Source organism: Streptomyces aureoversilis (genome assembly GCF_042657885.1).
Taxonomy (GTDB): domain Bacteria; phylum Actinomycetota; class Actinomycetes; order Streptomycetales; family Streptomycetaceae; genus Streptomyces; species Streptomyces aureoversilis.
Genome location: NZ_JBHSKJ010000008.1, coordinates 282,188 through 365,949, shown reverse-complemented (window position 1 = coordinate 365,949; position 83,762 = coordinate 282,188). Strand labels below are relative to the sequence as shown.

78 protein-coding genes, 1 pseudogene and 1 riboswitch (1 of these 80 cut by a window edge) are annotated in these 83,762 nt (G+C 72.6%); of the genes and pseudogenes, 35 read left to right on the top strand and 44 right to left on the bottom strand.

All coding sequences use genetic code 11. The annotated features are described in order from the left end of the window. A partial coding sequence (locus ACFPP6_RS17055) for a multifunctional oxoglutarate decarboxylase/oxoglutarate dehydrogenase thiamine pyrophosphate-binding subunit/dihydrolipoyllysine-residue succinyltransferase subunit (RefSeq protein WP_382042571.1) occupies positions 1-3,513 on the top strand: 3,513 nt, incomplete at its 5' end. Positions 3,514-3,657: 144 nt separating this feature from the next. Then, complete coding sequence (locus ACFPP6_RS17050) at positions 3,658-3,837, top strand: DUF6104 family protein (RefSeq protein WP_004937694.1); 180 nt, start codon at positions 3,658-3,660, stop codon at positions 3,835-3,837. A 43-nt stretch (positions 3,838-3,880) separates the two neighbouring features. On the opposite strand, the gene ACFPP6_RS17045 is transcribed toward ACFPP6_RS17050, so the two are convergent. Continuing rightward, positions 3,881-4,699, bottom strand: coding sequence for a hypothetical protein (locus tag ACFPP6_RS17045; protein ID WP_382042569.1), 819 nt, complete (start codon positions 4,697-4,699; stop codon positions 3,881-3,883). Between the two features lie 120 nt (positions 4,700-4,819). Between ACFPP6_RS17045 and ACFPP6_RS17040 the strand changes: the two genes are divergently transcribed. Both ACFPP6_RS17040 and ACFPP6_RS17035 read left to right on the top strand, forming a co-directional pair. Then, entirely contained in the window at positions 4,820-5,743 is a 924-nt protein-coding gene (locus ACFPP6_RS17040) for a DUF4097 family beta strand repeat-containing protein (protein ID WP_382042566.1), read from the top strand. Next, a complete protein-coding gene (locus tag ACFPP6_RS17035; RefSeq protein WP_382042563.1) occupies positions 5,743-6,738 on the top strand; it encodes a helix-turn-helix transcriptional regulator in 996 nt (331 codons plus the stop codon). Before ACFPP6_RS17040 ends, ACFPP6_RS17035 begins: the two co-directional genes overlap by 1 nt. Positions 6,739-7,186: 448 nt before the next feature. Here the strand turns inward: ACFPP6_RS17035 and ACFPP6_RS17030 are convergent, their stop codons facing one another. The 4 genes and pseudogenes from ACFPP6_RS17030 to ACFPP6_RS17015 all read right to left on the bottom strand — a co-directional run bounded on the left by ACFPP6_RS17030 (position 7,187) and on the right by ACFPP6_RS17015 (position 10,886). After that, positions 7,187-7,498, bottom strand: a complete 312-nt coding sequence (locus ACFPP6_RS17030; RefSeq protein WP_382042560.1) for an HAD hydrolase-like protein — start codon at positions 7,496-7,498, stop codon at positions 7,187-7,189. Between the two features lie 170 nt (positions 7,499-7,668). Continuing rightward, entirely contained in the window at positions 7,669-8,430 is a 762-nt protein-coding gene (locus ACFPP6_RS17025; RefSeq protein WP_168092454.1) for an amino acid ABC transporter ATP-binding protein, read from the bottom strand. Next, positions 8,427-9,392: pseudogene (locus tag ACFPP6_RS17020) on the bottom strand (amino acid ABC transporter permease); the annotation flags it as partial. The pseudogene ACFPP6_RS17020 and the gene ACFPP6_RS17025, both read right to left, overlap by 4 nt. Positions 9,393-9,920: 528 nt before the next feature. Next, positions 9,921-10,886, bottom strand: a complete 966-nt coding sequence (locus tag ACFPP6_RS17015) for an ABC transporter substrate-binding protein (RefSeq protein ID WP_382042557.1) — start codon at positions 10,884-10,886, stop codon at positions 9,921-9,923. Positions 10,887-11,503: 617 nt separating this feature from the next. Here ACFPP6_RS17015 and ACFPP6_RS17010 point away from each other — a divergent pair. Continuing rightward, positions 11,504-12,715 (top strand): NAD(P)-dependent malic enzyme, encoded by a 1,212-nt coding sequence (locus ACFPP6_RS17010; RefSeq protein ID WP_382042554.1) that lies wholly within the window; start codon positions 11,504-11,506, stop codon positions 12,713-12,715. Between the two features lie 132 nt (positions 12,716-12,847). Here the strand turns inward: ACFPP6_RS17010 and ACFPP6_RS17005 are convergent, their stop codons facing one another. Next, entirely contained in the window at positions 12,848-14,227 is a 1,380-nt protein-coding gene (locus tag ACFPP6_RS17005; protein ID WP_382042551.1) for a TolB-like translocation protein, read from the bottom strand. Positions 14,228-14,439: 212 nt separating this feature from the next. On the opposite strand from ACFPP6_RS17005, the gene ACFPP6_RS17000 reads away from it, so the two are divergent. Together ACFPP6_RS17000 and ACFPP6_RS16995 are read left to right on the top strand one after the other, a co-directional pair. Continuing rightward, positions 14,440-15,402 (top strand): zinc-binding dehydrogenase, encoded by a 963-nt coding sequence (locus ACFPP6_RS17000; protein ID WP_382042548.1) that lies wholly within the window; start codon positions 14,440-14,442, stop codon positions 15,400-15,402. 7 nt (positions 15,403-15,409) lie between these two features. Next, entirely contained in the window at positions 15,410-16,846 is a 1,437-nt protein-coding gene (locus ACFPP6_RS16995; protein WP_382042545.1) for a cellulase family glycosylhydrolase, read from the top strand. A 61-nt stretch (positions 16,847-16,907) separates the two neighbouring features. Here the strand turns inward: ACFPP6_RS16995 and ACFPP6_RS16990 are convergent, their stop codons facing one another. Next, entirely contained in the window at positions 16,908-17,669 is a 762-nt protein-coding gene (locus ACFPP6_RS16990; protein ID WP_382042542.1) for a class I SAM-dependent methyltransferase, read from the bottom strand. Between the two features lie 101 nt (positions 17,670-17,770). Between ACFPP6_RS16990 and ACFPP6_RS16985 the strand changes: the two genes are divergently transcribed. Beyond that, positions 17,771-18,418 (top strand): CGNR zinc finger domain-containing protein, encoded by a 648-nt coding sequence (locus ACFPP6_RS16985; RefSeq protein WP_382042540.1) that lies wholly within the window; start codon positions 17,771-17,773, stop codon positions 18,416-18,418. Here ACFPP6_RS16985 and sodX read toward each other — a convergent pair. Next, a complete protein-coding gene (gene sodX / locus ACFPP6_RS16980; protein ID WP_058046223.1) occupies positions 18,304-18,774 on the bottom strand; it encodes a nickel-type superoxide dismutase maturation protease in 471 nt (156 codons plus the stop codon). The genes ACFPP6_RS16985 and sodX overlap by 115 nt on opposite strands. A gap of 146 nt (positions 18,775-18,920) precedes the next feature. Between sodX and sodN the strand changes: the two genes are divergently transcribed. Further along, positions 18,921-19,316 (top strand): superoxide dismutase, Ni, encoded by a 396-nt coding sequence (gene sodN / locus ACFPP6_RS16975; protein ID WP_168095046.1) that lies wholly within the window; start codon positions 18,921-18,923, stop codon positions 19,314-19,316. 143 nt (positions 19,317-19,459) lie between these two features. Here sodN and ACFPP6_RS16970 read toward each other — a convergent pair whose 3' ends face one another. Both ACFPP6_RS16970 and ACFPP6_RS16965 read right to left on the bottom strand, forming a co-directional pair. Continuing rightward, a complete protein-coding gene (locus ACFPP6_RS16970) occupies positions 19,460-22,174 on the bottom strand; it encodes an HAD-IC family P-type ATPase (protein WP_382042535.1) in 2,715 nt (904 codons plus the stop codon). Further along, positions 22,158-22,577 (bottom strand): ArsR/SmtB family transcription factor, encoded by a 420-nt coding sequence (locus tag ACFPP6_RS16965; RefSeq protein WP_168095044.1) that lies wholly within the window; start codon positions 22,575-22,577, stop codon positions 22,158-22,160. The genes ACFPP6_RS16970 and ACFPP6_RS16965 overlap by 17 nt, the downstream gene beginning before the upstream one ends. Positions 22,578-22,738: 161 nt before the next feature. On the opposite strand from ACFPP6_RS16965, the gene ACFPP6_RS16960 reads away from it, so the two are divergent. Then, on the top strand, positions 22,739-23,002 hold the full coding sequence (locus ACFPP6_RS16960) for a GlsB/YeaQ/YmgE family stress response membrane protein (protein WP_382042532.1): 264 nt from the start codon (positions 22,739-22,741) through the stop codon (positions 23,000-23,002). A gap of 18 nt (positions 23,003-23,020) precedes the next feature. On the opposite strand, the gene ACFPP6_RS16955 is transcribed toward ACFPP6_RS16960, so the two are convergent. Beyond that, the gene (locus tag ACFPP6_RS16955; protein ID WP_382042529.1) at positions 23,021-23,680 is read right to left on the bottom strand and encodes an HAD family acid phosphatase; all 660 of its coding nucleotides are present in this window, start codon (positions 23,678-23,680) and stop codon (positions 23,021-23,023) included. 214 nt (positions 23,681-23,894) lie between these two features. Between ACFPP6_RS16955 and ACFPP6_RS16950 the strand changes: the two genes are divergently transcribed. After that, entirely contained in the window at positions 23,895-24,767 is an 873-nt protein-coding gene (locus ACFPP6_RS16950) for an RNA polymerase sigma factor SigF (RefSeq protein WP_382042621.1), read from the top strand. 197 nt (positions 24,768-24,964) lie between these two features. On the opposite strand, the gene ACFPP6_RS16945 is transcribed toward ACFPP6_RS16950, so the two are convergent. After that, positions 24,965-25,354, bottom strand: coding sequence for an ATP-binding protein (locus ACFPP6_RS16945; RefSeq protein ID WP_382042526.1), 390 nt, complete (start codon positions 25,352-25,354; stop codon positions 24,965-24,967). Positions 25,355-25,460: 106 nt separating this feature from the next. Further along, positions 25,461-26,705 carry an MFS transporter gene (locus tag ACFPP6_RS16940; protein WP_382042523.1) on the bottom strand — a complete coding sequence of 415 codons (1,245 nt, stop codon included), beginning with the start codon at positions 26,703-26,705 and terminating at the stop codon, positions 25,461-25,463. Between the two features lie 122 nt (positions 26,706-26,827). Here ACFPP6_RS16940 and ACFPP6_RS16935 point away from each other — a divergent pair, with 122 nt between their 5' ends. Further along, on the top strand, positions 26,828-27,742 hold the full coding sequence (locus ACFPP6_RS16935) for a LysR family transcriptional regulator (RefSeq protein WP_382042618.1): 915 nt from the start codon (positions 26,828-26,830) through the stop codon (positions 27,740-27,742). Here the strand turns inward: ACFPP6_RS16935 and ACFPP6_RS16930 are convergent. From ACFPP6_RS16930 to ACFPP6_RS16910, 5 genes are all read right to left on the bottom strand, one after another. Continuing rightward, the gene (locus tag ACFPP6_RS16930; protein WP_382042520.1) at positions 27,732-28,433 is read right to left on the bottom strand and encodes a DUF3592 domain-containing protein; all 702 of its coding nucleotides are present in this window, start codon (positions 28,431-28,433) and stop codon (positions 27,732-27,734) included. The two genes, ACFPP6_RS16935 and ACFPP6_RS16930, sit on opposite strands and share 11 nt — an antisense overlap. Positions 28,434-28,582: 149 nt before the next feature. Then, a complete protein-coding gene (locus tag ACFPP6_RS16925; protein ID WP_382042517.1) occupies positions 28,583-30,043 on the bottom strand; it encodes a sensor histidine kinase in 1,461 nt (486 codons plus the stop codon). Next, positions 30,040-30,723, bottom strand: coding sequence for a response regulator transcription factor (locus ACFPP6_RS16920; RefSeq protein WP_382042514.1), 684 nt, complete (start codon positions 30,721-30,723; stop codon positions 30,040-30,042). Before ACFPP6_RS16920 ends, ACFPP6_RS16925 begins: the two co-directional genes overlap by 4 nt. A gap of 312 nt (positions 30,724-31,035) precedes the next feature. Next, positions 31,036-32,364: a hypothetical protein gene (locus tag ACFPP6_RS16915; protein WP_382042511.1), complete on the bottom strand. Its 1,329-nt coding sequence runs from the start codon at positions 32,362-32,364 to the stop codon at positions 31,036-31,038. A 119-nt stretch (positions 32,365-32,483) separates the two neighbouring features. Further along, positions 32,484-34,067 carry an LCP family protein gene (locus ACFPP6_RS16910; RefSeq protein WP_382042508.1) on the bottom strand — a complete coding sequence of 528 codons (1,584 nt, stop codon included), beginning with the start codon at positions 34,065-34,067 and terminating at the stop codon, positions 32,484-32,486. A gap of 158 nt (positions 34,068-34,225) precedes the next feature. Here ACFPP6_RS16910 and tatA point away from each other — a divergent pair, with 158 nt between their 5' ends. The 3 genes from tatA (at position 34,226) to ACFPP6_RS16895 (ending at position 37,254) form a co-directional block, all read left to right on the top strand. Continuing rightward, complete coding sequence (gene tatA, locus ACFPP6_RS16905; protein ID WP_382042505.1) at positions 34,226-34,468, top strand: Sec-independent protein translocase subunit TatA; 243 nt, start codon at positions 34,226-34,228, stop codon at positions 34,466-34,468. 95 nt (positions 34,469-34,563) lie between these two features. Further along, entirely contained in the window at positions 34,564-35,940 is a 1,377-nt protein-coding gene (locus ACFPP6_RS16900) for an alkaline phosphatase (protein ID WP_382042502.1), read from the top strand. Between the two features lie 375 nt (positions 35,941-36,315). Continuing rightward, positions 36,316-37,254: a beta-ketoacyl-ACP synthase III gene (locus ACFPP6_RS16895; protein WP_168092931.1), complete on the top strand. Its 939-nt coding sequence runs from the start codon at positions 36,316-36,318 to the stop codon at positions 37,252-37,254. Positions 37,255-37,351: 97 nt separating this feature from the next. Here the strand turns inward: ACFPP6_RS16895 and ACFPP6_RS16890 are convergent, their stop codons facing one another. Further along, a complete protein-coding gene (locus tag ACFPP6_RS16890) occupies positions 37,352-38,263 on the bottom strand; it encodes a glutaminase (protein WP_058046208.1) in 912 nt (303 codons plus the stop codon). A 187-nt stretch (positions 38,264-38,450) separates the two neighbouring features. Between ACFPP6_RS16890 and ACFPP6_RS16885 the strand changes: the two genes are divergently transcribed. Next, positions 38,451-39,041, top strand: a complete 591-nt coding sequence (locus ACFPP6_RS16885) for an N-acetylmuramoyl-L-alanine amidase (protein ID WP_382042498.1) — start codon at positions 38,451-38,453, stop codon at positions 39,039-39,041. Between the two features lie 43 nt (positions 39,042-39,084). Continuing rightward, positions 39,085-40,005, top strand: coding sequence for a 1-aminocyclopropane-1-carboxylate deaminase/D-cysteine desulfhydrase (locus ACFPP6_RS16880; protein ID WP_382042495.1), 921 nt, complete (start codon positions 39,085-39,087; stop codon positions 40,003-40,005). A 3-nt stretch (positions 40,006-40,008) separates the two neighbouring features. On the opposite strand, the gene ACFPP6_RS16875 is transcribed toward ACFPP6_RS16880, so the two are convergent. Next, complete coding sequence (locus ACFPP6_RS16875) at positions 40,009-41,613, bottom strand: Na+/H+ antiporter (protein WP_382042492.1); 1,605 nt, start codon at positions 41,611-41,613, stop codon at positions 40,009-40,011. An 89-nt stretch (positions 41,614-41,702) separates the two neighbouring features. Between ACFPP6_RS16875 and ACFPP6_RS16870 the strand changes: the two genes are divergently transcribed. The 4 genes from ACFPP6_RS16870 (at position 41,703) to ACFPP6_RS16855 (ending at position 44,085) form a co-directional block, all read left to right on the top strand. Further along, on the top strand, positions 41,703-41,963 hold the full coding sequence (locus ACFPP6_RS16870; protein ID WP_382042489.1) for a UBP-type zinc finger domain-containing protein: 261 nt from the start codon (positions 41,703-41,705) through the stop codon (positions 41,961-41,963). A 22-nt stretch (positions 41,964-41,985) separates the two neighbouring features. Beyond that, the gene (locus ACFPP6_RS16865) at positions 41,986-42,510 is read left to right on the top strand and encodes a GNAT family N-acetyltransferase (RefSeq protein WP_382042486.1); all 525 of its coding nucleotides are present in this window, start codon (positions 41,986-41,988) and stop codon (positions 42,508-42,510) included. A gap of 230 nt (positions 42,511-42,740) precedes the next feature. Next, on the top strand, positions 42,741-43,154 hold the full coding sequence (locus ACFPP6_RS16860) for an ATP-binding protein (RefSeq protein ID WP_030366270.1): 414 nt from the start codon (positions 42,741-42,743) through the stop codon (positions 43,152-43,154). A 40-nt stretch (positions 43,155-43,194) separates the two neighbouring features. Next, positions 43,195-44,085: an RNA polymerase sigma factor SigF gene (locus ACFPP6_RS16855; protein WP_058046202.1), complete on the top strand. Its 891-nt coding sequence runs from the start codon at positions 43,195-43,197 to the stop codon at positions 44,083-44,085. A gap of 107 nt (positions 44,086-44,192) precedes the next feature. Here the strand turns inward: ACFPP6_RS16855 and ACFPP6_RS16850 are convergent, their stop codons facing one another. After that, on the bottom strand, positions 44,193-44,672 hold the full coding sequence (locus ACFPP6_RS16850) for a hypothetical protein (RefSeq protein ID WP_382042481.1): 480 nt from the start codon (positions 44,670-44,672) through the stop codon (positions 44,193-44,195). A 92-nt stretch (positions 44,673-44,764) separates the two neighbouring features. On the opposite strand from ACFPP6_RS16850, the gene ACFPP6_RS16845 reads away from it, so the two are divergent. Next, on the top strand, positions 44,765-45,733 hold the full coding sequence (locus ACFPP6_RS16845) for a diacylglycerol/lipid kinase family protein (RefSeq protein ID WP_382042479.1): 969 nt from the start codon (positions 44,765-44,767) through the stop codon (positions 45,731-45,733). Positions 45,734-46,055: 322 nt separating this feature from the next. Beyond that, positions 46,056-46,313 carry a WhiB family transcriptional regulator gene (locus ACFPP6_RS16840; protein ID WP_004937597.1) on the top strand — a complete coding sequence of 86 codons (258 nt, stop codon included), beginning with the start codon at positions 46,056-46,058 and terminating at the stop codon, positions 46,311-46,313. 182 nt (positions 46,314-46,495) lie between these two features. Here ACFPP6_RS16840 and ACFPP6_RS16835 read toward each other — a convergent pair whose 3' ends face one another. Both ACFPP6_RS16835 and ACFPP6_RS16830 read right to left on the bottom strand, forming a co-directional pair. Continuing rightward, complete coding sequence (locus ACFPP6_RS16835) at positions 46,496-47,965, bottom strand: sensor histidine kinase (RefSeq protein WP_382042476.1); 1,470 nt, start codon at positions 47,963-47,965, stop codon at positions 46,496-46,498. Positions 47,966-48,313: 348 nt separating this feature from the next. After that, on the bottom strand, positions 48,314-48,964 hold the full coding sequence (locus ACFPP6_RS16830) for a TetR/AcrR family transcriptional regulator (protein WP_382042473.1): 651 nt from the start codon (positions 48,962-48,964) through the stop codon (positions 48,314-48,316). Positions 48,965-49,047: 83 nt separating this feature from the next. Between ACFPP6_RS16830 and ACFPP6_RS16825 the strand changes: the two genes are divergently transcribed. Beyond that, entirely contained in the window at positions 49,048-49,803 is a 756-nt protein-coding gene (locus ACFPP6_RS16825) for a glucose 1-dehydrogenase (RefSeq protein ID WP_382042471.1), read from the top strand. A gap of 75 nt (positions 49,804-49,878) precedes the next feature. Here the strand turns inward: ACFPP6_RS16825 and ACFPP6_RS16820 are convergent, their stop codons facing one another. Beyond that, positions 49,879-50,958 (bottom strand): SIS domain-containing protein, encoded by a 1,080-nt coding sequence (locus ACFPP6_RS16820; protein WP_382042468.1) that lies wholly within the window; start codon positions 50,956-50,958, stop codon positions 49,879-49,881. Between the two features lie 207 nt (positions 50,959-51,165). Here ACFPP6_RS16820 and nagB point away from each other — a divergent pair, with 207 nt between their 5' ends. Then, the gene (gene nagB / locus ACFPP6_RS16815) at positions 51,166-51,951 is read left to right on the top strand and encodes a glucosamine-6-phosphate deaminase (RefSeq protein ID WP_382042466.1); all 786 of its coding nucleotides are present in this window, start codon (positions 51,166-51,168) and stop codon (positions 51,949-51,951) included. Positions 51,952-52,024: 73 nt separating this feature from the next. Here nagB and ACFPP6_RS16810 read toward each other — a convergent pair whose 3' ends face one another. From ACFPP6_RS16810 to ACFPP6_RS16795, 4 genes are all read right to left on the bottom strand, one after another. Then, positions 52,025-53,515 carry a glycoside hydrolase family 3 protein gene (locus tag ACFPP6_RS16810; protein ID WP_382042463.1) on the bottom strand — a complete coding sequence of 497 codons (1,491 nt, stop codon included), beginning with the start codon at positions 53,513-53,515 and terminating at the stop codon, positions 52,025-52,027. Between the two features lie 25 nt (positions 53,516-53,540). Then, on the bottom strand, positions 53,541-54,371 hold the full coding sequence (locus tag ACFPP6_RS16805) for a carbohydrate ABC transporter permease (RefSeq protein WP_336009687.1): 831 nt from the start codon (positions 54,369-54,371) through the stop codon (positions 53,541-53,543). Next, the gene (locus ACFPP6_RS16800) at positions 54,368-55,348 is read right to left on the bottom strand and encodes a carbohydrate ABC transporter permease (RefSeq protein ID WP_382042460.1); all 981 of its coding nucleotides are present in this window, start codon (positions 55,346-55,348) and stop codon (positions 54,368-54,370) included. Before ACFPP6_RS16800 ends, ACFPP6_RS16805 begins: the two co-directional genes overlap by 4 nt. A 92-nt stretch (positions 55,349-55,440) precedes the next feature. Beyond that, a complete protein-coding gene (locus ACFPP6_RS16795) occupies positions 55,441-56,709 on the bottom strand; it encodes an extracellular solute-binding protein (protein ID WP_382042457.1) in 1,269 nt (422 codons plus the stop codon). A 241-nt stretch (positions 56,710-56,950) separates the two neighbouring features. On the opposite strand from ACFPP6_RS16795, the gene ACFPP6_RS16790 reads away from it, so the two are divergent. Beyond that, positions 56,951-57,721: a GntR family transcriptional regulator gene (locus ACFPP6_RS16790; RefSeq protein ID WP_382042454.1), complete on the top strand. Its 771-nt coding sequence runs from the start codon at positions 56,951-56,953 to the stop codon at positions 57,719-57,721. A gap of 64 nt (positions 57,722-57,785) precedes the next feature. Here the strand turns inward: ACFPP6_RS16790 and ACFPP6_RS16785 are convergent, their stop codons facing one another. The 7 genes from ACFPP6_RS16785 to ACFPP6_RS16755 all read right to left on the bottom strand — a co-directional run bounded on the left by ACFPP6_RS16785 (position 57,786) and on the right by ACFPP6_RS16755 (position 65,101). After that, the gene (locus ACFPP6_RS16785) at positions 57,786-59,111 is read right to left on the bottom strand and encodes an MFS transporter (protein ID WP_382042451.1); all 1,326 of its coding nucleotides are present in this window, start codon (positions 59,109-59,111) and stop codon (positions 57,786-57,788) included. Between the two features lie 34 nt (positions 59,112-59,145). Further along, the gene (locus ACFPP6_RS16780) at positions 59,146-59,676 is read right to left on the bottom strand and encodes a glycine-rich domain-containing protein (RefSeq protein WP_382042448.1); all 531 of its coding nucleotides are present in this window, start codon (positions 59,674-59,676) and stop codon (positions 59,146-59,148) included. Between the two features lie 34 nt (positions 59,677-59,710). Beyond that, positions 59,711-60,952: a phenylacetate--CoA ligase family protein gene (locus ACFPP6_RS16775; RefSeq protein WP_382042446.1), complete on the bottom strand. Its 1,242-nt coding sequence runs from the start codon at positions 60,950-60,952 to the stop codon at positions 59,711-59,713. Positions 60,953-61,080: 128 nt separating this feature from the next. After that, positions 61,081-61,233, bottom strand: a complete 153-nt coding sequence (locus tag ACFPP6_RS16770; RefSeq protein ID WP_179082571.1) for a hypothetical protein — start codon at positions 61,231-61,233, stop codon at positions 61,081-61,083. A gap of 146 nt (positions 61,234-61,379) precedes the next feature. Beyond that, positions 61,380-62,867, bottom strand: coding sequence for a SulP family inorganic anion transporter (locus tag ACFPP6_RS16765; protein WP_382042443.1), 1,488 nt, complete (start codon positions 62,865-62,867; stop codon positions 61,380-61,382). Between the two features lie 35 nt (positions 62,868-62,902). Next, a complete protein-coding gene (locus ACFPP6_RS16760) occupies positions 62,903-63,520 on the bottom strand; it encodes a carbonic anhydrase (RefSeq protein WP_382042440.1) in 618 nt (205 codons plus the stop codon). Between the two features lie 678 nt (positions 63,521-64,198). Continuing rightward, a complete protein-coding gene (locus ACFPP6_RS16755) occupies positions 64,199-65,101 on the bottom strand; it encodes a Gfo/Idh/MocA family protein (protein ID WP_382042437.1) in 903 nt (300 codons plus the stop codon). 160 nt (positions 65,102-65,261) lie between these two features. On the opposite strand from ACFPP6_RS16755, the gene ACFPP6_RS16750 reads away from it, so the two are divergent. The 5 genes from ACFPP6_RS16750 (at position 65,262) to ACFPP6_RS16730 (ending at position 71,526) form a co-directional block, all read left to right on the top strand. Beyond that, entirely contained in the window at positions 65,262-65,519 is a 258-nt protein-coding gene (locus tag ACFPP6_RS16750) for a DUF3311 domain-containing protein (protein ID WP_058046183.1), read from the top strand. After that, the gene (mctP, locus tag ACFPP6_RS16745) at positions 65,516-67,141 is read left to right on the top strand and encodes a monocarboxylate uptake permease MctP (RefSeq protein ID WP_382042435.1); all 1,626 of its coding nucleotides are present in this window, start codon (positions 65,516-65,518) and stop codon (positions 67,139-67,141) included. The genes ACFPP6_RS16750 and mctP overlap by 4 nt, the downstream gene beginning before the upstream one ends. Before the next feature lie 228 nt (positions 67,142-67,369). After that, positions 67,370-67,470: riboswitch (adenosylcobalamin-variant (AdoCbl-variant) riboswitch) on the top strand. Between the two features lie 172 nt (positions 67,471-67,642). Next, a complete protein-coding gene (locus ACFPP6_RS16740; RefSeq protein WP_382042433.1) occupies positions 67,643-70,030 on the top strand; it encodes a ribonucleoside-diphosphate reductase subunit alpha in 2,388 nt (795 codons plus the stop codon). Continuing rightward, the gene (locus ACFPP6_RS16735) at positions 70,030-71,052 is read left to right on the top strand and encodes a ribonucleotide-diphosphate reductase subunit beta (protein ID WP_382042430.1); all 1,023 of its coding nucleotides are present in this window, start codon (positions 70,030-70,032) and stop codon (positions 71,050-71,052) included. The genes ACFPP6_RS16740 and ACFPP6_RS16735 overlap by 1 nt, the downstream gene beginning before the upstream one ends. A gap of 108 nt (positions 71,053-71,160) precedes the next feature. After that, entirely contained in the window at positions 71,161-71,526 is a 366-nt protein-coding gene (locus ACFPP6_RS16730) for a YciI family protein (protein ID WP_382042428.1), read from the top strand. 59 nt (positions 71,527-71,585) lie between these two features. On the opposite strand, the gene def is transcribed toward ACFPP6_RS16730, so the two are convergent. The 8 genes from def to ACFPP6_RS16690 all read right to left on the bottom strand — a co-directional run bounded on the left by def (position 71,586) and on the right by ACFPP6_RS16690 (position 79,440). Beyond that, positions 71,586-72,224, bottom strand: coding sequence for a peptide deformylase (gene def / locus ACFPP6_RS16725; RefSeq protein ID WP_382042425.1), 639 nt, complete (start codon positions 72,222-72,224; stop codon positions 71,586-71,588). Positions 72,225-72,293: 69 nt separating this feature from the next. Next, the gene (locus ACFPP6_RS16720) at positions 72,294-73,280 is read right to left on the bottom strand and encodes a tetratricopeptide repeat protein (RefSeq protein ID WP_058047142.1); all 987 of its coding nucleotides are present in this window, start codon (positions 73,278-73,280) and stop codon (positions 72,294-72,296) included. Positions 73,281-73,556: 276 nt separating this feature from the next. Next, positions 73,557-74,819 (bottom strand): HD-GYP domain-containing protein, encoded by a 1,263-nt coding sequence (locus ACFPP6_RS16715; RefSeq protein WP_382042422.1) that lies wholly within the window; start codon positions 74,817-74,819, stop codon positions 73,557-73,559. 17 nt (positions 74,820-74,836) lie between these two features. Continuing rightward, complete coding sequence (locus tag ACFPP6_RS16710; protein WP_382042420.1) at positions 74,837-76,204, bottom strand: HD-GYP domain-containing protein; 1,368 nt, start codon at positions 76,202-76,204, stop codon at positions 74,837-74,839. Positions 76,205-76,460: 256 nt separating this feature from the next. After that, the gene (rsrA, locus tag ACFPP6_RS16705) at positions 76,461-76,865 is read right to left on the bottom strand and encodes a mycothiol system anti-sigma-R factor (RefSeq protein ID WP_382042417.1); all 405 of its coding nucleotides are present in this window, start codon (positions 76,863-76,865) and stop codon (positions 76,461-76,463) included. Further along, positions 76,862-77,593, bottom strand: a complete 732-nt coding sequence (locus ACFPP6_RS16700; RefSeq protein ID WP_382042414.1) for a sigma-70 family RNA polymerase sigma factor — start codon at positions 77,591-77,593, stop codon at positions 76,862-76,864. The genes rsrA and ACFPP6_RS16700 overlap by 4 nt, the downstream gene beginning before the upstream one ends. Positions 77,594-77,930: 337 nt before the next feature. After that, positions 77,931-78,572 carry an alpha/beta hydrolase family protein gene (locus tag ACFPP6_RS16695; protein WP_382042411.1) on the bottom strand — a complete coding sequence of 214 codons (642 nt, stop codon included), beginning with the start codon at positions 78,570-78,572 and terminating at the stop codon, positions 77,931-77,933. A gap of 34 nt (positions 78,573-78,606) precedes the next feature. Beyond that, positions 78,607-79,440 carry an SOS response-associated peptidase gene (locus ACFPP6_RS16690; protein ID WP_382042408.1) on the bottom strand — a complete coding sequence of 278 codons (834 nt, stop codon included), beginning with the start codon at positions 79,438-79,440 and terminating at the stop codon, positions 78,607-78,609. 42 nt (positions 79,441-79,482) lie between these two features. On the opposite strand from ACFPP6_RS16690, the gene ACFPP6_RS16685 reads away from it, so the two are divergent. The 4 genes from ACFPP6_RS16685 (at position 79,483) to ACFPP6_RS16670 (ending at position 83,136) form a co-directional block, all read left to right on the top strand. Continuing rightward, positions 79,483-80,196 (top strand): M50 family metallopeptidase, encoded by a 714-nt coding sequence (locus ACFPP6_RS16685; RefSeq protein WP_382042406.1) that lies wholly within the window; start codon positions 79,483-79,485, stop codon positions 80,194-80,196. A gap of 130 nt (positions 80,197-80,326) precedes the next feature. After that, positions 80,327-81,697: a 3-phosphoshikimate 1-carboxyvinyltransferase gene (aroA, locus tag ACFPP6_RS16680; protein ID WP_336010387.1), complete on the top strand. Its 1,371-nt coding sequence runs from the start codon at positions 80,327-80,329 to the stop codon at positions 81,695-81,697. Positions 81,698-81,717: 20 nt separating this feature from the next. Then, positions 81,718-82,725 (top strand): ribosome small subunit-dependent GTPase A, encoded by a 1,008-nt coding sequence (rsgA, locus tag ACFPP6_RS16675; RefSeq protein ID WP_382042403.1) that lies wholly within the window; start codon positions 81,718-81,720, stop codon positions 82,723-82,725. Between the two features lie 87 nt (positions 82,726-82,812). Further along, on the top strand, positions 82,813-83,136 hold the full coding sequence (locus tag ACFPP6_RS16670; RefSeq protein WP_382042400.1) for a DMT family transporter: 324 nt from the start codon (positions 82,813-82,815) through the stop codon (positions 83,134-83,136). Positions 83,137-83,346: 210 nt separating this feature from the next. Here ACFPP6_RS16670 and ACFPP6_RS16665 read toward each other — a convergent pair whose 3' ends face one another. After that, positions 83,347-83,762 carry the final stretch of an ABC transporter ATP-binding protein gene (locus ACFPP6_RS16665; RefSeq protein WP_382042398.1) on the bottom strand. Its footprint extends 1,636 nt past the window's final position, so the window shows 416 of its 2,052 coding nt (coding positions 1,637-2,052); its start codon lies beyond the right edge, outside the window; its stop codon occupies positions 83,347-83,349.

Below are 83,762 nucleotides of genomic sequence, written 5' to 3'. Positions count from 1 at the left end.
GCTCCGGCCGCCGCCGCGCAGCCGGCCGCCGCTGCTCCGGCCGCCCCGGCCGCTCCCGCCGCCGCTGCGGCCGCTCCGGCGAAGCCCGCCGTCAAGGCCGCGCCCGCCAAGCCGGCGGCAGCCGCGAAGCCGGCCGAGCCGGCCGCCGGCCCCGAGCTGGTCACCCTGCGCGGTCCCGCCGCCGCGGTCGCGAAGAACATGAACGCCTCCCTGGAGCTGCCGACGGCCACGTCCGTCCGCGCCGTCCCGGTGAAGCTGCTGTTCGACCAGCGCATCGTGATCAACAATCACCTCAAGCGCGCCCGCGGCGGCAAGGTCTCCTTCACGCACCTCATCGGCTACGCCATGGTGCAGGCGCTGAAGCTCATGCCGTCGATGAACCACTCCTTCACGGAGAAGGACGGCAAGCCGACCCTCGTCAAGCCCGAGCACGTCAACCTCGGCCTGGCGATCGACCTGGTCAAGCCGAACGGTGACCGCCAGCTCGTGGTCGCGGCCATCAAGAAGGCCGAGACGCTGAACTTCTTCGAGTTCTGGCAGGCCTACGAGGACATCGTCCGCCGCGCCCGCGTCGGCAAGCTGACGATGGACGACTTCACCGGCGTCACCGCCTCGCTGACCAACCCCGGCGGCATCGGCACCGTGCACTCCGTGCCGCGCCTGATGCCCGGCCAGGGCCTGATCCTCGGCGTCGGCGCGATGGACTACCCCGCCGAGTTCCAGGGCACCTCGCAGGACGCCCTGAACCGCATGGGCATCTCCAAGGTCATGACCCTGACCTCGACGTACGACCACCGGGTGATCCAGGGCGCCGCCTCCGGCGAGTTCCTGCGGATCATGGCCCAGCTGCTGCTGGGCGAGAACGGCTTCTACGACGAGATCTTCGAGGCGCTGCGCATCCCCTACGAGCCGGTCCGCTGGCTCAAGGACATCGACGCCTCGCACGACGACGACGTCACCAAGGCCGCCCGCGTCTTCGAGCTGATCCACTCCTACCGGGTCCGCGGCCACGTCATGGCCGACACCGACCCGCTGGAGTACCGCCAGCGCAAGCACCCCGACCTCGACATCACCGAGCACGGCCTCACCCTGTGGGACCTGGAGCGCGAGTTCGCGGTCGGCGGCTTCGCCGGCAAGTCCATGATGAAGCTGCGCGACATCCTCGGCGTGCTGCGCGACTCGTACTGCCGCACCACCGGCATCGAGTTCATGCACATCCAGGACCCCAAGCAGCGCAAGTGGATCCAGGACCGCGTCGAGCGCGGCCACTCCAAGCCCGAGCGCGAGGAGCAGCTGCGCATCCTGCGCCGGCTGAACGCCGCGGAGGCCTTCGAGACCTTCCTGCAGACGAAGTACGTCGGCCAGAAGCGCTTCTCCCTGGAGGGCGGCGAGTCCGTCATCCCGCTGCTGGACTCGGTGCTGGACGCCGCCGCCGAGGCGCGTCTGGACGAGGTCGTCATCGGCATGGCCCACCGCGGCCGCCTCAACGTCCTCGCCAACATCGTCGGCAAGTCCTACGCCCAGATCTTCCGCGAGTTCGAGGGCAACCTCGACCCGAAGTCGATGCACGGCTCCGGCGACGTGAAGTACCACCTGGGCGCCGAGGGCACCTTCACCGGCCTGGACGGCGAGCAGATCAAGGTCTCGCTGGCCGCCAACCCGTCCCACCTGGAGACGGTCGACCCGGTCGTCGAGGGCATCGCCCGCGCCAAGCAGGACATCATCGGCAAGGCGGGCACGGACTTCACCGTCCTGCCGGTCCAGCTGCACGGCGACGCGGCCTTCGCGGGCCAGGGCGTCGTCGCCGAGACCCTGAACATGTCGCAGCTGCGCGGCTACCGCACCGGCGGCACCGTGCACATCGTCATCAACAACCAGGTCGGCTTCACCGCGCCGCCGGAGTCCTCGCGCTCGTCGATGTACTGCACCGACGTCGCCCGGATGATCGAGGCGCCGATCTTCCACGTGAACGGTGACGACCCGGAGGCCGTGGTCCGCGTCGCGCGGCTCGCCTTCGAGTTCCGCCAGGCGTTCAACAAGGACGTCGTCATCGACCTGATCTGCTACCGCCGCCGCGGGCACAACGAGTCGGACAACCCCTCGTTCACCCAGCCGCTGATGTACGACCTGATCGACAAGAAGCGCTCGGTGCGCAAGCTGTACACCGAGTCGCTGATCGGCCGGGGCGACATCACCCTGGAGGAGGCCGAGCAGGCCCTGCAGGACTACCAGGGCCAGCTGGAGAAGGTCTTCGTCGAGGTCCGCGACGCGGACGCGGCGACGGCTCCGGCCGCCGTCCCGGCCCCGCTGGGCGGGTTCCCGGCCGCGGTGAACACCGCGATCTCCCAGGAGGTCCTCAAGCGGATCGCCGAGTCGCAGGTCACCACGCCCGAGAACGTCACGGTGCACCCGCGCCTGGTGCCGCAGCTGCAGCGCCGCGCCGCCAGCATCGAGGACGGCACGATCGACTGGGGCATGGGCGAGACCCTCGCCTTCGGCTCGCTGCTGATGGAGGGCACCCCGGTCCGGCTCGCCGGCCAGGACTCCCGCCGCGGCACCTTCGGCCAGCGCCACGCGGTGCTCGTCGACCGCGAGACCGGCGAGGACTACACCCCGCTGCTCTACCTGTCCGAGGACCAGGCCCGCTTCAACGTCTACGACTCGCTCCTGAGCGAGTACGCGGCGATGGGCTTCGAGTACGGCTACTCCCTGGCCCGCCCGGACGCGCTGGTGCTGTGGGAGGCCCAGTTCGGTGACTTCGTCAACGGCGCCCAGAGCATCGTCGACGAGTTCATCTCCTCCTCCGAGCAGAAGTGGAACCAGACCTCTGGTGTCACGCTGCTCCTGCCGCACGGCTACGAGGGCCAGGGCCCGGACCACTCCTCGGCCCGCGTCGAGCGCTTCCTGCAGCTCTGCGCGCAGAACAACATGACGGTCGCCATGCCGACGCTGCCGTCGAACTACTTCCACCTGCTGCGCTGGCAGGTCCACAACCCGCACCACAAGCCGCTGATCGTCTTCACCCCGAAGTCGATGCTGCGTCTGAAGGCCGCGGCGTCGAAGGCGGAGGAGTTCACCAGCGGCCAGTTCCGTCCGGTCATCGGTGACGACACCGTCGCCGCGGCGGACGTCCGCAAGGTCGTCTTCTGCTCCGGCAAGGTCTACTACGACCTGGCCGCCGAGCGCGCCAAGCGCGGCGCCACGGACACGGCCCTCGTCCGCATCGAGCGCCTCTACCCGCTGCCGGGCGAGGAGCTCCAGGCCGAGATCGCCAAGTTCCCGAACGCCGAGAAGTACATCTGGGCGCAGGAGGAGCCGGCGAACCAGGGTGCCTGGCCGTTCATCGCGCTGAACCTGATCGACCACCTGGACCTGGCCGTCGGCGCCGACGTCCCGGCCCGCGAGCGGCTGCGGCGGATCTCCCGTCCGCACTCCTCGTCCCCGGCGGTCGGCTCGGCCAAGCGTCACCAGGCCGAGCAGCAGACGCTGATCAACGAGGTGTTCGACGCCTGACGGGCGTCGTCTCCCGTACGGACCGGGCCCCCACCGCTGCGAGGCGGTGGGGGCCCGGTCCTGTACACGGGTGCCTGCGGGTGCCCGTCCTATCCTTGGCCTGACCACAGGCCCGACCACACCTGACCCATGACGGAGAGAACGTTGTACTTCACCGACCGCGGCATCGAGGAGCTGGAGAACCGGCGTGGCGAGGAGGAGGTCACGCTCGGCTGGGTGGCCGAGCAGCTGCGGACCTTCGTCGACCTGAACCCGGACTTCGAGGTCCCGGTCGAGCGCCTGGCCACGTGGCTGGCGCGCCTGGACGACGAGGACGACGAGTAGTCCTCCGCCGGAAGCGCGGGTCGCCGCGCCCCGTCAGGGGCGCTCAGCCGCGAGCCCGCCACCAGTCGTAGGCGAGCGTCAACGCACCGTCCGCGAGCAGCGTGATCCCGGCAGCCGTCACGCCCCGCCGCCCGCTGCGCCGCCCCCAGAGGGCCAGCGACGCCCCGGCGGCGATCTCCGCGGCGCCGAGGGCGCGGGCGCGCGGCCCGCGCGTCCAGCCGCCGAGCCGCCCGCTCTCCGCGTCCAGCAGCCCCGTCCGCACCGCCTCGCGCCAGCCCGGCCAGTCGACCGCCTCGGCCAGGGGGTGCGCGCCCGCGGCGGCCCGCAGTCCGTCGGCCGGGACGCCCGGGGCGAGGCCGGGCGCGAGGTCCAGACCCGTCCGGGAGAGGACGGCGATCAGCCCGAGGATCCGGGACGCGGCCTCCGCGTCCGCGTCGGGCCGGGTGAGCCCGTCGAGCGCTGCCCCGTCGAGCACCGGGTCGAGTCCGGTGCGGGCCCGCAGCGCGGTCATCGCCGCCTCTTCGCCGAGCGGGGTGCCGTCGGCGAGCCAGGCGTACCCCACGGTCCGCCGGAAGCCGGCCGCGACCACGAATCCCGCCCCGCGCGCGTCCCACCACAGGCCCACGACGGGCCACTGCTCGCCGACGGCCAGGGCGTGCGCCCAGCCGGCGGTGGCGGTGGGGAGGTCGGTGCCCTCGGTGCGCCAGGAGTCCTTGCCGGGGACCAGCGCGCTCCAGCCCTCCCCGGCCGGGACCAGGAGGAGCGGTTCGTTCAGGAGCTGGGCGGAGGGCCGGACGCGGCCGGGCTCGGCCCGGCAGAGCAGCAGGACCCCCGCCGCGCGGCTGTGATCAGTAGCGGACATGCGACAACGCTATGCCAACCGGGAGTGCTTGACTTCGCCGGACCGCGATATATCGTGTTTCACGTAAGACGCGATAGGTTGCGTCTCGTCCTGCCGTCCTGACGCAGAAGGGGGCCCGGCATGCCCATCGAGTCCGAGTGGTCACTGTCCGCACCACGCACGATCACCTTCGAGGAGCCGGTCGTCTCCCTGGACGTGCGCCTGGTGAACGGCACGGTCAACGTCGTCGGTACGGACGGCGGCGGCCCGGCCCGCCTGGAGCTGACGGCGATCGACGGCCCGCCGCTGAAGGTCACCCACCGGCACGGCACGCTGACCCTCGCGTACGAGGACATGTGGCCCCCGAAGACCTTCCAGTCCCTCCGCAGCCGGCTCTCCCGCATGGACTGGGGCCGCTCGGCGGACGTGACCCTCACCGTGCCCGCGGCGGCCGGCGTCACGGTCGCCGTCGTCGGGGCGAGCACCGTGGTCTCCGGGATCACGGGCAGCACGAAGGTCCAGGGCGTCTCCGGCGACACCACGCTCGTCGGCCTCACCGGAGACGTCACCAACGAGACCGTCTCGGGCCGCGTGGAGGCCCAGCGCCTCGGCGGCGAGGTCCGCTGCAACACCGTCTCCGGCGACGTCACGCTCGTCGAGTGCACGGGAGGCCCGGTCAAGGCCGACTCGGTCAACGGCAACGTCGTGATCGACCTGTCGCCGGCCGCGCCGGGCACCGACCTGGCGGTCACCTCCGTCTCCGGCGAGGTCGCCGTCCGTCTGCCCGCCACGGCGGACGCGACGGTGACGGCGGGCACCACGGTCGGACCCGTCTCCTGCGCCTTCGGCGAGCTGCAGGTCCGGGACCGGTTCGGCGCCCGGGACATCACCGGCCGGCTCGGCGACGGCTGCGGCCGGATCAAGATCACCACCGTCTCCGGCGCCGTCGCCCTGCTGCGCGGCCCGGACGCCGGCGACTGGGCCGGCGACGGCCGGGCCGACGGCCCCGCCAAGGCCTCCGCCGAAGCCCCCGCCGGCGCCCCCGCCCAGGGAAAGGTCCTCTGATGCCCCCCGTCTTCGCCCACGGCCGGCTGCGCCTCTACCTGCTCAAGCTGCTCGACGAGGCGCCCCGCCACGGCTACGAGATCATCCGGCTGCTGGAGGAGCGCTTCCAGGGCCTGTACGCACCCTCCGCCGGCACCGTCTACCCGCGCCTGGCCAAGCTGGAGGCCGAGGGCCTGATCGCCCACACCACCGAGGGCGGCCGCAAGGTCTACGCCATCACCGCCGCCGGCCGCGCCGAACTCGCCGGCCGGCAGGGCGAACTGGCCGAGCTGGAACTGGAGATCCGCGAATCCGTCGCCGCGCTCGCGGCCGACATCCGCGAGGAGGTCCGGGGCGCGGCGGGCGACCTGCGGCGCCAGGTGCGCGAAGCCGCCCGGCAGACCCGGGCGGCGACGGACTCGCCCTCCTTCGACAGCGCGAAGGAGGACTTCCGCCGGGCGAAGGAGCAGTGGAAGGAACAGGCCCGGCGGGCCAAGGAGGAGAGCCGGCGCGCCCGCCAGGACGCCCAGCAGGCCCGCCACCAGGCCTGGGAGGCCCAGCTGTGGGCCCACGAGGAGGTCCGGCGCGCCACCCGGCACGTCCAGGAGCAGGTGGAGGAGCACCTGCGTCGCGGCGACTGGCCGACGGGCGTCGCGGAAGGCGTCAGCGCCCTGGCGAAGGAGTTCGGCGCCTTCACGGCCCGCGCGACGGGCGCGCCGGGCGCGCCGGGACCGGCCGGCACGGCGGCCCCGGAGGGCACGGCCGGCGCGGCCGACGCGACCGGCACCCGGCGCCCCGGCCCGCCCGCCGTCGCCGGCCGCGAGTGGGCCGAGGCCGGCGGCACCCCCTCCGCGGACCCGGCCCGCGACCTGGACCGCCTCCTGGACCGCTTCCGCGACGACATCCGCGACGCGGCCCGCGACCACGGCGTCACCCGGACCCAACTGGACGAGTCCCGCCGCCACCTGGCCGACGCGGCAGCCCGCATCACGGCCCTGCTGCGCCCGGGGGGCTGAGGTGCCGACGAGTTCCACGGCTTGGTGGCTGGCGCGGCTGTTAGGGCCGCGGACGACCCCGCCGACCAAGCCCGCCGCTACCCGGCCGGCACCGCAGCCACGTCCCTGATGGCTGCGGGTACGCACAGCCCCTCCGGAAGACCCGTTCGACGGCGTCCCGGCCGTCGCCGCCCGCGCGGCGGTGCACGATCTCGGCAGACAGCCGGACCGCATCGAAGCAAAGTCCCGTGCGCAGCATGGCGGGCGCGCCACGGCTCCATGCCTCACGGACGGCGTGGGGACGGCGCTCCCCCGCGGCGAGCCAGAAGGCGGGGTGCCGGAGGTCTCGTGTCACGTCCAGTCGGGAACAACCACTCGGCTTCACGCCTCCCTGGGGTCCGGGCGAGGAACGTCCCGACCCCGTCCTCCGGAGTCTCACGGTCGGCACCGCGGCCGTGGGGCACGACCGTCAGCGTGCTGCGGCGTTGAACTTGGCGATCTTCTCGACGAGTTCGGCGAGACTGCCGATGCGAAAGGTCGGCAGGTCCGTGGCGGCCGGGCCGTCCTGCTGGATGGTGCCCCAAGGACCACGGCGGATCAGGACCGTCCGCATGCCCGCAGCCACGGCGGGGCTGATGTCGTTGTCCAGGCGATCACCGACGTAGAGCGCCTTACGAGGAACTCCGGATCCGGCTTGCTCGCTCCCCAGTCGTCGGACGTGGCTGCCCGCAATGGCCGGCCAAAGTCCGATGCCGCGCAATTCCGCCAGTGCGGGCCGCACGTCGGGGTAGAGGTCATCCTCCCCGAACCACTCCGGCTCACCGGCGGCGGCGCGACCCCTGCCAGAGCGAGCGGTGCGGGTGATGGCCGGGGCGGCAGGGCGACGCCCCGAACGGCAGAGGTGGTACGAGTGCCGGACTCGTACCACCTCTGCTGCTACTGCAGGCGCCGTTACAGCACCTTCGACAGGAACGCCTTCGTCCGGTCGTGCTGCGGGTTGGTGAGCACGTCGCGCGGGTTGCCCGACTCGACCACCACGCCCTGGTCCATGAAGACCACCGAGTCGCCGACCTCGCGGGCGAAGCCCATCTCGTGGGTCACCACGATCATGGTCATGCCGTCCTCGGCCAGGCCCCGCATGACGTCCAGGACGTCACCGACGAGCTCCGGGTCGAGCGCCGAGGTGGGCTCGTCGAAGAGCATCAGCTTCGGCTCCATCGCCAGCGCCCGCGCGATCGCGACGCGCTGCTGCTGGCCGCCGGAGAGCTGCGAGGGGTAGTTCTCGGCCTTGTCGCCGAGGCCGACCCGGTCGAGCAGCTTCTTCGCCCGCTCCCGGGCGACGGCCTTCGTCTCGCCCTTGACCTGGACCGGCGCCTCCATGACGTTCGCCAGCGCCGTCATGTGCGGGAAGAGGTTGAAGCGCTGGAACACCATGCCGATGTCCCGGCGGTTCTTGGCGACCTCGCTGTCCTTGAGCTCGTAGAGCTTGTCGCCCTGCTGGCGGTAGCCCACCAGACGGCCGTCGACGTACAGCTTGCCCGCGTTCACCTGCTCCAGGTGGTTGATGCACCGCAGGAAAGTGGACTTGCCGGAGCCGGAGGGGCCGATGAGGCAGAACACCTCGCGCGGGGCGACCTCGAGGTCGATGCCCTTGAGGACCTGTACGGCGCCGTAGGACTTGTGGACGCCCTCGGCCTTCACCATCGCGTTCATGCGCTGACGCCTCCCTTGGGACGGTTGCTGAAGGAGGACAGGTTGGCCTTGACCTTCTGCCACGGGGTGAGCGGCAGGGTCCGCAGGGAACCGCGGGCGTAACGCCGCTCCAGGTAGAACTGGCCGACGCTGAAGATGCTGGTGAGGATCAGGTACCAGGTGGCCGCGAGGAAGAGCATCTCCACCGGGGCGCCGGTGGTCTGCCCGATGTCGGACGTGGAGCGCAGCAGCTCCAGATACTGGGCCGCCGCCGCTGCCAGCGACGAGGTCTTGAGCATGTTGATGAACTCGTTGCCGGTCGGCGGCACGATGACCCGCATCGCCTGCGGCAGCACGATCCGGCGCAGCGTCCGGGCCTGGCTCATGCCGAGTGCGTGCGCGGCCTCGGTCTGGCCCTCGTCGACCGACTTGATGCCGGCCCGCACGATCTCGGACATGTAGGCGGCCTCGTTGAGCCCCAGGCCGAGCAGAGCGGCCATGAACGGCGTCATGAAGTCGCTCATCTCGTCCCGGTAGATGGGGCCGAGGTTGATGTACGGGAAGATCAGCGCGAGGTTGAACCACAGCAGCAGCTGGACGTAGACCGGGGTGCCCCGGAAGAACCAGATGTAGGCCCAGGAGACCGAGGACGTCACCGGGTTCTTCGACAGCCGCATCACCGCGAGCAGAATGCCGCCCACGAGGCCCAGCAGCATGGCGAGCACCGAGATCAGGACCGTCTTGCCGAGGCCCTCGACGACCGTCGAGTCGAAGAGGTAGTCCGGGATGGTGCTGTAGTGCACCTTCGCCGAGGCGAAGGCGTTGACCAGCAGGCCCAGGAGGGCGAGGACGACGACGGCGGAGATCCAGCGGCCGTAGTGGCGGACGGGGATGGCCTTGACCGCCTCGGGGAGGGCCGCGGTGGCGGTCGCGGCCTTCTTGGCGGCGTCCTCGCCCTTGGCGGGACCGTCCGGCTTGTCGTCGCCGGCGGCCTTGCCGGCCTTGTCGGCCTTTCCGGAGTCGCCGGACTTGGCGAGCTTGTCGGCCTTGTCGGCCTTGCCGGGCTCGCCGGGCTCGTCGGCGTCCGAGGGCTTGTCGGTCTTGCCGGCGTCGGCCGGCTTGTCCGCATCCGAGGCCTCGGCGGCCTCGGCGGGCTTGCCGGCACCGTCGGCGGCCTTCGCGGCCTCGGCCGGCTTGTCCGAGCCGTCGGCCTTCGCGTCGGCCTTCGCCTCGGCCGCGGGCTTGTCCGCATCCGTCGGCTTCGCGGCGTCAGCCGCCTCCGCGGCTGCCGCGTCCTTGCCGGCATCGGAGGCCTTCGCGGCCTTCGGCGCCTTCGGCGCCTTCGCGGCCTCGGCCGCCTCCGCAGGCTTGGTGGGTTCCTTCCCGTCGGGCTTGTCGGGCGACGGGGAGTCGGGGGAAGAAGTCACGGGGAGTGCCTTTCAGCAGATCCGTACGAGGGTGAGGGGGACGGGGGAAGCCGCGGCGGGACGGGCCCGCGCGGCGGCGACTCGTCAGGAACCGCCGTTGATCTTCGCTTCCTTGACCGCGCCTGCGTCGACGCCCCAGGTCGTGATGACCTTCTCGTACGCACCGTTCTTGATGATCGCTTCGAGCGCCGCCTTCAGGGCGTCCCGCAGCTGGGTGTTGTCCTTCGCGACGGCGATGCCGTACGGCGCGGCCTCGACCTGCTCGCCGACCGCCTCGAAGTCGTTGCCGCCGCCCGAGGTCTTGACCGCGTACGCCGCGACCGGGAAGTCGCTGGAGACGGCGTCCACGCCGCCGGCCTTCAGCCGGGTCTGGGCCTCGAGGTCGGTGTCGAAGGCCTCGATGGAGATGGAGTCCTTCTCGTCCTTCTCGCACTTCTCGGACTGGGACTTGGCCAGGTCGTGCGAGACCGTGCCGCGCTGGACCGCGATCTTCTTGCCGCAGAGGTCGTCCCAGCCCTTGATGTCCTTGGTGTCGCCCTTCTTGGTGTAGAGCGAGACGCCGGCGTTGAAATAGTCGACGAAGTCGACGCCCTCGCCGACCTTCTTCTTGGTCTTGGGGTCCACGCCGTCCTGGCGGTCCTTGGTGTCGGTCATCGCGGACATCGCGATGTCGTAGCGCTTGGACCGCAGACCCGTCAGCAGTGCGTCGAACGTGCCGTTGTTGAACTCGACCCTCACGCCGAGTTCCTTGCCGAGGGCGGCGGCGATGTCGGGGTCGATGCCGACGACCTTGCCGTCCTTCTTGAATTCCACCGGCGGGTAGGCGATGTCCGAACCGACCTTGATGACGCCGGAGTCCTGGATCTTCTTCGGCAGCTTGTCGAAGAGGGGGGCCTTGGAACCCTGGGCGCTCTGGCCGGCACCGTTGCCGGTCTTGTCCCGCTGATCGCCGCAGCCGGTGAGCAGCAGGGCGCCGGCGACCGCGATCGCGCCGGCGGCGGCCAAACGACTCCTGGCGGCAGCCGTGCGAGGGGTGGTGCTTGCGGTCATTGCTGGTTCCTCCTGCGGGTGAGGGGGTGGCCCAAGGAGCCGACTGTTGGACAGACACAGAACAAACACAGGAAAACGCTGATGACGCACGAGGTGCGGAGCACACCCTTGGATGTCGCGACCTCGTGTGATTGGGGCATCTTGCCATCCGGACTGCACCATTCGGGGGCCTCGCTATGTCAAAATCGGATAACGGGCGATCCCCGTGCCGCATCAGGTCGGTACCAGGTCGGTCCGGAGTAACGGACTCAAGGGTTCCGCTTCTATGAGCCGCCGGGCGAGACGTATGTCACGCGCGCTCTGTCTCACTCCGTGGACTTATGCCCCCAGTTGACACCGTTCCGACCCGCGAACGGAGGCTGCTCGCGGCCGCGCCGCGACAAGTCAGCGGGAACTCACTCGTAGGCCGTAGCGCTCATTTGATAGAAATGCCAGCCACACCCCGCACCAGGGGCGAGGGCGCGTGTGCGGCGCGCCCGGCATACGGATCCGGAACGCGCGGCACCACCCCCCGCGCGCAGGTCATCTCGGTGGCCGGACACGGACGTGAAGCCCGACCCGCCCCGCAACCCAGGGCGGATACCCTCGACGGACATTCGACAAAGGGGTCAAATAAAGTGGCAGCGGAGATCGTGAATCCTCGCAGCGACAGCGGTCCGGACGATACTCGCGACGAGTTCTTCGATCCGGCGTTCGCGCTGCACCGGGGCGGCAAGATGGCCGTCCGGGCGACCGTGCCCGTGCGCGACCGGGACGATCTGTCCCTCGCCTACACGCCCGGCGTGGCCAAGGTGTGCAGCGCCATCGCGGAGCAGCCGGAGCTCGTCCACGACTACACCTGGAAGTCCCAGGTCGTCGCCGTGGTCACGGACGGCAGCGCGGTGCTCGGGCTCGGTGACATCGGTCCGGAGGCCTCCTTGCCCGTGATGGAGGGCAAGGCGATCCTCTTCAAGCAGTTCGGCGGCGTCGACGCCGTCCCCATCGCCCTCGACTGCCGCGGCGTCGACGAGATCGTCGACACCGTCGCGCGCCTCGCGCCCTCCTTCGGCGGCATCAACCTGGAGGACATCTCCGCGCCGCGCTGCTTCGAGGTCGAGCGCAAGCTCCAGGAGCGGCTGGACGTCCCGGTCTTCCACGACGACCAGCACGGCACCGCCGTCGTCACCCTCGCCGCCCTGCGCAACGCGGCCGAGCTGACCGGGCGGACGCTCGGCGAGCTGCGCGCCGTGATCTCCGGCGCGGGCGCGGCCGGCGTCGCGATCGCCAGGTTCCTGGTCGAGGCGGGCATCGGCGACGTGGCCGTCTGCGACCGCAAGGGCATCGTCTCGGGCGACCGGGAGGACCTCACCGAGGTCAAGCGCGACCTCGCCGGCTTCACCAACAAGGCCGGGCTCACGGGCCCCCTGGCCGTGGCGCTGGACGGCGCGGACGTCTTCATCGGCGTCTCCGGCGGCACGGTCCCGGAGGAGGCCGTGGCCACGATGGCGAAGGACGCACTGATCTTCGCGATGGCCAACCCCACCCCGGAGATCCACCCGGACGTCGCCCACAAGTACGCGGCCGTCGTCGCCACCGGCCGCAGCGACTACCCGAACCAGATCAACAACGTCCTGGCCTTCCCGGGCATCTTCGCGGGCGCCCTGCAGGTGCGGGCCTCCCGCATCACGGAGGGCATGAAGCTCGCCGCCGCGGAGGCCCTCGCGGCCGTCGTCGCGGACGAGCTGAGCGCCGACTGCGTCATCCCGTCGCCGTTCGACGAGCGGGTCGCCCCGGCGGTGACGGCCGCCGTCGCGGCCGCCGCGCGCGCGGAGGGCGTGGCCCGGCGCTGACGCCGGCGCCCGACGCCGTACGCCTGCGAGGGCCGTACGCCGTACACCTACGAGAGCTGTACGCCGTACGCCCACGAGACCGGGCCGCACCTCCTGCCGGGGGTGCGGCCCGGTCGCCGTATCAGCCGAGCCTCAGCCGAGCCGCCGGACGAACACGTCGCCCGTGCCGTTGGTGTCGCCGGGCACCAGGTTGCCGCCCCAGCTGTTGAAGACGGCGGTCCGGCCGAGCAGGTCGGTCCTGACCTCGCCCGCGTTCCCGTCGTCCTGGGCGCCGTCGGCGGCGACGTTGAGCCGCTCCACGGCGCCGGTCCGCAGGTTCCGTACGAACACGTCCTGCCGGTCGTTGGTGTCCCCGGGCACCAGGTTGCCGGCGTCGGAGGCGAAGAACACCCGCTCGTTGTCGACGCTCATCGCGGCGCCCCCGTAGGAGGCGCCGTCGGCCTGGGAGCCGTCGGCGGCGAGGCTCAGGCGCCGGGTGGTCCCGGTCCGCAGGTCCTTGGCGTAGACGTCCTGGGCACCGTTGGTGTCGTCCGCCACGACCTGCTCGGGGCTGGAGAAGAGGGCGTGGCGGCCGTCGGGGCTGAGCCCGATGCCGCCGGTGACCAGTGCCTGCAGGCCGTCGTACGTCTCGGCCGCGCGCTCGGTGCGCCCGGTGCGCAGCTCGTGCACGTAGAAGCCGTAGAGGCCGGGCCGGGCGAGCTCCCCGGCGGACTTCCGCGACCCGGGCTCCTCCGGCTTCCCCGCCGTCTCCGGGGCGAGGTTCCGGGCCGCCGTCCGGAAGCCGATCCGGCTGCCGTCCGCGCTGATCACGGGGTGGCCGGACATGCCGTCGGCCTCGGTGCCGTCGCTCGCGACGCTCACCCGCTGCGTGGTCCCGCGCCGGCGGTCGAGGACGAAGACGTCCTCCCGCTGGTTGGTGTCGCCGGGCACGAGGTCGTCGCGGCCGGAGACGAAGGCGACGTAGCGGCCGCTGGTGCTGATGGCGGCCGAGTGGTTCGAGCCGCTGCCGCTGCCGCCGGTGGGGTTGGCGACGAGTACCTCGGTGCGCCCGGTCCGGCGGTCGCGGACGAAGACGTCGGAGCCGTTCGGGTTGCTGCCGGGGGCGAGGTCGGCGCCCGAGTCGAAGACGACGTACCGCCCGTCGCCGCTGATCGACGGCGACGAGGACCAGGTGTCGGCCGGGGTGCCGTCGCTCGCGGCGCTGACCAGCTCGGTCCTCCCGGTCTGCAGGTCCCTCACGAAGACGTGCCCGGTGGGCCCGGCGCCGGGCGCGAGCGTGCCGGCCCGGGACAGGAAGACCACGGTGCGGCCGTCGGCGCCGAGCGAGGCGCCGTGGGACTCCGCGTCGGCCTGGGTGCCGTCGCTCGCGACGCTCACCCGCTCGATGCGCGGGGCGGGGCGCGGGGCCGCCGCGGAGGCGGCTCCGGCTGCGGGCAGGAGGGCTGCGGGAAGGAGGGCTGCGCAGGTTCCTGCGACGGCCGCGGCGACGACGGCCCGTCTGAGATGACGCATGATCGTCTGAACCCCCTCGGTGACGCCCGCGCCGGCGCGGCACGGGGCAACCGAAGCCAACCCCCGGGCCTCAGGCCCGGTCAACGAGGAGGCACACTCTCCGCCGCGGATACGGCCGTTGCGACAGGGCGGACTGGACGGGACGCGCGGCGCGGCGCGCGTCACACCGCGGCGTGGTTTCGCCCGGCAGGCGGCGGGGCTAGGTTCGGATCATGTTCGCCGCCTACGCCGCACGCATCGATCGTGACCAGCCGCTCGCCGGACTCGAGTTGGGGCAGCGCCCCGAGCCGGAGGCGCCTCCCGGGTGGACGGTCGTCCACGTCAAGGCCGCCTCCCTCAACCACCACGACCTGTGGTCGCTGCGCGGGGTGGGCCTCGGCGAGGAGGCGCTGCCGATGATCCTCGGCTGCGACGCCGCCGGGGTCGACGAGTACGGCAACGACGTCGTCGTCCACTCCGTCATCGGCCAGACCGGCCACGGCGTGGGCCCGACGGAGCCGCGCTCCATCCTCACCGAGCGCTACCAGGGCACCTTCGCCGAGCGCGTCGCCGTCCCCGCGTGGAACGTGCTGCCCAAGCCCAAGGAGCTCAGCTACGAGGAGGCCGCCTGCCTGCCGACCGCGTGGCTGACCGCGTACCGCATGCTGTTCACCAACGCGGACGTGCGCCCCGGCCAGAGCGTCCTGGTGCAGGGCGCGGGCGGCGGCGTGGCCACCGCTGCGATCGTCCTCGGCGCCGCGGCGGGCCTGCGCGTCTTCGCGACCAGCCGCGACGCGGCCAAGCGCGAGCGCGCCGTGGAGCTGGGCGCCGAGGGCGCCTACGAGCCGGGGGCGCGGCTGCCGCACCGGGTGGACGCCGTCATCGAGACGGTCGGCGCCGCCACCTGGTCGCACTCGGTCAAGTCCCTCAAGCCCGGCGGCACCCTGGTGATCTCCGGCGCGACCAGCGGGCCGAACCCGCCGGCCGCCGAGCTCAACCGCATCTTCTTCCTGGAGCTGAAGGTCGTCGGCTCGACCATGGGCTCCAAGGAGGAGCTGGCGGACCTGCTGAGCTTCTGCGCGGCGCACGGCGTACGGCCCGTGATCGACTCGGTCCTGCCGCTGGACCGGGCGCGCGAGGGATTCGAGAAGATGGCCGGTGGTGACCTGTTCGGCAAGGTCGTCCTGACGGTATGAACGGCGGATGCCGAAGAGACGCTTGCGCAAGGCGGCGTTCCTCGCCGCTGCCGCCGTCCTGCTGCTTCTGACGCCCGGGGCCCCGGCGGAGGCCCGTACGGACCCGGGTGCCGCCCCGGGCCCGGGTGCCCCGGCCGCGGGCATCCCGCCGCTGACCGACGAGCAGGGCCGGGCCCTCACCCTGCGCGGCTGGAACCTCGCGGACAAGGAGCACCGCGGCGACGAGGCCCTCGCGGACATCACGGAGCGCTCCCTGCGCGACATGGCCGCGCAGGGCTTCAACCTCGCCCGCCTCGCGGTCTTCTGGGACGACCTGGAGCCGCGGCCCGGCCACTACAGCACGTCCTACCTCCGCAAGATCGAACGCGTGCTGGACTGGGCGCACAAGTACCGCGTCCGCGTCGTCATCGACGCCCACCAGGACGTCTACGGGCCGGCCTTCGGCAGCCACCGCGGCATCCCCGCCTGGGCCACCCGCACCGACGGCCTGCCCTACCGGCCCCACCCCGACGACTGGTTCGCCGAGTACTTCGAACCGGCCGTCCAGGCCGCCTTCGAACACCTCTACCAGGACGATGACCTGCGCCGCGCCCAGGCCCGCATGTGGCAGGTCCTCGCGGGGCGGCTCGCGGGCCACCCCGCCGTGTTCGGCTACGACCTGATCAACGAGCCGATGGGCCGGATGCGCCCCGGCGAGAGCATCCCGGACGCGGCCCGCCGCATCGAGTCCACGCAGATCACCCCCATGTACGGGCGCATCGCCGAGGCGATCCGGCGCGTCGACCGCCGCCACTGGCTGTTCGTCGAGCCCACCCCCGCCGCCGGCGAGGGCGTCCCCACCGGCCTCGGCCGCATCCACGACCCCAAGGTCGTCTACGCCCCGCACTTCTACAACGCCGCCATGGAGGCCGGGCGCGACTACGACCCGGCGTCGGGCTGGCTGAAAGCGTACGAGGCCGCGGTCGTCCACTACCCGCGCGCCATGGGCATCCCCGTCTTCATCGGCGAGTGGGGCCCGCTCGACAGCTCCCTGCCGAACATGGGCCGCTTCTACGAGGACGCCCTCACCTCCATGTCCCGCTACGCGACCGGCTGGGCGAGCTGGCAGTGGTGCTACGGCGGCGGCTACTGCGCCATGGACGCCCACGGGGTCTTCCAGGCCAACAAGTCCCGGACGGCGGAGCCGTACGCGGCGGCCGTGGCGGGGACGGTGCGGTCCGCTTTCTACAGCCCGGTGTCGGGCGCCTACCGCCTGATCTACGCCGCAAGGCGGCACGGCACCACGGAACTGATCCTGCCGCCGGCGCCGCGCGGCTGGCACGTCGAGGTGACGGGCCCGGCCCGGGCGGACACCACGCGGGTTCCGGCGGCGGAGCGGGCTACGGTGCGGGTGACGGCGGGCGCCGGAGGCGGTGAGGCCGTGGTGACGGTGACGGCGGACTGACGGCACCGGTCATCGTCGGGGCGGTACGGGCACAGATCCCGTACCGCCCCGTCCGTTGCCGCTACTTCAGCGCGAGCACCATCGCGTCCGACGGCGACTTCCAGACCGTCCGGGCCTCGGCGAAGCCCGCCTCGCGCAGGGTGCGCGCGTGCCACTCGGCGGAGGGGGTGTCGCCGTCGGCGTGCTCCCCGTAGATCTCGAAGCGCTCGGCGGTCGGCCCGGCGAGCACCGGGTCGGCGGCGGCGAGCTCCCACCACGCGCGCCAGTCGAGCGCGCCCTCCGCCTTGGCGCGGTCCATGCGCGCGTGGCGCAGCGCGCGTTCGGCCTCGTTGATGCGGGGCGTGCCGGCGTCCGGCATGTGGTCGGCGTTGAGGAAGACTCCGCCTTCGCGGACGACTCCGGCGAGCTGCCCGTAGAGGGTGCGCAGGGGGTCCGAGTGCAGCCAGTGGAGGGCGGTTGCGGTGAGGACGGCGTCGTAGTGCTCGTGGGGGAGCTGCGCGGTCCAGTCCGGGTCCTTGAGGTCCGCGGTGACGAACTGGACGCGGTCGTCGCCGGCGAAGGTGCCGCGGGCGATGGTCAGCAGGGCCGGGTCCAGGTCGACGCCGGTGGAGACGGCCCCGGGGAAGCGGTCCAGCAGGCGGGCGGTGATGGTGCCGGTGCCGCAGGCGAGGTCGAGCACGCGGGGCGCGGGGCCCACGAGGGCCTCGACCATGTCGAGCATCACCCGGAACCGCTCCTCGCGGTCGGGCAGGTACCACTCCTGCTGCCGGTCCCAGCTGTCCTGCCAGGCGTTCCAGTCCGTGCCGACGACGGCCTCGGTCATGAGGTTCCTCCAACGGGTCATACCGTGTAATACCCTCGGTCGTACACCGACCATTACAGGCCGGTGAGCCGACCCTAGACCGCTCTGCGTAAGGACCACAAGTGGAACTGGCCTATTACTCGGACTTCGCTGTGCGGCTGGTCAACAGCGAGGAGCCCGGCCGCGGCACGGACACGCTGACCTCCGTCGAAGCCGTGCGCGAGCTCTTCGGGCCCAACGCGCAGGGGGCCCGGCGGGCGGGCGACAGCGACGTCACCCGGCTGAGGGCCGTCCGGGCCCGGCTGCGCGCCGTCTTCGAGGCCGCCGCCGAGGGCGACGAGGTGCGCGCCGTGGACCTGCTCAACGCCCTGCTGATGGAGTACCCGGTCAGCCCGCAGGTCTCCGGGCACGAGCACCGCGACGAGGACGGTCGCCCCAAGTGGCACATGCACATCGCCGACCACGCGGCCAACGCCGGTGCCTCGTACGCCGCCACCGCCTGCATGGGCCTCGCCGTGCACCTGACGGAGTACGGCGTCGACCGGCTCGGCATCTGCCAGGCGTCGCCGTGCCGCAACGCCTACCTCGACACCTCGACCAACCGCTCGCGCCGCTACTGCTCCGACCGCTGCGCCACCCGCGCCAACGTCGCCGCCTACCGCGCCCGCAAGCGCCTGGAGAGCCGCGCGGCCGAGGCCCCGGCGGGCAGCGACCGCACCGGCCTGAGCGCCGAGGCCAGCCACGACAGCAGCGCGCCCGCCGAGCGCTGACCCGCCTGCGGGGGCCGCCGCAGCCGCACCAGCGCACGGGCCACGACGAGCTCCTGCGGCACCACCCCGAACTCCCGGCTGTCGTTCTCCACCAGCGGATTGTCCCCGCGCACCCACCAGCCGCCCTCGCGCAGCTCCACGGCGCGCTTGACGATGAGCAGGTCCTGCCGGAACGGGTGGCGCAGCACCACCACGTCACCCGGCCGCACCACCGCTCCGTACTGGACGACCAGCTGGTCCCCGGGGTTCAGGGTCGGCACCATCGACGGGTTGTAGACCTCGGCCAGCCCGATCCGCAGCAGTCCGCGGCGCTCGCGGTCCAGCTCCTGCCCGCGCTCGTCCACCTGCTCCTGCACCGCGGCACCTCCCGGTCCGTAATCCTCCACCAGTCCCAGACTGACACTGGACTTTTGTCCTAAGCCCCCCGGGGCACCCGAGAAAAGCCTTCCCACACCGAGTAATCTCGCACCTGAGAAGACGATCACGAGGAAGGACAGCTCTTATGCTCTCCCGCCTGTTCGCACCCAAGGTGCGAGTCAGCGCCCACTGCGACCTGCCCTGCGGTGTCTACGACCCCGCCCAGGCGCGCATCGAGGCAGAGTCGGTCAAGGCCGTCCAGGAGAAGTACCAGGCGAACGAGGACGCGGACTTCCGCGCCCGTGCGCTCATCATCAAGGAGCAGCGCGCGGAGCTCGCCAAGCACCACGTCTCGGTGCTCTGGAGCGACTACTTCAAGCCGCCGCACTTCGAGAAGTACCCGCAGCTGCACCAGCTGGTCAACGACACCCTGAAGGCCCTGAGCGCGGCCAAGGCGTCCAACGACCCGAAGACGGGCCAGAAGGCGCTGGACTACATCGCCGAGATCGACCGCATCTTCTGGGAGACCAAGAAGGCCTGATCCGGCGGCATGGCGCTGTCCGCACCCGGTCCCCGGCCCCCGTGAGGGAAGCCGGAACGGACCGGGTGCGCTGCTGTTTGCGGGCTTTTCCGCCGTTATGGGCTTTCCCGGACGCGGGCAGGCTTTTCCGGGTGCGGGCTTTGCTACGTACGGGCCTTCCTGCGTGCCACCGTCAACGCCGCCCCGTACAACGTCAGGACGACGGTCATCAGGCCGTAGTAGAGCGGTGGCAGGGCCGTCATGCCCAGGGCGGGGCCCAGGGGGGACAGGGGCAGGAGCAGGCCCGTGACGGCCAGGCCGGCGGTCGCCAGGCGGAGCGGCAGCGGGGCCCGGCGTTCGGCCGCGTCCCTGCCGGCGCGGAGCAGGAGGATGACCAGGGCCTGGGTCAGCAGGTTCTCCGTGAACCAGCCCGCGTGGAAGGCGGCCTGTCCCCCGGCGCCGCCGCCGGGGTGCACGGTCAGGGCCAGCACCCCGAAGGTCGCGAGGTCGGCCGTGGCGTTCAGCAGGCCGAAGCCCGTCATGAAGCGGAACAGGGCGCGCGGGCGCAGCACCACGGGGCGCAGGTGGGCCGTGGCCCCGGGCCGGTCGAAGGCGAGGGCGAGCTGGGCCGCGTCGAAGCACAGGTTCTGCACGAGCACCTGCGCGGGCAGCATCGGCAGGAACGGCAGCAGCAGGCCCGCGGCCAGCATCGCGATGACGTTGCCGAGGTTGGACGAGAGCGTGATGCGCAGGTAGGCGGCGATGTTGCCGGTGCTGCGGCGGCCGGTGACGACGGCCCGGTCGAGGGCGGTGAGGTCCTTCGAGGCGAGCACGACGTCGGCCGCCTCGCGTGCCACGGCCACCCCGTCGCGCGGGCAGATGCCCACGTCGGCGGCGCGCAGCGCGGCGAGGTCGTTGACGCCGTCGCCGAGGAATCCGGTCGTGGCGCCGGAGGCGCGCAGGGCGCGGACGACGCGGGCCTTGTGCTCGGGTGCGCAGCGGGCGAAGACGGTGGTGCGGGCGGCGAGCCGGGCGAGTTCGGCGTCGTCGGCCGCGTCGATCCGGGCGGCCGTGAGGGGTTCGCCGGGGTCGAGCCCCAGGTCCCGGCAGGCCCGGGCGGCCGTGCCCGGGTGGTCGCCGGTGAGGACCTTGACGGTCACGCCGCGGCCGGCGAGGACGGCCAGGGCCTCCTCGGCGGTGGGCGCGAGGGCGTCCCGCAGTCCGACGAAGCCGACGAGGGTGAGCTCCTGCTCGTCCTCGGGCGCGTACGGGCCCGCGCTCGCGGGCCGCTCGGCGAGGGCGACGGCGAGCACCCGCAGGCCGCTCCCGGCGAGGGCGTCCGCCCGGGCGGCGAGGCGGGTGCGGTCCGCGGGGCCGAGGGGGCGGCCGGCGGCGAGGTCGTCCACCGCCCCGTCCGCGACGCGCGTGCACCGCTCCAGGACGTCCTCCGCGGCGCCCTTCACCACGAGCACGTACCGGCCCGCGGGGGCGCCGGCGCCCGTGGCCGGGCGGAGCGGGCGGACATTGCCCGGCAGGGAGCCCGGCAGGGGGGCAGGCAGGGAGTCGGGCAAGGAGCCCGGCAGCGTGCCCGGCTCGCCGCCGCCCGCCACCCGGACGAGGGCCGACGCGATGCGGCGCCCGGGGCCGCAGGGCAGCGCCGCGACGCCCTCGACGCCGTCCGCACCGCCGCCCCGCTCCTCGTCCGCGTCGAGGAGCGCCTCGTCGAGGGCGTCCGGGGCGGGCAGCTCGGCGAGGTGCAGGGTCCAGAGGGCGGCCACGGCGGCCCAGTGCAGCACGGCCGGGTCCTCGCGGCCCTCGGCGTCGACCGCGCGGGCGAACACCGGCCGGTCCTGGGTGAGCGTGCCCGTCTTGTCGACGCACAGGACGTCGACGGCGCCGAGGTCGTGCAGCGCGGGCAGCCGTCTGACGATCACCTCGCCGCCGCGCGCGAGGAGGGCCGCGCCGCGCGCCAGGGCCGTCGTGACGACGACCGGCAGCATCTCGGGGGTGAGGCCCACCGCCACCGCGACGGCGAACGGCAGCGTCTCCATGCCGCGGCCGCGCACCAGCGCGCTCGTGACCAGCACCAGCGGTGCGACGAGCAGCATGCACCGCACCAGCGTCCAGGCGATCCCGTTCACGGAGCGGTCGAAGGGGCCGGGGAGCCGGCGGCCGCGGTCCTGCGGCAGGACCCCGGGCAAGGCCCCGGACAAGGCCCCGGACAGAACGGTGTCCGCGCCGGTGGCGACGACGACGCCGGTCGCGCTGCCGGAGACGACGCTGCTGCCCTGGAGGCACAGGTCGCCGGCCGCGCCCCTGGCGACGGGCGCGGACTCCCCGGTCAGCGCCGCCTCGTGCACGGTCAGGCCGGTCGCCCGCAGCAGTCTCAGGTCGGCGGGGACGAGGTCGCCGGGGGCGAGGAGGACGACGTCGCCCGGCACGAGCTGCTCGACGGGCAGCTCGCGGGTCACCGGCTCCTCCGTCTCCACGGGACGGCGGCGGACGGTCGCGGTGGTGGCCAGCAGCTCGCGCAGGGCGGCCGCCGAGCGGTCGGCGCGGTGCTCGCCGGTCGCGCGCAGCACACAGCTGACCGTCACGAGGACGGCGATCACGCAGGCGGTGCCCCAGGCGGCGAGGGCCGCCGACACCAGGCCGAGGGAGAGGAGGACGGCGGTGAAGGGGTCGCGCAGGCTGCGCGCGAAGCGGCGCGGCCAGGGGTCGGGGCGGCGCCCGGGGAAGACGTTCTCGCCGTGGCGCGCGAGCCGCTCGTCGGCCTCGGCCTCGGGCAGTCCGCGGGGCCCGCTCTCCAGCGCGCGCAGGACCTCCAGGGTGGTGCCGGTGCCTCCTCGCGCGGCGGAGCGGTCAGGCTCCCAGGCCATGGAGGCGCCCGGTGCGGGCGGCGCCGCGCCCGCCGGCCCGGCCCGTCCCCCCGGCCTCGCGGTCGGCGAGCTGGCCGACCATCAGCCGGACGATCGCGACGACGTGCGGGTCGTCCACGAGGTAGACCATGCGGCGCCCCTCGCGGCGCGACCGCACGAGCCCGGCCAGCTTCAGCTTCGCCAGGTGCTGGCTGATCGCGGGGAGCGCGCCACCCACCCGCTCGGCGAGGGCCGTGACGTCGCTCTCGCCCTGGGCGAGGGCCCACACCAGGTGGAGCCGGGCGGGCGAGGCGAGCAGCCCGAAGGCCGCGGCGGCCTCGGTGAGCACGTCCGCCGAGGGGTCGCCGAGGCCTTCGCCGAAGTCCTCTTCGACGTCCTCGAAGCTTCCGACACCTGCGGCCACTGTCGCTCTCCCGTTCCTGCCGCGCGTCCCTGTGCCCGGCACGACCAGTCTAGGCAGGGTGCGGGGGCCGGACGGGCGGACATGCGCCGCCCGGCGGCTGGGCAGAAGTATCGAGAGCAACCGGTCCGGAACGGCGGTAACAGGCTGCAAAAGGGGGACCCGTGGAAATCTCCGGAATTTTCAGCGCCATCGTCATCGGTCTGATCATCGGCGTGCTCGGCCGGCTCGTCGTGCCGGGGCGCCAGCACATCGGGGTGCTGTGGACGATCGTGGTCGGCATCGCCGCCGCGTTCCTGGGCGCGGCCATCGCCCACTGGCTGGGCGTCGACGACACCAAGGGGGTCGACTGGATCGAGTGGCTCATCCAGATCGCGCTGGCCGCGCTGGGCGTGGCCGCGCTCGACAGGGCGAAGGCGCGGCAGTGAGGCGTACGGATCCGGCGGCTACGACAGCTTGCCGTCGTAGTCCGGCAGCTTGAAGGTCCGCTCCGCGTGGCCGCCCACGAGGTCGGTGGTGTTGTTCCCGATGTTCGCGATGATCGAGTACCCCTGCTTCTCGATCTCGGCGCGCTTGGCGGTCTTGTACGTGCTCACGTCCTGGAAGAGGTCCGGGAGGTGCCGTACGTACAGGCCGCTGACGGGGTAGCCGACCTCGCGCAGGTTGTGCTCGGTGAGCGAGTCGAGGATGCCGGGGCGGGCGGTGACGAAGAAGACCGCGGCGCCCCGGGCGTGGGCGTAGCGCGTCAGCTCCAGCACCGGGGCGATGGCCGGCGTGGGGTACGTCCAGTGGAAGTCGGTCTCCAGGGAGCTGTTGTCGATGTCGAGGACGATGGCCTGCTTCCGGCCGTGCGCGTCCGCGGTGCGCTCCTTGACGTAGGGCAGGGCCCTGTCGATGACGGCCTGCACGTCGCGCTGCCAGACGGCGTAGTCGACGCCCTTGAGCCCCGCGGGCCCGGAGGTCCGGGCGGCGCTCGCCGTGGCGGCGGCCGGGCGGTCGGCGGGGGCGGCGGTCGCGTCCGTCGTGGTGACGGCCGTCGCGGCCGTGGCCAGGGCGGTGACGGCGAGGGCAACTGCGGTGCGGCGGGCCGGTATCGGTGCGGTCATGAATGACATGCTCACGCCCGCCGGTGACGGGCGGGGAACGTGCGGGTGGCCGTCCGGCGTCGCCCTGCCGCCCGCCGGGTGCGACCGGTTCCCGCCGCCGCGCCGCCGTCTCCTTCCGCTTGTGCGCGCCTTCCGCGAACCGGCATGCATGGGCCACGGGTCGCCGGGTAGGCGCTCCGAGGTCACCTACGGATCTGGGGAGGACGATGTGACCATCACGGCATCCACGGTTACGACAGGGCTTTCGGGGGCTGTGCCGCAGCACCTCGAAGAAGCGGTCGGGGGGCTGCCGTACATCGAGGACGCGTCCACAGTGGCGCCACGCGACGCCCGTGCGCTGTCCGGGCTGTTCTTCGCACGCCTGCGGGAGCTGGAGGAGGGCACGCACGCGTACCAGTACGCGCGGAACACCCTCATCGAGATCAACCTCTCGCTCGTCCGCTTCGCCGCCTCCCGGTTCCGCAGCCGCGGCGACCAGATGGAGGACATCATCCAGGTCGGCACGATCGGCCTGATCAAGGCGATCGACCGGTTCGACCTCTCGCGCGAGGTGGAGTTCACCACCTTCGCCGTGCCGTACATCGTGGGGGAGATCAAGCGGCACTTCCGCGACACCGGCTGGTCGGTGCACGTGCCGCGGCGGCTGCAGGAGCTGCGGGTCGAGCTGGCCAAGGCCACCGGCGAGCTGTCGCAGGAGCTGGACCACTCGCCGACGCCCGCCGAGCTGGCCGAGCACCTCGGGCTCAGCCGCGAGGAGGTCGTCGAGGGCATCGTCGCGGGCAACGGCTACACGGCCGGCTCCATCGACGTCCCCGTGGACGACGGCTCCGACCAGTCCGGCACCACCTACGCCGACCGGCTGGGCGGACTCGACCCCGCCATCGAAGGCGTCGAGAACCTGCACGCGCTCAAACCGCTCGTCGCCGAGCTCGACGAGCGCGACCGGCAGATCCTGCGCATGCGGTTCGGCGGGGAGATGACGCAGTCCGAGATCGGTGCGGAGCTGGGCATCTCGCAGATGCACGTGTCGCGGCTGCTGACGCGGATCCTGACGCGGCTGCGGGCGGGGATGCTGGGGCACAAGTAGCCGTCCGGGGGCCGGGCCGAGCCGGGCACCAGCGCAGCAGCAGGGGCTCGTGCGGGGCGGCGGGGGCTCGGCCTTGACGGCTTGACGGGAAGCCCTCGCCCCCGGTCCCCCGGCCTCCGGCTCCCCCGGCCGCCCTACGCGGCCCGGCGCGGCGGGAGCGGGCCTACGTGGCGCGGGCCTACGCAGCGGGAGCGGGCCTACGCAGCGGGCGCCGTCGCCGCCGACGCCGCCGGTCGCAGCCACGTGGCCCGGACGGTCTTTCCGTCCGGCCGCCGGTCCACCTCCAGCAGGCCGGCCAGCCGTTCGACCATGTGCCAGCCCAGCCCTCCGCCGCCGCCGAAGTCCGGCGGGCGGGGCTGCGGCGGGCGCGGGCTGGCGTCAGCGATCTCCACCACCAGGCGGCCCTGCACGGCCCGCACGCACAGCCGCCACCAGCCGCCCGCGTGCCGTATGGCGTTGGTGACCAGCTCCGAGACCACCAGGACGACGGCCTCGGGATCCGCCCACGGGCAGTGGCGGGCCAGGAACTCCGCCGTCGCGTGACGCGCCCGGGCGGCGTCCCCGTACGGGGCTTCGATCACAACCATCCGGCGGCTCCCTCGTCGCTGCTGTACCTGACCTGCTACTTCACCTCTGTCGACCGGCGTATACCCAGCGATCGCCGGGTCATGACCTCCGTTGCGGAGGGGTTCGTCACGGAAGGTCCGCGGCCGCGGTGCGCGGCCGGCGGGCGGCGGCCGCCGGCACCACCAGCACCACGAGCGCCCCCGCCACCAGCAGCCCGCCCAGCCACAGGGCGGCCGGCAGCGACACCGCGTCCGCGGCCCGCCCGCCCAGCAGGGCCCCCAGCGCGATCGCCGCGTTGAAGGCCGAGACGAACAGCGCCGAGGCCGCCTCCCGCGACGCCGGCGCCGCCGCCGTCAGCAGCCCCTGCGTGGAGACCGACACCCCGCCGTACGCCAGCCCCCACACCACGATCAGCGCACCGGCGGCGACCGCCCCGCCGGCCGGTACCGACACGGCCGGGAGCACGGCGGCCAGCGCGACCGCGATCACCAGCAGGGTGCGGCGCGGGTTGCGCGCGGCGGCCGCGCCCGCCAGGAAGTTGCCGGCCACGCCCGCCACGCCGTACGCCAGCAGCAGCCCGCTGATCAGACCGGCCCCCGCTCCGGACGCCCGCTCCAGGACGGGCCGGACGAAGGTGTAGCCGGCGAAGTGCCCGGCCACGATCAGCACGACGACCAGCAGGCCCGCCCGTACGCCCCGGATGCGCAGCAGTCCCGCCACCTCGCCCGCCCGGACGGCCCGCTCCGCCGGCAGCGGCGGCAGCAGCACGGCGAGCGCCGCCGTCACGGCCAGGCAGACCGCGCCCATGGCCGCGAACGCCGCCCGCCAGCCGCCCAGTCCCCCGGCCAGGGTCCCGGCCGGAACGCCGAGCACCGACGCGACCGCGATCCCGCTGAAGATCAGTGAGGTGGCCGGGCCCACCGACCGCTCCGGCACCAGCCGTACCGCCAGCCCCGCCGCTATCGCCCACACGCCCCCGATGCACACTCCCACCAGGACCCGCAGCCCCACGAGCACCGCGATGTGGGTCGCCAGCGCCGACAGCAGGTTGGCCACGGCCAGCAGGGCCATGAGCCCCACCAGCACCCACCGCCGGTCCAGCCGCCCGGCGGCCGCCGTCACCGCGGGCGCGGCGACCGCCGCGACCAGCCCGGGCACGGTCATCGTCAGACCGGCCGTCCCGGCCGGGACGCCCAGCCCGGAGCCGATCGGGGTGAGCAGCCCCACGGGGAGCATCTCGCTCGTCACGACCGAGAACGTCGCGGCGGCCACCGCGAGCACCGCGGCCCGGCCGCCCTTCCCCGCCGCCTTCGCACCGCGCTTGCCCGCGCGTTCTTCGACTGCACCTTGCTTCACTGCCTCTTGCTCCATGGGCCTCAGCCTCGGCGGCGGTGCGGCCGGGAACAACGCCGGAGTTCTCATCCTTTGATGAGCAGGATTAATCGGTCGGCGGAGGGCGGAACGTGGGCACGGGCGCGGGCATGGGCACGGGCATGGAGGCGGGCGTGGGTGCGGACCTGCGGGAGCTCGAGTGCTTCCTGGTCCTCGCCGAGGAGCTGCACTTCGGCCGGGCCGGCGAGCGGCTGTACGTGTCGCAGGGCCGCGTCAGCCAGCTCCTGCGCTCCCTCGAAGGCCGCATCGGCGCGCGGCTGTTCGACCGCACCAGCCGCCGGGTGGCCCTGACACCGCTCGGCGAGCGGTTCCTGGCCGGGCTGCGGCCCGCGTACGGGGCCCTCGCGGGCGTCGTCGACGACGCCCGGGCCGCCGCCCGCGGGGTGGAGGGCGTCCTGCGGATCGGCTTCCAGGGCACGGCGGACGGCGGGGTGATGGAGGCCGTCGGTACGTTCCAGGAGCGCCGGCCGGGGTGCGTGGTCGAGCTCGTGGAGATCCCGCTGAGCGACCCCTTCGGCGCCGTTCGCCGGGGCGAAGTCGACGCGGCGGTGGTGCTGTTGCCCGCGCAGGAGCCGGACCTGGCCGTGGGGCCGGTCTTCTCCCGGCAGCAGCAGACGCTGGCGGTGTCCGTCCGGCACCCCTTCGCGCGGCGTGCCGAGCTCGGCGCCGAGGAGCTCGCGGACTGCCCGCTCGTCGTTCCCGCGGCCCCCGCCCCGGCGTACTGGCGCGCGGCCCAGGCCCCCGCGGTCACGCCCGGCGGGCGCCCGGTCCCCCGCGGCCCGGAGGTGACGACGCTGCAGGAGGGCATCACCCTCACCGTCGCCGGACGCGCCGGGATGCTGTTGTGCCGGCCGACGGCCGACTACCACGGGCGCCGCGACATCGCCTTCGTCCCGGTGACCGGCCTGCCCTGCTCCGCCCTGGGGCTGGTGCGGCAGCGGGCCGCGGGGACGGAGCGGCTGCGGGCGTTCGGGCGCGTACTGGCCGAGGTCACCGGCCGGGCCGTCAGCGGCTGAGGCCGCCGGAGGGCGGGCCCGTCGGGAATCCGCTCGGCGGGCCGGAGGGGAAGCCGCTCGGGAAACCGGTGGGGAAGTCCGTGGGGAATCCGGTGGGGAAGCCGCTCGGGACTCCCGTGGGGAGCTCGTCCGGCGGGCCCTCCGGCGGGGCCGGCAGGCCCGGCGGCGTCACCTGCGGGGTCGCCGGAGGGGCCGACGGCCACGAGTCCTCGATCCGCTCCGTGACCTTCTCCTTCGCGGGCTTGAACACGCTCAGGTAGAAGACCCCGAAGCCCACGCACCCGGCCACGAACAAGGACAGGAACACCAGCAGGATCCCCATGCCCACCCGTGTCCTGGCGTCACCGGGCGGGAGGGCCGTGGCCCGGTCCGGGCGGCCCTGCGGGTGGCGGACGACGACGGTGTCCCCTTCGATGACCGTCGCCGGCCCGCCCGCCTCCTCGAACCGCCGGTGCCGCCCGTCCCCGTCGGTGAACTCGTAGACGTGGTGCAGCGTGGTCGAGGACGACCGGTGCGTGCCCTGCCGGCGGGTGACCGTGGTCGTGTACAGGCGCAGGCAGCGCCCCGGCACCTCGATGCCGCTGTGCCACGCGGCTCGCAGGCGCCGCATCCGCACCACCGCCCACACCATGCCGGCGATGCCGCCCGCCGCCATGAGTGCGGGCAGCGTGAGGATGACGATGTCGAACATGAACCCCCCGATGTCGGATGTGTGTGCGCATATTCAACTGTGTCGGGGGTTCTGATGCCATGAGTCAGATCTTGGTCCGCCGGCCGGCTCCACCGATCGGTTCCGCCGGCCCGTTCCGTCGACTCGTTCCGCCGACTCGTTCCGCCGGCTCAGCCCGCGGGCCCCTCCGCGGCGCAGGGGTCCACGACCGGCAGCGTGGTGGTGAACCGGGCGCCGCGCGGGCTGTCGGTGATCTCCAGGGTCCCGCGGTGGACGGTCGCGATGTGGTGGGCGATGGCGAGGCCGAGGCCCGTGCCGCCCGTCGCACGCGTACGGGCGTCGTCGAGCCGGGTGAAGCGCTCGAACACGCGCTGCCGGTCGTCCGGGTGGATGCCCGGCCCGTCGTCCTCGACGTGCAGGACCGCGACCCGCCGCGCGGCGTCGTGACCAGGACCGGGGCCAGGACCGGGGCCAGGACCGGGGCCGGGGCCGAGACCGAGGCGCACGGTGACGGTGCGGGCGGCGTGCCGGTCGGCGTTGTCGAGGAGGTTGCCCAGCAGGCGGGCGATGAGCGTGTGGCGGCCGTGCACGGTGACGGGGGCCCCTGCCTCGATGCGGACCTCCAGGGCCCGCCGCCCCTCCGGCCGCCGCCGGACCTCCTCGCGGACCAGGGCGGCGAGGTCGACGGGCTGGGCTCCCGGCAGCCCGTCGGTGCCGGTCGCGTCCAGCCGGGCGAGCAGCAGCAGGTCCGACGTGATGCTCTGCAGCCGCCGGGTGTCGCCGAGCGCCGCCTCCGCCACGGCCGTCCACTCGGCGTCCCCGGGGTGGGCGAGGGCGATCTCCAGCTCGGCCCGCAGGGCGGCGAGCGGGCTGCGCAGTTCGTGCGAGGCGTCCCCGACGAACCGGCGCTGCTGGTCGACGGCCGCCTGCAGCTGGTCGAGGGTCTTGTTCATCGTCGCGGCCAGCCGGGCCACCTCGTCGCGCGTGCGGGGCACGGGCACCCGGCGTTCCAGGTGGTGCGCGGTCAGCTCGGCGAACTGGGTGCGGATCGCCTCCACGGGGCGCAGCACCCGCCCGGCCACGAACCACGTCGCGCCCGCGAGGGCGGCCGTCACCAGCAGCACGGCGCCGGCGAGCAGCCGGCCCATGTGGTTGAGGCGGCGCTGCTCGACCTGGAGCCGGTTGGCGACGTGCAGGTAGCGGCCCTCGGTGCCGGACTGGACGTAGTCGAGGCTGGGGATCCGGCTGCCGGGGTCGGTCCACGGCCACAGCGACAACAGCTCGTCGCCGTGCGAGGGTTCGTGCTCGGGCGGCCGGAAGTCGGGCTCCCAGCGCGGCGGGGCGGGCCTGATGCCCGTGGACACCGCGAGCCGGGGGTCGTCGCGGAGCTTCTCGGCCGCGTAGTACAGCTGCGCGTCCGGGTCGCCGTCGGCGAGCCGGGGGACGGTGGCGACCGAGCGGACCGTGTAGTCCCGGGCCTCCCGCGCCAGGTAGTCGCGCAGCGAGCCCGCGGCCAGCGCCGCGCCGGCGATCAGCGGGAGCAGGGCCGAGACGGCGACGAGCCACGTCAGCCGGCCCCGGATCGAGGCCGGGCGCAGCAGCTCGCGCACCCGGCCGGGCCGCCGCTTCACCCTGCGGGGGCGTCGGCCGCCAGCCGGTAGCCCACGCCGCGCACGGTCTGGATGGTGTGCCGCCCGAACGGCGCGTCGATCTTCCGGCGCAACGCGCTGACGTGCACCTCCACGATGTTCACATCGCCCTGGAAGGCCTCGTCCCACACGTGGGCGAGGATCTCGGCCTTGGCCACGACCTCGCCGTCGCGCCGGGCGAGGTACTCCAGGACCGCGAACTCCCGCGCGGTGAGGGTCAGATCGACGGAGCCGCGCCGGCAGCAGCGGCTCGCGGGGTCGATCTGCAGGTCGCCGACGCGGAGCAGCGCGGGCCGCTCGGGCCGGCCGCGGCGCACCAGGGCGCGCAGCCGGGCGACGAGGGCCACGTAGGAGAAGGGTTTGGTCACGTAGTCGTCGGCGCCCGTGTCCAGGCCCTCGGCCTCGTCGTACTCGCCGTCCTTCGCGGTGAGCATGAGCACCGGCGTCCAGACGCCGGCCTCGCGCAGCCGGGCGCACACGCGGTAGCCGTTGAGGCCGGGCAGCATGACGTCGAGCACGATCACGTCGTAGGCGTCCTCTGCCGCGAGGTGCAGGCCGGTGTGCCCGTCGTGCGCGACCTCCACCGCGAACCCCTCGGCGACCAGGCCGCGGCGCAGCAGTTCAGCGAGCCGCCGGTCGTCCTCAACCACCAGTATTCGCATGCCTTCAGCATGGCCCGGAGCGCAGGTCCGTGACCTGAAGACCCCTTAAGGAATCCTCAGCGCTGCTTCAGCTCCGGGGTGCGAGCATGCTCGTGTGTCCTCCCCGGCACTCAGGCCAACCGGGCGCGTACCGGCGGCACACGGGGGTGGGGCCCGTCCGCTTCTCCGGCCGGGCCCGACCGCCGGTCCGCGCCCCCTCCGGCCGCGGCCGGCCGCTCTGCTCCGGAGGCGGCCGGTCCGCGGCCCCGCGGCATGCCACGGATGGGGCTGCGGCGCGCGGCAGCCGTCACCAGTCCCTGCACCCCGGCACCGTCACCAGTCCCCGCCGCCGAACCCTCCGCCGTCACCGCCGCCGAAGCCGCCGCCGAAGTCGTCGGAGTTGAAGTCGCTGCCGGTGTAGTCGCCGCCGTCGGGGCCGGCGTCCGCGGGGGCCGCGTAGGCGGGGCCGGAGAGCATGCCGCCCAGCATGGTGCCGACGAGGAGGCCGGGCAGGAGGCCGCCGCCGAAGTAGCCGCCGGCCCAGGGGGCGTAGGCGGGGCCCGCGTTCCAGTACGGCTGGCGGCCGTCGGCGGTGTCGACCGTGCGGGACAGGGGCTCCTGGCCCTCGGCCACCCTGGCCGCGTCGGCCGCGCAGGCGGGCACGGTGCGCGGCGCGCCGCCCGGGGGCGCCCACTCGACGTCCTGGACGGACGGCCCGTGGCGCGGGTCGAAGAAGCAGGGCATGCGGCGTTCCGGCAGGGGGGCGCCGCTGCGGCGGGCGGCGAGGGTGGCGAGGGCGAAGCGGCCCTTGTCGAGGGTGGCGGTGACGGCGGTGACGTCCTCGGGGTGCGCCGCGGCGGCCATCTTCGACTTGGCCTCCTCGTAGGCGTCGAGGGCCTCCTCGTAGTCGCGCCGCATGGCGTCGTCGGCGCCGGGCTCGGAGGGGTGGAAGTCGAGCCGGTCGAGCTCCTCGCCGAAGGCGGTGATGTCCTCGTCGACGACGACGCGCAGGGCGTCGAGCTCGGCCCGCTCCCGCTCCTCGCGCTTGCGCTTGTTGCGCCGGTAGAGGGCGTACGCGCCCGCGCCGCCCGCGACGACGACGGCCCCGCCGGTGATCAGCCCTGCGGTGCCGACGCCGGAGTCCGCGCCGTCCCAGGAGCCGGGAGCCCGGCCCCGGGCCTGCCGGTCGGCCTGGTCGACGAAGCTGTTGAGCATGGTCGCGGCGTCGCCGCCGGAGCGCTGGACGGAGCCGACGAGGTTGCCGATCGCGTTGCGGGACATGACGCGGGAGTCGGCGTGGGCGTTGAAGTCGTCGCCGAGCCGGATGGCGTAGACCCCGGCGATGCCGACCTTGGTGCGCAGGTCCCGGAAGACGGTGGCCTTGGGGAACTCCGGGCTCTCGGGCAGGACGGCCACGAAGACCGGCTTCCCGGCGTCCTCGATCTTCTTGGCCAGGGCGTCGGCCTCGGCCGCGGGGAGCTGGCCGGCGGCGCGCGGGTCCACGTAGACCGGGCTCTCGCGCAGCGCCTCGGCGACGGTGTCGAGGCCGGTCGCGGCGTGCGCGGCGGGGGCTGGGGCGTACAGCGCCGTGCCGGCCAGGGCGATCAGGGCGGCGATCAGGGCCAGCAGCGGCCTGGGAAGCGCCCGGGTGGTGGCGGGCATGGCGTTGCTCCTCGGATCGAGGTCGGGTTCCTACCTATAGCGAAATTTACTCCCAAAACGGATTAATCAGGCATCGGGTTCCCCCGCCTCCCCCGGCTCATCCCCGACTCGTCCCCGGCTCATCCGTACGAGAGGTTCGCGCAGGGGTCGTCGTCCGCCGACCGGGCCGTGGCGGCGACGTCGGTGGAGAGGGTCCCGGGGGCCGGGGAGGCCGGGGCCGAGGGCGCCGCGGACGGCCCCGCAGCCCCGGCCGCGCCCGCGGAAGCGCTGCCGGGGGCGCTCCCGGAGGCACCGGCGGAGGCGCTCGCGGACGCGTAGTCGCGGCCCACCGTCACCGTGACCCCGTCCGCCGCCACGCCCCGGATGTACGCCCCGGGGAAGAGCCGGGCGACCGTCCGCGCGTCCGCCGCCCGCCCCGGGCCGAACTCGATCACGGTGGTGCCGGCGTTGCGGACCTCCGCGTTTCCGGTGTCACCGACCGTGAACCCGTGCCGTTCGAGGGCGGCCGCGGCCCGCGCCGCGAGCCCGGTCACCCTGGTGCCGTTGGCGACGGAGACGCTCACGCCCTCGCCCGAAACCGGCTCCTGCGAGGCGGGGGCCTGCGAGGCCGGGGCCGGGGCGGACGGAGAGGCCGGGACCGCGCCCGCCGGCCGGCCCTTGGAGCGGTCGCCGCCCGCGTCCTTGCCGTCGATGGTGCGGTCCGCCCTCAGGGAGGCCCACAGGGCGTCGGCCTCGGGCCGGACGATGTCGACGCGGTCCCCCTCGTAGCGCCAGGGGACGGTGATGAACTTGATGTCGTGCAGGCCGATGTCCTTGAGCGACATCGCGAAGGACAGCAGCTTGTCGGCCGAGCCCAGCCCCGGGTCGACGGTCATCGACCGGGTGGCGGCGTCGGCCAGCGGCAGCAGCGCGGCGGGGTTGAAGCCCTGCGCCCGCACCTTCTTGACCAGACCGGCGAGGAAGGCCTGCTGGCGCTGGATGCGGCCTATGTCGGAGCCGTCGCCGATGCCGTGCCGCACGCGCACGTAGTCCAGGGCCTTCTGCCCGGAGACGGTCTGCTGCCCCTTGGGGAACAGCAGCCCGCCGCGTGAGCCGCGGTGCGGGTCGAGGTCGCCCTGGTAGACGTCCTTGGGCAGGCACACCTCCACCCCGCCGACGGCGGAGGTCATCGCGGAGAAGCCCTCGAAGTCGACGACGACGGTGTGGTCGACGCGCAGCCCGGTGAGCTTCTCCACGGTGTTCTGCGTGCAGGCCGGGTTGCCCTTCGCCGACTCCCCCACCGAGAAGGCCGAGTTGAACATCGCCCGCGTCCGCCCGGACGTCCAGCTGCCGCCGGGCAGCCGGCACGGAGGGATGTCCACGAGCGTGTCCCGCGGGATCGAGACGGCGATGGCGTGCTCGCGGTCGCGGTACACGTGCAGCAGGAACGCGGTGTCCGAGCGGCCCACGTCGCCCTCGCCCCCGCCCAGGCCGCTGTTGCCCCCGGCGCGCGAGTCCGAGCCGATGACCAGGACGTTCTGGCCGGCGACCCCCGCGCCCGGGCGGTTCTTGGACAGCCCGTCCGCGTCGAACGTGCTGATGTTGCCGTTCAGCCGGAGCCAGAGCCAGCCGGCACCCGCGGTCAGCAGCACCACGAACGCCATCGCGACGAACGTCGCCGTCCGCATCCGGTGATGCGTCCCGCTCCCTCGGCTGCCACTCATCTGCGAGCCCTCATCCATTCCCCCGGCGTGCCCGGCTCCTTGCCACCTCACCCCGATAGACGGCCGGGCAGCCACTTTGGTTGTCCAGTTGCGCAATCTGGCAAGTATGGTGAACACAACGGTTACGGAAGAGAGCGGAAGAGAAAGGTGCGCCGACCATGCTGCGCAATGCCCTGGAGCCGTGGCACATCCTCGTGGTGGTGCTCGTGATGGTCGTCCTGTTCGGGTCGCGGAAGCTGCCGGACACCGCCCGCGCGCTCGGCAAGTCGATGCGCATCCTCAAGAGCGAGGCCAGGGCCATGAAGGCGGACGGACAGGACGCGAAGGCCGGCGGCCGGGCCGTGAAGGCGGACGGTCACGCCGCGCGGGCCGGTGATCAACCGGCCGACAACCCCCGGTGAACCACAGGACACCTGTACGACTCTTCCGGTACACCCACCCCTGGTGAGCTTCCCCTCGGCCGGACATCCCGCCCGGCCTGCGAGGAGGAAAAACCATGGGTTCTCGTCCGTACCGGCGTCGTCTCGCCTGGGGCGCCGCCGCACTGCTCGCCGCCGGCGCCGCGGTACCGGCCGTGGCCGCCGCCTCCGAGGCGGACGGCAGCTCGGACGTCCCCGCGCTCAGCGCGGGCCACGGCGCGAAGAAGGCCAGGAACGTCATCCTGCTCATCGGTGACGGCATGGGCGACTCGGAGATCACCCTGGCCCGCGACTACACCGTGGGCGCGGCCGGCCGGCTGAACATGGACAAGTTCCCGCTCACCGGTACGTACACGACGTACTCCGTCGACAAGAACGGCAAGCCGGACTACGTCACCGACTCCGCGGCCAGCGGCACCGGCTGGGCCACCGGGCAGAAGACGGTCAACGGCCGGATATCCAAGACGCCCGGCACGGACAAGGCGATGCCCACCATCCTGGAGCTGGCCCAGAAGAACGGCCTGGCCACCGGCAGCGTCACCACCGCCGAGCTGACCGACGCCACCCCGGCCGTCCTCGCCTCGCACGCCACCGACCGCAGCTGCATGGGCCCGGCCGACATGAAGGCCTGCCCGGACGACACCGTCGCCAAGGGCGGCCCCGGCTCGATCGCGGAGCAGAGCGTCAACCACAAGGTCGACGTTCTCCTCGGCGGCGGCAAGGCCCGCTTCGACCAGAAGGTCACCGAGGGCCGCTTCGCGGGCCGGACCGTCACCCAGCAGGCCGAGCAGCTCGGCTACCAGGTCGTCACCGACGACAAGGGCCTGAAGAACGCCAAGCCCGGCAAGCCCGTCCTCGGCCTCTTCGCCGACGGCAACGTGCCGGTCGAGTGGACCGGCAAGGCGGCGGCTCAGGGCGGCACCGAGCCGCAGCGCTGTGTGACGAAGAACCCCGAGCGCAAGGCCGGCACCCCGAGCCTGGAGAACCAGACCCGCAAGGCGCTGCAGCTGCTGGAGGCCAAGCAGAAGGGCGCGGGCTCCAAGAAGGGCTTCTTCCTGCAGGTCGAGGGCGCCTCGATCGACAAGCGCGACCACGCCGCCGACCCGTGCGGCCAGATCGGCGAGACCGCGGCCCTCGACCGCGCCGTGAAGGTCGCCCGCGACTACGCCGCACAGCACCCGGACACCCTGGTCGTCACCACCGCCGACCACGGCCACACCAGCCAGATCGTCCCGCTGGAGGCCACCCCGCCCGGCCTGTCCTCGACCCTGGTCACCGACGAGGGCGGCAAGCTGAAGGTGAACTACTCCACCAACACGCCGGGCAAGGCGCAGGAGCACACCGGCACCCAGGTGCGCATCGCCGCCCAGGGCCCGCAGGCGGAGCGCGTCCTCGGCGTCACCGACCAGACGCAGCTGTTCACGACGATCCGCAAGGCGCTCTCGCTGCGCTGACGCCGGAGCGTGGCCGGCGCCGCACCGAGCGGCACCGGCCGCGCAACGGCCGGCGGCACTGCCGGCACACCGCCGTCACACCGTCGGTAACACCACGGTCGACAACGTCACAGATCACCACAGGGGGGACAGGGCCCGGCCGCTCCAGCGGCCGGGCCCTGCGGGTTGTGCCAGTTATCCCGGCAGAACATTGGGCGGATCACATACCCGGTTGCGGGCGTCAAGCGTCAAGACTGTGACTTCCCTACTGGATGCCCGCAGGCCGGTCCCCCACTCTGGTCTCGTACATCCCGTCCCGTACACCTTCGCCCCCCACACCCCTTTCGCACCACCCCGCTCGTACCACCCCGCCAGCCCTCGCAGGAGGAACCGCCGATGACCGGGTCCCGCGTCCTCGCCCTCGGCCACTACCAGCCCGCCCGGGTGCTGACCAACGACGAGCTGGCGGCCATGGTCGACACCAGCGACGAGTGGATCCGCTCCCGCGTCGGCATCCGCACCCGCCGGGTCGCCGCGCCCGACGAGACGGTCGCCGACATGGCGGCCGAGGCCGCCGGGAAGGCGCTGGCGAACAGCGGGCTCGCGACGGAGGAGATCGACCTCGTCCTCGTCGCCACCTGCACGGCCGACGACCGCAGCCCGAACACGGCCGCCCGGGTCGCGGCCGCGCTGGGCCTCGCCACGCCCGCCACCATGGACGTCAACGTCGTCTGCTCCGGCTTCACCCACGCGCTGGCCAGCGCCGACCACGCCATCCGGGCCGGCGCGGCGACGAACGCCCTGGTCGTCGGCGTGGAGAAGTTCACCTCGGTGACCGACTGGACCGACCGGACCACGTGCGTCCTGACCGGCGACGGCGCCGGCGCCGCCGTGGTCACGGCCTCGGCCGAACCGGAGATCGGCCCCGTGGTGTGGGGCTCGGTGCCCGGCATGGGGCACGCCGTGCGGATCGAGGGCACGCCGTCCCGCTTCTCCCAGGAGGGCCAGTCGGTCTACCGCTGGGCCACCACGCAGCTGCCGCCCATCGCCCGCCGGGTCTGCGAGCGGGCCGGGGTCGCGCCGGAGGAGCTGGCCGCGGTCGTCCTGCACCAGGCCAACCTGCGGATCATCGAGCCGGTCGCGCGCAAGCTCGGTGCGGTCAACGCGGTCGTCGCGACGGACGTCACCGAGTCCGGCAACACGTCCGCCGCGAGCATTCCGCTCGCGCTCTCCAAGCTGGTCGAGCGCGGGGAGGTGCCGTCGGGCGCGCCGGTCCTGCTCTTCGGCTTCGGCGGCAACCTCTCGTACGCGGGTCAGGTCATCCGCTGCCCGTAAGGGGTACGGCCCTTTGCGGTGCGCCCCTTACCGAAGCCCGCAGCCGAGGTCCGCTGGGGCACTGCGCGACCAGCCACGCACGCCCCGCACGGACGGCTCAGAACACCGACCACCCGGTCAGCGTGGTGAAGTGGTCCAGCGCAGCGACCCCCGCAACGGAGTTGCCCCGGGTGTCCAGGCCCGGACTCCACACGCACAGCGTGCACCGGCCCGGTATGACGGCGACGATGCCGCCCCCGACGCCGCTCTTGCCGGGCAGCCCCACGCGGTAGGCGAAGTCCCCGGCCGCGTCGTACGTGCCGCACGTGAGCATGACGGCGTTGACCTGCTTCGCCTCGCGCCGCGGCAGCAGCCGCGAGCCGTCGGCCCGCAGGCCGTGGCGGGCCAGGAAGCTGCCCGCACGGGCGAGGTCGCGGCAGCTCATCTCGATGGAGCACTGCCAGAAGTAGTGCTCCAGGACGGTGGGGACGGGGTTGTCGAGGTTGCCGTAGCTGGCCATGAAGTGGGCCAGGGCGGCGTTGCGGTCGCCGTGCTCGGTCTCGGAGGCGGCGACGGCGGGGTCGAAGGCCAGGTCGGGGTTGCCGCTCTCGGCCCGCAGGAACTCCAGCATGGTGGTGCTGGCGTCGCCGGTGAGCGTCTGCAGGCGGTCGGTGACGACGAGCGCGCCCGCGTTGATGAACGGATTGCGCGGGATGCCGTTCTCGTATTCGAGTTGGACCAGCGAGTTGAAGGGATTTCCGGACGGTTCCGTTCCGACCCGGTCCCAGATCTTCCCGCCGCCCTCGGCCAGCACGAGCGCCAGGCTGAAGGCCTTGGAGATGGACTGCACGGAGAAGGGCTTCTCCCAGTCCCCGGTGCCGTAGACGCCGCCGTCCACGTCCGCGACGGCCATGCCGAACTGATTGACGTCCACTTCGGCGAGGGCGGGGATGTAGTCGGCGACCTGGCCGCGGCCGACGAGGGGGCGGGCGAAGGCGGTGACCTCTTCGAGGACGGCCTGGTAGTCCACAGTCCTTGGTCCGTACTTCCGTGTCGACGACGCTGTCGACGATGCGATCGGTGGGATATTCGGCCAACGGCCGGATCGGCTCGCACGATATCCGAACGCCCGGCCCACCTGCGAACTTTTGGGTACAAGGGGGTCATTCGGCCTACGCGACCGGCGTACGCCACCTGACGACCCGAGGGAGGGCGGCATGGCCCCACCCATGTCCGCGAACGAATTCCTGGCCGCGCTCAGACGCGAGGGCGCCACCGTCGTCGAAGTGGACGGCTGGCGCAACCACAACCGGGCCGGGCACGGCCCCTGGGGCCCCGTCAACGGCGTGATGATCCACCACTCCGCCACGTCGGGCACCGACAGCACCGTGCGCCTGTGCTGGAACGGCTACGACGAGCTGCCGGGCCCCCTGTGCCACGGGGTCATCGCCAAGGACGGCGCCATCCACCTCGTCGGCTGCGGGCGCGCCAACCACGCCGGGGGCGGCGACGGGGACGTCCTCGAGGCCGTGATCGCCGAGAAGCGGCTGCCGCCCGTCCGCTGGGCGGACACCGACGGGAACGTCCACTTCTACGGCTTCGAGTGCGTCAACCGCGGCGACGGCGAGGACCCCTGGCCGCAGGACCAGCTGCTGGCCATCGAACAGGTGGCGGCCGCGATCTGCCGGCACCACGGCTGGACCGAGCGGTCCGTCATCGGGCACCTGGAGTGGCGCCCGGGCAAGTCCGACCCCGTCGGCTTCTCCATGGAGTGGCTGCGCGAGCGGGTCCGTGAGCGGCTGAAGTGAGGCTCCCCGTGGCCCGCCCGCCCGCTCACGCGACAATGGGGGCGTGACCAGCCATCCCCCCGCCGCAGGCGACGCCGGGCTCGCCGGCCTGCGGCCGCGGCTGCCGTCCCCGCTCGTGGAGCTCCCGGACGAGCGGTTCGCCCGGCACGGCGTACGGCTGCTGCTCAAGCGGGACGACCTGATACACCCCGAGCTGCCCGGCAACAAGTGGCGCAAGCTCGCGCCCAACCTGCGGGCCGCGGCGGAGGAGGGCCGGCACACCCTGCTGACGTTCGGCGGCGCCTACTCCAACCACCTGCGGGCCACCGCCGCGGCGGGCCGCCTGCTCGGCTTCGCCACCGTCGGCGTCGTACGCGGCGAGGAGCTCGCCGACCGCCCGCTGAACCCGTCGCTGCGCTACTGCGCCGCCTCCGGCATGCGGCTGGTGTTCATCGACCGGACCACCTACCGCCGCAAGACGGAGCCCGAGGTGCTGGCCCGGCTGACCGAGCGGGCGGGCGGCGACTGCTTCGTCGTGCCCGAGGGCGGCTCCAACGCGGCGGCCGTGCTCGGCTGCGCGGAGCTCGGGCGCGAGCTGCGCGGGATGGCGGACGTCGTCGGCGTCGCGTGCGGCACGGGCGGCACGCTCGCCGGCCTGGCCGCCGGGCTGGGCGAGGGGCAGCGGGCCATCGGCTTCCCCGTGCTCAAGGGCGGCTTCCTGGGCGCGGAGACCGAGCGCCTGCAGGGCGAGGCCTACGGCGGGCGGCGCGGGACGTGGCGGCTGGACGAACGCTTCCACTGCGGCGGCTACGCCAGGTCGTCCACCGCGCTGGACGCCTTCGCCGACGACTTCACCGCCCGGCACGGCCTGCCCCTGGAACGGCTGTACGTGGCGAAGATGCTGTACGGCCTGACGACCCTGACGGAGGAGGGCGCGTTCCCGAGGGGGACGACGGTGGCGGCGGTGATCACGGGGGCGCCGTGACCGTCAGGCGGCCCCGCCCTCCTCGCGGTACGCGGCGGCCTCCTCCAGGTCCAAGCGCCGCAGCAGCGTACGGAGCATCTCGTCATCAATCCGCCGCTGATCCCGCAGAGCGACGAACACCTCGCGCTCAGCGCTGATCATCTCCCGGGCGAGCCGCCGGTAAATATCGTCGGCCGACTCCCCGGTGACCGCACTGACCGTCCCGAGCCGCTCCCACACCGCATTGCGGCGCCGCTCCATGACGACGCGGAGCCGGTCGGCGAGCGGTGAGGGAAGCGCGTTGCGCTCGTCGGCGAGCAGCTCGTCCAGGCGGCGCTCGGCGGCGACGGAGGCCTCGTTCTGCGCCTGGGCCTCCGCGAGGGTCTCCGCGGCGCTGTCTCGCCCGGGCAGCCGCAGCACGCGGATCAGCGGGGGCAGGGTGAGCCCCTGGACGACGAGGGTGGCGATGACGGTCGTGAAGGTCAGGAAGAGGACGAGGTCACGGTGGGGGAAGCCCTCCCCGGTGTCCGTGGTGACGGGGATGGAGAAGGCGATGGCGAGGGAGACGACGCCCCGCATGCCGGCCCAGCCGACGACGAGCGCGCTCTTCCAGGTGGTGTCGGTCTCCCGCTCGCGGATCCGCGCGGACAGGGCGCGCGGCAGGAACGTCGCCGGGTAGACCCACACGAAGCGGGCGGCCACGACGGCGAGGAAGAGGGCGACCGCGTACCAGGCGACCGCCCCCGCTCCGTAGGTGTCGAGGCCGCGCAGCACCACGGGCAGCTGCAGTCCGATGAGGGCGAAGACGGCGGACTCCAGGACGAAGGAGACCATCTTCCACACGGCGGCCTCCTGCAGCCGGGTGGCGAAGTCGACCTGCCAGGAGCGGTGTCCGAGCCAGAGGCCGACGACCACGACGGCGAGCACCCCGGAGGCGTGGACCTCCTCGGCGGCGGCGTAGGCGGCGAAGGGGATCAGCAGGGAGAGGGTGTTCTGCAGCAGCGGCTCGCGCAGGTGTTTGCGCAGCCAGTGCAGCGGCACCATGAGGGCCAGGCCGACGCCGATGCCGCCGAGGGAGGCGACGGCGAACTCCCTGATGCCCTCGCCCCAGGTCGCGCCCGCGCCGACGGCGGCGGCGAGGGCCACCTTGTAGGCGGTGATGGCGGTCGCGTCGTTCACGAGGGACTCGCCCTGCAGGATCGTGGTGATGCGCGAGGGCAGGCCGAGGCGGCGGGCGATGGCGGTGGCCGCGACGGCGTCGGGAGGGGCGATCACGGCGCCGAGCACGAGGGCGGCCGTCGGCGGCAGCCCGGGCACGACGAGGTAGGCCGCGTAGCCGACGGCGAGCGTCGCGAAGAGGACGTAGCCGACGGACAGGAGCGCGACGGGGCGGATGTTGGCCCGCAGGTCGAGGTAGGAGCTGTCGAGCGCGGCCGTGTGCAGCAGGGGCGGCAGCAGCAGGGGCAGCACGATGTGCGGGTCGAGCGTGTAGTCCGGTACGCCGGGGATCTGGGAGGCGACGAGGCCCGCGGCGACGAGCAGCAGGGGCGCGGGCACGGGGGTGCGCCGCGCCGCGCCGGCGATGGCGGCTCCGCCCGCGACCAGCATCAGCAGTGGCATGACGTCCATCGGTGCGGGCCTGTCTCCTCGTGGGTGCGGTGGTGGGTGCCGACGGTGCGGGCGCTCGCGCCTCGGCGGTGCGATCTAATCTGGCAATCATGAGCGAGTGCGAGCATCTTCCCGGGCTGCCGCGCCCCGAGCCCGTCGCCGTGCACCCGACGTGCCCGGAGTGCGAGGCGGCCGGCAGCCACCCCGTGCAACTGCGGCTGTGCCTGGTCTGCGGCCACGTCGGATGCTGCGACTCCTCGCCGTACCGGCACGCCACGGACCACTTCCGGGAGACGGGGCACGCGGTGATGCGCAGCTACGAGCCGGGCCAGAGCTGGCGCTGGTGCTACGTGGACCAGCGGCTGGTCTGACGGCGCCCGCTAGCATGCACGCATGATCCGAGCCGCGACGCCCGCCGATGTGCCCGCCCTCCATGCCATGATCCGCGAACTCGCGGAGTACGAACGGTCGGTGGAGGACGCCCGGGCGACCGAGGAACAGCTGCACGAGGCGTTCTTCGGCGAGCACCCCGCGGCGTTCGCCCTGATAGCGGAGAGTGACGGATCTGTGGGCGGTGATGCGCACGGGGCGGTGGAGCCGGTCGGCTTCGCGATCTGGTTCCGCAACTTCTCCACCTGGACGGGTACGCACGGTGTCTGGCTGGAGGACCTCTACGTGCGCCCCGAGGCGCGCGGCGGGGGCTACGGCAAGGCGCTCCTCGCGACCCTCGCCCGGATCTGCGCGGACCGCGGCTACCAGCGTTTCGAATGGTCAGTGCTGGACTGGAACACGCCCTCGATCGGGTTCTACAAATCCCTCGGGGCCGAACCCATGGACGAATGGACCACCTACCGCTTGTCCGGAGAACCCCTCCGCACCCTTGCGGCGCTCGCGCAGAGTGACGAAAATCCCAACTAGGCGACAGCTCTTTCGATTTGGGACCGCAAGCCCCTAGCCACTGTCCGTGCTCATGGGTTTACCATGAGTGACAGTCGCGGGGCTGCTCCACGGACCCGCAGATCGCGATAGCGTCGCAGCCGAACCATGTGCCGCACCGGCCCGCGCGCGACCCTCGACCGAAGGGCGGCCGAGGGCGGGGGCCGGCGCTCGTAACAGCTCAAGAAGCTTGTGCCACCTTGGAGGTGAGGGTGTCCCCAATCGCAGGCGAGCCCGGGACCCAGGACTTCGTGGAAGTCCGGCTGCCCGCTGCGGGTGCCTACCTGTCGGTGCTGCGGACGGCGACAGCCGGCCTCGCGGCCCGCTTGGACTTCACCCTCGACGAGATCGAGGACTTGCGCATCGCGGTGGACGAGGCGTGCGCGATCCTTCTGCAACAAGCCGTGCCCGGCTCCGTTCTCAGCTGCGTCTTCCGCCTCGTGGGCGATGCGCTGCGGGTGACCGTCTCGGCGCCCACCACGGACGGCCGCGCACCCGAGCGCGACACCTTCGCCTGGACGGTGCTCTCCGCCCTGGCCGGTGAGGTCGACTCGACCGTCGCCGACGACCGTACGGTCAGCATCAGCCTGCACAAGAAGCGCGGCGCCGGCCCCGGACAGCCGTGACGGAAGAGGGGGCTCCGTGAGTACTGCATCGTCGCGGGGGGTGCGTACCCCGGCCATCCCGCAGCAGCCTGCCCGACAGCTGCCGGGCGATCCTGCGAATCCCGCGCCGGACGAGGCGAGCGACCCACCAGAGCGGGCGGACCACATGGACCAGCACCAGCACCGGCACTCCACCGCGCAGGACCGCAGTGGCGCCCGGGCCCTGTTCATCGAGCTGCGGGCGCTGCCGGACGGTTCGCCCGAGCGGGCCGAGCTGCGCAACCACCTCGTGCGGATGCACCTGCCGCTGGTGGAGCACCTGGCCCGGCGCTTCCGCAACCGCGGGGAGCCGCTGGACGACCTCACCCAGGTCGCCACCATCGGCCTGATCAAGTCGGTGGACCGGTTCGACCCGGACCGCGGCGTCGAGTTCTCCACGTACGCGACCCCCACGGTCGTCGGGGAGATCAAGCGGCACTTCCGCGACAAGGGCTGGGCGGTCCGCGTCCCGCGCCGGCTGCAGGAGCTGCGGCTGGCCCTGACCACGGCCACCGCCGAGCTCTCCCAGCGGCACGGCCGCGCGCCCACCGTCCACGAGCTGGCCGAGCACCTGGGCATCTCCGAGGAGGAGGTGCTGGAGGGGCTGGAGTCCGCCAACGCCTACAGCACCCTCTCCCTGGACGTGCCCGACACGGACGACGAGTCCCCGGCGGTCGCGGACACCCTCGGCGCGGAGGACGAGGCGCTGGAGGGCGTCGAATACCGCGAGTCCCTCAAGCCGCTGCTGGAGGACCTGCCGCCGCGGGAGAAGAAGATCCTGCTGCTGCGCTTCTTCGGCAACATGACCCAGTCGCAGATCGCCCAGGAGGTCGGGATCTCGCAGATGCACGTGTCACGGCTGCTGGCGAGGACGCTGGCGCAGCTGCGGGACAGGTTGCTGATCGAGGAGTAGCGGTTCCTTCATCCGCCTGTCCGAGGTGCCCCCGGCAGTGGCCGGGGGCGTTCGAGGACCGGGGTGGGGTCCAGGGCGGAGCCCCGGTGCTCACTCCCGCGGGCCGGTCATTCCCGCGGGCCGATCCCGAGCGCCTCCGTCGCCGTCGGGTTCACGAGCAGCACCAGCGTGCCCAAAGCCACGACGACGAGCGCGACCGCCGCGGCGACCATGGCGCCTCCCGCGACGTACAGCGTCCAGGCGACCGGCAGCGCCATGATCTGCGTGATCATGGCGGGCCCGCGGCTCCACCGGCGGCGCAGCCACAGCCCGCGCGCGGCCACCAGCGGCAGCACGGCCAGGGCGAGCACGGTCAGGCCGCCCGTCTCGGCCTGCTGGGGGCTGTCCGGCTTGCCGAGCAGGCCCATGACCAGCAGGTAGACGCCGGCGGCGGCGAGCGCCAGGCCCTCCAGGCCGGTCAGCACGGCCGCGGCCGTCAGCCGGGCCGGGCGGGGCCCGGCGGGGGCGGGATCCCCGGCGGCCTGCTGCCGGGGACCGGCGGGACCGCTCTTACGGGCGTTTTTCGGCGCGGACTGCTTGCTGCTCACCCCAGCAGGGTAGCCGTACCGCCGACGATCCGAGGGGGGCCGAAGGCGGGCCGGGGCCGATCGTGTACCGACAGGTAGGTAGGCTGGCGCGCATGCGTGCGCTTCTCGTGGTCAACCCCTCGGCCACCACCACCAGTGCCCGTACCCGTGATGTCCTGGTCCACGCGCTCGCCAGCGATCTCAAGCTGGAGGTCGCCACCACGGAGTACCGGGGCCATGCCCGCGATCTGGCCCGGCGGGCGGCCGAGAGCGGGAACACCGGTCTGGTGGTGGCGCTCGGCGGCGACGGCACGGTCAACGAGGTCGTCAACGGCCTCCTGCACGACGGCCCCGACCCCGAGAACCTGCCCCGGCTCGCCGTGGTGCCCGGCGGCTCCACCAACGTCTTCGCCCGCGCCCTGGGCCTGCCCAACGACGTCGTGGAGGCGACCGGCGCCCTGCTGGACGCCCTGCGCGAGGGGACCGAGCGCACGGTCGGCCTCGGCCTCGCGGGCGGCACGCCCGGCACCGAGGACGAGGGGGTCCCGTCCCGCTGGTTCACCTTCTGCGCGGGCTTCGGCTTCGACGCGGGGGTCATCGGCCGGGTGGAGCAGCAGCGCGAGCGCGGCAAGCGGTCGACGCCTGCGCTGTACGTGCGACAGGTGATGCGTCAATTCGTCGGGGAGACCCACCGCCGGCGGGGCACGATCACCCTCGAACGGCCGGGCGAGGAGCCACTCGAGAATCTCGTCATGTCGATAATCTGCAACACGGCGCCGTGGACGTACCTCAACAACCGTCCGGTCTACGCGTCGCCGCAGGCGTCCTTCGACACCGCCCTTGACGTGCTGGGATTCACCAGGCTGTCGACGGCGGCGGCCGGCCGCTACGTCACCCAGCTGCTCACGTCCACGCCCGAGCGCGGCCCCCGGGGCAAGCACACCGTGTCCTTGCACGACCAGACGCAGTTCACCTTGCATTCGCAGGTCCCACTGCCGTTCCAGATGGACGGTGACCACCTCGGAGTGCGGAGCAGCGTGACGTTCACAGGCGTTCGCCGTGCACTGCGTGTGATTGTGTGAGTGCTAGGGCCTAAAGTCCTTCCACTCGAACGTTTAGACTGGGTTCCACCCCCTGGAAGTACGGCTGTGACCTAGCCGACACCGAGGAATCAAAAAAAACTTTCCAGAAGGGGTTGTATCCGCCGCCGAGGTTTGCGAATCTCTTCATGGCGATCGGGACGTCCGCTCTTCCGGCCTTCCGATACAGCCCGAACCCCTCCCTTTTCCTGATGGACCGCACCAGTTTCACGACTGGGCGTCGGCCCTTCCCCTGCGGAGGGATTCGTGAAAGCGTTCACATTCACAAGCAACGTAGCCGCAATACCGAGGAGATGGAGCAGCCATGGACTGGCGTCACAACGCCGTTTGCCGCGAGGAAGACCCCGAGCTCTTCTTCCCCATCGGCAACACCGGTCCTGCGCTGCTGCAGATCGAGGAAGCCAAGGCCGTCTGCCGCCGCTGCCCCGTGATGGAGCAGTGCCTGCAGTGGGCGCTCGAGTCCGGCCAGGACTCCGGCGTCTGGGGTGGCCTCAGCGAGGACGAGCGCCGCGCCATGAAGCGCCGCGCCGCTCGCAACCGGGCGCGCAACGCCACCGCCTGACGACGCCCCTCGGCCCCCGAGCCGCAGCGCGCAGTACCCCCTGACGCTCCCCCCGAGCTTCGCCTGGGGGCGCCCCACATCACGTGAGCCTTGAGCCCCGGACCTGATGGTCCGGGGCTCAGTGCTGTTCCGGGTGCGGTGCGGTGTGCCCGTGCGGGCCACGGGGCCGGCTTCCCGGCGGGTCAGCCCTTCTCCGCCCGCACCGGGATGTCAAGGACGACCCTCGTGCCCTGCCCGGGAGCGGGCACCATGTCGAACGTCCCGCCCATCTCGCCCTCGACGAGGGTGCGGACGATCTGCAGGCCCAGGTTGCCGGCGCGCTGCGGGTCGAAGCCCTCGGGCAGCCCGCGGCCGTCGTCCTGCACCGAGATCAGCAGGCGGGCGTCGCGCCGGGTCCCGCTGCGCACGGCGGTGACCTCCACCGTGCCCCGCTCCCCCGGCCCGAACCCGTGCTCCATGGCGTTCTGCAGCAGCTCGGTCAGCACCATCGACAGCGGGGTCGCCACCTCGGCGTCGAGGATCCCGAAGCGGCCCGTGCGCCGCCCGGCCACCCGGCCGGGCGAGATCTCGGCGACCATCGCCAGCACCCGGTCGGCGATCTCGTCGAATTCGACCCGCTCGTCCAGGTTCTGCGAGAGCGTCTCGTGGACGATGGCGATCGAGCCGACCCGGCGGACGGCCTCCTCCAGCGCCTCGCGGCCCTCGGCCGAACCGATCCTGCGGGCCTGGAGCCGCAGCAGGGCCGCTACGGTCTGCAGATTGTTCTTCACCCGGTGGTGAATCTCCCGGATGGTCGCGTCCTTGGTGATCAACTCTCGCTCGCGGCGTCGCAGTTCGGTGACGTCGCGCAGCAGGACGAGCGAACCGATGTGATTTCCCTTGGGTTTGAGGGGAATCGCCCGGAGCTGGATGACCCCGTCGTTGCCCTCGACCTCGAACTCGCGCGGCGCCCAGCCGCTGGCCAGCTTGGCGAGCGACTCGTCGACCGGGCCGCGCGAGGGCGCCAACTGAGCGGTGGTCTCGCCCAGATGATGCCCCACGAGGTCGGCGGCGAGGCCGAGGCGGTGGTAGGCGGAGAGGGCGTTGGGGCTCGCGTACTGCACGATGCCGTCGGCGTCCAGCCTGATGAGACCGTCGCCGGCGCGCGGGGAGGCGTCCATGTCGACTTGTTGACCGGGGAAGGGGAACGCGCCGTTGGCGATCATCTGGGCCAGGTCCGAGGCGCTCTGGAGGTAGGTGAGCTCCAGGCGGCTCGGGGTGCGCACGGTCAGCAGGTTCGTATTGCGGGCGATGACGCCGAGCACCCGGCCGTCGCGGCGGACGGGGATGGACTCGACGCGGACGGGGACCTCCTCGCGCCACTCGGGATCGCCCTCGCGGACGATCCGGCCCTCGTCGAGGGCGGCGTCCAGCATGGGGCGGCGGCCGCGGGGCACGAGGTGGCCGACCATGTCGTTCTGGTAGGAGGTGGGGCCGGTGTTGGGCCGCATCTGCGCGACCGACACGTAGCGGGTGCCGTCGAGCGTGGGCACCCACAGGACGAGGTCGGCGAAGGACAGGTCGGAGAGCAGCTGCCACTCCGAGACCAGCAAGTGCAGCCACTCCAGGTCGGAGTCGCAGAGGGCCGTGTGCTGACGTACGAGGTCGTTCATGGAGGGCACAGTGGTGAGCCTACCCGGGGCCGGGACGCTCATCCCGGGGCGGCCGGGGGCCTACCGGGGGCCGGTGCGGACGGCCGCGGGGCCGCGCGGACCGCGGCGGATACCCGGGGAAACCCGGGCGGGAGAAACCATGGACACGGGAGAATGGTCTAGTCCACAATGGGCGGGCAAAGCTTCCGCCCTCCCCGCACAGGAGGGCGGAGCGAGGCCCGGCGCTCTCTGCCCTGATCGCGCCACGGCCTCCAGTCGGCCCACTCCGGCCGCGGGGTCCGCACGCCCCGCACCCCGGCGGGCCGATACGGCTCCGGGCTGCGGTGCCGGCCGGGTCGAGGGTCCCGGTCAGGCGCCGCGGCCCGAAGTGACCCCTCCGGGGCCCGTCTCCCCCGCCCGCTCCCGCGGCCACGCCCGCATCGCGACGTCGGCGACCGCCTCCAGGGTGGCGCGGTCCGCGCCGTCCCGCGCCTGCTGCGACATGCCCTGCAGGACGGCACCCGTATAGACGGCGAGGTGGTGCGCGTCGGTGTCCGCCGGCAGGACTCCCGCGGCGACGTCGGCGGCGATGCGGCTCTCGATGAACGCGACGCCCTTGTTGCGCCGCTCCTGGAGCGCCGCGACCACCTCGGCGGACTGCTCGGTGCAGTTCGTGGCCGCGCTGATGATCATGCAGCCGCGGGGCAGGCCGGGAAGGGTGTGGGCCACCGCGGCCTCGTGCAGGAGGCGGTCCGCCGCACTGCGGGCGGTCGGCGCCTCGGCCAGGGCCTTCGCCGTGAAGACGCCGTAGTTGCGCACGTAGGCCTCAATCGCCTCCTCGAACAGGGTGCGCTTGTCGCCGAACGCCGCGTAAAGACTGGGCGCCTTGATGTCCATGGCGCGCGTGAGGTCGGAGATGGACACGGCCTCGTAGCCGTGCTCCCAGAAGGCCTTCATCGCCTGCTCCAGGGCCGTCTCGCGGTCGAAGGACCGAGGCCTGCCCCGCTGTTTGGTCGCCATGGCTCCCATTCTATAGCGCTCGCTAAAAAACCTGTGCTACGTTCTTTCTGTAGCACTCACTAAAGAAAGAGGGGGGCGCGGCCATGGGCACGCTCACGGGCAGGACGGCACTGGTCACGGGCGGCAGCCGGGGCATCGGACGGGGCATCTCGGAGCGCCTGGCCAGGGAGGGGGCCCGCGTCGCCGTGCACTACGGGCGGGATGCCGCCTCCGCCGAGCAGACGGTGAAGGCGATCGAGGCGGCGGGCGGCGAGGCCTTCGCGATCCGGGCGGAGCTGGGGGCGGCGGGGGACGCCGAGGCGCTGTGGGCCGCTTTCGACGAGCGGGCGGAAGGCCTGGACATCCTGGTGAACAACGCGGGCATCGACGGCGTGCGGGTGCCGATCGGCGAGGTGACCGAGGAGGACTTCGACCGGGTCTTCGCCGTCAATACGAAGGCGCCGTTCTTCATCACCCGCCTCGGCCTGGACCGCCTGCGCGACGGCGGGCGCATCGTCAACGTCTCCACGGGGCTGACCCACGGCTCGGCGATGCCCCAGCTGATCGCCTACACCATGACCAAGGGCGCGGTGGACGCCTTCACCTCGGTGCTGGCCAAGCAGCTGGGCGAGCGCGGCATCACGGTCAACGCCGTGGCGCCGGGCGTGATCGACACCGACATGAACGCCGCCTGGCTGAACAGCGGCGCGGAGGTGCGGACGGACGTCGCCGCCCTGTCCCCCTTCAACCGCGTGGGCGAGCCGCGCGACGTCGCCGACATCGTGGCCTTCCTCGCCTCGGACGACAGCCGGTGGGTGACGGGGCAGTGGATAGACGCGACGGGCGGCGCGCTGCTCTGATGCCCGGCGCTGCCGTGACACCCGCCGGAAGGCGGCCGCGGGACGGGGGGCCGCGGCCGCCGGGGCGGTGTCCGCTCAGCGCGTCTCGGTGACCTTGGCGAGGGCCCGGGGCGCGTCCGGGTCCTGGCCGCGGGCGACGGTGATCTCGTAGGCCAGCCTCTGCAGCGGCAGGATCTCAAGGATCGGCTGCAGCTCCTCGGGCACGCCGGCCGTGGGGAGGGCGAATCCGGTCGTCGCCCGGGCCACCTCCGCCTCGGTGCCGACGATCATGAGGTCCGCGCCCCGGCCGCGCAGCCGTTCGAGCACCGGCTGCAGGGCCGCGCCGCCGCGGCCCTCGGTGACGATGGCGATGACCGGCGAGATGTTGTCGACCATGGCGAGCGGGCCGTGCAGCAGATCGGCGCCCGAGTAGGACAGGGCGGGGATGTAGCTGGTCTCCATCAGCTTCAGCGCCGCCTCCTTGGCGGTCGGGTAGCCGTAGCCGCGGGAGGTGAGGACCATCCGTTCGGCGAAGCGGTAGCGGGCGGCGAGCTGTCCGACCTCGGCGCCGCGGTCGAGGATGCGCTGGGCGAGGCCCGGCAGTGCGGCGGCCGTGGCCGTGCCGTCTCCCCCGCCGGGGCGCAGGCCCTGGACGAAGAGGTAGAGGGTCAGCAGGGAGGCGGTGTAGGTCTTGGTGGCGGGCAGGGCCCGCTCGGGGCCGGCCAGGATGTCGATGTGGTGCTCGGAGACGGCGGCGAGCGGGGAGTCGGCGTTGTTGGTCACCGCGAGGGTGACCGCCCCGGCCTCGCGGGCGGCCTTCGTGGAGGCGACGAGGTCCGGGGAGCCGCCGGACTGGCTGATGGTCACGGCGAGCACGTCCGTCAGGTCGGGCCGGGCGCCGTAGGTCGTGATGGTCGACATCGAGGTCAGGCCGCAGGGCTTCCCGAGCTGCACTTCGAGGAGGTACTTGGCGTAGAGGGCGGCGTTGTCGGAGGTGCCCCGGGCGGTGAGGAGCACGAAGCGCGGCCGGCGGGCGGCGATGAGCCGGGCGGTCCCGGCGATGGCGGGGGCGCCCTCGTCGAGGATGCGGCGCAGGACGGCCGGCTGCTCCGCCATCTCGCCGGACATGATCCCGCCCGGCTGCTCGCTGTGGTGGGCGGGGGTCGAGACGCTCATGTCCGGTTACCTCCCGGGCGGGGGCTGCGGGGGTCGCGGTCCGGCGGCCCGCCGCACGGCGCCGGGGCCCTCCCAGTCGACCACGGGGCGGGCCGCGCCCGCCAGCCGGAAGCGGGCTCGGGGAGGCTCCCCCTTGCGGATCCCTCTGTTAGATTGGTCTATACCACACACGATCCGCTCCACTCTTTAAGATCGGCAGGCCCCAGCGTGGAAGTTGTCATCGTCCCGGACGCCAAGGCAGGCGGCGAACTCATCGCGGAGGCCATGGCCGCCCTCCTGCGCCGCAAGCCCGACGCTCTGCTCGGCGTGGCCACCGGCTCGACGCCGCTGCCCGTCTACGAGGCTCTGTCCGCCAAGGTCCGCTCCGGTGCGGTGGACGCCTCGCGCGCCCGTGTCTGCCAGCTCGACGAGTACGTCGGCCTGCCCGCCGACCACCCCGAGTCCTACCGCTCGGTGGTGCTGCGCGAGGTCGTCGAGCCGCTCGGCCTGACCGAGGCGTCCTTCATGGGCCCCGACGGCACCGCCGAGGACGTCCAGGCCGCCTGCGAGGAGTACGACCGCGCGCTGCCCGCGGCCGGCGGGGTGGACCTCCAGCTGCTGGGCATCGGCACCGACGGGCACATCGGCTTCAACGAGCCGTGCTCCTCCCTGGCCTCCCGCACCCGGATCAAGACGCTGACCGAGCAGACCCGCGTCGACAACGCGCGCTTCTTCGACGGCGACATCGACCAGGTGCCCCACCACGTCATCACCCAGGGCATCGGCACCATCCTGGAGGCCCGCCACCTGGTGCTGCTGGCCACCGGCGAGGGCAAGGCCGACGCCGTGGCGGCGTCCGTCGAGGGCCCGGTCTCGGCCCTGGTCCCGGCCTCGGCGCTGCAGCTCCACCCCCACGCGACGGTCGTCGCCGACGAGGCGGCCGCGTCCAAGCTGAAGCTGGCGGACTACTTCCGCGCCACGTACGCGGCGAAGCCGGCCTGGCAGGGGCTGTAGCCGCAGGTCCGGAAAAAGGCCGGAGGGGAGCAGGCGGCGTCTGCTCCCCTCCGGCCTTTTCCGGAACCGGCCGTCAGCCTGCCGCCCCGGCGATGACCTCCGCGGCGGCGGCACCGCACACGCGCGCCGCCCCGTGCGTGGCGATGTGCAGACCGCCGCGCGCGGGAGCCTCGTTCAGGCCCATCTCCACCACGACCGTGTCCGGCCGCGCCGCGAGCAGCGCGTCCAGGGCCTCCGCCATCCACCCGTGCCGGTGCGCGTCCCGTACGACGGCGACGATCCGCCGTCCGCCCGCGGCCTCGAGCACGTCGGAGGCGCGGGCCGCGTCGTGGCCGTAGGTGCCGGTCTCCGTGCCGGGCAGCAGCCGGGCCAGTTCGGCGCCGACGCCCCAGGGGGTCTCGTCACCGACGGCGATGTTCGCCAGCGGGGTGAACGCGGCCACGTAGGCGGGCCCGGCGAGGGGCTCGTGCGCGGGCGAGGCGGTCACCCGCAGGGCGCGCCGCGCCGCGGTCAGCCCCACCTCGGGGGCAGGCGCGTTCCCCTCCTCGGCCGCACCCGCCCCCGAGGTCCAGCGCGCCAGGGCGCGCACCCGTGCCGCGGCGTCGGCGAGCCGCTCCTCCTGCAGCTCGCCGGCGCGTACGGCTGCGACCAGCGCGTCGCGCAGCCGCAGCACGGTGTCCTCGTCGGCCAGTCCGCCGCCCACGCAGATGGCGTCGGCGCCCGCGGCAATGGCCAGCACGCTGCCGCGCTCGATCCCGTGGGTGGCGGCGATGGCCCGCATCTCCATGCCGTCGGTGACGATCAGGCCGTCGAAGCCGAGGCCCCCGTCGGCGACGGGCGCGCGCAGCAGCCCGTGCAGGGCGGCGGGGCTGAGCGTCGCCGGCAGGTCCGCGTCGATCGCGGGCAGCAGGATGTGTGCGCTCATGACAGCCTTGGTACCGGCGGCGACCGCGGCGTGGAAGGGCACCAGTTCGCGCGCCCGCAGCGTGGCGAGGTCCGCGTCGATGCGCGGCATGTCGTGGTGGGAGTCGACGGCCGTGTCGCCGTGCCCGGGGAAGTGCTTGGTGCAGGCGGCGACGCCCGCGGACTGCAGGCCCTCGACGTAGGCGGCGGTGTGCCGGGCGACGAGCTGCGGGTCGGCGCCGAAGGACCGGACGCCGATGACCGGGTTGTCCGGGTCGGAGTTGACGTCGGCGGACGGCGCCCAGTTGAGGTTGACGCCGCACGCGGCGAGCCGGCGGCCCAGCTCCCTGGCCACGGCCCGGGTCAGCCCGGGGTCGTCGACGGCGCCGAGGGCGAGGTTGCCGGGGAAGGAGGAGCCGGTGCGCACCTCCAGCCGGGTGACGTCACCGCCCTCCTCGTCGATCGCGACGAGCACGTCGCCGCACTCGGCGCGCAGCTGTGCGGTGAGCTTGGAGAGCTGCTCGGGCGAGGTGATGTTGCGGCCGAAGAGGCCGACGGAGGCGAGCCCTTCGCCGAGCCGGCGCAGCAGCCACGCCGGGGCGGCGGTGCCGGTGAAGCCGGGCTGCAGGACGGTGAGGGCGTTGCGCGTGAGCGTGTCCATGTCCGTGTCCATGAGAAGTGGGCCCCTAACCCTTCACTGCGCCGGAGGTGAGGCCGCCGACGGCCTTGCGCTGGAGGATGACGAAGAGGATCAGGATGGGCACGGCGAAGAGCGAGGAGGCGGCCATGGTGGCGCCCCAGTCGTCGCCGAACGCCGTGCGGAATCCGGTGAGCCACACGGGGAGGGTCTGGGCCGAGGCGTCCTTGTTGAGGATCAGGACGTAAGGGAACTCGTTCCAGACGGTGATGAAGCCGAAGAGCGAGGTGGCCATCAGGCCCGGCGCCAGCAGGGGGAAGATCACCTTGATGAACGCCTGGGTGCGGGTGCAGCCGTCGACCATCGCGGACTCCTCCAGCTCCTTGGGCACGGCGGCGACGTAGCCGCGCAGCGTCAGGACGGTGAAGGGGAGCACCATGACGGTGTAGATGGCGATCAGCGGCACGAGGCTGTTCAGCATCTCCGCGTCCCTCACGATGATGTAGTACGCGAGGGCCATGACCTCCCAGGGGGCCATCTGGGCCATCATCATCACCAGGATGAAGCTCTTGCGCCCCTTGAACCGCATCCGCGCGACGGCGAACGAGGCGAACAGGGCGATCACCAGCGACAGGGCGACGGCGACGAGCGTGACGGTGAAGGAGTTGCGCACCAGCGTCCAGAAGCCGTCCGCCTGCACCGCCCGCTCGAAGTGCTCGAAGGTGGGGCTGGCCGGGAACCAGACGGGGTCCTCGCTGACGATGTCCTTGTTGGCCTTGAAGGCCGTGCTGAACATCCAGTAGACGGGGAACACGAACGCGAGGAAGAGAACGACCGCGGTCGCTCCCGGCCAGATCCGGCCCAGGGTCGATCGCCTCACAGCTCGTCCTCCTCTTGCTTGAGCACCAGGCGCAGGTAGTACGCGGTCAGGGCCAGCAGGATCACGATGGTCAGGATGGAGATGGCGGCGCCCATCCCGAAGTGCTGGCTGCCGAAGCCTTCCTGGAAGGCGTAGACGGGCAGGGTCTCCGTGAGCCGGTCCGGACCGCCCTCGTTGATCGCGAACACCTGGGTGAACGACTTGAAGATCCAGATGACTTCGAGGAACGTCGTGGCCAGGAAGAAGGGCTTGAGGAAGGGGAAGGTCACCGAGGTGAACTGCTTCCGGGCGTTCGCGCCGTCCAGCGCGGCCGCCTCGTAGAGCTCCTTGGGGATCGTGGTCGTCGCCGCGTAGAGGTTGACGGCCACGAAGGGCACCGACTGCCACACGATCAGCACGGTGATCACGAAGAAGGTGGAGAACTGCCCGCTGGTCCAGCTGTAGCCGGCCATGGAGTGCCAGCCGAGCTTGTCCAGCACGTGGTTGACGACGCCGAAGCGCTGGTCGAACAGCCACTGGAAGACGGTGGTCGCCGCCACGACGGGCATGGCCCAGGCGAGGACGAGGCCGACCGAGAGCAGCAGCCGCAGGGCGGTGCCGAGGCGGGCGAGGAGCAGGCCGATGAAGCAGCCCAGCGCCATGATGAGGACGACGTTGGCGAGGGTGAAGACCACCGAGCGCCCCGTGACGCCCCAGAACTCGGAACTTCCGAGCTGCTCGGCGTAGTTGTCCGTGCCGGTCCACTCGGTGAGGTGCTGGATCAGCTGGCGCGGGCCGAGGTTCTGGAACGACAGCAGGCCGTTCTTCAGCAGCGTCCAGCCGAGCAGCAGCACCGTGACGGCGGCGGCGGGGAGGATCAGCAGATACGGCGCGCCCCGGACGAGCCGGCCGGGTCCTCGGCGGGGCGGCGGGGCGGCGCCCTTGCCGGTCCGGGAGGCGGGCCCGGTGGCCGCCGCCTCTTCGATCTGCGCTGACATCGTCGTCCGCCTTCTCCCCTGTCGAACGGTATTGCTTTGGTGCGCGGCCGGACAGGGGGCCGTTGTTCACGACCCCCTGCCCGGCCGTCGGGCTACTGCTTCTGGCTGAGGCGCTTGTTGATGTCCGCCTCGACCTGCTTGGCGGCGTCCTCGGGGGACTTGCCGTTGAGCACGGCCGTCATGTACGCCTTGATCGGGTTCGGGGCGTTCTCCACCGCGGCCCACTCGGGGATCAGCGGGGTGGTGCCGCCGCCCTTGGCGGCCGGGGCCGCGGCCTCGGCGGCCGGGTTGCCCTTCACCTGCGCCAGCAGGGACTCCTTGTTGGGGATCGAGCCGACCTCCTTGGCCAGCGCGCCCTCGTTCTTGTCGGACAGTGCGATCTTCAGGAACTCCTTGGCGAGCTCCTGCTTCTTGCTGCCCGCGGCCACGGCGAGGTTGGAGCCGCCGAGGAAGACGCCCTCGGGCTTGTCCGCGGTCTCACCGGGGATGGTGAAGTAGCCGAGGTCCTTCTCGATGGCCGGGTTGGCCTTGATGGCGGTGCCCGCCTCCCAGCCCATGCCGATGAAGGCGCCGGTCTTGCCCTTGGCGAAGACGTCGGCCTGCTGCGGGGTGGCCTCGTCCTTGTCCTTGGGGGCCTTGCTGAAGGCCTGGTACTGCTTGTAGACCTCCATGGCCTTGGCGACCTTGGGGTCGGCGAGGTTGGACACCCACTTCTTGCCGTCCTTCTTCACCAGGTCCGCGCCGGTGCCGATGGTCAGGCCGTCGAAGAAGTACCAGTTCTGGCCGGGCAGGTAGAGCGGCTCGGCCTCGCCCTTCTTCCGGATGGCCTCCAGGGCCTTGAAGAAGTCGGCGCGGGTCCTGGGGACCTCGGTGACGCCCGCGTCGGCCCAGACCTTCTTGTTGTAGATGACGACGCGGCTCGCGGCGTACCACGGCGCGGCGTACTGCTTGCCCTCGAAGACCGAGGGCTTGTTGAGGGACTCGGACCAGTCGGCGCCGATCTCCTTCTTCAGGTCCCCGAGGTCGGCGAGGCCGCCGGTCTGCGCGTAGGAGGGGGTCTGGGTGTTGCCGACCTCGACCACGTCCGGCGGGTTGGACTCGGAGAGGGCCGTGGTGAGCTTCTGCTGGATGCCGTCCCACTTCTGGACCTGGACGTCCAGCTTGGCGCCGGTCTTCTGTTCGAACTCGGCCTGGACGGACTTGGTCCAGCCCGGCGGGTTCGAGCCGTCCATGAACCAGACGGTCAGGCTCTTGGCCTTGCCCCCGTCACCCGATCCCTCGTCCCCGTCGCTGGACCCACAGGCAGCAACACTCACCAACATGGCCGCGACGCCCGTCGCCGCTATGAGCCCTCGCTTCACAGCACTCTCCTCAAGGACCGAATGTGGTCTTTAATGGTTTAGACCAGTGCCCGCAGCTTGGCCTAGACCTTTTGGGGTGTCAAGGGTGTATAAGAGTCGCTGTCGGCTCCGTTACCGGACCGACACCTCGAGGTCGACCTGGGCGTCTCCGGGCCCCTCGGGCTCTGCCCGTGCCACCATGTGACCGCGACAGACGGAGGAGCCGGTGACAGCAGCAGGATCGGAGTCGGGAAGGCGGACGATGGCGACCGACGGTGGTACGGCCGAGGGCGGCAGTGCGTCGGGCGGCGCGCGGACCGCGCGCGTCCCCAAGTACTACCGCCTCAAACGCCATTTGCTGGACATGACCGAAACCATGCCCCCCGGCACCCCCGTGCCGCCGGAGCGGACCCTGGCCGCGGAGTTCGACACCTCCCGCACGACCGTCCGCCAGGCGCTCCAGGAACTGGTCGTGGAGGGGCGGCTGGAGCGCATCCAGGGCAAGGGGACGTTCGTCGCGAAGCCCAAGGTCTCGCAGGCGCTGCAACTGACCTCCTACACGGAGGACATGCGCGCCCAGGGCCTGGAGCCGGCCTCCCAGCTCCTGGACATCGGCTACGTCACCGCCGACGACCGGCTCTCCAAGCTCCTGGACATCGCGACGGGCGGCCGCGTCCTGCGCATCGAGCGGCTGCGGCTCGCCAGCGGCGAGCCGATGGCGATCGAGACGACCCACCTGTCGGCCAAGCGGTTCCCGGCGCTGCGGCGCAGCCTCGTGAAGTACACCTCGCTGTACACCGCGCTCGCCGAGGTCTACGACGTCCGGCTGGCCGAGGCGGAGGAGACCATCGAGACGTCCCTGGCCACGCCGCGCGAGGCGGGCCTGCTGGGCACGGACGTGGGCCTGCCGATGCTGATGCTCTCCCGCCACTCCCTGGACGCCCAGGGGGAGCCGGTGGAGTGGGTCAGGTCGGTCTACCGCGGCGACCGGTACAAGTTCGTTGCGCGGCTGCGGAGGCCGGTGGAGGAGTAGACGGCCCCGGACCCCCACCCGGCCGGGGGGCGGGCTCGGCCCGTCCTCGGCCGGGGTCCGGGGGTCATCCCCCGGTACGGCGCAGCGCGGCCCGGCCGCGGAGGCCGGTGGAGGAGTAGGCGACCACCGGCACGATCGCCAGGGCCAGCAGGCCGCCGCCGGCGGCGAGGGCCGGGTAGCCGCTGCCGGCGACGACCAGGCCCGAGGTCGTCCCGCCGGTGGAGCCCGCGATGGCGATGGCGACGTCGACGAGGCCCTGGGTCGAGGCGCGCGTGGCGAGCGGCACCGCTTCGGTGATCATGGTGGTGCCGCTGACCAGGCCGAAGTTCCAGCCGAGGCCCAGCAGGACGAGCGCCGCGGCGAGGGCCGCGCCGCTGTGCGGCGGGGCGAGGGCGGCGAGCAGTCCGGCCAGGAGCAGGGTGACCCCGGCGGCCGCGGCGACCCGCGGCGCGCCGAAGCGGTCGACGAGCCTGCCGGTGAGCGGGGACGGCAGGAACATCGCCGCGACGTGGAGGGCGATGACCAGGCCGGTGGCCTGGGTGCCGTGCCCGTGGGCGCTCATGTGGACGGGCGTCATCGTCATGATGCCGATCATCACGAGCTGGCTGAGGACCATCACCGCCGTGCCCGTGGCCACCCCGCGCACGTGGGCCTTCTCCCCCGCACCGCCGTCCCCCGGCCCGGCCGCACCGCCCGTACCGCCCGCGGCGGCCCGGTCGGCCGCCTCCGTCGCGGCCAGTTCGCGGGCCCGCAGCAGCGGGTCGGGCCGCAGCGAGGTGCCCATGACGACCGCGGCGGCCGCGTAGGCGACGACGGCCAGGAGGAACGGCCCGGCGAGCCGGGGAATGCCCCAGGCGTGCGCGACGTCCCCGGTGACGGTCACCAGGTTGGGCCCGACGACCGCGCCGAACGTGGTGGCCAGGAGCACGGTGCTCACCGCGCTCGCCCGGCGCGCGGGCGGCGCGAGGTCGGCCCCCGCGTACCGGGCGAGCAGGTTGACGGCCGTGCCCGCCCCGTAGACGAAGAGGGAGAGGAACAGCAGCGGCACCATGTCCACGGCGGCCGCCACCACGACCCCGAGGCTGCCGAGGGCGGCGGTCGCGTGCCCGAGGGTGAGGCCGGGCCGGCGGCCCCAGCGCTCGCTGAGACGCCCGATGACCATGGCGCCGAGCGCCGCACCGGCGGTGAACAGCCCGCTGGGCACGCCGGCCAGGCCGGTCGAGCCCAGCATGTCCTCCGCGAGCAGCGCGCCGACGGTGATCCCGGCGGCGAGGCCCGCTCCGCTGAGGACCTGGGAGATCACCAGGACGGTCATGATGCGCTTCTGTTCGGGGCCGGTGGCGCTCCCCGTGGTGCCGTGCGTGGCCGGTGCGGCGGGCCGAGCGCCCATGGCTCCCTCTCCCTGAGTGTCGGTGGACGGCGTGCTACGCCGCCTGCAGCGGCTCCAGCGCGGCTATCTCCTCCAGCGGCATGTCCAGCTGCCGGTGCAGGAAGCGCACGATCGTCCAGTGGGGCAGCGCGCCCTCGTCGAACGGGCCGAACTCCGCGACGTACAGCGGGATCCAGCGCAGCGCCTCCTCGATGACCTGCTCGCGGCCCGGCTCCTGCTGGTAGTCCTCGTAGGCGATGCTGCGGTGGTGGATGAAGAAACGTCCCGGCAGACGCTCCTCGCACAGCTCCCGGTACTCGCGCGTCTGCAGGATGAGGTAGTGCCAGATCTCGTCGATCTCCTGCTCGACCGGCAGGAAGAGGCCGCTGAGCCGCTCGCGGTGGCGGGAGACCAGGTAGAGGTAGCGCAGGGCCTCCAGGACCTGGCGCTCGACGTAGTCGGGCGCGCCGCCCGTGCTGCCGGTGAAGTACCGCACCACCTCGGCATGCAGCTGTTCGCCGAGGAGCGCCTTGAGGTCGTCGGCGGAGACCTTCGGGGGCGTGTTCGGCTGCGGAGTAGTGGCCATGATGGGGTTCGTCCCGTTCCCGTAGTCCTGATGTTCAGAGGTCGCGTGCGAGCCAGGCGTACTTGCCGGACTTCCCGATGGGAATGTGCTCGCGGTGCTCCAGGGCGCACGGCAGCCCGGTCAGCTCGCGGACGCCGCGCTCCAGGGCGGCGCCCTGCGCCTGCCCGAGCGGATCGCCGTCGAAGGTCGTGTACAGCAGCCGGGCGGTCGTGCCGCCGTCCTCCACGCGCAGCTGGTGCAGGAAGATCCCGGGCGCGGCGGCGCTGATGCGCTCGTCGAGGTCTCCCTGGGCCACGGGCCCGTCCGGCGCGGCGAGCAGTTCCTTCTCGCGGCCGCAGAAGCTGGAGATCTTGGTGGGGTCCGGCGTGCCGTCGAGGGTGCGTGCGCAGTCGCCGGAGCGGTAGCGGATCAGCGGCATGTACGGATTGCGGACGCTGGAGACGATGAGGCTGTAGAGCGTGCTGCCGGGGGCGACCGGGATCAGCTCGACGCTCATCTTGTCGAGGTACGGCCGGTAGCGGCCATGGCGGTCGCTGTAGTAGAGGTAGCCGAGCTCGGTGCTGCCGAAGAGGTCGATGACCGGGCAGTCGAAGTGTTCGTGCAGGTACCGCCGGACGTTGGCCGGGGTGTATTCGTAGGCGTGGATGATGCTGTCGGGCCGCGGGAAGGCCTCCCACAGGCCCCACTCCCGGGCCTTGTGCACCAGATGTGCCAGGTGGTAGCCGGAGCAGTCCAGGTGGTAGCGGCCCTCGGGGTGCTCCCGGCGGGCCGTCTCGATCTCCCCGAGCATCCGCTCGACGTCCTCGCGCGTCCACAGCGCGGGGTCGAGCCGGAGGTTGAGGTAGAGCGTCCGCTCGTCGAGCCGCCGGTCGTCCAGGTCCGGGACGGGGCTCGGCTCGGCCCCGCGCTTCTTGGCGTTGACCCGTGCCACGTGCTCGGTCGCCAGCACCGTGGTCAGCGAGACCCTGCGGCAGCCCTGCTCCCAGGTGCCGGAGATGTCGGGGTGTTCGCTCCACAGCCGGTAGTAGGAGTTCAGCAGGAAGTAAGGGGGCCGGATGATCTGCATCCGGGCGTGGTTGGTGCCCGTGGAGAGGACGAACTCGGCCTCGCCGGCCTCAAGTGCCTTCTCCAGGGCGGGAGTCATCCAGTTGCCCGGGAAACCGTCGGCTATCTCGGGTTTCTCGAGTACGGGGAAGTGCCCCCGCTCGATCGACGCGCGGTAGATCGGTATGTCCCTGATCTGCTCGACGACGCCGGCCGTCGGCTGCCCATCCATGTGCCACCCCGGGAGTGATCGGAGAACGGAAGGCCCCGTCGGCGCTGACGGGGCCGGTACGCACGGAGTGGACCGCGCACACACCGTGGTCACGGTCCACTCCGCTCGCTTCAATCAGTCTCCGGTGGTCAGGAGATACAACCCGCCTTGGGCGCCGCGCTGATGCAGCCCGCCTTGGGGGCGGCGCTGATGCAGCCGTCCTTGGCGGCCTGCGCCGAGTTGGCGGCCACCCAGCCGCGCCAGACGTTCTCCTGCGCCATCTTCTTGATCAGCTTTTCCATAACGCACCTCCGAAAAGTGAGGAATTGCGGCGATGACAGTGCATTTGTGCCGCCACAACAGACCGTAAAGCGTTGGCCAAGCCAGTGTCAACGGTTCACCAAGTGACGCGCACTCACTTGGCCGTCGCACGACCGGGGTTGGCCGGTTACACCGCTGCCTTCTCCGGCTCCGGGTGCCGCATCAGCACCGGCTCGGTGCCGGGGGCGTTGTGCCGGGCCGCCCAGCCCTCCAGGGCCGTGCGGCACGCGTGGTCCAGATGGCGCACGCCGGACAGGTCGATCTCGATGGGCCGGTCCTGCGGGAGGGCCTCCAGCGTCTCCAGGATGCGGGGCAGCCGCAGGAACGTGGCGTTCCCGGACACCGTCGCGACCATCCGGCCGTCGGTGAGCTCGCGGACGTCGAGCTGGACCTTCGAGGTGTCCCACGCCGTCTTCACCACGGCCAGCAGGATGCCGAGCACCACGCCCTCGAACATGCTGGTCGTCACGATGGCGACGGCGGTCACGCCGAGGACGACGACCTCGCCGCGGTGCTCGCGCCACAGCGGGCCGAGCTCCTTCACCGGCACCAGCTTGCAGCCGGCGTGGACCAGCACGCCCGCCAGGGCCGCCAGCGGGATGACGCCGATGGCCGCCGGCAGCAGCACGGCGAAGAGCAGCAGCCACGCACCGTGCAGGATGCGGGAGAGCGACGTCTTCGCACCCGCCTGGACGTTGGCGGAGCTACGGACGATCACCGCGGTCATGGGGAGGGCGCCGAGCACGCCGCACACCGCGTTGCCCACGCCCTGGGCCAGCAGTTCCTTGTCGTAGTGCGTGCGCGGCCCGTCGTGCATGCGGTCGACCGCGGCCGCGCTGAACAGGGTTTCCGCCGACGCGATCAGGGTGAAGGCGATGACGGTGCCGAGGACCGCGAGGCCGCCCAGCGACGTCAGGTCGCTCAGCCCGGGCGGCTGGATGGCGTCGGCGAGCCCGTGCACCTCGACGTTGGCGACGTCCAGGCCGCCCAGCGCCGTCACGGCCGTGGCCAGGGCGACCGCCACCAGCGGCGCCGGCACCAGCTGCGCCTTGGCGGGCAGCTTCTTCCAGACGACGAGCACGGCGATGGTCCCCGCGCCGACCGCGAAGGCGGTCAGGGCGGAGCTGTCCGTGGCGATGTCGGCGGCCAGGCCGGGGATCCCGGCGATCTTGTCCAGGCCGGAGCGCGGCTGTTTGACGCCGGCCATCGTGTACAACTGCCCGAAGATCAGCACGAGTCCGATGCCGGCGAGCATGCCGTGCACCACGGAGACGGAGATCGCACGGAACCAGCGGCCGAACTTCAGCAGCCCGAGGACGAGTTGCAGCACGCCGGTGGCCAGCACGATGGCGCCGAGCATGCCCAGGCCGAATTCCCGGACGGCCTCGAAGACGAGCACGGTCAGCCCGGCCGCGGGGCCGCTGACCTGGAACGTGCTGCCCGGTAGGGAACCGACGACGAGACCGCCGACGATGCCGGTGATCAGGCCGAGTTCGGCCGGAACCCCGGAGGCCACGGCCACGCCGACGCACAACGGCAGGGCCACGAGGAAGACGACGAGCGAAGCGAGCGCGTCCTGACGCAGGACGGCGGGCTGCTTGAGGGCGGAGAACATGGGTGAGGGTCCCTTGGAGGTCACGTGAGGACGGGTCACAGGGGTCCGAACGACACCGGGTCGCTCTCGGGGAGGTGGACTTCGACCGCGCCGGTGTGCACCTCGTAGTACCAGGCGTGCAACCCCAACGTGCCCTGCTCGATGCGCTCTTGGACGCACGGGTACGAGCGGAGCGTCTCCAGCTGGGCGACGGCGTGCCGCTGCACGGCCTCCGCCATGTCGTGGGTGAAGGTTTCGACCGCCCGGGCGGGGGCGTCGGCGGGGACGGACTGCTCGAGCCAGCCCTGGACGGCGGGGACGGACGAGAGGTCGTCCCCGCGGACGACGGCGGTGACGGCACCGCAGTGGGAGTGCCCGCAGACGATGATGTCGCGGACGCCCAGCACGCGCACCGCGTATTCGATCGTGGCGGTCTCGCCGGAGGGGTTGTCGCTGCAGTACTCCGGGACGATGTTCCCGGCGGTACGGAGCTCGAAGAGTTCTCCGGGGGACGCCCCGGTGAACAGCGCGGGCACGACGCGGGAGTCGGAGCACGTGATGAACAACGTCTCGGGCGACTGGCCCGCTTCGAGCGCGCGGAAACTCTCGGCGCGCTCGGGATCGGCCACGTGCGTGGCGGCGAAGGAACGCGCGTTGTCGATGAGGGACTTCATGATGGCCTGCCTCCTGCGCTCTGCGGCATGACGCCGGGCGCGGTGTGGTCGGGTCGGATCGAGCATGACGAGCATGCGAGCGGCATGGCGGTGCCACAGCCTCGGGGCACGGCACCGGCCGTCTGCAGCCAATTGTGCACGACCGCAGAGACCAACACTTTACCCGTGTATTACCTCCTCGTGAAAGAGAAATTTTTCGTCAAAAAACGGACGCCGAAGGCTACTTGACGCTGGATTGGTACAGTCCCGAACTATTCGATTCCCCCAGAGATTTTGGAGGAATTGATTCCGTCTCAGCTGCAACCATGGACCCCACCAGCTGCGTCTTCATTGCGATACACGGAGGAGCGCATTACCCGTGCATTACACACGTAATTGCTTTACGGGCGGCGTCGGAGGGGGTCACGTGCATCACACACCGGGGCAATCGGCGGCCGCGCGGAACGAGTTGTCATGATCGCGCTAATCGTTCAGGGTGCGCCGCCTCCGGGACTCCCGGCACCCCTCCCCGGGCAGCGAAACGCCCGCCCGCGCGGTCCGCACGGGCGGGCGGTGAACAATGGGTTAACGGAAGGTGAATGACCGTCAGTCAGGGGCGCCGTTCGGCAACTTCAGGACCGGTGCGAGGGCTCATCCCCTCACAAGGGCATTTGTTCCACCTTTTCCGCCATCGGCCGCTCAGGCGTTGCGGAAGCGCGCCGCCCAGCAGGCCGCCGTGATGACGTCGTCCACGAGGACGGCCTCCGTCACCGGGCAGGCGGGCGGGCGGCCCTCCTTCACCGCCGCCGCGAAGTCGGCGATCAGCGGCACGTGCGGGTCGGGCCCGAGCTCCGCGTCCAGCGGGTCCAGCGACAGGAAGCGGCCCCCGGCGGTGACGTCGAGGCGGTCCCGCTCGGCGCCGCCGATCCAGGCGAAGCGGCACTCGGCCGACGTGCCCGACGCCCAGCCCAGGGAGAGGTGCGCGCGCCGCTCGGCCCCGGCGGCGAACCTGCGGCCGAAGCGCGCGCCCACGCGCACGGGCGGGCCCAGGGCCGACAGCAGCAGGTCCAGGCGGTGGCTGCCCTCGTCGGCGAGCACACCGCCGCCGGCCACGGCCGGGTCGGTGCGCCAGTACGACGGGTGCTCCGGCGCCGGGTCGAAGGGGGCGCAGAAGGTGATCTGCACGCGCGCGGGCTCGCGCGCCGCCAGCGCCTCGCGCAACTGCCGTGCGGCAGGCCCCAGTCTGCGGTGGTAAGCCACACCCGCGCACAGCCCCGCCCGGGCCGCCTCCGCCGCCAGGACGCCCCCGCCGCCGAGCGCGCCCGCCAGGGGCTTCTCGACCAGGACGTGGCAGCCGGCGCGCAGCGCGTGGAGCGCGAGGGGCACGTGCGCGGCGACGGGCGTGGCCACGTACACCGCGTCGGCGTCGGTGAGCCGGCCGAGGTCGTCGCCGCCCGCGGGCACCCCGTGCTCCGCGGCCGTACGGGCGGCGCGCGCCGGGTCCCGCCCCCAGACGTACGCCGTCTCCTCGCCCAGGCCCCGCAGGGCCGGCAGTACCTGACGCCGCACGACGTCGCCGCAGCCGGCGACCGCCCACCTCAAGACCCCTCCATGTCCATCAACTCACCATAAACGGAACGCCTTTTCAACAGGCCCGATGTCGATGTCATACCGATATGCGGACAGGGGGTGACGCCCAGCGGGGCCCTCGCCTAGATTTCCTGCGCATCACGCAGTGATCACACAGGGGGGAGTCACCACCATGACGGAACCACCGGAGGGCGGCAGGAGGGCGGTCGTCACCCTGCCCCTGGCCGTGGCGGGACTGTGTCTGGCCGTCCCGTTCGTCGCGATGCTGTGGGTCGACTCCTACGCCAGGACCGCGCCCGCCTTCATCGGCATCCCTTTCTTCTACTGGTACCAGATGCTGTGGGTGCCCGTTTCGACCCTGCTCACCGTCGTCGCCTACGTGCTCGTGCGGCGTCAGGAGCGGGCCCGCAAGGCGGGTGAGCGGCGATGAAGGACGGCGTGAACGGCGTGGCGCTCGCCGTCTTCATCTTCTTCTTCCTGGCCGTGACGGTCATGGGCTTCATGGCCTCGAAGTGGCGGCGGGCCGAGAACGCGGACAACCTCGACGAGTGGGGGCTGGGCGGGCGGTCCTTCGGCACCTGGGTCACCTGGTTCCTGCTCGGCGGCGACCTCTACACCGCGTACACCTTCGTGGCCGTCCCGGCGGCGATCTACGCGGGCGGTGCGGCCGGCTTCTTCGCGGTGCCGTACACGATCCTCTGCTACCCCCTGGTCTTCACCTTCCTGCCCCGCCTGTGGTCGGTCTCCCACAAGCACGGCTACGTGACGTCGTCGGACTTCGTCCGCGGCCGCTTCGGCTCGAAGGGCCTCTCGCTCGCCCTCGCGCTCACCGGCATCCTCGCGACGATGCCGTACATCGCGCTGCAGCTCGTCGGCATACAGGCGGTCCTGGACGTGCTGGGCGTGGGCGGCGGGTCGAACTGGTTCATGAAGGACCTGCCGCTGCTCATCGCCTTCGGCGTGCTCGCGGCCTACACCTACTCCTCCGGGCTGCGGGCGCCCGCGCTGATCGCCTTCGTCAAGGACACGCTGATCTACATCGTGATCATCGTGGCGATCATCTACATCCCCATCAAGCTGGGCGGTTTCGACGACATCTTCGCGAAGGCGGGCGAAGCGTTCGCGGTCAAGAACCCGGAGACCGGCAAACCGCGCGGCGCCCTGGTGAGCGGTCCGGACGCGCAGTGGGCGTACGCGACGCTCGCGCTCGGCTCGGCGATGGCGCTCTTCCTCTACCCCCACTCGGTGACCGCGGTTCTCTCCAGCAAAGGCCGCAACGTCATCCGCCGCAACACGACGATCCTGCCGCTGTACTCCCTGATGCTGGGCCTGCTCGCGATGCTCGGCTTCATGGCCATCGCCGCGGGGATCAAGGTGAAGAACGGGCAGCTCGCGATCCCCCAGCTGTTCGAGGACATGTTCCCGGACTGGTTCACGGGCGTGGCCTTCGCCGCCATCGGCATCGGCGCCCTGGTCCCGGCCGCGATCATGTCGATCGCCGCGGCGAACCTTTTCACCCGCAACATCTACAAGGACTTCATCCGGCCGGACGCCTCGCCCGGGCACGAGGCGAAGGTCTCCAAGCTCGCCTCGCTGCTGGTGAAGGTCGGCGCGCTCGTCTTCGTCCTCACCATGGACAAGACCGTCGCCATCAACTTCCAGCTGCTCGGTGGCATCTGGATCCTGCAGACGGTCCCCGCGCTCGTGGGCGGGCTCTTCACCCGCTGGTTCCACCGCTGGGCCCTGCTGGCCGGCTGGGCCGCGGGGATGGGGTACGGCACCTGGAAGGCGTACGACACGCCGAGCGCGACGCAGGATCATTTCGGGAATACCAACCTCATCCCCCTTATCGGAGAAAAGGGCTATATCGGGCTCACCGCCTTCGCGCTCAATGTGATCGTCGTCATCGTCCTGACGTTCACCCTGAAGGCGCTCCGCGTGCCGGACGGCACGGACGAGACCTCGGCTGCGGACTACACGGCGGACGCGGGCGACCCCGGGGTCCGGACCGAGCTCCCGCCGGCCACCGCAGGGGCCCCTGGAGGGCATTAGAGCGACCCTCGGCGGGGCCCTCGCCCCGCGGAGCCGACCGGGCCGCCACGCCCCCCTGGAGGGGGCGTGGCGGCCCTTCGCCGCGCCCCGCTCCCGGACCCCCCTCCGACCTGCGAACCCACCCTCAACACCGGGGCCTGATAACACATTCCGACCCATGCGCTTACCGCGCGACACAACATGTGGGGGCGCGTACGAGGGGCGGCACTAGATGTATGCTCGTCCTCGCTGTCGTCGCAGGGGAATCCGGTGAAAATCCGGAACTGTCCCGCAACGGTGCATGTATGCCGTTAAGCCGCGCATGCAGGAGTCCGAGTACCTGCCGGCAGCACGCCCTCCACCGAGCCTGCCCTGGGCTCGGCTATGGGCGTTGAATTCGTCCGGGCCTCGCGGGTTGGGCCGACGGACGCCTACGAGGCATGCCCTGGTCCGTCAGGCGCGCCCGTACGCGACCGTCGTGCTCTCCCGCCGGCCCACCCAGCCGAGCGAGGGAGAGCCTCAGTGACCATCGCGCCCGCCGATCCGGTCTCAGCGGAAGAAGCGACCGGCGGCCCCGGGACCGCGCTGCTGCGCACCCTGACCGACCTCACCGCCGACCTTCCTGCCACCGACCCCGGCAAGGTCGCCGCCGCCGCACTGCGGGGCCGGAGCGCGAACTCGGACGAGGCCGAGCTGCGCTCCCTCGCCACCGAGGCCGCCGCCGGGCTGATCGCCGAGGAGCCCGAGTACTCCAAGCTCGCCGCGCGGCTGCTCACCCGCGCGATCGCCGACGAGGCCGCCGGCCAGGGCGCCACGTCCTTCTCCGCCTCGGTCGCCGTCGGCCACCGCGAGGGCCTGATCGCGGACGACACCGCCGCCTTCGTGGCCACCCACGCCGCGCGCCTGGACGAGCTGGTCGACGAGGCCCTCCTCGGCGGCGCCGACGACCGCTTCGGCTACTTCGGCCTGCGCACCCTGCACAGCCGCTACCTGCTGCGCCACCCGATCACCCGCAACGTGATCGAGACCCCGCAGCACTTCCTGCTGCGCGTGGCCTGCGGCCTGGCCGAGGACCACTCCGAGCGCGCCGTCGCCGACGTCGCCGAGCTGTACGGCCTGACGAGCACCCTGTCGTACCTGCCGTCCTCCCCCACGCTCTTCAACTCCGGCACCCGCCACCCGCAGATGTCGTCCTGCTACCTGCTGGACTCCCCGCTGGACGAGCTGGACTCGATCTACGACCGCTACCACCAGGTGGCGCGCCTGTCGAAGCACGCCGGCGGCATCGGCCTGTCGTACAGCCGCATCCGCTCGCGCGGCTCGCTGATCCGCGGCACCAACGGCCACTCCAACGGCATCGTGCCGTTCCTGCGCACCCTCGACGCCTCCGTCGCCGCCGTCAACCAGGGCGGCCGCCGCAAGGGCGCGGCCTGCGTCTACCTCGAGACCTGGCACGCCGACATCGAGGAGTTCCTGGAGCTCCGCGACAACACCGGTGAGGAGGCCCGCCGCACCCACAACCTCAACATCGCGCACTGGATCCCGGACGAGTTCATGCGCCGCGTCGAGGCCGACGCCGAGTGGTCGCTGTTCTCCCCGGCCGACACGCCCGACCTGGTCGACCTCTACGGCGACGAGTTCGACGCCGCGTACCGCAAGTACGAGGCCGAGGGCAAGGCCGTCAAGCAGATCCCGGCCCGCGTGCTCTACGCCCGCATGATGCGCACCCTCGCGCAGACCGGCAACGGCTGGATGACGTTCAAGGACGCCGCCAACCGCACCGCCAACCAGACGGCCGAGAAGGGCGCGGTCGTCCACTCCTCGAACCTCTGCACCGAGATCCTCGAGGTCACGGACGACGGCGAGACCGCGGTCTGCAACCTGGGCTCCGTCAACCTCGCGCAGCACCTCGGTGCCGACGGCGAGATGGACTGGGAGAAGCTCGACCGCACGGTCCGCACGGCCGTCACGTTCCTCGACCGCGTCGTGGACATCAACTTCTACCCGACCGAGCAGGCCGGCAGCTCCAACAGCCGCTGGCGCCCGGTGGGCCTGGGCCTGATGGGCCTGCAGGACGTCTTCTTCCGCCTGCGCATGCCCTTCGACTCGCCCGAGGCGAAGGAGCTGTCCACCCGCATCTCCGAGCGCATCATGCTCGCGGCGTACGAGGCCTCCGCCGACCTCGCCGAGCGGCACGGCCCGCACCCGGCCTGGTCCGCGACCCGCACCGCCCGCGGCGTGCTGCACCCGGACCACTACCCCAACGCCGTCGCCGCCTGGGAGGACCGCTGGGAGGCGCTGCGCGCCCGCATCGGCGAGGTCGGCATGCGCAACTCGCTGCTGCTCGCCATCGCCCCGACGGCCACCATCGCCTCCATCGCCGGCGTGTACGAGTGCATCGAGCCGCAGGTCTCCAACCTCTTCAAGCGCGAGACGCTCTCCGGTGAGTTCCTGCAGGTCAACACCTATCTGGTGGAGGACCTCAAGAAGCTCGGCGTGTGGGACCGCACCACCCGCGAGGCGATGACCGAGGCCAACGGCTCGATCCAGGAGATGCGCTGGATCCCGCAGGAGGTGCGCGACCTGTACCGCACCGCCTGGGAGATCCCGCAGCGCGCCCTGATCGACATGGCCGCCTCCCGTACGCCGTACCTGGACCAGAGCCAGTCGCTGAACCTCTTCATGGCCTCGCCCACCATCGGCAAGCTCAGCTCGATGTACGCGTACGCCTGGAAGCAGGGCATCAAGACGACGTACTACCTGCGCTCGCGCCCGGCGACCCGGATCGCCCGCGCGGCGTCCGGCGGTGCCGCCGCGCCCGCCACCATCCCCGTGCAGCAGGCCGCGCCCGACGCGGACGCCATCGCCTGCTCCCTTGAGAACCCCGAGTCCTGCGAGGCATGCCAGTAATGACCACGGCACCCGAACGCCAGAAGAACCTGCTCGACCCGGGTTTCGAGCTGACGCTGCGCCCCATGCGGTACCCGGACTTCTACGACCGCTACCGCGACGCGATCAAGAACACCTGGACCGTCGAGGAGGTCGACCTCCACTCGGACGTCGCCGACCTCGCCAAGCTCTCCCCGGGCGAGCAGCACATGATCGGCCGCCTGGTCGCGTTCTTCGCGACCGGTGACTCGATCGTGGCCAACAACCTGGTCCTGACGCTGTACAAGCACATCAACTCCCCCGAGGCGCGGCTGTACCTGTCGCGGCAGCTCTTCGAGGAGGCCGTGCACGTCCAGTTCTATCTGACGCTGCTGGACACCTACCTGCCCGACCCGGACGACCGCGCCGCGGCGTTCGACGCGGTGGAGAACATCCCCTCCATCCGCGAGAAGGCCCAGTTCTGCTTCAAGTGGATCAACGAGGTCGAGAAGCTGGAGCGGCTGGAGACGAAGGCCGACCGCCGCCGCTTCCTGCTCAACCTGATCTGCTTCGCCGCGTGCATCGAGGGCCTGTTCTTCTACGGCGCCTTCGCCTACGTGTACTGGTTCCGCAGCCGCGGCCTGCTGCACGGCCTGGCGACCGGCACCAACTGGGTCTTCCGCGACGAGACCATGCACATGAACTTCGCGTTCGAGGTCGTGGACACCGTCCGCCAGGAGGAGCCCGACCTCTTCGACGACGAGCTCCAGCAGCAGGTCACCGACATGCTGAAGGAGGCCGTCGACGCGGAGCTGCAGTTCGGCCGCGACCTGTGCGGCGAGGGCCTGCCGGGCATGAACACCGAGTCCATGCGCGAGTACCTCCAGTGCGTCGCCGACCAGCGCCTGCAGCGCCTGGGCTTCAAGCCGGTCTTCGGCTCGGAGAACCCGTTCTCCTTCATGGAGCTGCAGAACGTCCAGGAGCTGACCAACTTCTTCGAGCGCCGCGCCTCCGCGTACCAGATGGCGGTCGAGGGCTCGGTCGGATTCGACGAGGAGTTCTAAAGGCACGGCGGAGTCTGGGCCCGGCGGGTTAATTCCCTCCGGACCTCGCATCGCGTGTCTCCCGTCCGGGAATCCAAGTGCGGATCCGGACACGACGGGAGGCACGCGATGCCGCGTTTCATGGTGATCGTCAAGGCGAGCGAGGAGTCCGAGGCCGGTGTGCTGCCGACCAAGGAGATGCTCGCCGAGATGGGTGCGTACAACGACCGGCTGCAGCAGGCCGGGGCGATGCTCGCGGGCGAGGGGCTGCGCCCCAGCTCCGAGGGTGCGCGGGTGACGTTCTCGGACGGCCCGCCCGTCGTCACGGAGGGGCCCTTCGGCGGGAAGGCGAAGGACCTGGTCGCCGGATTCTGGGTCATCCGGGCCGGCTCCATGGACGAGGCCCTGGAGTGGGCCCGGCGCATCCCCTTCCGGGAGGGCGAGGTCGAGGTGCGCCCGGTCTTCGAGGCCTCCGACTTCCCGGACGGCGCGTAGAACGCGTGTGGCGGGCGCCCCTGGCCGGGGCGCCCGCCACACGTGCGTCGTGCGCGAGGTCAGCCGTTGGCGACGACCGGGTAGCGCGGCGTGCCCTCTTCCATCTGCTTCAGGGCGTCCTTGCGGTCGCGCTTGGAGAGACGGTCGATGTAGAGCCGGCCGTAGAGGTGGTCGGTCTCGTGCTGCAGGCAGCGGGCGAAGTAGCCGGTGCCCTGGACGCGGATGGGGTTGCCCTCGGCGTCCTGGCCGCGGACGACCGCGTAGTCGGGGCGGGCGAGGGAGGCGTAGGCCGTGGGGACGGAGAGGCAGCCCTCGTTGGAGTCGTCCAGGATCCGGCGGTCGGCCGGGAGGTCCTCCAGGACGGGGTTGCACACCGTGCCGACGTGGCGGACGCCCTCGTCGTCCATGCAGTCGTAGACGAAGACCTTGAGGTCGACGCCGATCTGGTTGGCGGCGAGGCCCACGCCCTCCGCGGTGCGCTGGCTCGCGAACATGTCGTCGATCAGCTGTGCGAGCTCGGCGTCGAACGAGGTGACGTCCTTGCACTCGCGGTGCAGGACGGGGTTGCCGACCACGGTGATCGGGCGGGACGTGCCGCGCTCGCGGTGCGCGAGCTCGCGCTCCTCGCAGTCCTCGGTGTCCACGATGAACTCGTCGTCCACCGGCTGGTCGGTCTCTTGCTGCGACTGCTGCGACATGTCCGCCGTTATGCCTCTCTCAAAACCCAAAAGGATGCCTATACAGGGTAAGGGGCCCCCTCGGGGGCTTCAGCAGACCTCTTCCAGATCACGCCACTCGCGGGTGTCGGGGCTGTCCGCCACCCAGCCGTCCAGCAGGCCCCGCACCAGCCCGGCGGGGGCGGCGATGCCGCACTCGCGCTCGGGCACCCACAGGGAGCCGGAGCCGGCCGTGCGGTGGCCGAGGGGGCCGGGGTGGCCGGGCTCGCTGTGATCGTGCGGGTCGAGGTGCTCGCCGTTGCCCTCGTCGCTGGGCATGCGGCTCTCGGAGCACGTGCGGCACAGCAGGCGCACGGACGAGGACCAGTCCTCGGCGGCGAAGCCGGCGTCGGCCGCGAGACGCTCCAGGGCGTCCCGGTCGGCCTCGGTGGCGGCCTCCAGCAGCACGACCCACGTCGGCACGGGCGAGGGGGCCCACAGCTCGATCTCGTCGAAGACGGGGTAGGAGGGCCCGGCGGCGGTGACCCGCTCGCCGTGCGGGACGCCGTCGTGCAGCACGACCTCGCCCCAGCGGCGCCCCGAGGAGGGCAGCGGGATGGAGAGGACCTCCATGCGGGCCGGGTCGAGCCTGCGGCCCCAGACGACCTCCGCCTCGCCCTCGGGCGAGAGTCTCACGGCCGCGCTGCCCAGCTCCATGCCCACGGGCTCGCCGGCCGGGGTGCCCTCGCCGGGGACCCGCAGGCCGTACGCCTGCCAGGCGCGGCGGGCCAGGGGCCAGTCCTGCAGGGCGGTGGCGGCGATGCCCACGTTCCACCAGTCCGGGGCGCCGGCCTCGCGGTCCAGGAGCGCCACGGCGCGCAGCCCCGCGGCGCGGGCCTGCTCCCAGTCGTGGCGGAACTTGTGCAGCAGCGCCAGATTGAACCACGACTCGGAGAGCCACGGCTCCATGTCGGCCGCGCGCGTCAGCAGCGCGCCCGCGTCCTCGTACCGGCCGTCGCCGATGAGCGTGAAGGCACGGTCGGTGGCCTGCCGCCACGAGGCGGAAGGCCGGTGCCGTACCTTGCCGAAGATCCTCACGATTCCCGCCTGCCGGTTTCTGCGTGCGACCACGCCGGATGACCCAGGTGAAGGCCGCCGTCCTCCCTGACGACAACCTGCCACATCTCACTCGCTCCGGGAAGTCGCGCCCGTTCCGCCTCCGTGCCGGAGGCGGCGCGCCCGACGCCCCCCGTCGTCTCCCTGGTTTTCCCGTCTTTCTCTGTCGTCTTCTCCTCTTCGCATCCAACCATGCCCCTTTGGACGCCCGCTCATTACCCGTGGGTTCACCGCGGTACTCCCGCTTTGACCGGACTCTTACCCCTGGTCCGGCCCCGGTCCACCCCGGCCGCGCCCCGGCTCCGCTCCCCCGCCGCCGCCCCCGCGCGCGAGCACCCTGGCCAGGGCGGCCACGACCTGCGGGTCGTGCTCGTGGGCGGTGTCGAGGCGCAGCCGCTCCAGGGCGCACAGGGGCCCGCAGCCGGTCCGGCCCACGAGGTCCTCGTAGGCGTTGACGGTGCGGACGACGCGGGCGGCGAGCGGCTGCTCGCGGTAGGGGTCCGCCTGCCGCTCGACGACGACGGCGACGTCGGAGGGCACCCCGGTCTGGCGGACCACGGCCCCGCCCAGGAGGGCGATGCGGCGGCGCTGCTCGGGGGGCAGCGGCTCCGTGGCCCCGGCCGGGACGGGGTCGAGGAGGGAGAGCTGGCCGATGTCGTGCATCAGGGCCGCGTACTCCAGAACGGTGAGGTCCGTCTCGGACAGGCCGAGCTCGCGCCCGGCGGCCCGGCTGAGGGCGGCGACGCGGCGGGCGTGCCCGGCCGGGGTGTGGCCCGCGATCTCCGTGGAGCGGGCGAGGGAGGCGATGGTCTGGTGATACGTGGCCCGTACGGCGGTGTAGCGGTGGAAGGAGAGCTGGGTGAGCAGCAGGGGCAGGCAGAAGACCGGCAGGGCCCACAGCCCGGCGACGCCCACGGCGAGGGCCATGACGGCGCCGGTGGCGCAGATCGCGGTGCCGATGCCGGCGAGGGCGCGCAGCTCGTCGCGGAGGACGGGGCCGTAGGGTCCGCCGGTGCGGGCGCGGGTGAGGACCGCGGCGAGCACGGCGTCGAAGAGGGTGGTCAGCGCGAGGACGAGGAGCAGGACGAAGGCGTAGGCGGGGCCGTGGCCGGGCCAGCGGTCGAGGACGCCGGAGTGGTGCAGGGGCTGGAAGCAGAGGGCGGCGAAGCCGGTGGTGAGCAGGCGGCGGGCGAGGTGGTCGCGGGTGGGCGGGCGGCCGACCGCCCCGGCGAGGGTCGCGGCGAGCACGACGGCGACGACCTGCGGGGCGCAGTGCGCGGTGGGCCGGCCGCCGATCTCCCCGAGCAGGGCGTAGGAGAGGGCTCCGGCGGCGCCGACGGGGGCGGTCTGGCGGTCGCCGGGGCCGGTCGTGGGGCGGCGGCGCCGGGCGGCCTCGCCGACGGCGATCAGGAGGCCGTAGGCGAGGGCGACTTGGGGCTGGGCGACGCCGTGCCAGGCGGTGCGGGCCAGGGCCGCCAGGGAGAGCGCCACGGCCGCGGCGTGCACGCTCCGTATCAGCATTCCGTCACCGCGTCCCGTCACCCCTCACCTCCCGGGTGGCCGGCCCCGGTGACCGGCCGGCGGGAAGAAGGGACGTTTCCGCTGGGCGGAGTTGCACTCTCCGTAGCCTCCGAGGTCACTGTCGAATGCCATCCGTGACGGTCGAGGGCCGCGGACAGGGCCGCGACCATGCGAGGGTCGAACTGGCTTCCCGCGCAGCGGTGGAGCTCGGCGAGGGCGGCCGGTACGGGACGTGCCCGGCTGTAACTGCGCGTGGAGGTCATGGCGTCGAACGCGTCGGCCACGGCCACCACGCGGGCGAACAAGGGGATCTGAGGACCCATCAGACCGTAGGGATAGCCACTGCCGTCCAGGCGTTCGTGGTGGTGGAGGATCGCGGCCCGCGCCTCGTCCAGGAAGCCGATGCCGCGCACCATCTCGTGCCCGTACTCCGGGTGCAGCTCGATGACGCGCCGCTCCTCCGGGGTGAGCGGCCCGTCCTTGCGCAGCAGGCGGGTGGGGACGCCGAGCTTGCCGACGTCGTGCAGGATGCCCGCGAAGCGCAGCGCCTCCAGCCGCTCGCCGGTCATGCCGAGCTCGCGGCCGATGAGCACCGAGGCGCGCCCCACGCGCTCGCTGTGGCCGCGGGTGTACTGGTCCTTGAGGTCGACGGCCTGGACGAGCGCGCGGATGGTGGCCTGGTGGGCGGCCCGCTCGCGCTCGCAGCGGTCCAGGAACCAGGACGAGACGGACATCGGCAGCAGGACGAGCAGCGCCGTGGCCGGTCCGTAGGCGCTGTGCCAGAGGGCCGCGGTCAGCAGCCCGATGGGGCCGTGCACGAGGGCCGGCAGCAGCGGGCCGGGCAACAGGAGCCCGCTCCACGCGGCGCGCGGGCGGCGGCGCTCGGCGGCCACGCGGACGGCGCCGTCGAGGGCGGCGGCGACGAGCGAGAGGACGAGGGCGGCGGCGAGGGCGGACGGCAGGGCGGCGGGGAAGTCCGCGGGGTCGACCGGGGGGAAGTCCGCCCCCCGGGCGGCGGACCGCGCCGTGGCCGGGGCCATGAGGGCGAAGACGTGGGAGGCGGCACAGGTGGCCAGCGAGAGCTGGGCGGCGTGCCACAGCCGCCGGATCCACGCCGGACGCTGCTCGACGCGGCCGACGAGCGCGCCCGGCACGGCCACGAGCGCTGCGGCGGCGGGCGGCAGCAGGAACGCCCCGGCGAGCAGGACGGGCAGCGTCAGGGTGCGGCGCGGCAGGCGCTCGCAGACGGCGCAGACCGCGGCCAGGAGGGCCACCGCACCCCAGGGAACTCCGTGGGCGGCCCGCAGGGCGGGGGCGGCGCACAGGGCGGCGGCGAGGGCGGCGCACAGGACACAGGCGCGCGCTGCCGCCGGAAGTGACCCCATGGTGCGTCCTCCCGTCCCGTGAGGTGCCGACATGCTTGCCGTCAGGAAGGGGAGAATAGGGTCCGGCACGGCCGGGGAACGGCGCATTCGGGGATTGCCCCACGCGAACCGACCAGATGCACACCTTCGGGTGATAATCCCCGCCGGGCGGCATGCCGGGCCCGGGCCGCATCAGGCCCGGAAGGGCTACGCAGAGGGATGCGGGGGAACTACGCGAACGGACGCGGACCGCGCGGTGCGGGCACCGCGCCCGCGTCTACTCCTGTGCCGTGGCGCCCAGGGGGCCCGCACCGGCGGAGCCGCCCGACGCACTGCGGACACCCGGAGCGCTCCGGCCGCCCTGCGTCCGGGCGGCGGCCTCCGCCGCCCTGGCCTCGGCCACGACGTCCTGGTCGGGCACCGACTGCCCGGCGCGGATCAGCTCGATCCGGCCCATCACCTTCGAGCGCAGGTCGGCGGGCACGTCGTCATGACCGCAGCAGCGCTTGACCAGCTTCTTCACCGCCTGTTCCAGGCCGTATTTCTCCAGGCACGGGGAGCACTCGTCGATGTGCACCTCGAACTTGGCGCAGTCCCCGTCGGGCATCTCGTGGTCGAGGAACTCGTAGAGGTGGTCGAGGACCTCGGAGCAGTCCGTCTCGTGCGGGTCTCCGCAGCTCATGAGTCCGAGCCTTTCCGGTTGTGCGACTCGTCGGAGCCGTTCGGCGCGGGGGCCGCCCCGGCCGGGACGAGACCCCGCTCACGGGCGTAGTCCTCCAGCATTCCGCGCAGCTGGCGGCGGCCCCGGTGGAGCCGGGACATGACCGTGCCGATGGGCGTACCCATGATGTCCGCGATCTCCTTGTAGGCAAAGCCCTCGACGTCCGCGAGGTAGACCGCTATCCGGAATTCCTCGGGGATGGCCTGGAGGGCCTCCTTGACATCGGAGTCCGGAAGGTGGTCCAGCGCCTGGGACTCGGCGGAGCGCAGGCCGGTCGACATGTGCGACTCGGCACGGGCCAGCTGCCAGTCCTCGATCTCCTCCGACGCGCTGCGCAGCGGCTCGCGCTGCTTCTTGCGGTAGGAGTTGATGAAGGTGTTGGTCAGGATGCGGTACAGCCACGCCTTGAGGTTCGTGCCGTCGCGGAACTGGTGGAAGGACGCGTACGCCTTGGCGTAGGTCTCCTGCACCAGGTCCTCCGCGTCCGCCGGGTTGCGCGTCATGCGCAGGGCGGCGGAGTACATCTGGTCGAGGAAGGTGAGGGCGTCGCGCTCGAACCGGGCGTTGCGCTCGGCGGCGGTCTCCGCGCCGGCGGCCCCGCCCGTGGCGGCGGCGTTCTCGGTGGCGTTCTTCATGCCCGTGGCCCCGGTGTCTTCGGTCCCCTCGTCGGTCCCAGTGACCGGACCCACCTCCTCCAACACGACGGCAGGACCGGATGCGGACCCGCTCGAATCGGAGAATAGACGACGATCCCGCCCGTCCGCCGCTCCAGCCGGGGCGGGCTGCGCCACATGCAGTGCCGCCCACCCCAGGTCAGCGGTCTGCGGGCGGGACAGGCAGGCGGTCGAACCCATGCGGCGAGCTCCCATTCCTCGGTCGGCCAGTAGCCACCGGTCCAGTAGCTGATGACGACTGGCACAACATCGCCCGGGCGCGGGGCATTCCCGGAACCCTCCGGAATTCAACGGCTCTTCCGGAATCCGGAATTCCGAGGCTGCGGCGGATCCGGCTGCCGCGCCGGCGGCTTCAGTGGCCGGCGCCGGCGTCGTCGAGGCCGTCCAGCCAGTCGGCGACGGCCCCGGTGAGGCCGGCCAGGGCCTCCTCCTGCCCGACGTCCGCCTTCTTCGGCACGGCGAAGCCGTGGTCCCCGTACGGCACGGGGACCAGGCGGGTGCCGGGCGGGAACTCCTCGGGGCGGCCGAACGGGTCCTTGGCCCCCTGGACGACGAGGGTGGGCAGGCCGGCACCGGTCAGCTCCTCCGCGCGGGACTTCTCCGGCTTGCCCGGCGGGTGGAGCGGGAAGCTCAGGGCGAGCACGGCGACGGCGCCGAGGCCGGCCGCGGTGCGGCAGGCGACGCGGGCGCCCGCGCTGCGGCCGCCCGCCACGACCGGCTGTCCGGGCTTGCGCAGCGCCGGCCACAGGGCCGTCCAGGCGGCGTCCAGCGTCTTCGGCGCCGGGGCGACCTTCTTGCCGGCGACGCGCCAGGGCTGCTCCACCAGGGCGACGGTGACGCCGCGGGCGGGCAGCGCGGCGGCGAGGGCCTGCAGGTCACGGGCCTCGATGCCGCCGCCGGCGCCGTGGCCGAGGGCGAGCACGAGGCGCGCCCGCGGGGCGGCGTACCAGTGGATCCGGGCGTCGCCCGCGGGGGTGGGAACGGTCTCGATCACCCGTCCATCTTCGTCCACCGCGCCCGGAAACCCCTCAGAACAGCGTCGCTTCCTCCGGCGCGTCCAGTTCCTTCAGGAGCTCGGGGCCGTTCTTGCGGACGTCGCTGACCGCGGTCGCGACCGGATAGGCGCGGACGGAACCCGCGGGCGGCGGGGCGAGCAGGGCGCGCAGCTCCTCCACGTCCGTGCACGCCGGGTCCAGCCAGGCGTCCCACCGGTCCGGCGGCAGCACCAGCGGCATCCGGGGGTGGATCTCGGCCAGGGAGCGGGGCCCGCCGCCGTCCGGGGCCGCGTCCCCCTGCGCGGAGGCGAACGGCGCGGGCTCGGCCTCCGTCGTGATCACCGTGCAGGTGGCCCACCAGGCCTGGGGGTGGTCGGGCGGCAGTGCGGGGTCGCGCCAGAACTCGTACAGCCCGGCCATCGCCATGACCGAGCCGTCGGCCGGGGTGACGAAGTAGGGCTGCTTCCGGGTGCGCTTCCTGCGGCCCTGCTCCTCCAGCTCCCGTTCGGCCGCTCCGGTGACCCACTCGTAGTATCCGTCGGCGGGTATGAGACAGCGGCGCCTCTCGAAGGCCTGCCGGTAGGACGGCTTCTCGTGGACGGTCTCGGACCGGGCGTTGATCATCTTCGCGGCGCCCTCGGGCGACTTCGCCCACGGCGGGACGAGGCCCCAGCGCAGCGGGCGCAGCTGGCGAACCGGACGCCGGTCGGCTGCGTCTTTCAGAGGACGTTCGAGCACCGCATGGACGCTCTTCGTCGGGGCCACGTTCCAGTCCGGGGCGAGGGCCTCGGACGGCTCCCACTTCCCGATGCCGAAGAGCCCCACGAGATCCTCGGGCTCCCGGCTCGCCGCATATCGACCGCACATGTTCGCCAACCCTGCCACGGACCCACGAGGAGCCGCGCACAAATGGACAGCACCGAAGCCACCGCCCTGTGGGACCGCGTGGTGGGGACCCAGCCCGCGCCCTCCGTGTGGCTGGTGGCCGCCACGGGGCTCGTCGCCCTCGCGGCGGTGGCCCCGCGCGGCATATGGCTGGTGACCCGCAACGCCGTCACCATCGCCCACGAGGGCGGCCACGGCCTGGTGGCCCTGCTCGCCGGGCGGCGCCTGGAGGGCATCCGGCTGCACTCGGACACCTCCGGCCTGACCGTGTCGCGCGGCAAGCCGACCGGCCTCGGCATGATCCTCACCGCCGCCGCGGGCTACCCCGCCGCCTCGCTGCTGGGGCTCGGCGGCGCCTGGCTGCTTTCCGCGGGTCACATCACGGCGCTGCTGTGGGTCGCAACGGCGCTGCTCGCCGCGATGCTGCTGATGATCCGCAATGCCTACGGGGTGCTGACGGTGGTGCTCTCGGGCTCCCTGTTCGTGCTGGTCTCCTGGCTGGCGGGGCCCGACGTGCAGGCCCTGTTCGCGTACGGGGTCGTGTGGTTCCTGCTGCTCGGCGGCGTACGCCCGGCCTTCGAGCTGCAGAGCAAGCGCCGCTACGGAGGGGCCCCGGACTCGGACGCGGACCAGCTCGCCCGGCTCACCCACCTGCCCGCCACGGTGTGGCTGGTTTTCTTCCATGTGATCTCGCTGTGCGCGCTGACCGGCGGGGGGCGCTGGCTGCTGGGGCTGTGACCGGGAGGGGCGCGTACGGGGCACGCACCGGGCACGCACGGGGCACCGGCGGCCGCCGCCCGGGCCGGGAACCTCGGGCCATAGGACTTCGGGGACCGAACCACGCGGCGAACGTCAGTAAGGTAAAGGCATGACCGAGAACCCTGCGCACACAGACCTCTGGCCAGCCCCCCTCGCCACGGGAGCGGTCGACGCGACCGTCACCGTGCCCGGTTCGAAGTCGGTCACCAACCGCGCCCTGGTGCTGGCCGCGCTCGCCTCCGAGCCCGGCTGGCTGCGCCGCCCCCTGCGCTCCCGCGACACCCTGCTGATGGCCGAGGCGCTGCGCGCCATGGGCGTCGGCATCGAAGAGACGGTCTCCTCCAGCTCCGGCGACGCGGACGGCCCGGCCGGCTCCGGCGAGGCCTGGCGGGTGATCCCCGCGCGGCTGCGCGGCCCCGCCACCGTGGACGTCGGCAACGCCGGCACCGTGATGCGCTTCCTGCCGCCCGTGGCGAGCCTGGCCGACGGCCCGATCCGCTTCGACGGCGACCCGCGCAGCTACGAGCGCCCCCTGCACGGCGTGATCGACGCGCTGCGCGCCCTGGGCGCCCGCATAGACGACAACGAGCGCGGCGCCCTGCCCCTGACCGTGCACGGCGGCGGCGCCCTGGAGGGCGGCACCGTCGAGATCGACGCCTCCTCCTCGTCGCAGTTCGTGAGCGCGCTGCTGCTGTCCGGGCCGCGCTTCAACCAGGGCGTCGAGGTCCGTCACGTCGGCTCCGTGCTGCCCTCGATGCCGCACATCCGGATGACCGTCGACATGCTGCGCCAGGCCGGTGCGCAGGTGGACACCCCCGAGTCCGGCGGCGAGCCGAACGTGTGGCGGGTCTCCCCCAGCGCCCTGCTCGGCCGCGACGTCGTGATCGAGCCGGACCTGTCCAACGCGGCGCCGTTCCTGGCCGCCGCCCTGGTCACCGGCGGCCGCGTCACCGTCCCCGACTGGCCCGAGCGCACCACCCAGCCCGGCGACGCCCTGCGGGAGATCTTCACCGCGATGGGCGGCTCCTGCGAGCTGACCGAGGCCGGCCTGACCTTCACCGGCACCGGCCGCATCACCGGCATCGACGCCGACCTGCACGAGGTCGGCGAGCTGACCCCCGTGATCGCCGCCGTCGCGGCGCTCGCCGACTCCGAGTCCACCCTGCGCGGCATCGCCCACCTGCGGCTGCACGAGACGGACCGGCTGGCCGCCCTGGCCAAGGAGATCAACGAGCTCGGCGGCGACGTCACCGAGACCGAGGACGGGCTGCACATCCGCCCGCGCCCGCTGCACGGCGGCGTCTTCCACACCTACGAGGACCACCGGCTCGCCACCGCGGCCGCCGTCATCGGCCTCGCGGTCGACGGCGTCCAGGTGGAGAACGTGGCCACCACCGCCAAGACCCTGCCCGACTTCCCGGAGCTGTGGACCGGGATGCTGGGGACCGTCGCGGGGGCGGCGACGGCGCCGAGAGTCTGAGAGATCCAGGAAAGCCAGCAATGCGCCGCTACGGCAAGAACCCCGACGAGGACGACGTCCGCGTCCGCCCCAACCGCAAGGGAAACCGCCCCCGCACCAACATCCGCCCCAAGCACGAGGACGCCGCGGAGGGCTTCGTCCTGACCGTCGACCGCGGCCGGCTGACCTGTCTGGTCGAGGACCGGATCGTGATGGCGATGAAGGCCCGCGAGCTGGGCCGCAAGGGGGTCGTGGTCGGTGACCGGGTCGCGGTCGTCGGGGATCTGTCCGGCGCCAAGGACACGCTCGCGCGCGTCGTGCGGGTCGAGGAGCGCTCGTCGGTGCTGCGCCGCACGGCGGACGACGACGATCCCTTCGAGCGCGTGGTGGTGGCCAACGCCGACCAGCTCGCGATCGTCACCGCCCTCGCGGACCCCGAGCCGCGGCCCCGGCTCATCGACCGCTGTCTGGTCGCCGCCTTCGACGCGGGCCTGGAGCCGCTGCTCGTCCTGACGAAGTCGGACCTGGCCTCGCCGGACAAGCTCCTGGAGTCCTACGGCTCGCTGGGCGTGCACCACGTGGTCACCAGCCGCGAGGAGCTCGCGGACGGCGGCGCCGCGGACCGGGTCCGCGAGCGGCTGGCGGGACGGGTCACCGCCTTCGTCGGCCACTCCGGCGTCGGCAAGACGACTCTGGTCAACGCGCTCGTCCCGGACCGGCAGCGGGCCACCGGCCACGTCAACGCGGTCACCGGCCGCGGCCGGCACACCACGACCTCCGCGCTGGCCCTGCCCCTGCCCGGGGGTTCGGGCTGGGTCATCGACACCCCGGGCGTCCGGTCGTTCGGCCTCAACCACGTCGATCCGTCCCGCGTCATCCACGCCTTCCCCGACCTGGAGCCGGGCACGGAGGGCTGCCCGCGGGCCTGCAGCCACGACGAACCGGACTGCGCACTGGACGCGTGGGCGGCCGAGGGTCACGCCGATCCGCAGCGGCTCTACTCGCTGCGCCGGCTGCTTTCCACGCGGGAGCGACGCGAAGGCGATTGATCGCCTACGTTTGCGAGTGACCGCCAGTGGCAAGGCCATCAAGCACACCGGGACGGACGGCGGTCACGAGACACGGGAGGCAAACTGATGGCGTGGCTGCTGGTCGTGGTCGCCGGACTGCTGGAAACCGGCTTCGCGGTCTGTCTCAAGCTCTCCCACGGTTTCACCCGGCTGTGGCCGACGATCGCGTTCGCGTGCTTCGCGCTCGGCAGCTTCGGCCTGCTGACGCTCTCCCTCAAGAAGCTCGATGTGGGCCCGGCCTACGCCGTGTGGACGGGCATCGGCGCGGCCGGCACGGCGATCTACGGCATGGTCTTCCTCGGCGACCTGGTCTCGACGCTGAAGCTGGTGTCGATCGGCCTGGTGATCGTGGGGGTCATGGGATTGCAGCTGTCGGGCTCGGCACACTGAGCCCGGCCGGCGGCTCGTCACGTACGTACCGGTTCCGGTGACTGCGCGTTCCGCCGGGCCCCCGCCGCGATGGTGCAACTCCGTTGCGGCGGAAAGCTCTTCTCCCCGCCGAAGGCCTGGGGCCGAGGGGCTCAGCTCCTCATGGCCGCCGCAACGGTGATCGGCCGCAAGGGCACTGTCCGGCGGCGGTGCCGGACCCCACCCGAGCCGCTACGCCTCGGCGAAGTGGCATGCCGCCACCTGGCCATCGCCGAAGGGCCGCGGCACCGGCCGCACCCCCTCGCACCGCGACCGCTCCGCGTCCCCCAGCCCCGCGTACACCCCGCACCGCCCGCGGAACCGGCACCCCTCGTCCCGTACTTCGGGGCTGGGCGGGTCGCCCGCCAGCAGGATCCGTTCGCGGGAGCGCTCCCGTGAGGGATCGGGCACCGGTACGGCCGACAGCAGCGCCTGCGTGTACGGGTGCCGCGGCCGGGAGAAGACCTCCTCGACCGGACCGGATTCCACGGTGCGGCCGAGATACATGACGCTGACGCGGTCCGCTATGTGCCGCACGACGGCCAGGTCGTGCGAGACGAAGAGGTAGGCGAGGCCCAGTTCGCGCTTGAGGCGCTGCAGCAGGTTGA

What these genes read in the sequence shown, in the direction of transcription:
- ACFPP6_RS17045 (WP_382042569.1), bottom strand. Translation starts at nt 4,699, where the DNA reads ATGTCCGCTACTGATCACAGCCGCGCGGCGGGGGTCCTGCTGCTCTGC.
- ACFPP6_RS17040 (WP_382042566.1), top strand. Translation starts at nt 4,820, where the DNA reads ATGCCCATCGAGTCCGAGTGGTCACTGTCCGCACCACGCACGATCACC.
- ACFPP6_RS17035 (WP_382042563.1), top strand. Translation starts at nt 5,743, where the DNA reads ATGCCCCCCGTCTTCGCCCACGGCCGGCTGCGCCTCTACCTGCTCAAG.
- ACFPP6_RS17025 (WP_168092454.1), bottom strand. Translation starts at nt 8,430, where the DNA reads ATGAACGCGATGGTGAAGGCCGAGGGCGTCCACAAGTCCTACGGCGCC.
- ACFPP6_RS17015 (WP_382042557.1), bottom strand. Translation starts at nt 10,886, where the DNA reads ATGACCGCAAGCACCACCCCTCGCACGGCTGCCGCCAGGAGTCGTTTG.
- ACFPP6_RS17005 (WP_382042551.1), bottom strand. Translation starts at nt 14,227, where the DNA reads ATGCGTCATCTCAGACGGGCCGTCGTCGCCGCGGCCGTCGCAGGAACC.
- ACFPP6_RS17000 (WP_382042548.1), top strand. Translation starts at nt 14,440, where the DNA reads ATGTTCGCCGCCTACGCCGCACGCATCGATCGTGACCAGCCGCTCGCC.
- ACFPP6_RS16995 (WP_382042545.1), top strand. Translation starts at nt 15,410, where the DNA reads ATGCCGAAGAGACGCTTGCGCAAGGCGGCGTTCCTCGCCGCTGCCGCC.
- ACFPP6_RS16990 (WP_382042542.1), bottom strand. Translation starts at nt 17,669, where the DNA reads ATGACCGAGGCCGTCGTCGGCACGGACTGGAACGCCTGGCAGGACAGC.
- sodN (WP_168095046.1), top strand. Translation starts at nt 18,921, where the DNA reads ATGCTCTCCCGCCTGTTCGCACCCAAGGTGCGAGTCAGCGCCCACTGC.
- ACFPP6_RS16970 (WP_382042535.1), bottom strand. Translation starts at nt 22,174, where the DNA reads ATGGCCTGGGAGCCTGACCGCTCCGCCGCGCGAGGAGGCACCGGCACC.
- ACFPP6_RS16955 (WP_382042529.1), bottom strand. Translation starts at nt 23,680, where the DNA reads ATGACCGCACCGATACCGGCCCGCCGCACCGCAGTTGCCCTCGCCGTC.
- ACFPP6_RS16945 (WP_382042526.1), bottom strand. Translation starts at nt 25,354, where the DNA reads ATGGTTGTGATCGAAGCCCCGTACGGGGACGCCGCCCGGGCGCGTCAC.
- ACFPP6_RS16940 (WP_382042523.1), bottom strand. Translation starts at nt 26,705, where the DNA reads ATGGAGCAAGAGGCAGTGAAGCAAGGTGCAGTCGAAGAACGCGCGGGC.
- ACFPP6_RS16935 (WP_382042618.1), top strand. Translation starts at nt 26,828, where the DNA reads ATGGAGGCGGGCGTGGGTGCGGACCTGCGGGAGCTCGAGTGCTTCCTG.
- ACFPP6_RS16930 (WP_382042520.1), bottom strand. Translation starts at nt 28,433, where the DNA reads ATGTTCGACATCGTCATCCTCACGCTGCCCGCACTCATGGCGGCGGGC.
- ACFPP6_RS16920 (WP_382042514.1), bottom strand. Translation starts at nt 30,723, where the DNA reads ATGCGAATACTGGTGGTTGAGGACGACCGGCGGCTCGCTGAACTGCTG.
- ACFPP6_RS16915 (WP_382042511.1), bottom strand. Translation starts at nt 32,364, where the DNA reads ATGCCCGCCACCACCCGGGCGCTTCCCAGGCCGCTGCTGGCCCTGATC.
- ACFPP6_RS16910 (WP_382042508.1), bottom strand. Translation starts at nt 34,067, where the DNA reads ATGAGTGGCAGCCGAGGGAGCGGGACGCATCACCGGATGCGGACGGCG.
- tatA (WP_382042505.1), top strand. Translation starts at nt 34,226, where the DNA reads ATGCTGCGCAATGCCCTGGAGCCGTGGCACATCCTCGTGGTGGTGCTC.
- ACFPP6_RS16900 (WP_382042502.1), top strand. Translation starts at nt 34,564, where the DNA reads ATGGGTTCTCGTCCGTACCGGCGTCGTCTCGCCTGGGGCGCCGCCGCA.
- ACFPP6_RS16895 (WP_168092931.1), top strand. Translation starts at nt 36,316, where the DNA reads ATGACCGGGTCCCGCGTCCTCGCCCTCGGCCACTACCAGCCCGCCCGG.
- ACFPP6_RS16885 (WP_382042498.1), top strand. Translation starts at nt 38,451, where the DNA reads ATGGCCCCACCCATGTCCGCGAACGAATTCCTGGCCGCGCTCAGACGC.
- ACFPP6_RS16875 (WP_382042492.1), bottom strand. Translation starts at nt 41,613, where the DNA reads ATGGACGTCATGCCACTGCTGATGCTGGTCGCGGGCGGAGCCGCCATC.
- ACFPP6_RS16870 (WP_382042489.1), top strand. Translation starts at nt 41,703, where the DNA reads ATGAGCGAGTGCGAGCATCTTCCCGGGCTGCCGCGCCCCGAGCCCGTC.
- ACFPP6_RS16865 (WP_382042486.1), top strand. Translation starts at nt 41,986, where the DNA reads ATGATCCGAGCCGCGACGCCCGCCGATGTGCCCGCCCTCCATGCCATG.
- ACFPP6_RS16845 (WP_382042479.1), top strand. Translation starts at nt 44,765, where the DNA reads ATGCGTGCGCTTCTCGTGGTCAACCCCTCGGCCACCACCACCAGTGCC.
- ACFPP6_RS16840 (WP_004937597.1), top strand. Translation starts at nt 46,056, where the DNA reads ATGGACTGGCGTCACAACGCCGTTTGCCGCGAGGAAGACCCCGAGCTC.
- ACFPP6_RS16835 (WP_382042476.1), bottom strand. Translation starts at nt 47,965, where the DNA reads ATGAACGACCTCGTACGTCAGCACACGGCCCTCTGCGACTCCGACCTG.
- ACFPP6_RS16830 (WP_382042473.1), bottom strand. Translation starts at nt 48,964, where the DNA reads ATGGCGACCAAACAGCGGGGCAGGCCTCGGTCCTTCGACCGCGAGACG.
- ACFPP6_RS16825 (WP_382042471.1), top strand. Translation starts at nt 49,048, where the DNA reads ATGGGCACGCTCACGGGCAGGACGGCACTGGTCACGGGCGGCAGCCGG.
- ACFPP6_RS16820 (WP_382042468.1), bottom strand. Translation starts at nt 50,958, where the DNA reads ATGAGCGTCTCGACCCCCGCCCACCACAGCGAGCAGCCGGGCGGGATC.
- ACFPP6_RS16810 (WP_382042463.1), bottom strand. Translation starts at nt 53,515, where the DNA reads ATGGACACGCTCACGCGCAACGCCCTCACCGTCCTGCAGCCCGGCTTC.
- ACFPP6_RS16800 (WP_382042460.1), bottom strand. Translation starts at nt 55,348, where the DNA reads ATGTCAGCGCAGATCGAAGAGGCGGCGGCCACCGGGCCCGCCTCCCGG.
- ACFPP6_RS16790 (WP_382042454.1), top strand. Translation starts at nt 56,951, where the DNA reads ATGGCGACCGACGGTGGTACGGCCGAGGGCGGCAGTGCGTCGGGCGGC.
- ACFPP6_RS16785 (WP_382042451.1), bottom strand. Translation starts at nt 59,111, where the DNA reads ATGGGCGCTCGGCCCGCCGCACCGGCCACGCACGGCACCACGGGGAGC.
- ACFPP6_RS16780 (WP_382042448.1), bottom strand. Translation starts at nt 59,676, where the DNA reads ATGGCCACTACTCCGCAGCCGAACACGCCCCCGAAGGTCTCCGCCGAC.
- ACFPP6_RS16775 (WP_382042446.1), bottom strand. Translation starts at nt 60,952, where the DNA reads ATGGATGGGCAGCCGACGGCCGGCGTCGTCGAGCAGATCAGGGACATA.
- ACFPP6_RS16770 (WP_179082571.1), bottom strand. Translation starts at nt 61,233, where the DNA reads ATGGAAAAGCTGATCAAGAAGATGGCGCAGGAGAACGTCTGGCGCGGC.
- ACFPP6_RS16765 (WP_382042443.1), bottom strand. Translation starts at nt 62,867, where the DNA reads ATGTTCTCCGCCCTCAAGCAGCCCGCCGTCCTGCGTCAGGACGCGCTC.
- ACFPP6_RS16760 (WP_382042440.1), bottom strand. Translation starts at nt 63,520, where the DNA reads ATGAAGTCCCTCATCGACAACGCGCGTTCCTTCGCCGCCACGCACGTG.
- ACFPP6_RS16750 (WP_058046183.1), top strand. Translation starts at nt 65,262, where the DNA reads ATGACGGAACCACCGGAGGGCGGCAGGAGGGCGGTCGTCACCCTGCCC.
- mctP (WP_382042435.1), top strand. Translation starts at nt 65,516, where the DNA reads ATGAAGGACGGCGTGAACGGCGTGGCGCTCGCCGTCTTCATCTTCTTC.
- ACFPP6_RS16735 (WP_382042430.1), top strand. Translation starts at nt 70,030, where the DNA reads ATGACCACGGCACCCGAACGCCAGAAGAACCTGCTCGACCCGGGTTTC.
- ACFPP6_RS16730 (WP_382042428.1), top strand. Translation starts at nt 71,161, where the DNA reads ATGCCGCGTTTCATGGTGATCGTCAAGGCGAGCGAGGAGTCCGAGGCC.
- def (WP_382042425.1), bottom strand. Translation starts at nt 72,224, where the DNA reads ATGTCGCAGCAGTCGCAGCAAGAGACCGACCAGCCGGTGGACGACGAG.
- ACFPP6_RS16715 (WP_382042422.1), bottom strand. Translation starts at nt 74,819, where the DNA reads ATGCTGATACGGAGCGTGCACGCCGCGGCCGTGGCGCTCTCCCTGGCG.
- ACFPP6_RS16710 (WP_382042420.1), bottom strand. Translation starts at nt 76,204, where the DNA reads ATGGGGTCACTTCCGGCGGCAGCGCGCGCCTGTGTCCTGTGCGCCGCC.
- rsrA (WP_382042417.1), bottom strand. Translation starts at nt 76,865, where the DNA reads ATGAGCTGCGGAGACCCGCACGAGACGGACTGCTCCGAGGTCCTCGAC.
- ACFPP6_RS16690 (WP_382042408.1), bottom strand. Translation starts at nt 79,440, where the DNA reads ATGTGCGGTCGATATGCGGCGAGCCGGGAGCCCGAGGATCTCGTGGGG.
- ACFPP6_RS16685 (WP_382042406.1), top strand. Translation starts at nt 79,483, where the DNA reads ATGGACAGCACCGAAGCCACCGCCCTGTGGGACCGCGTGGTGGGGACC.
- aroA (WP_336010387.1), top strand. Translation starts at nt 80,327, where the DNA reads ATGACCGAGAACCCTGCGCACACAGACCTCTGGCCAGCCCCCCTCGCC.
- rsgA (WP_382042403.1), top strand. Translation starts at nt 81,718, where the DNA reads ATGCGCCGCTACGGCAAGAACCCCGACGAGGACGACGTCCGCGTCCGC.
- ACFPP6_RS16670 (WP_382042400.1), top strand. Translation starts at nt 82,813, where the DNA reads ATGGCGTGGCTGCTGGTCGTGGTCGCCGGACTGCTGGAAACCGGCTTC.